This is a genomic window from Pseudomonas sp. JUb52 (assembly GCF_004341115.1).
In the GTDB taxonomy this organism is placed as follows: Bacteria; Pseudomonadota; Gammaproteobacteria; order Pseudomonadales; family Pseudomonadaceae; genus Chryseomonas; species Chryseomonas oryzihabitans.
Window position 1 is genome coordinate 339,207 of record NZ_SLYS01000003.1, and the last position, 112,829, is coordinate 452,035.

The 112,829-nt window shown below is 67.4% G+C and carries 96 protein-coding genes and 4 pseudogenes (2 of these 100 cut by a window edge); 55 read left to right on the forward strand and 45 right to left on the reverse strand.

The features are described from left to right. The 5 genes from EC839_RS07220 to EC839_RS07240 all read left to right on the forward strand — a co-directional run. On the forward strand, positions 1–683 hold the 3' portion of the coding sequence (locus tag EC839_RS07220; protein WP_007159570.1) for a branched-chain amino acid ABC transporter substrate-binding protein. Its footprint begins 439 nt before the window's first position; 683 of the gene's 1,122 nt are visible here — the last part of the coding sequence; the start codon falls outside the window, past its left edge; its stop codon occupies positions 681–683. Between the two features lie 114 nt (positions 684–797). Then, positions 798–1,721 (forward strand): high-affinity branched-chain amino acid ABC transporter permease LivH, encoded by a 924-nt coding sequence (gene livH / locus EC839_RS07225; protein ID WP_007159571.1) that lies wholly within the window; start codon positions 798–800, stop codon positions 1,719–1,721. Beyond that, complete coding sequence (locus tag EC839_RS07230) at positions 1,718–2,974, forward strand: high-affinity branched-chain amino acid ABC transporter permease LivM (RefSeq protein ID WP_007159572.1); 1,257 nt, start codon at positions 1,718–1,720, stop codon at positions 2,972–2,974. The genes livH and EC839_RS07230 overlap by 4 nt, the downstream gene beginning before the upstream one ends. After that, complete coding sequence (gene livG / locus EC839_RS07235) at positions 2,971–3,738, forward strand: high-affinity branched-chain amino acid ABC transporter ATP-binding protein LivG (RefSeq protein WP_007159573.1); 768 nt, start codon at positions 2,971–2,973, stop codon at positions 3,736–3,738. The genes EC839_RS07230 and livG overlap by 4 nt, the downstream gene beginning before the upstream one ends. An 11-nt stretch (positions 3,739–3,749) precedes the next feature. Further along, entirely contained in the window at positions 3,750–4,451 is a 702-nt protein-coding gene (locus EC839_RS07240; protein ID WP_007159574.1) for an ABC transporter ATP-binding protein, read from the forward strand. Between the two features lie 622 nt (positions 4,452–5,073). Here EC839_RS07240 and EC839_RS07245 read toward each other — a convergent pair. Then, positions 5,074–5,985 (reverse strand): LysR family transcriptional regulator, encoded by a 912-nt coding sequence (locus EC839_RS07245; RefSeq protein ID WP_007159575.1) that lies wholly within the window; start codon positions 5,983–5,985, stop codon positions 5,074–5,076. Positions 5,986–6,084: 99 nt separating this feature from the next. Here EC839_RS07245 and EC839_RS07250 point away from each other — a divergent pair, with 99 nt between their 5' ends. The 3 genes from EC839_RS07250 to EC839_RS07260 all read left to right on the forward strand — a co-directional run bounded on the left by EC839_RS07250 (position 6,085) and on the right by EC839_RS07260 (position 10,165). After that, positions 6,085–6,684 carry a short chain dehydrogenase gene (locus EC839_RS07250; protein ID WP_007159576.1) on the forward strand — a complete coding sequence of 200 codons (600 nt, stop codon included), beginning with the start codon at positions 6,085–6,087 and terminating at the stop codon, positions 6,682–6,684. 59 nt (positions 6,685–6,743) lie between these two features. Next, on the forward strand, positions 6,744–7,424 hold the full coding sequence (locus EC839_RS07255) for a lipoprotein (RefSeq protein WP_007159577.1): 681 nt from the start codon (positions 6,744–6,746) through the stop codon (positions 7,422–7,424). 176 nt (positions 7,425–7,600) lie between these two features. Then, positions 7,601–10,165: an EAL domain-containing protein gene (locus EC839_RS07260; RefSeq protein ID WP_039975405.1), complete on the forward strand. Its 2,565-nt coding sequence runs from the start codon at positions 7,601–7,603 to the stop codon at positions 10,163–10,165. Positions 10,166–10,182: 17 nt separating this feature from the next. Here EC839_RS07260 and EC839_RS07265 read toward each other — a convergent pair whose 3' ends face one another. Together EC839_RS07265 and acs are read right to left on the reverse strand one after the other, a co-directional pair. Beyond that, positions 10,183–11,145, reverse strand: a complete 963-nt coding sequence (locus EC839_RS07265; protein WP_007159579.1) for a GlxA family transcriptional regulator — start codon at positions 11,143–11,145, stop codon at positions 10,183–10,185. Positions 11,146–11,428: 283 nt separating this feature from the next. Continuing rightward, positions 11,429–13,387, reverse strand: a complete 1,959-nt coding sequence (acs, locus tag EC839_RS07270; protein WP_007159580.1) for an acetate--CoA ligase — start codon at positions 13,385–13,387, stop codon at positions 11,429–11,431. 162 nt (positions 13,388–13,549) lie between these two features. On the opposite strand from acs, the gene EC839_RS07275 reads away from it, so the two are divergent. Next, complete coding sequence (locus EC839_RS07275; protein ID WP_007159581.1) at positions 13,550–13,900, forward strand: 4a-hydroxytetrahydrobiopterin dehydratase; 351 nt, start codon at positions 13,550–13,552, stop codon at positions 13,898–13,900. Between the two features lie 38 nt (positions 13,901–13,938). On the opposite strand, the gene EC839_RS07280 is transcribed toward EC839_RS07275, so the two are convergent. After that, positions 13,939–14,352, reverse strand: a complete 414-nt coding sequence (locus tag EC839_RS07280; protein ID WP_007159582.1) for a VOC family protein — start codon at positions 14,350–14,352, stop codon at positions 13,939–13,941. A 125-nt stretch (positions 14,353–14,477) separates the two neighbouring features. Here EC839_RS07280 and EC839_RS07285 point away from each other — a divergent pair, with 125 nt between their 5' ends. After that, complete coding sequence (locus EC839_RS07285; protein WP_007159583.1) at positions 14,478–14,702, forward strand: hypothetical protein; 225 nt, start codon at positions 14,478–14,480, stop codon at positions 14,700–14,702. Between the two features lie 2 nt (positions 14,703–14,704). Beyond that, complete coding sequence (locus EC839_RS07290; protein ID WP_007159584.1) at positions 14,705–15,157, forward strand: GNAT family N-acetyltransferase; 453 nt, start codon at positions 14,705–14,707, stop codon at positions 15,155–15,157. Here EC839_RS07290 and EC839_RS07295 read toward each other — a convergent pair. Then, entirely contained in the window at positions 15,154–15,369 is a 216-nt protein-coding gene (locus EC839_RS07295; protein ID WP_007159585.1) for a DUF3820 family protein, read from the reverse strand. The two genes, EC839_RS07290 and EC839_RS07295, sit on opposite strands and share 4 nt — an antisense overlap. Positions 15,370–15,491: 122 nt before the next feature. On the opposite strand from EC839_RS07295, the gene EC839_RS07300 reads away from it, so the two are divergent. Continuing rightward, positions 15,492–16,301 (forward strand): SDR family oxidoreductase, encoded by an 810-nt coding sequence (locus tag EC839_RS07300; protein ID WP_007159586.1) that lies wholly within the window; start codon positions 15,492–15,494, stop codon positions 16,299–16,301. A 56-nt stretch (positions 16,302–16,357) separates the two neighbouring features. Here the strand turns inward: EC839_RS07300 and EC839_RS07305 are convergent, their stop codons facing one another. Continuing rightward, positions 16,358–16,549, reverse strand: a complete 192-nt coding sequence (locus tag EC839_RS07305) for a hypothetical protein (protein ID WP_007159587.1) — start codon at positions 16,547–16,549, stop codon at positions 16,358–16,360. Positions 16,550–16,867: 318 nt separating this feature from the next. After that, positions 16,868–17,665 carry a phosphodiesterase gene (locus tag EC839_RS07310; RefSeq protein WP_007159588.1) on the reverse strand — a complete coding sequence of 266 codons (798 nt, stop codon included), beginning with the start codon at positions 17,663–17,665 and terminating at the stop codon, positions 16,868–16,870. Between the two features lie 346 nt (positions 17,666–18,011). Here EC839_RS07310 and EC839_RS07315 point away from each other — a divergent pair, with 346 nt between their 5' ends. Continuing rightward, complete coding sequence (locus EC839_RS07315; protein WP_007159589.1) at positions 18,012–18,716, forward strand: aspartate/glutamate racemase family protein; 705 nt, start codon at positions 18,012–18,014, stop codon at positions 18,714–18,716. Here EC839_RS07315 and EC839_RS07320 read toward each other — a convergent pair. After that, positions 18,713–20,017, reverse strand: coding sequence for a leucine-rich repeat-containing protein kinase family protein (locus EC839_RS07320; RefSeq protein ID WP_007159590.1), 1,305 nt, complete (start codon positions 20,015–20,017; stop codon positions 18,713–18,715). The genes EC839_RS07315 and EC839_RS07320 overlap by 4 nt on opposite strands. A 74-nt stretch (positions 20,018–20,091) precedes the next feature. Continuing rightward, positions 20,092–20,769: a haloacid dehalogenase type II gene (locus EC839_RS07325; RefSeq protein ID WP_007159591.1), complete on the reverse strand. Its 678-nt coding sequence runs from the start codon at positions 20,767–20,769 to the stop codon at positions 20,092–20,094. A gap of 234 nt (positions 20,770–21,003) precedes the next feature. Here EC839_RS07325 and EC839_RS07330 point away from each other — a divergent pair, with 234 nt between their 5' ends. The 5 genes from EC839_RS07330 to EC839_RS07350 all read left to right on the forward strand — a co-directional run bounded on the left by EC839_RS07330 (position 21,004) and on the right by EC839_RS07350 (position 26,663). Further along, positions 21,004–21,417, forward strand: a complete 414-nt coding sequence (locus EC839_RS07330) for a hypothetical protein (protein ID WP_007159592.1) — start codon at positions 21,004–21,006, stop codon at positions 21,415–21,417. Continuing rightward, on the forward strand, positions 21,327–22,760 hold the full coding sequence (locus EC839_RS07335) for a bifunctional diguanylate cyclase/phosphodiesterase (protein WP_007159593.1): 1,434 nt from the start codon (positions 21,327–21,329) through the stop codon (positions 22,758–22,760). Before EC839_RS07330 ends, EC839_RS07335 begins: the two co-directional genes overlap by 91 nt. Before the next feature lie 83 nt (positions 22,761–22,843). Next, positions 22,844–24,097: an EAL domain-containing protein gene (locus EC839_RS07340; RefSeq protein ID WP_007159594.1), complete on the forward strand. Its 1,254-nt coding sequence runs from the start codon at positions 22,844–22,846 to the stop codon at positions 24,095–24,097. Between the two features lie 121 nt (positions 24,098–24,218). Next, a complete protein-coding gene (locus EC839_RS07345; RefSeq protein ID WP_007159595.1) occupies positions 24,219–25,466 on the forward strand; it encodes a diguanylate cyclase domain-containing protein in 1,248 nt (415 codons plus the stop codon). A gap of 117 nt (positions 25,467–25,583) precedes the next feature. Beyond that, positions 25,584–26,663 (forward strand): SMP-30/gluconolactonase/LRE family protein, encoded by a 1,080-nt coding sequence (locus EC839_RS07350; RefSeq protein WP_007159596.1) that lies wholly within the window; start codon positions 25,584–25,586, stop codon positions 26,661–26,663. Positions 26,664–26,666: 3 nt separating this feature from the next. Here EC839_RS07350 and EC839_RS07355 read toward each other — a convergent pair whose 3' ends face one another. Both EC839_RS07355 and EC839_RS07360 read right to left on the reverse strand, forming a co-directional pair. After that, complete coding sequence (locus tag EC839_RS07355) at positions 26,667–27,020, reverse strand: hypothetical protein (protein ID WP_007159597.1); 354 nt, start codon at positions 27,018–27,020, stop codon at positions 26,667–26,669. A gap of 140 nt (positions 27,021–27,160) precedes the next feature. After that, positions 27,161–28,282 (reverse strand): DUF1615 domain-containing protein, encoded by a 1,122-nt coding sequence (locus tag EC839_RS07360; RefSeq protein ID WP_007159598.1) that lies wholly within the window; start codon positions 28,280–28,282, stop codon positions 27,161–27,163. 203 nt (positions 28,283–28,485) lie between these two features. On the opposite strand from EC839_RS07360, the gene EC839_RS07365 reads away from it, so the two are divergent. Then, positions 28,486–29,697 (forward strand): YeeE/YedE family protein, encoded by a 1,212-nt coding sequence (locus tag EC839_RS07365; RefSeq protein ID WP_085982629.1) that lies wholly within the window; start codon positions 28,486–28,488, stop codon positions 29,695–29,697. Here EC839_RS07365 and EC839_RS07370 read toward each other — a convergent pair. Both EC839_RS07370 and EC839_RS07375 read right to left on the reverse strand, forming a co-directional pair. Beyond that, positions 29,694–30,965 (reverse strand): hypothetical protein, encoded by a 1,272-nt coding sequence (locus EC839_RS07370; protein ID WP_007159600.1) that lies wholly within the window; start codon positions 30,963–30,965, stop codon positions 29,694–29,696. The two genes, EC839_RS07365 and EC839_RS07370, sit on opposite strands and share 4 nt — an antisense overlap. A gap of 37 nt (positions 30,966–31,002) precedes the next feature. Then, positions 31,003–32,580 (reverse strand): hypothetical protein, encoded by a 1,578-nt coding sequence (locus EC839_RS07375; RefSeq protein ID WP_132832486.1) that lies wholly within the window; start codon positions 32,578–32,580, stop codon positions 31,003–31,005. A gap of 580 nt (positions 32,581–33,160) precedes the next feature. Between EC839_RS07375 and EC839_RS07380 the strand changes: the two genes are divergently transcribed. The 5 genes from EC839_RS07380 to EC839_RS07400 all read left to right on the forward strand — a co-directional run bounded on the left by EC839_RS07380 (position 33,161) and on the right by EC839_RS07400 (position 38,351). Continuing rightward, positions 33,161–35,305 carry a polysaccharide biosynthesis tyrosine autokinase gene (locus tag EC839_RS07380; RefSeq protein ID WP_132832487.1) on the forward strand — a complete coding sequence of 715 codons (2,145 nt, stop codon included), beginning with the start codon at positions 33,161–33,163 and terminating at the stop codon, positions 35,303–35,305. A 111-nt stretch (positions 35,306–35,416) separates the two neighbouring features. Then, positions 35,417–36,643: a SpoIIE family protein phosphatase gene (locus EC839_RS07385; RefSeq protein WP_132832488.1), complete on the forward strand. Its 1,227-nt coding sequence runs from the start codon at positions 35,417–35,419 to the stop codon at positions 36,641–36,643. 5 nt (positions 36,644–36,648) lie between these two features. Further along, positions 36,649–37,212 carry a SiaB family protein kinase gene (locus EC839_RS07390; RefSeq protein WP_007159604.1) on the forward strand — a complete coding sequence of 188 codons (564 nt, stop codon included), beginning with the start codon at positions 36,649–36,651 and terminating at the stop codon, positions 37,210–37,212. 18 nt (positions 37,213–37,230) lie between these two features. Beyond that, positions 37,231–37,620 (forward strand): DUF1987 domain-containing protein, encoded by a 390-nt coding sequence (locus tag EC839_RS07395; RefSeq protein WP_007159605.1) that lies wholly within the window; start codon positions 37,231–37,233, stop codon positions 37,618–37,620. Then, positions 37,617–38,351 carry a GGDEF domain-containing protein gene (locus EC839_RS07400; RefSeq protein ID WP_007159606.1) on the forward strand — a complete coding sequence of 245 codons (735 nt, stop codon included), beginning with the start codon at positions 37,617–37,619 and terminating at the stop codon, positions 38,349–38,351. The genes EC839_RS07395 and EC839_RS07400 overlap by 4 nt, the downstream gene beginning before the upstream one ends. A gap of 87 nt (positions 38,352–38,438) precedes the next feature. On the opposite strand, the gene EC839_RS07405 is transcribed toward EC839_RS07400, so the two are convergent. Then, a complete protein-coding gene (locus tag EC839_RS07405) occupies positions 38,439–40,073 on the reverse strand; it encodes a glucan biosynthesis protein D (RefSeq protein WP_007159607.1) in 1,635 nt (544 codons plus the stop codon). 231 nt (positions 40,074–40,304) lie between these two features. Between EC839_RS07405 and EC839_RS07410 the strand changes: the two genes are divergently transcribed. Beyond that, the gene (locus tag EC839_RS07410; protein ID WP_007159608.1) at positions 40,305–40,688 is read left to right on the forward strand and encodes a glyoxalase superfamily protein; all 384 of its coding nucleotides are present in this window, start codon (positions 40,305–40,307) and stop codon (positions 40,686–40,688) included. 317 nt (positions 40,689–41,005) lie between these two features. Here the strand turns inward: EC839_RS07410 and EC839_RS07415 are convergent, their stop codons facing one another. Then, complete coding sequence (locus tag EC839_RS07415; RefSeq protein ID WP_132832489.1) at positions 41,006–43,279, reverse strand: ATP-dependent DNA helicase; 2,274 nt, start codon at positions 43,277–43,279, stop codon at positions 41,006–41,008. Beyond that, positions 43,276–44,937 carry a VRR-NUC domain-containing protein gene (locus EC839_RS07420; RefSeq protein ID WP_007159610.1) on the reverse strand — a complete coding sequence of 554 codons (1,662 nt, stop codon included), beginning with the start codon at positions 44,935–44,937 and terminating at the stop codon, positions 43,276–43,278. Before EC839_RS07420 ends, EC839_RS07415 begins: the two co-directional genes overlap by 4 nt. A gap of 182 nt (positions 44,938–45,119) precedes the next feature. Here EC839_RS07420 and EC839_RS07425 point away from each other — a divergent pair, with 182 nt between their 5' ends. The 3 genes from EC839_RS07425 (at position 45,120) to EC839_RS07435 (ending at position 50,244) form a co-directional block, all read left to right on the forward strand. Further along, the gene (locus EC839_RS07425; RefSeq protein WP_007159611.1) at positions 45,120–46,397 is read left to right on the forward strand and encodes a glucarate dehydratase family protein; all 1,278 of its coding nucleotides are present in this window, start codon (positions 45,120–45,122) and stop codon (positions 46,395–46,397) included. Between the two features lie 148 nt (positions 46,398–46,545). Continuing rightward, positions 46,546–48,825, forward strand: a complete 2,280-nt coding sequence (gene bglX, locus EC839_RS07430) for a beta-glucosidase BglX (protein WP_132832490.1) — start codon at positions 46,546–46,548, stop codon at positions 48,823–48,825. A gap of 480 nt (positions 48,826–49,305) precedes the next feature. Continuing rightward, on the forward strand, positions 49,306–50,244 hold the full coding sequence (locus EC839_RS07435; protein ID WP_007159613.1) for a LysR family transcriptional regulator: 939 nt from the start codon (positions 49,306–49,308) through the stop codon (positions 50,242–50,244). Positions 50,245–50,262: 18 nt separating this feature from the next. Here the strand turns inward: EC839_RS07435 and dld are convergent, their stop codons facing one another. From dld to EC839_RS07450, 3 genes are all read right to left on the reverse strand, one after another. Continuing rightward, positions 50,263–52,023 carry a D-lactate dehydrogenase gene (dld, locus tag EC839_RS07440; RefSeq protein ID WP_007159614.1) on the reverse strand — a complete coding sequence of 587 codons (1,761 nt, stop codon included), beginning with the start codon at positions 52,021–52,023 and terminating at the stop codon, positions 50,263–50,265. A gap of 79 nt (positions 52,024–52,102) precedes the next feature. Then, positions 52,103–53,446 carry an MFS transporter gene (locus EC839_RS07445; RefSeq protein ID WP_007159615.1) on the reverse strand — a complete coding sequence of 448 codons (1,344 nt, stop codon included), beginning with the start codon at positions 53,444–53,446 and terminating at the stop codon, positions 52,103–52,105. Positions 53,447–53,606: 160 nt separating this feature from the next. Then, positions 53,607–54,743 (reverse strand): iron-containing alcohol dehydrogenase, encoded by a 1,137-nt coding sequence (locus tag EC839_RS07450; protein ID WP_007159616.1) that lies wholly within the window; start codon positions 54,741–54,743, stop codon positions 53,607–53,609. 191 nt (positions 54,744–54,934) lie between these two features. Between EC839_RS07450 and EC839_RS07455 the strand changes: the two genes are divergently transcribed. From EC839_RS07455 to EC839_RS24880, 3 genes and pseudogenes are all read left to right on the forward strand, one after another. Beyond that, entirely contained in the window at positions 54,935–55,684 is a 750-nt protein-coding gene (locus EC839_RS07455; protein WP_007159617.1) for a carbon-nitrogen hydrolase family protein, read from the forward strand. A gap of 197 nt (positions 55,685–55,881) precedes the next feature. After that, a pseudogene (locus EC839_RS24875) lies at positions 55,882–57,021 on the forward strand (cache domain-containing protein); the annotation flags it as partial. Between the two features lie 288 nt (positions 57,022–57,309). Next, positions 57,310–57,882: pseudogene (locus EC839_RS24880) on the forward strand (methyl-accepting chemotaxis protein); the annotation flags it as partial. 50 nt (positions 57,883–57,932) lie between these two features. On the opposite strand, the gene EC839_RS07465 reads toward EC839_RS24880, so the two are convergent. From EC839_RS07465 to EC839_RS07475, 3 genes are all read right to left on the reverse strand, one after another. Next, positions 57,933–59,906 (reverse strand): choline BCCT transporter BetT, encoded by a 1,974-nt coding sequence (locus tag EC839_RS07465; protein ID WP_007159619.1) that lies wholly within the window; start codon positions 59,904–59,906, stop codon positions 57,933–57,935. 82 nt (positions 59,907–59,988) lie between these two features. Beyond that, entirely contained in the window at positions 59,989–60,837 is an 849-nt protein-coding gene (locus EC839_RS07470; RefSeq protein WP_007159620.1) for an AraC family transcriptional regulator, read from the reverse strand. Positions 60,838–60,854: 17 nt separating this feature from the next. After that, the gene (locus EC839_RS07475; protein ID WP_132832491.1) at positions 60,855–61,454 is read right to left on the reverse strand and encodes a LysE family translocator; all 600 of its coding nucleotides are present in this window, start codon (positions 61,452–61,454) and stop codon (positions 60,855–60,857) included. Between the two features lie 157 nt (positions 61,455–61,611). Between EC839_RS07475 and EC839_RS07480 the strand changes: the two genes are divergently transcribed. The 3 genes from EC839_RS07480 (at position 61,612) to EC839_RS07490 (ending at position 65,315) form a co-directional block, all read left to right on the forward strand. Continuing rightward, complete coding sequence (locus tag EC839_RS07480; RefSeq protein WP_007159622.1) at positions 61,612–63,057, forward strand: PAS domain-containing sensor histidine kinase; 1,446 nt, start codon at positions 61,612–61,614, stop codon at positions 63,055–63,057. Further along, positions 63,042–64,379 (forward strand): sigma-54 dependent transcriptional regulator, encoded by a 1,338-nt coding sequence (locus tag EC839_RS07485; RefSeq protein ID WP_007159623.1) that lies wholly within the window; start codon positions 63,042–63,044, stop codon positions 64,377–64,379. The genes EC839_RS07480 and EC839_RS07485 overlap by 16 nt, the downstream gene beginning before the upstream one ends. A gap of 153 nt (positions 64,380–64,532) precedes the next feature. Continuing rightward, entirely contained in the window at positions 64,533–65,315 is a 783-nt protein-coding gene (locus EC839_RS07490; protein WP_007159624.1) for a hypothetical protein, read from the forward strand. Here EC839_RS07490 and EC839_RS07495 read toward each other — a convergent pair whose 3' ends face one another. Further along, on the reverse strand, positions 65,316–66,536 hold the full coding sequence (locus tag EC839_RS07495) for a pyridoxal phosphate-dependent aminotransferase (RefSeq protein ID WP_007159625.1): 1,221 nt from the start codon (positions 66,534–66,536) through the stop codon (positions 65,316–65,318). Positions 66,537–66,696: 160 nt separating this feature from the next. On the opposite strand from EC839_RS07495, the gene zapE reads away from it, so the two are divergent. From zapE to EC839_RS07515, 4 genes and pseudogenes are all read left to right on the forward strand, one after another. After that, complete coding sequence (zapE, locus tag EC839_RS07500; RefSeq protein ID WP_007159626.1) at positions 66,697–67,797, forward strand: cell division protein ZapE; 1,101 nt, start codon at positions 66,697–66,699, stop codon at positions 67,795–67,797. Between the two features lie 90 nt (positions 67,798–67,887). Beyond that, a complete protein-coding gene (locus tag EC839_RS07505; protein WP_007159627.1) occupies positions 67,888–68,751 on the forward strand; it encodes an MBL fold metallo-hydrolase in 864 nt (287 codons plus the stop codon). Positions 68,752–69,053: 302 nt separating this feature from the next. Then, a pseudogene (locus tag EC839_RS07510) lies at positions 69,054–69,185 on the forward strand (general stress protein); the annotation flags it as partial. A 75-nt stretch (positions 69,186–69,260) separates the two neighbouring features. Then, complete coding sequence (locus EC839_RS07515) at positions 69,261–69,566, forward strand: general stress protein (RefSeq protein WP_007159629.1); 306 nt, start codon at positions 69,261–69,263, stop codon at positions 69,564–69,566. 64 nt (positions 69,567–69,630) lie between these two features. On the opposite strand, the gene EC839_RS07520 is transcribed toward EC839_RS07515, so the two are convergent. Further along, positions 69,631–70,083, reverse strand: coding sequence for a DUF421 domain-containing protein (locus EC839_RS07520; protein WP_007159630.1), 453 nt, complete (start codon positions 70,081–70,083; stop codon positions 69,631–69,633). Positions 70,084–70,092: 9 nt separating this feature from the next. Further along, positions 70,093–70,584, reverse strand: a complete 492-nt coding sequence (locus EC839_RS07525) for a hypothetical protein (RefSeq protein ID WP_007159631.1) — start codon at positions 70,582–70,584, stop codon at positions 70,093–70,095. A 110-nt stretch (positions 70,585–70,694) separates the two neighbouring features. Here EC839_RS07525 and EC839_RS07530 point away from each other — a divergent pair, with 110 nt between their 5' ends. After that, positions 70,695–71,144: a DMT family transporter gene (locus tag EC839_RS07530; RefSeq protein ID WP_237709534.1), complete on the forward strand. Its 450-nt coding sequence runs from the start codon at positions 70,695–70,697 to the stop codon at positions 71,142–71,144. 2 nt (positions 71,145–71,146) lie between these two features. Here EC839_RS07530 and EC839_RS07535 read toward each other — a convergent pair whose 3' ends face one another. From EC839_RS07535 to EC839_RS07565, 7 genes are all read right to left on the reverse strand, one after another. Beyond that, positions 71,147–73,633: a sulfite reductase flavoprotein subunit alpha gene (locus EC839_RS07535; protein ID WP_039975471.1), complete on the reverse strand. Its 2,487-nt coding sequence runs from the start codon at positions 73,631–73,633 to the stop codon at positions 71,147–71,149. After that, positions 73,633–74,316, reverse strand: a complete 684-nt coding sequence (locus EC839_RS07540) for a Fe2+-dependent dioxygenase (RefSeq protein WP_007159634.1) — start codon at positions 74,314–74,316, stop codon at positions 73,633–73,635. Before EC839_RS07540 ends, EC839_RS07535 begins: the two co-directional genes overlap by 1 nt. A 62-nt stretch (positions 74,317–74,378) precedes the next feature. Then, positions 74,379–76,595, reverse strand: a complete 2,217-nt coding sequence (locus EC839_RS07545) for a TonB-dependent siderophore receptor (protein WP_007159635.1) — start codon at positions 76,593–76,595, stop codon at positions 74,379–74,381. A gap of 182 nt (positions 76,596–76,777) precedes the next feature. Continuing rightward, positions 76,778–77,941, reverse strand: a complete 1,164-nt coding sequence (locus EC839_RS07550) for a type III PLP-dependent enzyme (protein WP_007159636.1) — start codon at positions 77,939–77,941, stop codon at positions 76,778–76,780. Positions 77,942–78,546: 605 nt separating this feature from the next. Next, a complete protein-coding gene (gene amn / locus EC839_RS07555; RefSeq protein ID WP_007159637.1) occupies positions 78,547–80,019 on the reverse strand; it encodes an AMP nucleosidase in 1,473 nt (490 codons plus the stop codon). 70 nt (positions 80,020–80,089) lie between these two features. Continuing rightward, positions 80,090–81,835 carry an ABC transporter ATP-binding protein gene (locus tag EC839_RS07560; RefSeq protein ID WP_007159638.1) on the reverse strand — a complete coding sequence of 582 codons (1,746 nt, stop codon included), beginning with the start codon at positions 81,833–81,835 and terminating at the stop codon, positions 80,090–80,092. Then, positions 81,832–83,565, reverse strand: coding sequence for an ABC transporter ATP-binding protein (locus EC839_RS07565; protein ID WP_039975414.1), 1,734 nt, complete (start codon positions 83,563–83,565; stop codon positions 81,832–81,834). Before EC839_RS07565 ends, EC839_RS07560 begins: the two co-directional genes overlap by 4 nt. 179 nt (positions 83,566–83,744) lie before the next feature. Here EC839_RS07565 and EC839_RS07570 point away from each other — a divergent pair, with 179 nt between their 5' ends. The 4 genes from EC839_RS07570 to EC839_RS07585 all read left to right on the forward strand — a co-directional run bounded on the left by EC839_RS07570 (position 83,745) and on the right by EC839_RS07585 (position 87,218). Then, positions 83,745–84,542 (forward strand): hydroxymethylpyrimidine/phosphomethylpyrimidine kinase, encoded by a 798-nt coding sequence (locus EC839_RS07570; protein WP_007159640.1) that lies wholly within the window; start codon positions 83,745–83,747, stop codon positions 84,540–84,542. Further along, positions 84,539–85,168 (forward strand): thiamine phosphate synthase, encoded by a 630-nt coding sequence (gene thiE, locus EC839_RS07575; protein ID WP_007159641.1) that lies wholly within the window; start codon positions 84,539–84,541, stop codon positions 85,166–85,168. The genes EC839_RS07570 and thiE overlap by 4 nt, the downstream gene beginning before the upstream one ends. Before the next feature lie 20 nt (positions 85,169–85,188). Beyond that, the gene (hemL, locus tag EC839_RS07580; protein WP_007159642.1) at positions 85,189–86,475 is read left to right on the forward strand and encodes a glutamate-1-semialdehyde 2,1-aminomutase; all 1,287 of its coding nucleotides are present in this window, start codon (positions 85,189–85,191) and stop codon (positions 86,473–86,475) included. 197 nt (positions 86,476–86,672) lie between these two features. After that, positions 86,673–87,218 (forward strand): tetratricopeptide repeat protein, encoded by a 546-nt coding sequence (locus EC839_RS07585; protein ID WP_007159643.1) that lies wholly within the window; start codon positions 86,673–86,675, stop codon positions 87,216–87,218. A 12-nt stretch (positions 87,219–87,230) separates the two neighbouring features. On the opposite strand, the gene EC839_RS07590 is transcribed toward EC839_RS07585, so the two are convergent. Further along, positions 87,231–87,566 carry a DUF1820 family protein gene (locus tag EC839_RS07590; RefSeq protein WP_007159644.1) on the reverse strand — a complete coding sequence of 112 codons (336 nt, stop codon included), beginning with the start codon at positions 87,564–87,566 and terminating at the stop codon, positions 87,231–87,233. Positions 87,567–87,630: 64 nt separating this feature from the next. Continuing rightward, positions 87,631–88,554: a LysR family transcriptional regulator gene (locus EC839_RS07595; protein ID WP_007159645.1), complete on the reverse strand. Its 924-nt coding sequence runs from the start codon at positions 88,552–88,554 to the stop codon at positions 87,631–87,633. Positions 88,555–88,674: 120 nt separating this feature from the next. Between EC839_RS07595 and EC839_RS07600 the strand changes: the two are divergent. The 6 genes and pseudogenes from EC839_RS07600 (at position 88,675) to lnt (ending at position 94,694) form a co-directional block, all read left to right on the forward strand. Beyond that, positions 88,675–89,078: pseudogene (locus tag EC839_RS07600) on the forward strand (RidA family protein). Positions 89,079–89,164: 86 nt separating this feature from the next. Beyond that, on the forward strand, positions 89,165–90,538 hold the full coding sequence (gene miaB / locus EC839_RS07605) for a tRNA (N6-isopentenyl adenosine(37)-C2)-methylthiotransferase MiaB (protein ID WP_085982633.1): 1,374 nt from the start codon (positions 89,165–89,167) through the stop codon (positions 90,536–90,538). Between the two features lie 100 nt (positions 90,539–90,638). Beyond that, positions 90,639–91,655, forward strand: a complete 1,017-nt coding sequence (locus tag EC839_RS07610; protein ID WP_007159648.1) for a PhoH family protein — start codon at positions 90,639–90,641, stop codon at positions 91,653–91,655. Further along, positions 91,645–92,100, forward strand: a complete 456-nt coding sequence (gene ybeY, locus EC839_RS07615) for an rRNA maturation RNase YbeY (protein WP_007159649.1) — start codon at positions 91,645–91,647, stop codon at positions 92,098–92,100. Before EC839_RS07610 ends, ybeY begins: the two co-directional genes overlap by 11 nt. Positions 92,101–92,107: 7 nt before the next feature. After that, positions 92,108–92,944, forward strand: a complete 837-nt coding sequence (locus tag EC839_RS07620; protein ID WP_007159650.1) for an HlyC/CorC family transporter — start codon at positions 92,108–92,110, stop codon at positions 92,942–92,944. Between the two features lie 202 nt (positions 92,945–93,146). After that, a complete protein-coding gene (gene lnt, locus EC839_RS07625; protein ID WP_007159651.1) occupies positions 93,147–94,694 on the forward strand; it encodes an apolipoprotein N-acyltransferase in 1,548 nt (515 codons plus the stop codon). Here lnt and EC839_RS07630 read toward each other — a convergent pair. Beyond that, the gene (locus tag EC839_RS07630) at positions 94,685–95,446 is read right to left on the reverse strand and encodes a YdcF family protein (RefSeq protein ID WP_007159652.1); all 762 of its coding nucleotides are present in this window, start codon (positions 95,444–95,446) and stop codon (positions 94,685–94,687) included. The two genes, lnt and EC839_RS07630, sit on opposite strands and share 10 nt — an antisense overlap. Positions 95,447–95,487: 41 nt before the next feature. After that, on the reverse strand, positions 95,488–95,811 hold the full coding sequence (locus EC839_RS07635; protein ID WP_237709531.1) for a hypothetical protein: 324 nt from the start codon (positions 95,809–95,811) through the stop codon (positions 95,488–95,490). Between the two features lie 177 nt (positions 95,812–95,988). On the opposite strand from EC839_RS07635, the gene leuS reads away from it, so the two are divergent. From leuS to pgm, 6 genes are all read left to right on the forward strand, one after another. Then, positions 95,989–98,652, forward strand: coding sequence for a leucine--tRNA ligase (gene leuS, locus EC839_RS07640; RefSeq protein WP_132832493.1), 2,664 nt, complete (start codon positions 95,989–95,991; stop codon positions 98,650–98,652). A 25-nt stretch (positions 98,653–98,677) separates the two neighbouring features. Then, positions 98,678–99,292 (forward strand): LPS assembly lipoprotein LptE, encoded by a 615-nt coding sequence (lptE, locus tag EC839_RS07645; RefSeq protein ID WP_007159655.1) that lies wholly within the window; start codon positions 98,678–98,680, stop codon positions 99,290–99,292. A 48-nt stretch (positions 99,293–99,340) separates the two neighbouring features. Next, positions 99,341–100,378 (forward strand): DNA polymerase III subunit delta, encoded by a 1,038-nt coding sequence (holA, locus tag EC839_RS07650; RefSeq protein ID WP_007159656.1) that lies wholly within the window; start codon positions 99,341–99,343, stop codon positions 100,376–100,378. Positions 100,379–100,467: 89 nt separating this feature from the next. Beyond that, positions 100,468–100,629, forward strand: coding sequence for an alternative ribosome rescue factor ArfA (gene arfA / locus EC839_RS07655; protein WP_007159657.1), 162 nt, complete (start codon positions 100,468–100,470; stop codon positions 100,627–100,629). Between the two features lie 73 nt (positions 100,630–100,702). Further along, positions 100,703–102,025 carry a lytic murein transglycosylase gene (locus EC839_RS07660; RefSeq protein WP_007159658.1) on the forward strand — a complete coding sequence of 441 codons (1,323 nt, stop codon included), beginning with the start codon at positions 100,703–100,705 and terminating at the stop codon, positions 102,023–102,025. A gap of 159 nt (positions 102,026–102,184) precedes the next feature. Beyond that, a complete protein-coding gene (pgm, locus tag EC839_RS07665; protein ID WP_007159659.1) occupies positions 102,185–103,849 on the forward strand; it encodes a phosphoglucomutase (alpha-D-glucose-1,6-bisphosphate-dependent) in 1,665 nt (554 codons plus the stop codon). 124 nt (positions 103,850–103,973) lie between these two features. On the opposite strand, the gene lipA is transcribed toward pgm, so the two are convergent. The 9 genes from lipA to rlmH all read right to left on the reverse strand — a co-directional run. Continuing rightward, on the reverse strand, positions 103,974–104,972 hold the full coding sequence (lipA, locus tag EC839_RS07670) for a lipoyl synthase (protein WP_007159660.1): 999 nt from the start codon (positions 104,970–104,972) through the stop codon (positions 103,974–103,976). A 1-nt stretch (position 104,973) separates the two neighbouring features. Continuing rightward, entirely contained in the window at positions 104,974–105,630 is a 657-nt protein-coding gene (gene lipB / locus EC839_RS07675) for a lipoyl(octanoyl) transferase LipB (RefSeq protein WP_007159661.1), read from the reverse strand. Then, positions 105,630–105,905: a DUF493 domain-containing protein gene (locus EC839_RS07680; protein WP_007159662.1), complete on the reverse strand. Its 276-nt coding sequence runs from the start codon at positions 105,903–105,905 to the stop codon at positions 105,630–105,632. The genes lipB and EC839_RS07680 overlap by 1 nt, the downstream gene beginning before the upstream one ends. A gap of 73 nt (positions 105,906–105,978) precedes the next feature. Next, entirely contained in the window at positions 105,979–107,139 is a 1,161-nt protein-coding gene (locus EC839_RS07685) for a D-alanyl-D-alanine carboxypeptidase family protein (RefSeq protein ID WP_007159663.1), read from the reverse strand. Positions 107,140–107,265: 126 nt separating this feature from the next. Continuing rightward, the gene (locus tag EC839_RS07690; protein WP_132832498.1) at positions 107,266–108,255 is read right to left on the reverse strand and encodes a septal ring lytic transglycosylase RlpA family protein; all 990 of its coding nucleotides are present in this window, start codon (positions 108,253–108,255) and stop codon (positions 107,266–107,268) included. Beyond that, positions 108,255–109,277, reverse strand: coding sequence for a lytic murein transglycosylase B (gene mltB / locus EC839_RS07695; RefSeq protein ID WP_039975415.1), 1,023 nt, complete (start codon positions 109,275–109,277; stop codon positions 108,255–108,257). The genes EC839_RS07690 and mltB overlap by 1 nt, the downstream gene beginning before the upstream one ends. A gap of 20 nt (positions 109,278–109,297) precedes the next feature. Next, positions 109,298–110,401 (reverse strand): rod shape-determining protein RodA, encoded by a 1,104-nt coding sequence (gene rodA / locus EC839_RS07700; RefSeq protein WP_132832499.1) that lies wholly within the window; start codon positions 110,399–110,401, stop codon positions 109,298–109,300. Between the two features lie 44 nt (positions 110,402–110,445). Then, a complete protein-coding gene (gene mrdA / locus EC839_RS07705) occupies positions 110,446–112,353 on the reverse strand; it encodes a penicillin-binding protein 2 (RefSeq protein WP_007159667.1) in 1,908 nt (635 codons plus the stop codon). 12 nt (positions 112,354–112,365) lie between these two features. Next, positions 112,366–112,829, reverse strand: the 3' portion of a protein-coding gene (gene rlmH, locus EC839_RS07710) for a 23S rRNA (pseudouridine(1915)-N(3))-methyltransferase RlmH (RefSeq protein ID WP_007159668.1). It continues 4 nt past the right edge of the window; 464 of the gene's 468 nt are visible here — the last part of the coding sequence; the start codon falls outside the window, past its right edge; the stop codon is at positions 112,366–112,368.

Below are 112,829 nucleotides of genomic sequence, written 5' to 3' on the forward strand. Positions count from 1 at the left end.
TGGACAACATGCAGGGCCCGACCGCCGGCAAGTTCATCGTCGAGCACGTCAAGCCGAAGATCGTCGCGGTCATCCACGACAAGCAGCAGTACGGCGAAGGCATCGCCACCGCGGTCAAGCAGACCCTGGACAAGGCCGGCGTCAAGGTCGCCGTGTTCGAGGGCATCAACTCCGGCGACAAGGACTTCTCCTCGCTGATCGCCAAGCTCAAGCAGGCCAACGTCGACTTCGTCTACTACGGCGGCTACCACCCCGAGTTGGGCCTGATCCTGCGTCAGGCGGCCGAGAAGGGCCTGACCGCCAAGTTCATGGGTCCGGAAGGCGTGGGCAACAGCTCCATCTCCGCCATTGCCGGCAAGGCCTCCGAAGGCCTGCTGGTCACCCTGCCGCGCTCCTTCGACCAGGATCCCAAGAACCAGGCCCTGGTGCAGGCGTTCAAGGACAAGAAGCAGGATCCGAGCGGTCCCTTCGTGTTCCCCTCCTACGCCGCCGTGCAGGTCATCGCCGAAGGCATCGCCAAGGCGGGCGACGAGAAGCCCGAGGACGTGGCCAAGGCGCTGCGCAGCAACACCTTCAACACCCCCACCGGCGAGCTGGCGTTCGACGAAAAAGGCGACCTGAAGAACTTCGAGTTCGTGGTCTACGAATGGCACGCCGACGGCACCAAGACTGAAGCCAAGTAAGCCCTGCCTGTAACACCGGAGCCCACCGCCCACGGCGGTGGGCTTCGTTTATCCGCCTCCATCCGAGGCCTGGGACCTGCACCAGAAGTGCACTTGGGTCCCCTGGAGACACCCATGCCCGAGTTCTACCACTACCTGCAACAGCTGGTGAACGGCCTCACGGTCGGCAGCACCTATGCCCTGATCGCCATCGGCTACACCATGGTCTACGGCATCATCGGCATGATCAACTTCGCCCATGGCGAGGTGTACATGATCGGCTCCTACGTGGCTTTCATCGCCATCGCGGGCCTCGCCATGCTGGGCATCCACAGCCTGCCCATCGTCATGCTCGCCGCCTTCGGCGCCAGCATCATCATCGCCAGTGCCTACGGCTACAGCATCGAACGCATCGCCTATCGCCCCCTGCGCGGCGGTAACCGGCTGATCCCGCTGATCTCGGCGATCGGCATGTCGATCTTCCTGCAGAACTGGGTGCTGCTGGCCCAGGACTCCAAGGACAAGTCGATCCCCAACCTGCTGCCGGGCAACTTCATCATCGGCACCGACGCTATGAACGGCGTGGTGATCTCCTATGTGCAGGTGCTGATCTTCATCGTCACCCTGCTCACCATGTTCGGCCTGACCTGGTTCATCTCCCGCTCCCGCCTGGGCCGCGCCTGCCGCGCCTGCGCCGAGGACATCAAGATGGCCAACCTGCTGGGCATCAACACCAACGGCATCATCGCCCTGACCTTCGTCATCGGCGCCACCCTGGCCGCCGTGGCCGCGGTGCTGCTGGGCATCCAGTACGGCGTGATCAACCCGAGCCTGGGTTTCCTGGCCGGCATCAAGGCCTTTACCGCCGCCGTGCTCGGCGGCATCGGCAGCATCCCCGGCGCCATGCTCGGCGGCCTGGTGCTGGGCGTGGCCGAGGCCTTTGGCGCCGATGTCTTCGGTGACCAGTACAAGGACGTGGTGGCCTTCAGCCTGCTGGTGCTGGTGCTGCTGTTCCGCCCCACCGGCATCCTGGGTCGTCCGGAGGTGGAAAAGGTATGAGTGCCCGTCTGCGAACCGCCTTCTTCAGCGCCCTGCTGGTGCTGGCCGTCGCCTATCCCATCCTCGGCCTCAAGCTGGAGACGGTGGGCGTCAACCTCGAAGTGCACGGCGCCACGCCGCGCACCCTCTGGATCGTGGCCCTGGCCGCGGTGCTGATGTTCGTCTGGCAACTGGTGCGTGACCAGGTCACCGCCGGCTGGCGCCGCAGCGGCGGCCTACCATTGCCGGCCACCGGCCTGGGCACCAAGCTGACCGAACCCAAGACCCAGCGCTGGGTGATCCTCGGTCTGGTGCTGGTCGCCCTGGTGTGGCCCTTCTATGGCTCGCGCGGCGCGGTGGACATCGCCACCCTGATCCTGATCTACGTGATGCTCGGCCTCGGCCTGAACATCGTGGTGGGCCTGGCCGGTCTGCTCGACCTGGGCTACGTCGGCTTCTATGCCGTCGGCGCCTACACCTACGCCATGCTCTCCCACTACTATGGCCTGGGCTTCTGGGTATGCCTGCCGCTGGCAGGGCTGATGGCGGCGCTGTTCGGCTTCCTGCTCGGCTTCCCTGTACTGCGCCTGCGCGGCGACTACCTGGCCATCGTCACCCTGGGCTTCGGCGAGATCATCCGCATCCTCTTGCGCAACCTCACCGAATGGACCGGCGGTCCCAACGGCATCAGCGGCATCGACAAGCCGACCCTGTTCGGCCTGACCTTCGAACGCCGCGCACCCGAGGGCATGACGCCCTTCCACGAGTACTTCGGCATCCCCTACAACTCCGAATACAAGGTGATCTTCCTCTACCTGATCGCCCTGCTGCTGGTGCTGCTGACCCTGTTCGTGATCAATCGCCTCCTGCGCATGCCCATCGGTCGCGCCTGGGAAGCCCTGCGCGAAGACGAGATCGCCTGCCGCGCCCTGGGTCTGAATCCCACGCTGATCAAGCTCTCGGCCTTTACCCTGGGCGCCTGCTTCGCTGGTTTCGCCGGCAGCTTCTTCGCCGCCCGCCAGGGCCTGGTGTCGCCGGAATCCTTCACCTTCATCGAATCGGCCATCATCCTGGCCATCGTGGTGCTGGGCGGCATGGGGTCCCAGCTCGGCGTGATCCTCGCGGCCATCGTGATGATCCTGCTGCCGGAGCTGATGCGTGAATTCAGCGAATACCGCATGTTGATGTTCGGCCTGCTGATGGTCGTGATGATGATCTGGCGTCCGCAAGGCCTGCTCCCGATGCAACGCCCGCACCTGGAGTTGCGCAAATGAGCCAAGCCCTTCTTGATGTCTCCGGCCTGTCCATGAGGTTCGGCGGCCTGCTGGCCGTCAACGGCGTCAACATCCGTGTGGAACAGGGCCAGGTGGTCTCGCTGATCGGTCCCAACGGCGCCGGCAAGACCACGGTGTTCAACTGCCTGACCGGCTTCTACCGGCCCAGTGGCGGCGAGATCCTCCTGCGCGGCGAGGCCATCCAGGGCCTGCCCGGGCACAAGATCGCCCGCAAGGGCGTGGTGCGTACCTTCCAGAACGTCCGCCTGTTCAAGGAAATGACCGCGGTGGAGAACCTGCTGGTGGCCCAGCATCGCCACCTCAATACCGGCTTCCTGGCCGGGCTGTTCAAGACCCCGGCCTTTCGCAAGAGCGAAGCCGAGGCCATGGACTACGCGCGTTTCTGGCTGGAGCAGGTCAATCTCACCGAGTTCGCCAACCGTAACGCCGGCAATCTCGCCTACGGCCAGCAGCGCCGCCTGGAAATCGCCCGCTGCATGATGACCCGCCCGCAGATCCTCATGCTCGACGAGCCGGCCGCCGGTCTCAACCCGCGCGAGACCGAGGACCTCAAGGCGCTCATCGCCCTGCTGCGCGCCGAGCACGGCGTCACCGTGCTCTTGATCGAGCACGACATGCACCTGGTGATGAGCATTTCCGACCACATCGTGGTGATCAACCAGGGTACCCCCCTGGCCGACGGGACGCCGGAGCAGATCCGCAACAACCCCGACGTGATCAAGGCCTACCTGGGCGAATCCTGATGGAGACCTCCATGCTGCAGTTCGACAACGTCTCCACCTTCTACGGCAAGATCCAGGCGCTGCATGGCGTCAGCGTGCAGGTGAACCGGGGCGAGATCGTCACCCTGATCGGCGCCAACGGTGCTGGCAAGTCCACCCTGCTGATGACCCTCTGCGGTACCCCGCGTGCCCATGGCGGCAGCATCCGCTACGAAGGCGAGGAACTGGTCGGCCAGGAAACCGCGCAGATCATGCGCAAGGGCATCGCCGTGGTGCCGGAAGGCCGCCGGGTGTTCGCCCGCCTGACCGTGGAAGAGAACCTCGCCATGGGCGGCTTCTTTACCGACAAGCACGCCTATGACCGCCAGCTGGAGAAGGTCCTCGGCCTCTTCCCGCGACTCAAGGAGCGCTATGCCCAGCGCGCCGGCACCATGTCTGGCGGCGAGCAGCAGATGCTCGCCATCGGCCGGGCGATGATGAGCGAGCCGCGCCTGCTGCTGCTCGACGAGCCCTCCCTGGGCCTGGCGCCCATCATCATCCAGCAGATCTTCGAGATCATCGAGCAACTGCGCCAGGATGGGGTGACGGTGTTCCTGGTCGAGCAGAACGCCAACCAGGCGCTCAAGCTGGCCGACCGCGGCTATGTGCTGGAGAACGGCCGCATCGTCATGCAGGACAGCGGCGCCGAACTGCTGGCCAACCCGGACGTGCGCAAGGCCTATCTGGGCGGTTGAGCATGCCGTCGCTGCCCGAAACGCTTCAACCTCGGCGCAGCGAAGCCCAACAGCACCGTAGCGTGGAAAACGGCGCAGCCTTTTCCACTGGGGCTTCACAGCGAAGCGCGCCCTCACCCCAGCCCTCTCCCGCAGGGAGAGGGGGCGATCCATGCAGCGCGTAGGCTGGGTTGAGACGGCTCCACCGTCGAAGCCCAACAGCGAAGTAGCGTGGAAAACGGCGCAGCCTTTTCCACTGGGGGCTTCACAGCGAAGCGCGCCCTCACCCCAGCCCTCTCCCGCAGGGAGAGGGGGCTATCCATGCAACGCGTAGGTTGGGTTGAGACAGCTCCACTGTCGAAGCCCAACGGTGCCGTAGCGTGGAAAACGGCGCAGCCTTTTCCACTAGGGGCTTCACGGTGAAGGGTGCCCTCACCCCAGCCCTCTCCCGCAGGGAGAGGGGGCTTTCAACGCGTAGGTTGGGTTGAGACGGCTCCATCGTCGAAGCCCGACAGCGAAGTAGTGTGGAAAACGGCGCAGCCTTTTCCACTGGGGGCTTCACGGTGAAGGGTGCCCTCACCCCAGCCCTCTCCCACAGGGAGAGGGGGCGATCCATGCAGGCGTAGAGCGCCATCGCCCCCCGCTACCCCAACGCCTCCAACCGCTGCCGACTGCGCTCGAACCAGTCGCTCAGAGCTTCCGCCACCACTCTGGTCCGCTTGGGCAACCCGCCCTGGTAGGGATGCACCAGAAACAACGGCTGGCTGGGGGTGCGCCATTCCCTGAGCAGCCAGACCAGGGCGCCGCTGGCCAACTCTTCGTGCACCATGAACGAGGGCAGCCGGGCGATGCCCTGCCCGGCCAGGGCCGCCTGCTTGAGCAGGCTGTAGTGGTTGCAGGAAAGACTGGGCGCCACCTGGACGCGGCTGAGCTGATGCTCGCGGTGATAGAGCCAGACGTCGCCCTCGGCATAGTGACTGTTCACCAGGCAGCGATGGCCGAGCAGATCCTCGGGCACCCGGGGAACCTCGACCCCGGCCAGATAGGCCGGTGCCGCGCAGGTCACCTCCTGCATGGCGAACAGCGGGCGGGCGACCAGGCGTTCGTCCGGCTCCAGCCGGGCGCGGATCGCCAGGTCGAAGCCCTCGGCCACCAGGTCGCGGTAGCCGTTGTCCAGCACCAGGTCCAGCTGGATGGCGGGATGGGCGGCGCGACAGGCCAGCAGCACCTCGAAAAAGGTGTAGCCCAGGGACACCGGCACGGTCAGGCGCACCGGGCCGACGGCTTCCTCCTGCAGCCGGGCCACGCTCTGCAGGGCCCGCTCGCGCTGGCGCACCAGGGCCTGGGCCTCCGGCAGCAGGGCACGACCGGCGGGAGTGGGATCGAGGCGTCGGGTGGTACGGTGCAGCAGCTGGGTCTCCAGGCGCATCTCTAGCGCCCGGATGCGCTTGGACAGCTGGCCCTTGCTGCAGCCCAGGCGCTCGGCCGCACGGGTGAAGCTGCCGCTGTCACAGAGGATGGCGAAGGCGGCGAGATCGGCGAAGTCGTCCTGCATCGTTTCCCCCTGGAAACACTGGATTGCCATTCAGGCGATTTATCCGGGCAATGGGCCATTCTAGGCTGAGGACTCCTTTCCCTTCACGGAGCCACCCCCATGAAAATCATCCTCGTCGGTGCCAGCGGGACCCTGGGCAGCGCCATCGCCGATCGCCTGGGCAGCCGCCATGACCTGATCCGCGTCGGCCGCCGATCCGGCGATCTGCAGGTCGACATCACCCAACCCGAGTCCATCCGTGCCCTCTTCGCCCAGGTGGGTCGTTTCGACGCCCTGGTCAGCGCGGTGGGTTCGGTGACCTTCGCCCCCTTCACCGAGATGACGCCCGAGGCGTACCAGAAAGGCCTGCAGGACAAGCTCATGGGCCAGGTCAATCTGGTACTGCTCGGCCAGCAGCAGGCCGCCGAGGGCGCCTCCTTCACCCTGACCACCGGCATCCTCAGCGAACAGCCCATCGCCCAGGGCAGCTCGGCGGCCATGGTCAACGCGGCGCTGGAAGGCTTCGTGCGCGGTGCGGCCATCGAATTGCCCCACGGTCAGCGCCTCAACGCGGTCAGCCCGACGGTGCTGCAGGAGTCCCTGGGCCACTACGGCGATTTCTTCCGCGGTTTCAAGGCGGTCAGCGGCGCCGAGGCCGCCCTGGCCTACGAACGCAGTGTGGAAGGACGAGAAACCGGCAAGACGTATCGCGTCTGGTAAGTCCTTGAGCTCGCGGCGCTGTCTGAGTAACGTGTGCCCACCTCAGTCGGAGTCCTGCGATGCCAGCGCCGCGTGCCATCTTTCCCCTAGCCCTGCTCGGCCTCCTCGGCGGCTGTAGCCTGTTCCAGAGCGACGACACCCCGCGTGCACCGGGCGGCGAGCGCCTGCAGGGCGATCTGCGCTGGAGCGGTGACCAGCTGCTGTTCCGCCCCTGCCAGGAACAGCGTTTCTTCGACGTCACCGACGCCAACAACACCGCCATTCTGCGCGATGCCCACGAACTGGCCGCCGACAGCGGCGCCGCTTCGCTGTTCGCCGACCTGCGCGGCAAGCTCAAGTCCGGCGGCCGCGATGGTGCCCAGGGCGTGTTCGCCGTCACCGACGTCTACCGCGTGCAATACAGCGGACCGGGTTGCAGCGATCCCAACTTCAAGCGCACCGCCATGAACGCCGGTGGCCATGGACCGGACTGGAGCGTCCAGGTCAGCAACCAGGGCATGCTGGTCAGCACCGCCGGCCAGCAGCGCCGCGCCCTGCCCTTCGTGCAGGAAGAATTGCCGGGCGGCATGCGCGCCCTGTCCACCGAAGCCAATGGCGAGAAGGTCGAGCTGTGGATCAATCCGCGCCGCTGCGTGGACGGTCGCACCGGCACCGTGCAGTCACTGCAGGCCGAACTGCGCATCAATGGCCAGACCTGGCAGGGCTGCGCCTTCTATGGCGGAGCCGGCAATCCCACCTAACTCGGGCGTTCGCGCGATGCTTAGCGCGATCCCCTTGGCATCTCCCGCTTTACGTTTAGCGTCGCGCGCCCCAAGGGGCTAGTCTAGCGACGGCAAGGTTTCATCCGCTTCGCTTGGTCACTTCCGGGTTCCACCAGGCGAAGGCACAGGAACGCTCATCCAGCCAGGGTCCAGGCATGCCAACATCCCCAGCGTCTCGTAGCGCGCCTCCGCGCCGACGGGGCCATACCGTTCTCCTGCGGCTGTTCCCCGCGCTCTGCGTGCTGCTCCTGGGTCTCATCGGCCTGGGTTGCTATCTGCTGGTCGACAATGCCGTGCGCCAGGATGCCACCGTCGCCCAGCACACCGAGCGCGCCGTTGGCCGCACCTTCACGCGCCTCGACGAAGAGGTCGCCCGCAACCTGATCGACTACAGCAAATGGGACGAAGCCTATCGCCGCCTGCACCAGACACTGGACAGCGACTGGGCCTTCGAACAGGGCAATCTGGGCGAATCCCTGTTCCAGGTCTATGGCTATGAGGGAGTGCTGGTGTTCGACGGTCAGGATCGGCCCCGCTATCGCCTGCTCGACGGCCAGCTCGCCGATCCCGCTGCCCCTTGGCTGCAGGGCGACATCGCCGGCCTGCTGGCCGCGGCGCGCAGCGCCGACGCCCGCGCCGGCAGCGTGTCCGGCGTGCTGACCGTGGCCGGGATGCCGGCGCTGGTGGCCGCCGCCGCCATCACCCCAGGCGACCAGGCCGGCGTTCGCCCCCAGGACGCGCCGGCCTCGGTACTGGTCTTCGTCAATGTGCTCAGTCCGGCGCGGCTGGCGGCCCTGAGCGAAGCCAACAACCTGCCGCCGCTGAGCATCAGCGCCAACGCCGCCGGCAGCCGCGCCAGCTGGCAACTACCGGGTTCCAGCTATCAGCTGACCTGGCGCCCACCGCGTCCGGGGCTGTGGCTGATGCAACAGACCCTGCCGCTGTTCGGTGGCGGGGTGCTGATCCTGCTGCTGGGGCTGATCTGGCTGTTTCGCCAGGCGCTGATCTCGATGCGCCAGCTGGATGCCCAGTACGATGACCTGCTGGCCAGCCGCAGCGAACTGGCCATCGGCGAGCGGCGCTTCCGCGACATCGCCGAGGCCACCTCGGACTGGCTGTGGGAGGTCGACGCCACGCTGCGCCTGGTCTATGTCTCGGATCGCTTCGCCGAGGTCACCGGGGAAGCCACCGAGCGCTGGCTCGGCCGGCCGCTCGCCGAATTGCTCACCCCCCATGCCGACACCCTGGCGCACTGGCTCGCCGGCCAGGCCCACGACCGCAAGCCACGACAGCCGCTGGTCTGCCACTACCTGGACGGCAACGGGCGCGAACGCACCTGCCGGGTGGCCGCCCGGGCCATTCCCGAAGGCGGCTATCGCGGCACCGTCACCGATCTCACCGACGAGATCGAGGCCCTGGCCCAGGTCCAGCACCTGTCCTGGCACGATCCCCTGACCGGCCTGCCCAATCGCCATCGCCTGCACCAGTTTCTCGCCACCCATCTGGAAGGCCCGGAGCCCCGCCCCCTGGCGCTGATCAGCCTGGACCTGGATAGATTCAAGACGGTCAACGACGCCCTCGGCCATGCCGCCGGCGATCAGGTCCTGCAGGAAGCGGCGCAGCGCCTGCGGCAGAACGTGACCGCCACCGACCTGGTGGCGCGCCTGGGCGGCGACGAATTCTGTGTGGTGCTCAGCGGCGATCGCGACCCCGCTGCCATCGCCGACCTCTGTCGGCGCCTGGTGGAGCAGTTGCGCCAACCCTTCCGCCTCGGCGAGCAGCGGGTCTTCATCGGCAGCAGCCTGGGCGTGGCCCTGGCGCCGCGGGATACCGGCATCCCGGCGGAATTGCTGCGTCTGGCCGACATCGCCCTCTACCAGGCCAAGGCCGCTGGCCGCGGCACCTGGCGCTTCCACGAACCGGCCATGAACGAGCAGGTGCTCCTGCGCCGGCAGCTGGAACAGGATCTGCGCCAGGCCCTGCGCGATGATCGGCTCAGTCTCTACTACCAGCCACGCCGTTGCCTGGCCGATGGCAGCCTGTGCGGCTTCGAGGCGCTGGTGCGCTGGGAGCACCCGACCCAGGGCCTGCTGGAGCCGCTGGATTTCCTGGCCCTGGCCGAAGACGCCGGCCTCGGACAGCGCCTGGGGCGCTGGGTGCTCGAGACCGCCTGCCACGACGCCCAGGGCTGGCCGGAACGCCTCTCGGTGTCGGTCAATCTGTCGCCGCAGCAATTTCACGCCAACGAAGATCCGGTGCAGACCGTGGCCGAGGCGCTCTACCAGAGCGGCCTGGCGGCCTCGCGCCTGGAGCTGGAACTCACCGAGCGAACCCTGCTGGATCCCGCCGCCGACGTGGCCAACACCCTGGGCGCGCTCAAGGGCCTGGGCGTGCGCCTGTGCCTGGACGACTTCGGTTCCGGCCTGTGCTCCCTGGCCTACCTGCGCCGCTATCCACTGGACGGCATCCGCCTCGACCGCAGCCTCATCGCGCGGCACCGGCAAGCGCCGGAAGACAGCGCCCTGGTGCGGGCCATGATCGATCTCGGCCGCTCGCTGGGGCTGAGGGTGACCCTCAAGGGCGTGGAGGACGCCGAGCACCTGCGCCAGCTGCAGCACTTGCCGGCGGACGAGATCCAGGGCTTCCACTGCGGCGCGCCGCTACCGGCCGATCGGCTGGGCGCCTGGCTGGACGAAGGGGTGGCGGAGCCGTTGAGCTGAAGGGGTGCGCCGGGCGCCTAGCGCTCGGCCACCATGCTGCCCTCGCCCGCCGCACCGCGTCGCTGGTTGCGGTCGTCGCGAGGAGTGACGCCAAAGAAGTTGCGATAGGCGCTGGAGAAGTGCGGCCCCGACGAGAAGCCGCAGGACAGGCCGATCTGGATGATCGACTTGCTGGTCTGGGTCAGCATCTTGCGCGCCCGATTCAGCCGTAGCTCCAGGTAGTACTGGCTGGGCACCCGCGCCAGGTACTGCTTGAAGATCCGCTCCAGTTGCCGGCGGGAGACGCAGACGTGCTGGGCGATCTCGTCGGTGGTGAGGGGCTCTTCGATATTGGCCTCCATCAGCATCACCGCCTGGGTCAGCTTGGGATGACTCGACCCCAGGCGATTCTTCAGCGGAATGCGCTGCCGCTCGCTGCCCTCGCGCAGCCGCTCGACGATCAGCTCCTCGGCGATGGTGCCCGCCTGTTCGGCGTCGCGGTCACGGCCGATCATGGCCAGCAGCAGATCGAGGATGGCCAGGCCGCCACAGGCGGTCAGGCGATCGCGGTCCCACTCGTAGAGGTGGTGGGTGGCGATGACCTTGGGAAATTGCTCGCTGAATTCCTCCAGCCAGCGCCAGTGCACGGCGGCGCGATGCCCGTCGAGCAGACCGAGCTGGGCGAGGATGTGCACCCCGGCGGAAAAGCCTCCCATCACCACCCCGGCCCGGGCGGTCTGGCGCAGGGCCGCGGCCAGGGGCGGCGGCAGCGCGGGCGAGGGTTCGTCGGCCAGCACGAAGAGGCGATCCAGGCGTTCCAGCTGCCCTTCCCAGTGGCCACCCGGCAGGCGCGGCTGCAACTCGCTGCCGGCCTGCAGAAAGCGCACCTCGTAGGGTGTATCGCTCGAATGGCGAGCGGCGAGTTCCAGCGCTTCCTCGACCAGGCCCACGGTCAGCGGACGAACGTCGGGCCACAGCAGAAAGGCGATGCGGATGGTCATCTAACGTCTGGCTTCCTGTCGAGAGCGGCGGGGGCGACCGATCCGGGGCCCGCGCGCCATGAAACCCTTGTGGGGTGGCACGCATGGTACGCCGGAGCGCTGCCCCTGTCCCGGCCTTTGCCCGGGGTAGCGGACCGGTGTGCCCTCCGGTCCGCCGGCTGGCGCGATTCTAGCGCCAGCGCAACGGCCAGGGCTTTTACCCTGGCGACAACTCCTTACAGGACCTCCAAAAACAAACCGCCCGCTACCGGGACGATAGCGGGCGGTTGGCGAAGCCGTCGAATCAGGCGACGGCCTGGCTCATCTGCTGGTGGGTCCCGACCAGATGCTGGACCACGCCCGGATCGGCCAGGGTGGAGATGTCGCCGAGCGCGTCGTATTCACCCACGGCGATCTTGCGCAGGATACGCCGCATGATCTTGCCGGAGCGGGTCTTGGGCAGCCCCGGCGCCCACTGGATGACGTCGGGCGTGGCGATCGGACCGATCTCCTTGCGCACCCACTGCTTGAGCTCCTGGCGCAGGGCTTCGTTGCCCTCCTCGCCCTGGTTGAGGGTCACGTAGACATAGATGCCCTGGCCCTTGAGGTCATGGGGCATGCCCACCACCGCGGCCTCAGCCACCTTGGGATGGGCCACCAGGGCGCTCTCGATCTCGGCGGTGCCCATGCGGTGGCCGGAGACGTTGAGCACGTCGTCGACGCGACCGGTGATCCAGTAGTAGCCGTCTTCGTCGCGGCGGGCGCCATCACCGGTGAAGTACATGCCCTTGAAGGTCTTGAAATAGGTGTCGACGAAGCGGTCGTGATCGCCATAGATGGAGCGCGACTGGCCCGGCCAGGAATCGAGGATCACCAGGTTGCCTTCCACGGCGCCGTCGAGCAGGTTGCCTTCGTTGTCCACCAGCGCCGGCTGGATGCCGAAGAACGGCCGGGTCGCCGAACCGGGCTTCTGGCCGATGGCGCCGGGCAGCGGGCTGATGAGGATGCCGCCGGTCTCGGTCTGCCACCAGGTGTCGACGATGGGGCAGCGCTCCTGGCCCACGGTCTTGTAGTACCAGTGCCAGGCCTCGGGGTTGATCGGCTCGCCCACCGAACCGAGCAGGCGCAGGCTGCTGCCGTCGACGCCGCGCATGGCTGCATCGCCCTGGGCCATCATGGCGCGGATGGCGGTGGGCGCGGTGTAGAGGACGTTGACCTGATGCTTGTCCACCACCTGGCCCATGCGGGTGACGTCCGGGTAGTTGGGCACGCCCTCGAACAGCAGGGTGGTGGCGCCATTGGCCAGGGGGCCATAGACGATGTAGCTGTGGCCGGTGATCCAGCCGACGTCGGCGGTGCACCAGTAGACCTCGCCCGGGCGATAGTCGAAGACCCGCTCGTGGGTCAGGGCGGCATAGGTCAGGTAGCCGCCGGTGGTGTGCAGGATGCCCTTGGGCTTGCCGGTGGAACCGGACGTATAGAGGATGAACAGCGGCGCCTCGGCGGACATTTCCTTGGGCTCGCAGTGTTCCGGGGCCACCGAGGTGATGTCCTCGTACCAGACGTCGCGGTGGCGGTGCCAGGCGATGTCGGCGCCGGTGCGCTTGCAGACGATCACCTTGCGCACCGAATAGGTGGCAGGGTTGGTCAGGGCCTCGTCGACGTTGGCCTTGAGCGGGATCTTGCGGCCGCCGCGCACGCCTTCGTCGGCGGTGATCACCAGCTTGGACTGGCAGTCGCTGATGCGGCCGGCCAGGGATTCGGGAGAGAAGCCGCCGAACACCACCGAGTGCACCGCGCCGATACGGGCGCAGGCCAGCATGGCCACGACGGCCTCGGGGATCATCGGCATGTAGATGGTCACCACGTCGCCGCGGTGGATGTCCTGGCCGCGCAGGGCGTTGGCCAGCTGGCAGACCTCGCGATGCAGCTCGCGGTAGGTGATGTGGCGGCTGTCGGCCGGATCGTCGCCTTCCCAGATGATGGCGGTCTGGTCACCGCGGGTTTCCAGGTGGCGATCCAGGCAGTTGTAGGAGGCGTTCAGGGTGCCATCGGCGAACCACTGGATGTCGACGCGATGATCGTCGAAAGAGGTCTGCTTGACCCGGCTGAAGGGCTTGATCCAGTCCAGGCGCTGGGCCTGCTCGCGCCAGAAGCCATCGGGGTTGAGGATGGACTGCTGGTACAGCCGGCGATAGGTGACTTCATCGGTCAGGGTCCGGGAAGCGACTTCCGCGCGGACCGGGTAGAAAGCGGCACTCATGGGACGATCTCCTCGGCGGGAAACTGTTGTTCTTGTTGTGTTCCGTTGTACGGCGCGCACCGGTTTCGGACCATTCGACCATGGTCGGACGGGACGCCGGGAGCTGACCGGCGGGTCTGTTACCCTGCCCTTTCGTGACTTTCTTTCCCCAAGGAGCGCCCCATGGCCGATCTCGCCCACTCCCATTGCGTCCCCTGCCGCTCCAGCGAGCCTGCCCTGAGCGAGGCCGCCAGCAACGAATTACTCAAGGCCGTCCCGGGGTGGACGCTGGTCGAGCGCGAAGGAATTCCACGGCTGGAACGCCGCTATGCCTTCGGCAACTTTCTGGAAGCGCTGGACTTCACCAACCGCGTCGGCCGCGAGGCGCAGGATGAGGATCACCACCCGGCCCTGCTCACCGAATGGGGCGCGGTGACGGTGAGCTGGTGGACCCACAACATCGGCGGCCTGCACCGCAACGACTTCATCATGGCCGCCCGTACCGATGCGGTCGCCCTGGCGGCCAACGTCTGAGCGCCGGTCCGCCGGATCGCCGGATCGCCGGCCGCGCGCTAGTCGCAGGCGGCGGCGAGTCCCTCGGCATGCACGAAGCACAGCTTGTTGCCTTCCGGATCCCGGCAGTAGGCGGCGTAGAAGTCCGCGCCATAGTCCGGCCGGATGCCGGGAGCGCCCTCGTCATTGCCGCCCAGTTGCAGGGCGCGGTGCCAGGCCGCCTCGACGGCCGCCGGCGAAGGCGCGGCGAAGCTCACCTGGACGCCATTGCCCCAGGAGGCCGGCAGGCCATTGAAGGGCAGCTGTACATAGAATTGCGGCCACGCTCGCCCCGGGCGCTGCCAGCCGCAGCCGGGCGGGCCGCCATCGTCTTCCGCCGGCATCCGCACCAGGCCGAGCTCGTGCAAAACACTGTCATAGAATCCGATCAGGCGCTCAAGGTCGCGCGCGCCTACCTGCACATGGCTGAACATGGGCTCTCTCCCGCTTGCCAGGGGCCATCAGGCCACGTTAGACCAGTCCGCTGCGGCTGCCTATCGGCTCGACAAGCCCGGTCCGGGCGGTTAGCGTGGCGGCCTTTGCCTGTGACGACATAGCCATGAATCTGCGCACCCTCCCCCGCCTGACCAAGATCGGTCTGGTCTTCTTCATCCTCGGCCTGCTGGGCGTGGCCTTCGCCCTCTATGGCCTGTACCAGGGTCCGCGTCCCTCCGAACCCGGCGCCATGCGCAGCCTGCTGTTCGCGGCGGGCTTGCAGCTGACCGGCTACGTGCTGCTCAACCGCAATCGCTTCCGCATGCTGTCCGGCCGGCGCAAGGACTGACCATGACCCTCCAGTGGAGCTGCCGCGCCGCGCCGGCGCTGACCACCGCCGAGCTCTATGCCGCCCTGGTGTTGCGCGCCCGGGTCTTCGTGGTGGAGCAGCAGTGCATCTATCCCGACGCCGATGGCCTGGACCTGGCGGAAGACGTCTGGCACCTGTTCGGCTGGCGCGACGACCAGTTGCACGCCTACCTGCGCCTGCTCGGCGCGGTACGCGAGGAAGTGGTGATCGGCCGGGTGATCGTCGCCCCCGAGGGCCGCGGCAGCGGCCTGGGGCATCTGCTGCTGGCGGAAGCCCTGCGCGTCTGCGCCGAGCGCTGGCCCGGGCGCCCGCTGTTCCTCTCCGCCCAGGCCCATTTGCAGGCCTACTATGGCCGCTATGGCTTCACGCCCTGCTCAGCGGTCTATGACGAAGACGGCATCCCCCATATCGACATGCGTCGCCTGGCGGACTAACGGCGGCGGCGCAAGGGATCGAGCAGCGGCTTGAGGCCGTTGTGGTCGATCTCCTGCATCAGCGCCAGCAAGCGGCCCAGCTCGCCAGGCGGAAAGCCGCTGCGGGCGAACCAGTTGAGGTAGTGACCCGGCAGGTCGGCCAGCAGGCGGCCGGCGTACTTGCCATAGGGCATGGTCCAGGTCACCAGGGCTTCCAGATCCGCGGGTTGCATCTCTTGTCTCCTCTACACGGCCTGGCGATTATGCCATGCCCTCAGGGGCCAACCGTCGGCCGCGGGGAGCGCCAGCCGTCCGCGACGATCCCAGCTACACCAGGTCTGCAGAGGATTTCAGCATGAGCAACGTTTCCCGGCCGCTGGCCGCCGTCACCGGTGCCTCCAGCGGCATCGGCTTCGAACTGGCCAAGCAGCTGGCCCGCCACGGCCATGATCTGCTGCTGGTCTCCCGCGGCGATGGGCTGGACGCCGCCGAGCGCGAATTGCGTGCCCTAGGGGTCAAGGTCTGGAGCCATGCGGCCGACCTGCGCACCGCCGTGGGTGTGGAAGAGACGTTTCGCTTCCTGCGTCGCCAGGGCCGCCCGCTGGACGTCGTGGTACTTAACGCCGGGGTCGGCCTGGGCGGCGCCTTCGTCGGCCAGACGCGCCTGGAAGACGAGATGGCATTGATCCAGCTCAATGTGATGGCCACCGTGCACCTGGCCAAGCTGGTGTTGCCGGAGATGGTCGCCGCCGGCCGCGGCCGGGTGCTCTTCACCTCCTCCATCTCGGCCACCGCGCCGATTCCCTTCGAGGCCGTCTATGGCGCCTCCAAGGCCTTCATCAACTCCTTCGCCTTCGCCCTGCGCAACGAGCTGAAGGACAGCGGCGTGACCCTGACGGTGCTCATGCCCGGCCAGACCGACACCAACTTCTTCCACCGCGCCGGCGAAGACGACACCAGCGTCGGCGCCGGGCCCAAGCACGATCCGGTGCAGGTGGCCGCCCAGGGTTATGCCGCCCTGATGCAGGGCCTCGACCATGTCTATGGCGGCGGTCCCGAGGTCCAGCACGAGGGCGAGGTGCTCAATCGGGTGGAAAGCGAGGCTCAGAAGGCCGAACGGCACCGCGCCTGGTCGGAGCCGGGATCGGCGGAAAAAAAGGACTAGCTGCGCTCACGCTAGGCGAGGCGTCAGGCCCCTGCCTGACGTCCGGTTGGCCGCCCCTAGTTGACCGGCGTGGCCCCGGGCGTGCCGCACTTGGCGAACTTGCCCTTGGCATCCTTGCATTGCACCGCCTTGGTCTTGGTCGTGTCGCATTTGACGAACTTGCCGTGGGCATCCCGGCAGGGCGCCGCCTGGACGCTGGCGGATGCGAAAAGGGTCAGGGCTAGCGCGGCGAACAGTGCTTTGAGCATGACGATCACCTCCAGGGCCGGGAGTGGCCTCTCGAAGCGTAGCCTGGGCGCGAGGGGTCTGCCATGGGGTTTGAAAGCTGCAGATCATCCCGGCGAGGTTGAGCGCTCAGGCAAGGGTCGGCCGTCGATCACTCGTCACTTGGCCAGGGATATTCAGGCTCGCGGAATAGCCTCTGCCCTTGCAATGACAATGGTCACGGCTAGCGGAGCGTTTCGCCATCGGTAGCTAGCACGCTCATTTGGCCCTGGCGGTATTGGCCTCGTTGCTCCGGGAATCATTCTTGAGAACATTGCCAAAGCACTACTGGACTGAGTTATTCAGGCGAATGGATAGGGGCCAGGAAAGTCACCTATGGGATACCAGTGGGTAATGAGGCCTGCATCGGTCCACTGATGCAGCAAGATGGCCGGCGGCTCGACGTAGGACGCCGCGCTGGCCTGGGGATCCAGGCGTAGTGCTATGGCGGTGGTGGTACTAGGCGCGGTGCATAGCAGGGTGCCCGCAAAACACAGGATCATGAAACGGTGAATGTGCCCGCACAGGATTCGCTCGACGCTGGGGTAGCCGCTTATTACGTGCCGAAGGCGGTGGCCATTGAGACATTTGTAGGCATCGATATAAGGAATGCCGCTATCGAACGGCGGTTGGTGCATGAATATCAGGGTGGGTGTTTCTGGCGCTTCGTCTAGCCGCTGGCGTAGCCAGACCGCGTGGCTTTCGGTCATGTCACCATGGTGGTCATTCGCCACACTGATGTCCAAGGCGATGATTCGCAACGGCCACGCGGGATCGGCGTAGACAGCGCTCCAATCCAGCGCATCGTCGCTGGGGCAATGATCTGCAAAATAACGAGCCATTACCTGGCGGTCATCGTGGTTGCCCGGCAGCATCAATACCGGTGTCGTCAAAGGCGCCAATATCTGTTGTGCCTGGGCATAGGCTGCTGGGCTTCCGCAATCGACCAGATCCCCGCTGAACAGAATCACATCCGGTTTGGGCTGCAATTCAAGCAGCGTACTGACGGCTGCTTCGAGCATGGCATTGGCGCCCACTAGATTCTGGTAAAGCTGGCCCTCCGGCCTTACATGCGTGTCGGAAAACTGAGCTATCAGCATAGGACCCCCACCCATTCCTGAAGACCGCAAATAAGCCGCCACAGCCGCGCGCCACAGCGCAACACGTTATCCCGTGCGGCAATCCTCATAAGCTCGCTTTTGCAATATCGGCGCCAAACGCGAAAGGCTCTGCCAGTGCCAACCCGAAAAGAGGGAAACCGTTGCGCCCAGCGTACACGGGAAAGGAGCAATAGCGCCGGGATAGTCATCCCACCGCTTCAAGAGTCGCCCGCGCTTGCTCCCTACCGCACGTTCACTGTACCGCCCGATCTCTGCCTCACTGATCCTCGCGCACCGCGGGAACAGGCGCCAAGATGCCCATTCGCCAATCACCATGAGAACGACCATGCGCACCCTGGGCCTGCTGGGCGGCATGAGCTGGGAGAGTTCGGCTCACTACTATCGCATCCTCAACGAAGAGGTCCGGCGGCGGTTGGGCGGCAGTCATTCGGCGGCCTGTCTGCTGCTGTCAGTGGACTTCGCCGAGATCGCCGCGCTGCAGCATGCCGGCGACTGGGCGACGCTGGGTCTACGCCTGCAAGCGCATGCGCGGCAACTGGCGGCAGGCGGTGCCGAGGCGCTGGTGCTCTGTACCAACACCATGCATTGCCTGGCGGCGGAGATCGAGGCGGCCACGGCCCTGCCGCTGCTGCACATCGCCGATCCTACCGGGGCGGCGATCCAGGCCAAGGGCCTGCGGACCGTCGGCCTGCTGGGCACCGCCTTCACCATGGAGCAGGCCTTCTATCGCGAGCGGCTGAGGGCGGGCTTCGGCCTGGAAGTGCTGGTGCCTGAAGCGGACGCGCGCCAGACCGTGCACCGGATCATCTACGAAGAACTGGTGCGCGGCGCAGTGCGCGCCGAATCGCGGGCCGCCTATCGAGCGATCATCGCCGAACTGATCGCCCAGGGCGCCGAGGGCATCGTGCTCGGCTGCACCGAGATCATGCTGCTGGTGGACCAGAGCGACAGCGCGGTGCCGCTGTTCGACACCACGCGACTGCACGCCCTGGCCGCTGTGGACTGGGCCCTGGACGAGCCCCGGGACTAGCCCTGCAGTCGCTGCGCCACCTCGGCCAGCAGCGGACGGGCATCGAGCGCGGGCTGCTGGCACTCCGCGGCCAGGGCCGCCAGTGCCGGATCGACCGGCTCGCTGCACCGCGCCAACCACTCCTCCAGCAGAATGCCGAAGGCGCGACTCTCGAAGCGTTGCAGGCGCGCCGCCTGAACCGTGTCCTCGGGCAGCAGCGAGGCACCGCCGAAATCCCCCAGCAGGCAGCGGGCGCCGCCATCCCAGAGGATGTTGTGGGCATAGAAATCACCGTGGACCAGGCCGTGTCCGTGCAGGTGCGCCAGGGCACTGGCCATGCCGCCAGCCATGCTGCGCACGGCGCTGGCGGTGAAGCGGGTGTCCTCGGGATAGACGTCGCGGCTGCAGGTGGTGAAGCTGGGCGGTCCGGCCAGGTTGCCGAAGGCCGGCTCCACCAGCTCCAGCACCAGGCCGCTGCGCTGCTCGGGATGCTCGGCCAGGTCACCGAGAGCACCGATCAGCCAGGGATGGGTGCCGGCGCTGAGGCTGGCGGCGCTTTCGCTTTCCGGGGTGCCATCGCTGGTCATGCTGCCCTTGAACAGCTTGACGGCGACCTCGCGCGACCCGGTGGGCGATTGCCAGCGCGCCTGATGGATGATGCCGGAGGCGCCCTCCCCCAGCCGCTCGCCAAGCTGCAGATCACCCCAGGCGATGCGCTGCTGGCGGGCGGCCTGAGCTCGCACCGCGCGCTCGCGCTCGGCGCCCAGGGGATTGTCGCCATAGGCCAGCCAGGTCAGCCGTGGCAACTCCAAGATGGCCGGCGGCAGCGCGGCGAAGCGATTCGCCGACAGCCGCAGCAGTTCCAGCTGGTGCAGGTCGGCCATGGAGGCCGGCAGATGCTGCAAGCGGTTACCGGCCAGCATCAACTTTTGCAGGGCGGGCCGCTCGCCCAGGGCGGCGGGCACCTCGGCGATGCGGTTGTCGGTAAGGATCAGCCAGCGCAGGCGCGGCGGCAGGGCCGCGGCGCCTACCCGCTCCAGCTGGCAGGCCTTGAAGCCGATCATCTCCAGCCTGGGCAGCGTGCCCAGCACCTCGGGCAGCTCGGTGAAGGGATTGCCCGAGCAGAAGAGAATGCGCAGCTGGTGCAGCCGCCCCAGGTCGGCGGGCAAGCGGGTCAGCCGATTGCCCGACAGGTCGAGGATTTCCAGGCTGTCGGCCAGGCTAAAGATCTCTTCGGGGAATTCGGTCAGGTCGGCGCGCAGGGTCAGGCGCGTGGCCCCGGCCAGTTTGCCGGCACGCAGCCGGGCAAGGGTATCCGTCATGGGAAAGCGACTCTCACTGTCTGGAAAAACCGGCACCCGCCGGTGATGGCGCGGACGTTAGCACGCCGGGGCAACTAGCCGCGGTCCTCGTGCGCCAGAATGCGCGCCACTGCCTCTTGCAGCGTGCCGGCGGTCACCTGGGGTGGCGCCAGGGGATTGGCCGCCTGGTCGGGACGCCGCTGCAGCAGGGCCCCCTTGAACCCGGCGGCCTGGGCGCCGGCGATATCCCAGGCATGGACGGCGATCAGCCACAGGTCTTCGGCGGGTTGACCCAGGCTGGCGGCGGCCTGGCGATAGGTGGCCGTAACCGGCTTGCTGGCGCCGGCGTCCTCGGCCGAGAGGATATCGGCGAAGGCGTCGCTCAGGCCGGCGTATTCCAGCTGCGCCCGGGTCGCGGCGCGCGCATTGTTGGAAAAGGCGATGCAGCTCACGCCCTGCGCCCGGGCGAAATCGAGGCCCGCGCGGACATCGGCATGGGCGGGCAGCCGCTTGAGGGCGTCGGCGACGCGCTGCCGGTCGGCGGCGCTGAGCGTTCGCCCGAACCGTGCGCCGATCATCTCCAGCGCCGCCTGCCCCTGGGTCTCGAAGGGGGCGTGCCGGCCACAGAGCTCGGCGCTCATGGCGTTCTGCAAGGTCTGGGCGAACCATAGCGTGCGGCTCTGGGAGTCACCGAACAGGTCGGTGAACAGGCCATCCAGCGCGGACAGGTCCAGCACGGTCTCGTTGATGTCGAACAGGCAGGTCAGGGTCATGGTCGCTACTCGGCCGGGGATATCCCTTCGACCAGGGCTCGCGATTGACGTGCAGCCGCGCTAAGGTTCCAGACTGGCAGGCGAGACGAAACGGCTAAAGTCTTATGATTTCTCGCCGATACTTCCGCAGACCTGCCTCTCGTTTGCTGCACTCGCCTGGCTCGGGTCGCGGCAGTTCTTCCAAGATGGGCTTTTTGCTCGAGCAAGGCTCATCGATATTCCCGAGATAGCCTGATGGCCGATTCACTGAAGTACGAAGATGACCGCCTCAACGCCCTGCACGCCCTGGAGTTGCTGGATTCGGCGCCGGCGGAGGAATTCGATCGCCTCTGCGAGCTGGTCGCCAGCAGCTTCAATGTGCCGACCGCGCTGATCAGCCTGGTGGATCGCGACCGCCAGTGGTTCAAGGCCCGCGTCGGCTTCGACCTGGCGCAGATGCCCATCGAGGACGCCTTCTGCGCCCACACCATCCAGGCCGAGGATGGCCGGATGGAGATCAACGATGCCTGCTGCGATACCCGCTTCAGCCATAACCCCCTGGTGGTCAGCCCCCCCATGTGCGCTTCTATGCCGGCTCGACCCTGGTCACCGAGGGCGGCTATGCCATCGGCAGCCTGTGCATCCTCGACAGCCAGCCGCGCGAATTGACGACGGCGGAACGCAAGCGCCTGGACGACTTCGCTGCCCAGGTCATGAAGCTCATCGCCCTGCGCCAACACCTGCGCCGCCGCGATCCGGTCAGCGGCCTGCCCAATCGTCAGCAGTTCCAGGCCGATGTCGCCCAACTGGCCGAACTCCAGCCCGACGAGGGGCGCCTGCTGGTGCTGGTGGATCCCCTGGAGACCCACTGGAAGGACCAGCTGGTGCTGGCCCAGGGCATGTGGCCCTTCGAGACCTTCCTGCGCAGCCTCGCCTTGCGCCTGTGCGACGCCCTGAGCGAGCGGGCCAAGGTCTATCACGTGGACACCAAGAGATTCGCCTTCCTGCTGCCGGAGGACTGCGATTATCAGCCGCTGCTCGACGCGCTCATCGCCCAGTTGCGGATGCCGGTCCAGGCCGACCGCATTCCCATCGATCCGCCGGTCAAGGCCGGTGTGGTGCCCTTCCTGCTCGACTCGGGCGAAGTCCGCGACCTGCTGCGCAAGGCCATGGTGGCGGTCGATCAGGCGACGCTGAGCAGTCGTCACTGGGTGGTCTACGAGCGTCCGCAGGACGAGGCCTTCCAGCGCATCTTCCAGCTGGTCCGGCAGATTCCCGAAGCCCTGGAGCGCGGCGACTTCAGCCTGGCCTTCCAGCCACGCCTGGCCCTGCCCGGACGCCGGCTGTGCAGCGCCGAAGCCTTGCTGCGCTGGACCCATCCGCAATTCGGCCCCATCGCGCCCGGCGACTTCATTCCGGCGATCGAGAAGACCGCGCTGATCCACAGCGTCACCCGCTGGGTGATCCGTACCGCCGTCAGCCAGCTGGCGCACTGGGACAATCGCTATCAGGGGCGACTGTCGCTCAACCTGTCGCCACGGGATTTCGACGAAGGCGATCTGGTCGACCTGCTGCGCGAGACCTGCCAGCGCCAGGGTGTCGATCCGCGGCGGCTGGAAGTGGAGATCACCGAAGGCGAATGGCTGAAACGCAATCCCGAGGCCATCGCCCAGCTGCATGCCCTGCGCGAGCTGGGCCTGGAGATCGCCATCGACGATTTCGGCAGCGGCTACAGCAACTTCGCCTATCTCTACGAATTGCCGGTCACCAGCGTCAAGCTCGACCGCTCGCTGATCCATGACCTGCCCGAGGATCCACGCAAGCAGGAGGTGGTCAGGGCACTGCTGGCGCTGATCGGCAAGCTCGGCTATCGCAGCGTTGCCGAGGGCATAGAGACGCCCGAGGTGCTGGCCTTCCTGCAGGAAGCCGGCTGCGACGAGGTCCAGGGCTATCTGCTGGCCCGGCCCATGGCCCTGCCCGCTTTCGAGGCCTGGTACGCCGAACGGGGTTAAGCCGAATGGATGAGGTCATTTGACTGACAAATTCATTCCAGGCTCTACACTGGTTCAGGTCGTAGTTTCCCGGGAGTGAGGACATGAGGGAATCAGGTACCGAGTTGTTGGAGGTGGTTGGCCTGGATACCGGCAACCTGAGCAGCCAGGGCTGCATCGACAAGGTGCTGCACGCGCTGCGCATCCACCTGGACATGGACGTGGCCTTTCTTGCTGAATTTCGCCAGCAGGATCGGGTCTTTCGCAACGTCGATGCGGCGCCCGATGCGCCGCTTAAAGCCGGCGATGCCCTGCCGCTCAGCCAGGGCTATTGTCAGCAGGTGGTCACCGGCCACCTGCCCGAACTCATCCCCGACACCCGCGCCGTCGGCGCTACCCGGCTGATCCCGGAAACCCGCAGCGTGCCCATCGGCGCTCACGTCAGCGTGCCGGTGCGGCTCAGCGATGGCGAACTCTATGGCACCTTCTGCTGCTTCAAGTACCAGCCCGATCCGACCCTGAGTCCCCGTGACCTGGAGTTGGTGCGGACCTTTGCCGAACTGGTGGCCGATCGCCTCAGCCTGGACGTCTCCAGTCGTCGCGGCCAGGTCGAGATGCGCCAGCGCATCCAGGGCGCGGTGGCTGCACACCAACCCAGCATCGTCTACCAGCCGATCTATCATCTGACTGATCTGCGGATCGCCGGCTGGGAGTCACTGTCGCGCTTCCACTGTCCGCCGCAGCGCAGCCCGGACCTGTGGTTTTCCGAAGCCAGCGCCATCGGTCTGGGGGACGAGCTCGAAGAATGCGCCATGCGCTTCGCCCTGCAGGGGCTGCAGAGTCTGCCCGACGACAGCTATCTCACAATGAACTGCTCGCCGCAGACCATCCTGGGCGGGCGCCTGCCTGCGCTGCTGGCCGGCAATCCTCCCGGACGCCTGGTGCTGGAGATCACCGAACATGCCGAGGTCGACGACTACGACGCCCTGCATGCCCAGCTGAAACCGCTGCGGGCCCAGGGCGTGCGCCTGGCCATCGACGATGCCGGCGCCGGCTATTCGAGTCTGAGGCACATCCTTCGGCTGCGGCCGGACATGATCAAGCTGGACATGAGCCTGGTGCGCGACATCGATCGCGACGCCGAACGCCGGGCGCTGGCCTCGGCGATCATCGCCTTCGCCCGCGAGACCCACAAGGAGGTGATCGCCGAGGGGGTGGAAACCCTCGCCGAGCTGGAAGCGCTCAAGGCGCTGCAGGTGGACAAGGTGCAGGGCAACCTGCTGAGTCGCCCGCTGCCGCGCGACGACGCCCTGCGCCTGCCCCGGCAGCGCCAGCTGGAAGGCCAGGCGGACCGCTGAACCGGAAAGGATCGGCGGCCATTCAAGTCGTCAATCCTTTGGCCGATACGCCTAGGCGAATGATCCCTTCCTCTGACGCCAGACCCGCTCTCGGCCGATCTTTGCCCTGCAGGAGTTACCGGTGCGCTCCATCCTGGTCATCGAAGACAGCCCCATGGTCCTCAAGATTCTGGCGCACCTCTTTCGTCAGCAGCGTGACTTCGAGCCGGTGTTCTGCGCCACCCTGGCCGAAGCCGAGCTGATGCTGGAAACCTCGGCCAATCTGTTCTTCGCCGCCCTGGTGGATCTCAACCTGCCCGATGCGGCCAATGGCGAAAGCGTCGATCTGGTGCTGCGCTACCGCCTGCCCTGCATCGTCCTCAGCGGCTCCTACGACGAACGCCGGCGCGACGACCTGCTCACCAAGGGCGTGGTCGACTACGTGCTCAAGGAAAGCCAGTACTCCTACGAATTCGCCTTCCGACTGCTGCGCCGGCTGGACAGCAATACCGCGGTCAAGATCCTCATCGCCGAGGACTCCGATGCCACCCGTAACTACATCCGCCACGTGCTGACGCCTCACCGCTACCAGTTGCTGGACGCCTGCGACGGCAACGAGGCCCTGCGTCTGCTGCAGGAGCAGCCGGACATCGACCTGCTGGTGGTGGACCACAGCATGCCCGGCCTCAGCGGCTTCGAACTGGTGCAGATGTTGCGGCAGAAGCTGCGCCGCCACGACCTCAGCATCATCGGCCTGTCGGCCGACGAAAAGGGTTCGCTCAGCGCCAAGTTCATCAAGCAGGGGGCCGACGACTTCCTGCGCAAGCCCTTCTGCCCCGAGGAGCTCAATTGCCGAGTGGTCTCGACCTTGGAACGGCGGGATCTGCTGCGCGCCCTCACCCACGCCGCCCAGTACGATTCCCTCACCGGGCTGCGCAACAGGCGCGCCTTCCAGGATCAGGCCCAGGAGCTGTTCCGCCAGGCCGAACGCGAGGGCCACGCCCTGAGCGTGGCCATGCTCGACCTGGATCACTTCAAGCGCATCAACGACGAACACGGCCATGCCAGCGGCGACAGTGCCCTGGTGGTCTTCGCCCAGGCCTTGGCCCGGACCCTGCCCCAGGATCTCACCGGTCGCCTGGGTGGCGAGGAATTCGCCCTGGTCAGCCGGATGCCACCGGAGCAGCTGCTGCAGGCGCTGGACCTGCTGCGCCGCTACTGCCACGCCCAGAGCTATGCCCCCGGCGCCCCGCCGCTGTCGTTCAGCGCCGGCGTCTTCAGCGGCCTCGCCGACGACCTCGAAGGCTTCCTCCACGAAGCCGACCGGCGCCTCTATCAGGCCAAACGCCAGGGCCGCGGTCGGACCTGCCTGGTGCTCGAGGCCGACTAGGCCCGTGCCCTGGTTGGCGCCATCCATCACAAGACATATGATGTCATATGATTAACCTGCCGATGCAGGTTGATCCGCATTGCCTCGTCTGAACAATAACAATCAAGGACCTGCACCATGCATGACTCCCTCCCGGGTCTCGCCCGGCCATTGTCACGTCGCCAGTTGCTCCAGGGCGGCCTGGTCTGCGGCGCCGCCCTCGCCCTGCCCGGTCTCGCCCTCGCCGGGGAACCCCTGAGCCAACGCTATCCCGATCCGCTGATCGAGATCCTCGACGACCGCTTCCTCGAGTTGCGGCTGTTCAACGCCAGTGTCGAACGTCTGGCCACCGGCCTGCGCTGGGCCGAAGGCCCGGTGTGGATCGGCGATGGCAACTACCTGCTGATGAGCGACATCCCCAACAACCGCATCGTGCGCTGGGATGAGGTCAGTGGCCGGCTGGACACCTACCGCGCCCAGTCGAATTTCGCCAACGGCCTGACCCGTGATCGCCAGGGTCGGCTGATCGCCTGTGAAGGCTCCACCACTCACGGCCTCGGGCGGCGGGTCACCCGCACCGAGCACGATGGGCGTATCACGGTGCTGGCCGATAGCTTCGACGGCAAGCCGTTCAATTCGCCCAATGACGTGGTGGTCAAGCGTGACGGCTCCATCTGGTTCAGCGACCCGCCGTTCCAGGCCAACAGCGACTACGAGGGTCATAGGGTCAAGACCGAGCAACCCGACGGTGTCTATCGCATCGACGGCGAGAGCCTGGCGGTGACCCGGGTGATCGGTGATCTCAACGGCCCCAACGGACTGGCCTTCTCGCCGGACGAGAAGCTGCTCTATGTGGTCGAGGGCCGCGCCAAGCCCAATCGCCTGGTGTGGGCCTATACCGTCAAGGACGACGGCAGCCTGGGCGAGCGCCGCAAGCACATCGAGGCGCTGGAATACGGCGCCCTGGACGGCATCAAGTGCGATGTGGCGGGCAATCTCTGGTGCGGCTGGGGCAGCAGTGGCGCGCCGGCGGCCAAGCCCGAGGCGCTCGATGGGGTACGGGTCTTCGATCCCAGCGGCAAGGCGCTGGGTCACATCCACCTGCCGGAACGCTGCCCCAACCTCTGCTTTGGCGGCCCGGAAGGCAACCGGCTATTCATGGCCGGTTCCCACTCGCTGTACAGCCTCTACGTCAACATCCGCGGTGCCGGCCTCTAGCGGCTAGCGGGACTCGGGCGGCGACTGTTCGGCCAGGACGGTCAGGGAGTCGAGCACGCTGTCCAGGGCGTAGGCCGCTTCGAAGCGCGCCAGATTCTGGGTGAGGTCGGCCAGGCTGGTGGTGATCCCCAGCCAGTTGCCCAGGCCGATCTGGCGCGCCGCTTCCGGCAGCGAACAACCGCCATCGCGGCGTTCCAGCCAGGCCAGCACCAGTTCCGGCGGGGTATCGGCTTCGAGGCCCAGGGTGCGCAGCAGTCGCAGGGCCTTGGCCTGTTCGCGGGGTGGCAGCCGATGGCGGGCCGTGGGGGTGGGCTGGTCGACGATCAGCGTCAACCGGGAGCCGGGGGTATCGGTCATCTGGACCTCTAGGGACTACACCAGAACCGTACGGCGCGAGGCCGCTTCATCGCCCCATGTTAGGCGAATAGTCTGGCCAATTGCCATCCCCGGGCCCGACCCTCGTCACCTGGAAAACGCCGTTCGGCCCCCTGCTCCCCTCAGCGCGCGGCGCGGCCCCGGCAGCGCTGCCAGCGTTCCTCCACCCGCTGGGCGAACCAGGCGGTGGTGAGGGTGCGGGTAATCTTGGGACTTTCCAGGGTGATGCCCGGCAAGATGGCGCGCGGCAGGCTGCGACCGACCTTGCGCTCGGCCAGGGCATAGACCTTGGCATAAAGATCGGTCTTCGCGAAGTCCTCGGACTCCCCCGCCTCCAGGTCGTGGCGGATGGCAATGTCGCTCATGCCCAGGGCCGGCGCCAGGCGATTGACCGCCCGCTCGGTCTCGCCCTGGGTCCGCGAACCGGGCACCACCAGATCGCCGTCCAGCGCCAGCTTCATCCCCGTGGCCCGGCTTACCGCGCTCTGGAAGGCGGCATTGCGACTGGCGTACCAGCCGGCGTTGAAATCGGCGAAGCGATACAGTGGGGTGGCATAGTCCGCCGGATAGCCCAGCAGGTGCGCGGTGCCGAAATAGAGACCGCCCCGCCGGCTGAACACCTCGTGGCGGATGGAACCCTCGCGCTCATAGGGATAGCCGCGGGCATGAGCCTCGGCGAAGTCGATGCTGACCTGCATGGGGCCGCCGGTGCGCACCGGATTGAAGCGCCCGAACAGCTGGCCTCCCAGGGGCACCATGGCGATGAAGTCCTCGAAGATCAGACTCAGCTCGCGCTCGGTTCGGGCACTGTCCAGGCGCTGGGCGTAGGTCTTGCCGGTGGGCGACCTGAGGTTGAGCGCGGTGCGCACCAGCAGTTGGGGCACATAGGCCCGCGCCGCACGGCTATCGATCTCTTCCCGGGCGATCCGCCCCAGTCCCGGCACCGGCGGATCGACCTGGTAGGTGGATTCCTGCTCCGCCACCGCCAGCACAGCGCAGAGGTTGTCCGTGGAGGGCTCGAAGCCCTGGGCGCTGAAGGCGGTCTGGATATCGCTGGCCCAGCCCTGCCGATCCGCCACGCTGGCCGGCAGCAGCCGCAGGAGCTCGGCGCGCACCTCGGCCGGCGAACGGGTCGGACCCTGGGAGCTGGGCGTCAGGCTGCAACCGGCCAGCACCAGGGCAGCGGCTAGGGCGGTCCAGCCGCGCAATCGCGGCAGGGTGGGCAAGGCGGGAACAGACGGCACGGCAGCAGCGGACACGGCGACTCCAGGGGATTCCTTTGGCCGCTTTGACCACGCCCTCGGCCAAACGGCTGCCCTGAACGCTAGATAACTTCTGGCTATATCGATGTAACCCTTTCATTCAACCAGAGCTGACGGGTGGCTGGGATTCCCGGGCAAGTCCTACTAAAATAGTCGGACTTTAGTTCGAAGCTACCGGAACCATGATGCAGCAGACCTCTACGCTTTCCTCTCCTCGCCTGCCCTGGGCGGCCCTGTGGGCGACCTGCCTGCTCGCCCTGGGCATGGTCTTTCTAGGCCAGGCCGTAGGCGGCCGTCAGGCGCTCCTGCTGCTGCTCGGCGGCGCCCTCGGCCTGACCCTCTACCACGCCGCCTTCGGCTTCACCTCGGCCTGGCGGGTGTTCATCCTCGACCGCCGCGGCGCCGGCCTGCGCGCCCAGATGGTGATGCTGGCCCTGGCGGTGCTGCTGTTCTTTCCCGCCCTGGGCGCCGGCAGCCTGTTCGGCGAGGCGGTCCGCGGCAACGTCTCGCCGCTGTCCACCTCGGTGGTGGTCGGCGCCTTCCTGTTCGGCATCGGCATGCAACTGGGCGGTGGCTGCGCCTCCGGCACCCTGTTCACCGCCGGCGGCGGCAATGCGCGGATGCTGGTGACCCTGCTGTTCTTCGTCATCGGTTCGCTGATCGCCACCCAGCACCTGGGCTGGTGGTTCGCCCTGCCCAGTCTGCCGCCCACCTCCCTGGTGACCAGCCTGGGCGTGCTGCCCGGCATCCTGGTCAGCCTGGCGGCCTTCGCCCTGATCGCCGGGGTCTCGGTGGTGCTGGAGCGCCGTCGCCACGGCTCGCTGGAAGTCACGGTGCCCGGTGAACACCAGGGCGCGGCGCGCCTGCTGCGCGGCAGCTGGCCGCTGGTCTGGGGCGCCATCGCTCTGGCCATACTGAACTTCGTCACCCTGGCCCTGGCCGGTCGCCCCTGGGGCGTCACCTCGGCCTTCGCCCTCTGGGGCGCCAAGGGTGCCGGTCTGCTCGGGCTGGACGTCTCCGGCTGGGCCTTCTGGCAGCAACCGGCCAATGCCCGGGCGCTGGCCGAGCCCTTCTGGTTCGACGTCACCAGCGTGATGAATCTCGGCATCATGCTGGGCGCCCTGGCCGCCGCGGGCCTTGCCGGGCGCTTCGCCCCCAGCCTGCGCATTCCCGCGCGGTCACTGATGGCGGCGGTGCTTGGCGGCCTGCTGCTGGGCTACGGCGCGCGGCTGGCCTATGGCTGCAACATCGGCGCCTACTTCAGCGGCATCGCCTCGGGCAGCCTGCACGGCTGGCTGTGGCTGGTGGCCGCCTTCTTCGGCAACAGCCTGGGCGTGCGCCTGCGCCCCTTCTTCTTTCCCGGCGAACGCCGCGTCGAACGCCTGACCGGCTGCTAGACCGGCAGGACCTGGCGACCGGGCGGCAGCGCTCCCGGTCGCTCCGGCAGGCTGATGACCCCGTACTGGGGTGCGCCGTGGTAGGTCTTCAGCGCCTGCATGACGAAGAGCAGGGCCGCGGTGCCCTGGTATTCGAACAGTCCCTGCAGCGGCCAGATGGTCATGAAGGCGAGGAATACCGCCAGGGTGAATTCCAGGTCGCGGCTCAGCTTGCGCGCCACTAGGTAGTGGACCGCCAGGCCGATGGGAATCACCAGGATCGACAGGAAGCCGAAGCGGAACACGGTGCCGAAGATGCCGACGTCGGAAAGGAAGAAGTAGTCGCCGAAGATCGGCTTGAAGCCGTCGTTCCACATCAGGCTGAGGCTGCCGCTGGGCAGGCCGTTGTACAGCTGCAGGTGGTTGATGATCTGGGAAATGGTGTTTTCCCGGACGTTGTCGGTAGGGCCTTCCTGCACCGAGCGCGCATAGAAATCCAGGTTGAAGCCGAGGGTTTCCAGGAGGTGCGGATAGAGGATCAGCGGCGCGATGATGATGGCGCCGAACAGCGCCGGGCCGACCAGGCGCGCGCGCAGGGCGAGGATGGTGAACACCAGGCAGACCACGATCAGCTGGCGGGTCTGCAACACCACCACGATGGTCGCCAGAAAGAACAGCGCCAGCAGGCCGTGCCTCAGCTTGGGCCGCAACTGGCCGTCGATGAAGGAGCGCCCGCGACCGGCGAAGTAGATGCAGATGAAGTAGCCGAAGAAGATGGAGCCCGCCCCCGTGGAGGCCCGTCCGGGACGGCTGAGGTCCTTCACCTCCTCGCGCAGGTCCGGCAGCATTTTGAAGTAGGACAGCCAGCACAGCAGCGCCGAGAGCAGCCCGACCAAGATGATCAGATTCTCGAACTGCACGGCATTGAGTCGCTTGGCCAGGTAGAGCACCAGGAAGGCGCTGAAGCAGTAGAGCACGCGCCGCTCCTCGATGAGGCCGTAGACCAGCGGCTGGCCCCAGAACAGCTGGGCGAACACCGCCGGCAGGCCGACGAACACCGCCGTGGAAAACAGGCAGAAGCCCATCAGCAGCCGATAGTCGCGCTGCGGCCGATGCCAGGTGCTCAGGGTGAAGAGCGCGAAGAAACCCAGGCAGATCGCCAGGTACAGCTCGCCCACGTAGCGGATGCCCACCGGATTGGTCGGGCTCTGTTCGAAGACGCCGAACTGCAGGACCATCAGGCCACCCAGGGCCAGAAAACTCAGTCGATTGATCAGCGTACCCGGCATACCCGGTTTCCTCGCAGCACGTTCATGGATGGGGCGTTCATTGCAGGCGCCAGTCACCCTCGACCTTGGCGTAGGTCAGTTGGCGACCGTCCGCCAGACTCAGGCGGGCGCGGGTGTATTCGGGCAGGTCGACGCGGAAATCCCGGCCTTCCAGATAGAGTCCGCCACAGGCCCCCGGCTCGCCGTGGTAGTCCAGCGGCTGGCGCTGCAATTCGTGGATGCTGCGGTGGAACAGCAGGTTGGCGTAGCCGCGCACCGTCATGTCGGTGGAGATGAGGGTGCAGTCCAGGGCGACCTGGCCTTTCACCAGCCCGACCAGGGCCTGGTTCTGCCGGTCGATGGCGCCCCAGCCGGTATAGACGGCGAGGTCTTGGCGATAGGTCTGGCCGTTCTGCAGGGCCGCGGCCACCAGCACCACGGCGAGCACGGCGCGCCCCGGGGTCTTCAGGGCCAGAAAGGCCAGGCCGAGCAGCAGCGCGGCGGGAAAGATGAACTTGAGGCGATCGAAGGAAAACTGGGTGGCATGCTGCAGCAGCAGCAGATTTTCCAGCAGCGGCACGCTGGCGGCGACCAGCAGCAGCGTGGTGCTGCGCGGCCAGTTCAGGCTCTTGCGCTTCCAGACCAGTACCCCCAGGGCGATGGCCACCGCGGCCAGGAACAGGCCGAAGGACAGCCCGTAGCCGGCGAAGAAGTCGGTCAGGTGGGCATTGTTCGGACTGCGGGCGAGAAAGCGCCGGGCAAAGGCCTTGAGCGTCGGCAACAGGCCCGCCGCCAGGCTGTAGTGCAGCAGCACCAGCAATCCGGCCAGCGCCGTGGCGAAGGCCAGGCGCCAGGCCATCCGCTGGCCTTCCGGCAATTGCCGGCGCTGCAGCCAGAACAGCGCGACCAGCCCGCCGCCGAAGACGTAGCCGGTCCATTCGGTCAGGGCGCCGAAGCAGACCAGGCCGGCCAGCAGCCAGCCCAGCCGCTGGCGCTGGCCGGTGGGCGCCTGCAGGTAGTGGAAGAGCGTCAGCAGACTGGCCAGCAGCAGCACTTGGTAGAAACTCTGCACCCAGTAAAGCAGGCCCTGGGACAGCAGCGCCTCGCGGCTGAACACTGCGATCAGGCAGCCCAGCACCGCGCTCGTGGCGGCCAGGCCGCGGCTGGCGCCGTGACTGCGCAGCACCAGGTAGAGCAGGCGGAACAGCAGCAGCGCCGTGAGGGCGCCGAGGGCGGCGTTGAACAGCGCGAGGCTGTGCAGCGAAGGCGTCAGCCCCGCGGCCTTGAGGCCGAGATAGGGCGCGAGAAAGCCGTAGCTGCTGAAGCTGGTGTAGACGTAGTCGCCACTGTGGGTGGGGATGGTCGCGCCCCAGGACACCTGCTTGTCGTGATTGCCGCCCAGGGTCACCGTGGGCAGCCACCAGTGGCGGGTCACGCCGGATTCGTCCAGGGCATTGAGACTGAGCAGGACGTGATAGCTGGCTTCGAGATTCTGCGCCCCGGTGCCGTCGCGAAAATCCGGCAGGCGCCAGAGCAGCGCCAGCAGCAACAGTAGACCGACCACCAGACCGCCCAGCCAGAACGGCCACCGTCCCACCCGGACCCCGGGATGGGTAACGTCAGATACCACGCTCATTGTCCTGTCTCCTGACAGCCATGCAGTCGAGAACGCCGTCCAGGGCAGTGAAGAACCAGGCGCCATCCTCCGCAGGCCTGGTACAACCGGTGCAAGACCGCCCACGCAGGCCAAGAGGCGCGTGGGCGGGTAACCGGGCTTCAACCGCTGACTACATTCAAGAAGCCGTCAGGAACACGCCGGTGCCAGGGGGCCGCGGCGTTTGCATCTGCTACCTGGGGTGCCTTCGCCAGCAAGGGCACGGGCACGAGCGACCCCGGGACACCAGGCGCTGGCCATGGCTTGTCGTCCGGAGACACGACAGGTCGCGAAGAAGACTGCCTTAGCACCTTGACGCTGCCAAGCGGGCATCCGTCGCGTTCTGCACGGAGTGTCACATTTTTGGCTTTTGCTTTCGCTTAGAGTCGACGCAGCACTCCAGCCGACAAGGCGCGGATCCCCGATCCAGCGCCTGGCGTTCCCAGCTGTGCCCTGCCTGGTGTGATGATTTCGACCCCCGGTTCGCCGCGCGCTGCCCTCTCGCCAGCGTGCGGCTGCGACGGCTGTCCTTTCTCGTACCTGCCCCAAGGCCCGCTCCTGCATGGACAAGTCGCATCAGACGCTCCCCGCCGCCACCCAGGCCGCGGACATAGGTTTCGCCCGCTACTGCGCCGCGCTCTGGCGCCATCGTCGCAGCCTGCTCGTCTGCATCGTCCTCTGCACCCTGGTGGGCGTGGCCTATGCGCAACTGGCCGCGCCGCGCTATCAGGCGGTGGCGACGGTGCAGATCGAATACCAGCGCGGCATCGTGCGGCTGGACGAAGCCGACAACGGCCGGCCGCTGCCGCCGCCGGAAGCCATCACCGAGATGCAGCTGCTCACCTCGCGGCGGGTGGTCGGCGAGGTGGTGGACGCCGAGGGCCTGGACCTGAGCGTCACCCCGCGGCGCCTGCCGCTGCTGGGCGACTGGCTGGCGCGCCGCCACGAACGCGCGGGCACCGGGGTGGCCCCGCCGCTGTTCGGCCTCGCGCGCTTCGCCTGGGGCGGCGAACAGCTGACCATCGCCAGGCTGAGCGTACCCGACGCCCTCTATGGCCAGCCGCTGACCCTCACCGCCGAGGCCCCGGATCGCTTCCTGCTGAGCGATGCCCAGGGCAAGCGCCTGCTGGAAGGTCGGCTGGGCCAGCCGGCCAGCGCCGGCGAGCTGCAGCTGGACATCGCCCACCTGCACGCCTATCCGGGCACCGAATTCATCCTCGTCAAGCAACGCCGCGGCGTGGCCATCCAGGCGCTGCAGGAGCGGCTGATGGTCAGCGAGCGCGGCAAGCGCTCGGGCATCCTCTCGATCCAGCTGCAGGACACCGATCCGCAGCGGGCGCAACGCATCCTGCGCGGCATCACCGAGGCCTATGTGCGCCAGGACGTGACCCGCAACGCCGACGAATCCACCCAGCAACTGGCCTTCCTGCGCCAGGAGTTGCCGCGGGTGAATCAGCGCCTGGCCGACGGCCGCCAGGCGCTGGACCGCTATCAGCGCCGCCAGGGCTCCATCGCCATCGGCGAAGAGGGACGCAGCCTGCTGCGCCAGGCGGTGGACCTCGATGGCCAGCTGTCGGCCCTAGAGATGGAGCGCCTCGGACTGGCACTGCGCTTCACCACCACCCACCCGCTGTACCAGACCCTGCTGGCGCGCCGCCAGGTGCTCAACGGCGAGCGCCAGGCCGTGCAGCAGCGCCTGGCCAAGCTGCCCCAGACCCAGCAGGAGGTTCTGCGCCTGCAGCGCGACGTCGAGGCGGCGGACAAGCTCTATGCGCTGATGAGCAAGCGCATCCAGGAATTGTCGGTGGTGCGCGCCGGCACGGTGAGCGATGTGCGCATCATCGACAGCGCCTATACCCAGATCGCCCCGGTCTATCCCAAGAAGCCCCTGCTGATCCTCAGCGCCCTGCTCTTCGGCTGCCTGGCCGGGATGGCCTGGGTCTATCTGCGCGCCAGCCTGGAGCGCGGCATCGAAGACGCCGAGGGCCTGGAAAATCTGGGCCTGCCGGTGCTGGCGCAATTGCCGCTGACGCCGAGCCGCCAACTCGGCGGCCCGCTGCAGACCTCACTCGACAGCGGCTACCAGGAGGCCCTGCGGATCCTGCGCACCAGCCTGGCCTTCGCCCGCACCGAGGCGCGCAACGACCTGCTGCTGATCACCAGCGCCAGCCCCGGCGCCGGCAAGTCCTCGGTGGCCATGCAACTGGCGCGGGTGCTGGCCGAAGGCGGGACGCGGGTGCTGCTGGTGGATGCCGACCTGCGGCGCGGACGCCTGCACCGGCGCCTGCAACTGGCGCGCCGCCCGGGTCTGGCCGAGGTGCTGGCGGGGCTGGCGACGCCCGAGCAGGCGATCCAGCCCTCGGCGATCCCCGGCCTGGATTGCCTGGTGGGCGGCGTCCGCCCGCCCAATCCGGCCGAACTGCTGATGAGTGCGCGCTGTACCGAGCTGCTGCGCGGCCTGCAGCAGGACTACGAACTGGTCATCCTCGACACCCCGCCGGTGCTGGCGGTGACCGATGCCGTGCTGCTGGCCGCCCAGGCCGGTACCTGCCTGCTGGTGTCGCGCCATGGCTGCAACACCGCCAAGGAAATCGAGGCCACCCAGCGCCAGTTCGCCCACAGCGGTCTGGTGCTCCAGGGTGCGGTGCTCAACGCCGTGCCGCCCCCGCCGTTCACCCGCGCCGCCCTGGGGGTCCTGACCGGCTGACGCCCACCTGGCCAGGCCCGGCGCTATGCTGGCGCCTGGCCAGCTCCTGTCATCAAAGCTCAATACGGAGCCCCTAGGCTGCATCGACCTCCCGAGAACGGATTCGTATCGATGTCGTCCGCTCCCCTGCCCTCCGCGCGTGCCGCCTCCCGCCCCAGCCAACGCTGCGCCCTCGACCTCTGCACCCAGTGGCCCGCCGTCGAGGCCGAGCACACCAACGCCATGGTCATGGACCTGTTCAACGAACTCCGCGAGATCACCAGTCTCGCGGTAGTCGAGCACGACCGCCCGATCGGCCTGATCAACCGCGACATCTTTCTCTCGCAGATGAGCAAGCCGTATCACCGCGAAGTCTACGATCGCAAGAGCTGCATCGCCTTCATGGACAAGGAGCCGCTGGTGGTGGATGCCGACCTGTCCATCGAGGAACTGACCCGGCGCACCGTCGAGGTGGGCGAAAAGGCCCTGGCCGATGGCTTCATCGTCACCCGCGAAGGGCGCTTCGCCGGGCTCGGCCTGGGCGTGCAGCTGATGCGCATCGTCTCGGATCTGCAGGCCGAGAAGAATCGCCAGATCATGCACAGCATCGAATACGCCAGCGTCATCCAGCGCGCCATGCTGCGCAGCTCGCGCGAGGCCCTGGCGGTGATGGAACAGGACGCCACCCTGGTCTGGCAGCCGCGCGACGTGGTCGGTGGCGACTTCTATCACTTCGCCCAGCACGCAGACGGCTGGTTCGGCGCCATTGCCGACTGCACCGGGCACGGCGTGCCCGGTGCCTTCATGACCCTGATCGCCTCGGCGTCCCTGACCCAGGCCCTGCAACAGCTGGGACCGCGCGATCCCTCGGCGTTGCTCTCGGCGATCAACGCCAGCGTCAAGGCGATGCTGGGCCAGTCCGGCGGCATCTCCGAATCCAACGACGGCCTGGACCTGGCCTGCTTCTGGGTGGACAGAGGCAGCCACAGCCTGACCTACGCCGGCGCCCGCATGCCGCTCCACCTGCTGGCACCCGACGCCGCGGACGTCCTGACCCTGCCGCCGCTGCGCCTGGGGGTCGACTACGCCGACAGCCCGCTCGATCAGTGCTGGCCGGCCACCACCCTGCCGTTGCCGCCGGGCAGCCTGCTGTTCGCCACCACCGATGGCCTGATCGACCAGATCGGCGGCCCGCGGCGCACCTCCTTTGGCAAGCGCCGCGCCCTGACCCGGCTGAGCGAATCGCGTGCGCTGCCTACCGCGGCCTTCTGTGAGCAACTCAGCGCGGACCTCGCCCACTGGCAAGGCGACGAACTGCGTCGCGACGACCTCACCTTCCTCTGCATCCGCGTGGCCTGAACGACATGACCGCCTCCTTTCCCGCGAACGGCGCCTTTCTCGACATCGCCCAGCAGCAGCACGTGATCTTCTATCACCGCGGTTATTTCTCCCATGGCATCGTCGCAGCCATGGCCGAGGTGGTGAAGCTGCAACTGGAGTTCGAAGGCATCAGCGGCGCCACCCGGCGCAAGCTGTTTTCTTCCTTCATCGAATTGTCACAGAACGTCCTGCATTATTCCGCCGATGCCCTGCCGCCGGACGCCCTGGCGGACACCAAGCTGGGCCAGGGCTCGGTCTGTATCACCCGCCAGGACGGCAACTACCAGATGCTCTGCGCCAACCCCATCGCCAGCGACAAGGTCGACGCCCTGCGCGAGCGGCTCGAGCCGCTGTGCAGCATGTCGCTGGAACAGATCAAGCAGGCCTATCGCGAGTCCCTGCGCGCCGAGACCCCGGCCGACAGCAAGGGCGCCGGCCTCGGCTTCCTGACCATGGCGCGCGATGCCAGCGCGCCTCTGGAATTCGCCTTCCATCCCTCGACGCAGACGCCGGGCACCACCCTGTTCTGCCTGAAAGCCATCATCTGACAGGGACCCCTACCTCGTATGGACACCATGTTCATCGCTCCCACCGCCACCTCTCCGGAGGTGGACTTCCGTTTCGCCGAGGACGAGCTCTGGCTCAAGGGCGAATCCTTTCCGGAAAACGCCGCGGCCTTCTACCTGCCGGTGATCGAGTCGCTGCGGGCCTACCTCGACCAGCGCCGGGACGCCCGCATCCGGGTGCACGTGGCCCTGGCCTATTTCAACAGCTCCAGCACCAAGATGCTGTTCACCCTGTTCGATGCCCTGGACCAGGCGGCCCAGGCCGGCAACCGGGTGGAGCTGCACTGGTACTACGATGCCGAGGACGAGACCATCCAGGAATTCGGCGAAGAACTGCGACTGGACTTCCAGGCGCTGACGTTCATCGAGCATCCCGAGCTGCCGGCATGACCGCCAGCGTCAGGCGCTACAGCCCCGCCGAGGCGGGCCCCGACCTGTTCGAGCAGGAAGCCGGGGTGCTGCAGGCGGCGCGCGCCCTCTATGGGGCCGACGACGCCGATGCCGAGCGCTACCGAGCCGCCCTCGGCGACCTGACGCTGCATTTCGAACGCCTGATGCGCGAGACCCGCCGGCTGATTGCCCGCAGCGATCGCGCCGAACGCGAGATGAACACCCTCAACCAGCAATTGCAGACCCTCAGCCAGCAGCTGGAGTACCGCGCCACCCACGACGCCCTCACCGGGATGCTCAATCGCGGCGCGGTGATCGACCAGGCCGGCCAGGCCCTGCGGCAACGGGGTGGGGCCATGATCGTCCTGGACATCGACCACTTCAAACGCATCAACGACGAGTTCGGCCATCCCGCCGGCGATCGGGTGATCCAGGCCATCGCCCGCTGCCTGCAGGAGCTGGTCCAGGCGCCGGCCATCGTCGGTCGGGTGGGTGGCGAGGAATTCACCGTGCTGCTGCCGACCCTGGCGCGGGACGAGGCCCTGGCCATGACCGAACGCCTGCGTCTGCGCATCGCCCGGGAGGCGAGCGGACCGGCGCCGGTGACGGCCAGCTTCGGCCTCAGCCTCAACCTGCCGGGGACCGACTTCGAGCTCGCCTACGGCCTGGCCGACGCCGCGCTCTACCGGGCCAAGCGCGCGGGGCGCAACCAGGTGGTGCTGGCCGACTGACCACCGCGATCAGTCAGCCCCACGCCCTTCTTCCGGGCACAAAAAAGCCGCTGCGCCGGGGAGGCACAGCGGCTTTTTGCTGACCGCTTAGGACTGTTTCCAGTCCGGATAGCGGCGCTGGTCGGCGGCTGGCGGGAAGTACTGGTACAGCCAGGTTTCGCTCAGGGCGCGATCCTGGGTGCGGATGAAGGCACGCATCTGCACCGGATCGGCCTTGTCGCTGGTGGGGTACCAGTCGAAGATCACCCGGTAGCCGCCGATTTCGTCGATCTTGAGCACGTGGAAATCCTGCACCTTGCCGTCGGTGACGGTGACCACCGGCTCGATGCCGGTACCCTCGGGCAGGAACGACAGGCCGCCGCCGTTGAAATCGATGGCGAAGCGCCGCGCCCAGACCTTGGGCCAGTGCTCACCGGGCGCCCAGCCCTCGGGGAAGCCGCCGATGCCGGAACGGGTGGCATAGACCCGCGCCAGCGGCGTGCTCACCGGCGGCAGCGCACTCCAGTGCAGCTTGTAGCCATAGTTCAGCGACTTGCCGGCGGTAATGGTCTCGGCCGGCGCCCAGAAGGCCACGATGTTGTCCAGGGTCTCGCCGGTGGTGGGGATCTCCAGCAGTTGGATGGCACCCTCGCCCCAGGCGGAGGTGGGCTCGACCCACAGACTCGGCCGGCGGTCGTAGCGGACCATGACGTCCTGGTAGCTTTCGAATTCGTGGTCGGTCTGCACCAGGCCGAAGCCCTTGGGACTGTCGTCCTTGAAGGCGTTGAACTGCAGCTTGGGCGGATTGTTCAGCGGACGGCAGATCCACTCGCCGTTGCCCTTCCACATGGCCAGGCGGTCGGAGTCGTGGATCTGCGGGTGGTAGGTGTTGCAGGTCTGCCGCTCGTGGGTGCCGCAGCCGAACATGCTGGTCATGGGCGCGATGCCCAGTTGCTTGATGTCGCGGCGGGCGTTGACGTTGGCGTCCACGTCCATCACCACGCGGTCGTTCAGGCAATCGATGTCGAAGCGATAGGCGCCGGTGGCGCTAGGCGAATCCAGCAGCGCATAGACCACGAAGCGGGTGCTGTTCTTGCTCGGGGTGACGAACCAGAACTTGGTGAAGTCGGGGAATTCCTCGGGGCGATCGGCATAGGTGTCGATGGCCAAACCGCGGGCCGAGAGGCCGTACTGGCGGGTCTTGTCCACGGCGCGGAAGTAGCTGGCGCCAAGGAAGGAGACGATGTCGTACTGGGCCAGGTGCGGCGCCTTGAACACCTTGAAGCCGGCGAAGCCCAGGTCGCCCTTGAGCTGGCTCTTGTCGACGCCGCTGTCGTTGTAGTTGAACAGCTCGGGGCGGAAGTGGACTTCCTTGGCCTCGTTGGTCTTGGGGTCCACCGAGAACATTCGCACCGGGGTCTTGAAGCCCATGCCGACGTGGAAGAACTGCACGTCCAGCTGGCCCTTGAGGTCGTGCCACAGCGAATGCTTGGCATCGTAGCCGATGGCGTTGAACTGCTGCGGCGTCATGTTCGCCAGGGTGTCGGGCAGTTTCTGGGCGGTGGGCTGGTAGGCCTGGCCGGCCAGCTCCTTGGCGTGCTGCTTGAGCCAGTCGAAATCGAAGGCCTGGCCATCGCCATTGGCCGGATTGGCAAAGGCCTGGAGGGCGAACAGCCCGGTGGAGGGAATGCCGGTGTAGGCCGCCAGGGCCAGGGACGCTTTGAGCAGGTGTCTACGCTGCATGGATCAACCTTGGTCACTAAGGATGAAAGATTCGGCCCAGCCGAACCGCCAGAAAGGAAAAAGAATGCACGATACCCGGATAGGTTCGCCATCGCACCGGTGAACTGCAGCCTAGCGCACGCTCTGGCCTGCCAGAGGGGTTACCAAAGCTTTCCGGATCACAGTTCCGGTTGCCGGGCCTCCCGGAAAGCGCATCATCGACCTTCCCTTGCCGCTTCCCTGGAGATCCTCATGGCCGCTGCCGCCATCGCCTTCGGGCAACCCAGCCCCATCCTGCGCATCTTCGATGACGAAAAGGCGCGCGAATTCTACTGCCACTTCCTGGGTTTCCGCCTGGTCTGGGAACACCGCTTCGAACTGGGGCTGCCGCTGTACGCCGAAGTCGAGCGCGCCGGCCTGCGCCTGCATCTCTCCGGCCACCACGGCGATGCCTGCCCCGGCTCGACGGTCTTCGTCCGCCTGACCGGCATCCGCGCCTTCCAGGCCGAATTGCTGGCCAGGGACTACGGCTTCGCTCGCCCGGGTATCGAGGAATTGCCCTGGGGCCCGGTGATGGAGATCGCCGATCCCTTCGGTAACAGGCTGAGGTTTTGCGAGGAGACGCCGGAGGCCTAAGCAACGGCTGTACGGTGATCGCGGCCAGGGGCCGCTCCTACAGGCTCGATGATGGAGATGACCGCCTGCGCGGATGGCTCCCTCTCCCCTCGGGAGAGGGTTGGGGTGAGGACGCCCTCGCCACAAAGTCCCCAGTGGAAAAGGCTGCGCCGTTTTCCACGCTACGGCTCTACACCTGGTGCCCCCCTATAACGGCTAAGACAGTTACTCCTACGGGCTCGATGTAATCGTAGGAGCGGCCCATGGCCGCGATCAACAAAACACCGGAGTGCCATAGGATCAGTTGCATCGGCGGGCGGCCATGACCGGGATAGGCTTCAAGCCGGCGCAGGTTCGCCCGTGGGCACCGCGCCCTCCTCCACCTGCCACCAGCTCGGCAGCAGCGCCCTGACCTCGGGCTGGGTGAATCTGTCGTCGATGAGATAGAGGCAGCCGCGGTCCTGCACGGTGCGGATCACCCGGCCGGCGGCCTGGATGACCTTTTGCAGCCCAGGATAGAGGTAGGCATAGCGATAGCCGTCGCCGAAGCGCCGCTGCAGGCGCTGGCGCAGCTGTTCGTTGACCGGATTGAGCTGGGGCAGGCCCAGGGTGGCGACAAAGGCGCCGATCAGGCGGTCGCCGGGCAGGTCGATGCCCTCGCCGAAGCTGCCGCCGAGCACGGCGAAGCCGATGCCGCGGCCGTCGGCCTGGAAACGCTCGAGAAAGGCCTGGCGGGCGGCTTCGTCCATGCCGCGGGACTGGCGCCACTGGGGCACGTCGGGAGCCAGCTCGGCCAGCGCCTCGGCCACCTGGTCGAGGTAGTCGAAGCTGCTGAAGAAGGCCAGGTAGTTGCCCGGGCGTTGGCGATAGCGACTGGCGATCAGGGCGGCGATGGGCGCGCGCGAGGCGGCGCGGTCGGCGTAGCGGGTGGAGAGCCTCACCAGGCGCACCTCCAGCTGCTCGGCGGCGAAGGGCGAGGCGACGTCGACCCAGGCGCTGCCGGCCGGGACCCCGAGCAGATCGCGGTGGAAATGCTGGGGAATCAGGGTGGCGGAGAACAGGGTGCAGCTGTGCGCCGCCGCCAGCCGCGGACCGACGAAGGGCGCCGGCACCAGATTGCGCAGGTTGAGTTGCGATTGCGCCTTGCCGCGGCCCTTGAGCAGGGTGACATCGAACAGCGAGTGATCGCCAAAGGTCTCGCCCAGGCGCATGAACTGCAGCAGGTCGAAGAACAGCGTCTGCAGCTCCGGCGCCGGCGGCTGCCCGGATTCGCCGAAGTGCTCGGTGAGCAGCCCCACCACCCGTTGCAGGGCGGTCAGGAAGGCGGCCGGCAATTCCGGCTGTACCTGGTAGTCGACCTGCTGCTCCTTGTGCAGGCGATTCCACTCGCGATTGAGCGCCTGCAGGCCTTTGGCGATGGCCGGGGGCGCCACCGCCTTACCGGCGGCCAGGCGACGCTGGTCGAGGCTGGCGCTGTACATCCCGCGGGCGCGGTCGAGCAGGTTGTGGGCCTCGTCCACCAGCACCCCGACCCGCCATTCCTGGGTCTGGGCCAGGGCGTGGAGCATGGCGCTGCCGTCGAAGTAGTAGTTGTAGTCGCCCACCACCACGTCGCTCCAGCGCGCCAGTTCCTGGGCCAGGTAGTAGGGGCAGACCTCATGGGCCAGGGCCGTCTCCCGCACCCGCGCCCGGGTCAATTGCGTGGGTTCGGCCAGGGCGGCGGCGCGGGCCGCCGGCAGGCGGTCATAGAAGCCACGCGCCAGCGGGCAGGACTCGCCGTGGCAGGCCAGCTCCGGGTGTTCGCAGGCCTTGTCCCGCGCCACCAGTTCCAGCACCCGCACCGGCGCGGCCAGGGACTCCAGACCATGCAGGGCCAGGGCGCGGCCAGGGGTCTTGGCGGCCAGGAAGAACAGCCGGTCCAGGTTCTGCCGCGGCATGGCCTTGAGCAGCGGGAACAGGGTGCCCACCGTCTTGCCGATGCCGGTAGGCGCCTGGGCCAGCAGGCAGCAGCCGACGCTGGCGGCCTTGTAGACGGCTTCCGCCAGGGGCCGCTGGCCGTGGCGAAAGTCGGGATGGGGAAAGGCCAGGGTCGCCAGCGCCGCATCCCGCGCGGCGCGATGGGCCAGTTCCTGGCGCGCCCAGGCGAGAAAGCGCGAACACTGGAGTTCGAAATGCGCGGCCAGGTCCGCGGCCGTCCACTGCTCGGTGAAGACGGTCTCGGCACCCGTGCCGATATCGAAATAGACCAGCGCCAGGGTCAGCTCCGAAAACTCGCGGCTCTGGCAGAGCAGATGGCCATAGACCTTGGCCTGGGCCCAGTGCAGGTGGCGGTGGTTGCCCGGCTGGCGCTCCAGACTGCCCCTGTGGGTCTTGATCTCTTCCAGGCGCTGGGCTGCGGCGTCGAAGCCATCGGCGCGACCGCGTACCTGCAGGTCCTCGAAGTCGCCCTGCAGGCTGACCTCGCGCTCATAGTCGGGGCCGCGCCGGGCGGCCACCCGCTGGTGGCCCTCGATGCCCTCCAGGGCGGTGGGCGACGGGGTGAATCTGAGATCCAGATCGCCGGCCTTGGCGGTGAATTCGCAGAGGGCGCGAACGGCGATGCGATAGCTCATGCGGAGGTCGCGGCCACCTGCCACTGCACGTGGCAGACGCTGACCGGGATGTCGTGGGCGGCGAAGAAGTCCAGCCAGCGGCGCTGGTTGTCCTGCAGGCGGTCGCCCGGACCCTTGACCTCGATCATCCGGTAGCGGCCTTCCGCCGGCCAGAACTGGATAAGGTCGGGCAAGCCGGTGCGATTGTTTTCCGGATCTTCCAGCAACCGCTCGAAGCACAGCCGCAGGTGCCGCGCCGGCAGGCAGGCCAGGGCCTGGTCGAGCAGGTCGCTGCCGAGGATGCCCCAGGCGACGAAGGGCGAGGCCAGGCCACGCTTGCTGGCGAAGCGCTCGCGGATCACGCTCGGATAGGAGCCGTCGTCCAGGCGCGCCAGGCAGGCGGCGAAGGCCTCGGCCCGCCGCTCGCGAAAGCCCGGCAGGCGCAGGTCGGCCGGTTCGCGCTGATAGGGGTGGAAGAAGGCGCCGGGGATGGCGAGGAAGATGGCGTCCCAGCACAGCAGCCCGAACAGGCTGGTAAGCAAGGTGTTTTCCACGTAGTGCACCGGCGCCTCGTCGCGGCCCAGGTGCTCGCGCACCAGCCACTCGACCCGGCGCAGGCCGTCGTTGACCAGTTCGAAGTCGAGGCGCTCCACCGGGCTGGCCGGACGGCGCTTGTTGGGCGGGCCGCCCTGCTTGCGCACCAGCCGCGGCAGGATGCGCGCCACCTGCTGGCGTTCGGCGTCATGGGCCGGGGCGGCGACGATAGCTTCTGCCAGCGCCTGGGCGGCAGGCCAGTCCTCCAGCCGTTCGAGCATGCGTAGGGCGCGGATGCGCGATTCGGGGTGCGCCGAGGCGGCATAGAGCGCCTGGGCCTGGGCCAGTTCGCCGAGGCGTTCGTGGTGCTGCGCCAGTTCATGCAGCAACTTGCCGCGGCGCAATTCCAGCCAGGTGTTGGCGAAGCGTTCGGCGGGCAGCAGCGGCAGCAGCTCGGCGGCCGGCAGCCCATCGCGCAGCGCTTGGCGGCAGCGCTGGATGTGGAGGTAGGCGTCCACCTCGTGGCGCTGGCCAAAGGCACGGGATTCGACGCTGAAGGCCACCGTCTCGTACTGGAAGATACCCAGATCGGCCAGCACGAAGTCGGTCCAGTCCTGGTGCAGATTGCCAAAGAACAGCAGACGCAGGCGATCGCAGAGGTCCATCAGGGTCAGCCGCCAGACCCCCTCCGCCACCAGCTCGGGCGCGCTACCGGCCCAGCCGCTGAAGGCCAGGGGCGTGACCTGCTCGGCCTCCAGCCGCGCCAGCCAGTCCTCCTTGCGCCCGGCCTTGGGCAGGCGATTGCCAAAGCAGCCGAGCAGTTCTTCCTTGCGCAGCAGGGCGAAGAGTTCGATCAGGTGCAATTCCGGATCGGCCAGCAGCCAGCCGAGCTCCACCAGCGGACTCGCCGCGGCGCGGGGACAGCCGATCTCGCCATAGACCAGCTTGCTGGCACGGAACACCTCGCCCTTGCGCATCACCAGGCGTACCAGCAGAGCCCGCGAGGGCTGCGGCAGCTCGGCGAAGGCGGCGATGAAGGCCTGCTCGCGGTCGTCGAGCAGATCGGGATAGCGCAGGGCGACCCAGTCCAGTACCCGCTGGAAGTTGTGCAGATAGTAGAGGGGATCTTCGAGCGGAGCTTTCATGCGAAAGGGGCGAATAGGGTGGCGGCTGGCTATTTATCCAGCCCCGACCGGAGCGGGCAACCCCGATGCGATATGCGGTCATGCCGCCGGAGTCATGGCACTTCTTTCGGTTGAAGATCCCGACCGGTAGTCATACGATGACTGACAAAGACCGCCACAACTACAAGTCCAGGAGTCTGAGCGTGAAGATCAAACGGATCACCGTTACCCCCATCGCCTTTCGCGATGCCCCGCTGCTCAACGCCAGCGGCATCCACGAACCCTATGCGCTGAGATCCATCATCGAGGTGGAAGGCGACAACGGCCACATCGGCCTGGGCGAGAGCTATGGCGACGCCCCGGTACTGGCCGTGTTGAAGGCCATGGAAAGCAGCCTGGTCGGCCTCTCCGCCTGGGACCTCAACGGCCTGCGCGCCCGGGTGGTGGAGACCGTCGCCGGCCTCGCCGGCGGCGTGGTGGCCGGCGCCGAACTGGCGCCCGGCTCCCATCCGAGCAAGCAGGTGGCCAACGCCTATTCCGCCTTCGAGGTGGCCTTTCTCGACCTGCAGGCGCGCTCCCTGGGCATTCCCCTGGTCGAACTGCTCGGCGGTGCGGTGCGCCGCGAGGTGCCCTTCAGCGCCTACCTGTTCCTCAAGTACGCCGAGCACATCGATGCGCCCTACCCGCCCGATCGCTGGGGCGAAGCCATCAGTCCCGAGCAGGTGGTGGCCCAGGCGGCGCGGATGATCGAGGAGAACGGCTTTCAGAGCATCAAGCTCAAGGCTGGCACCCTGCTCGGTCCGGACCACGAGGCGGCCTGCATCAAGGCCCTGCGCCAGGCCTTTCCCGAAGCGCCGCTGCGCATCGACCCCAACGGCAACTGGTCGCTGGAAACGTCGCTGCGCATCGCCGAGGTGCTGAAGGACGACCTGCAGTACTACGAGGACCCGACCCCGGGCCTGGACGGCATGGCCGAACTGCACCGGCGCACCGGCATACCCCTGGCCACCAACATGGTGGTCACCGACTTCGATGAATTCCGCCGCAGCGTGGCCCAGAACAGCGTGCAGATCGTGCTCGCCGATCATCACTACTGGGGCGGTCTCCGGGACACCCAGATCCTCGCGCGGCTGTGCGACACCTTTGGCCTGGGCGTCTCCATGCACTCCAACTCGCACCTGGGCATCAGCCTCATGGCCATGACCCACGTGGCCGCCGCGGTGCCCAACCTGGCCTATGCCTGCGACACCCACTATCCCTGGCAGGAAGAGGACGAAGAGGTCATCCAGGGCGGCAAGCTGCCGATCCGCAATGGCTGCGTGGCGATCACCGATGCGCCCGGCCTGGGCGTGGAGCTGGACCAGGACCAGCTCGCCAAGCTGCACGCGCAATTCCTCGCCATCGACATCCGCAGCCGCGACGACGTGCGCCAGATGCGCAAGTACCAGCCGGACTGGGAAACCCGCAAGCCGCGTTTCTAGGTCTTCGCCCCCCTTCCCCAGGCCCCTGACGACCGGCTCGCCCGCCGGCCGTCAACGGCTCCGCTTCCCGGCGTCGCGGTTGTACAATCCCCTCGGCACAAGGGTGCCCAAGAACAACGAGAAAGTACGCACAGGGAATTGGGGGACGATGTTGAACGCACCACGCCTCACCGCACTCATGCTCGGCCTGGGACTGGCGGTCAGCGCCACCCTCGCCCCGGCGCAGGACAGGGATCCGGCACGCGCCTACGTCGACGCCCTGCTGGCGAAGATGACCCTGGAGGAAAAGATCGGTCAGCTCAATCTGGTGAGCGTCGGGCCGGACTATCCCAAGGAAGCCATCATGGCGGACATCCGCGCCGGCAAGGTGGGCGCCATGTTCAACACCGTGACCCGCCCCGACATCCGCCAGATGCAGGACCAGGTCGCTCACAGCCGGCTGAAGATCCCGCTGTTCTATGCCTATGACGTCATCCACGGCATGCGCACCATCTTCCCCATCAACCTGGGCCTGGCCAGCACCTGGAATCTCGACGCCATCGCCACCAGCGGGCGCATCTCCGCCCTGGAAGCGGCGGCCGACGGACTCGACCTGACCTTTTCCCCCACCGTCGACGTCACCCGTGAACCGCGCTGGGGCCGTGCCTCGGAAACCTTCGGCGAAGACACCTGGCTGACCTCGCGCATCGGCGCCACCCTGGTGCATGCCTACCAAGGCAAGGACCTGCGCGCCCCGCACAGCCTCATGGCCAGCATCAAGCACTTCGGCGGCTACGGCGCCGTGGAAGCCGGGCGCGACTACAGCAACGTCGACATGAGTCCGCAGCGACTCATGCAGGACTACCTGCCGCCCTATCGCGCCGCTGCCGAGGCCGGTGCCGGGGCGGTGATGGTGGCGCTCAACAGCATCAACGGCGTCCCGGCCACGGCCAATCGCTGGCTGCTGCAGGATCTGCTGCGCAAGGACTGGAACTACCAGGGCCTGCTGATCAGCGACCACGGCGCCATCAACGAGCTGGTGCTGCACGGGGTGGCCAAGGACACCCGTGACGCCGCCGAACAGGCGCTCAAGGCCGGCGTCGAGCTGAACATGCACGACGACGTCTACGGCAAGCAGCTGCCTGCCCTGCTGGCCGCCGGCAAGGTGACCCAGGCCGAGATCGACCAGGCCGTGCGCGACATGCTCTTGACCAAGTACGGCATGGGGCTTTTCGACGATCCCTATCGCCGGCTGCAGGGCCAGGACCCGGCCGACACCAACGCCGAATCGCGGCTGCACCGCGCCGAGGCGCGTCAGGTGGCCCGCGAGAGTCTGGTGCTGCTGAAGAACGAAAAGGCCGTGCTGCCGCTGCGCAAGGGCGCCACCCTGGCGGTGGTGGGCCCGTTGGCCGACAGTCCGCGCGACGTCATGGGCAACTGGTCCGCCGCCGGCGTGGCCGCCCAGGCCGTCTCCATCCGCCGCGGCCTGGAAAACGCCGTGGCCGGTCAGGGCAAGGTGCTCTATGCCAAGGGCGCCAACCTGCTGGACGACCGCGATGTGCTGGCCTACCTGAACTCCTACGAACCGGCGGTCGCGGTGGATCCGCGCAGCGCCAGCGAACTGATCGCCGAAGCCGTGGCCACCGCGCGCCAGGCCGAGGTGGTGGTGGCCGTGGTCGGCGAATCCCAGGGCATGGCCCACGAGGCCTCCAGCCGCGCCCGCATCAGCGTGCCCGACACCCAGCGCGAGCTGATCAAGGCGCTCAAGGCCACCGGCAAGCCGCTGGTGCTGGTGCTGATGAACGGCCGCCCGCTGGCGCTGGAATGGGAACAGGAACAGGCCAATGCCCTGCTGGAGGCCTGGTTCCCCGGCACCGAAGGTGGCAACGCCGTGGCCGATGTGCTGTTTGGCGACCACAATCCCTCCGGCAAACTGACCATGACCTTTCCCCGTGAAGTGGGTCAGGTGCCGCTGTACTACAACCACCTGAGCAGCGGCCGGCCCTTCGATGCGGCCAAGCCGAACAAGTACACCTCGCGCTACTTCGACATCGTCAACGGCCCGCTCTACCCCTTCGGCTACGGCCTGAGCTACACCACCTTCGAGGTCTCGGCGCCGCAGCTGTCCAGCGCCACCCTGAAGAAGGGCGACACCCTGACCGCCAGGGTCACGGTCAAGAACACCGGCAGCCGCGCCGGCGCCACCGTGGTGCAGCTCTATCTGCACGACGTGACCGCCTCCCTGGCGCGACCGGTCAAGGAGCTCAAGGGCTTCCAGAAGGTGATGCTGCAACCGGGCGAGAGTCGCGAGCTGGACTTCCCCATCACCGAGGCGGACCTGCGCTTCTACAACAATGACCTCAAGCTGGTCTCGGAGCCGGGCGAATTCAAGGTGATGGTCGGCCTGGATTCGGAGCGAGTGCGCGAGGGGAGTTTCACGCTGCTCTAAGGGGGTTCAGCCCTCACCCCAGCCCTCTCCCAGAGGGAGAGGGGGTCAAAGCGTGCAGCTCGATGCCCCCTGGCCTTCCTGCCGGCCCTCGTCCCAACCCTCTCCCAAGGGGAGAGCGGGTAAAAATCCTCCACCTCGATGCCGCCGCCTCCCTTCATGCCCTAGCCGCCCCCTCTCCCTCCGGGAGAGGGTTGGGGTGAGGGAAACGGCGGCGCCTTGAATCCGACCCGTTGGGCTTCGCTAACGCTCAACCCCCGAAGCCCAACGAATCGAACCACGCCTCGTAGCGGCTGGATCCGATAGCCGCCACCGCGCACTGACGATGGTCCGCCGAAGGCCTTGCCACCGCCACGCTGGCGAAAAGGCTCGCGGCCGGTCAAGCCCCGCCTTTATTACAGGCTGTTATACGCAAGCAACGACTTGCTCTAGGCTAGAGCCTCTGGGATCAACAATAAGCAACCGCGGTATAACGGTCGGTCAATGAAGCATCTCGCCAGTCTCAACGCCATCATGTCGCGGCTGCACGCCAAGCAGCTGCGCCTGCTCATCGCCCTGGCGGAAAAGGGTTCGCTGCTCAATGCCGCGGAAGGCCTGGGGCTCACCCAGCCGGGCGCCAGCAAGGCGCTCAAGGAGCTGGAGTCCGCCCTCGGCGTGGAATTGTTCCTGCGCACCAACCGCGGCCTATTGCCGACCCCGGCGGGCACCTGCGCCATTCGCTTCGCCCGGCTGATCCAGGCCGACCTGGACAATCTGCGCCTCGAACTCCACGCCATCGCCAGCGGCTCCGGCGGCAAGCTGGCCATAGGCACCATCATGGGCGCCGTGCCCCTGCTCACCCATGCCATCTCGCGGCTGCTGGAACTGCAGCCACGGCTGTCCATCGAGGTGGTGGAAGACACCAGCACGACCCTGCTCGGTCTGATCGACCAGGGGCGGCTGGACGCGGCCATCTGTCGCCTGTCGGTCAGCGAGCGGCCGGAAAGCTACGACGCCCTGGTCATCAAAGACGAGTCCCTCGCGGTCATCGCCCACGCCGCCCATCCGGCCGCCCAGCGCGAGCGGGTCGAGTTGCGGGATCTCTCGGACAGTCGCTGGGTGGTCTATCGGGCCAACATGCCCATGAGACGCACCCTGGAACACGAATTCTTCGAGGCGCAGCTGCCCTTTCCGCTGCACCTGATCGAGACCACCTCGGCGTTGACCACCCTTTCACTGTTGAGCCGCAATCCCCGGCTGGTGGCGCTGGTCTCGGTCGAGGTGGCGGACTATGTCTGCCAGCATGGCCTGGTCAGTCGCCTGCCGCTGGAGCTCAGGTCGCACAGCGAGCCCTATGAGCTGGTCTCGCGGCGCAGCGCCCAGCAGAATCCGGCGTTCGCGCTGCTGGTGGAATCGCTCTACGCCATCCAGCAGGAAGACTGAGCCGCCCCTTACTCCCGCTCAGGACGTGCGACTCGTCTCCGCCCGGGCCGTCTTCGCCGCCGCGGCGATGGCATCGCCGGCATGCGTGGCGCAGCAGTCCTCCTGCCAGCGATGGCGCCGCGTCAGCTGTCCGATGCCCGGGTTGAAGGCATTGGTCGGATCGAGCTGGCGATAGTGCCGCTCTAGTTCCGGCGCCGCGGCGTAGAGGTGACCGACATTGTGCTCGGCGGGATAACGGGCGCCGCGGGCCTCCAGCAGGGCCAGCAGGCGACGCTTGAGCGCCGCGCAGTCCCGACCCTTCTTCACCAGGTATTCCTGGTGCAGCACGTGACAGAAGAAGTGCCCGCAATACATGGTCACCTCGATCTGCTCCGCCAGCTCCGGCGGCAGAGTCTCGAACCAGTCCTGGGTGTTGCGCGGCAGGGCGATGTCCAGGGCGAGGATGTCTTCCACGGTGTCCCGGTGCACCGCCCGGTAGCGATTCATGGCATTGCCGACCGCGAAGCGATTGAGGAAGGCGGCGTTGCCCTCCTCCGCGTCGCACTCGATGAAATCCGCGTCGGCGCTGGGCAGCCAGGACTGCAGATAGGCGCGGGCCTCGTCGATGCCGTCTTCGCCCATCTTGAGCAGCAGATGATGCTCGAAGCGCGAGGCGAAGGCGTTGAGGCGCGCCGGCAGGTGCTCCGGCAAGGGCACGGCGAGGCGTTGCAGCAGGCGATCGCCGAGCTGGGCACCCAGGCCCAGGCGTTCGCTCAGGGCATCGAAGCGGGTCTTCCAGGCAAAGGCCTGGGGCACCCGTTGCGCGCCACAGCGCTGGATGAAGAGGAACAGGTCCTTGCCGTAGGTACGACTGAGTTCGTAGGCCGTGCGGTGCATGTATTCGCCGGCGATGGGCAACTGGGCGAAGTTGATCAGGATGTGCCGGCGGATGGCCTCCAGATCGGCGGCCCGGTTGGAGCCGATGTAGAACACCCGGGTGTTGCGATCGGCGGCGAAGGTATCCAGGCGCAGGGCAAACACGGCGATCTTGCCCGCCGAACCCGAGGCTTCGTACAGCCGCCGCGGATCGGCGTTGTAGCGCGCCGGGGTGGCCGAGGCCACGTCGCGGACATGGCGGGCGTATTCGCGATCGGAGGCCATGGCCCCGGCCGGGTCCTGAACGACGCTGTCATCGAAGCGGCCTTTGTCGAGTCGGGTGAGGATCTCCTCGGGGCTGTCGCCCAAGGCCAGGCCCAGGTGGTTGACCAGTTGCAGCTGCCCGGCTTCGTCGATGCGGGCGAACAGCGACAGCTGGGTAAAGGCCGGTCCGCGGCGGATCAGCGAGCCGCCGGAATTGTTGCAGACGCCACCGGTGACGGAGGCGCCGATGCAGGTCGAGCCGATCACCGAATGCGGCTCGCGCCCCAGGGGTTTCAGCGTCGTCTCCAGCTGGCTCAGGGTCACCCCCGGCTGGGACAGCACCTGCTCGCCCTGGCGCAGCAGGGCCAGGCGGGTCAGGCGCAGGGTGTTGATCAGCACCACCGGCCGGTCATAGCCTTCGGCCACCGGGGTGGAGCCCCCGGTCAGGCCGGTATTGGCCGCCTGGCAGATGATGATGGTCCCGGCGCTGTGGCAGCGCTGCAGGACGCGCCACATCTCCAGCAGGCTGCCGGGCCGCACCACGGCAAGCACCGCCCCGCCGCCATAGCGGATCCCCAGGCGGAAGCGCCGGGTCGCGGCGTCGCCCTGCAGGACATGGCGCCGTCCGACGATGGTGTGCAACTCGCTGACCAGATCCATGACGTCCTCTTCACTGGCAAGGAAAGCGGAAGCGAGGGGTGGTCGCTTCCGCTCGAAAGGCGCGACTATCGCGGCGTGGTCACTCGGCCAGCAATCCGGCGTTGGATGGCGCGGGCCGCCCTGTTACCCACAGCATCAGCGCCGCGCATACCAGTAGGCAACCCCCGAGCAGCATCAACCCGACCTGCGCCGAGCCGAACAGCGTCGTCAGCAGCCCCAGCAGATAGGGTCCGGCGAAGCCGCCGAGATTGCCGAAGGAGTTGATGATGGCGATGCCAGCCGCGGCGGCGGCGCCCTGCAGAAAGGCGCCGGGCAGCCCCCAGAACAGGGCGATGGCGCTCAGACTGCCACCCACGGCGAAGGCGACACCCAGGATCATCAGCACGAGATGCTGGGGGAAGGCCGCGCAGAGGATCAGGCCGATGCCGGCCAGCACCGACATCAGGGCGCCATAGGCGCGCTGGTTACCCTTGCGCTGAGCCTGGCGGGTGACCCAGACCATGGTCGCCGCGCCGAACACATAGGGGATGGCGGTGATGAGGCCGATGTCCAGGACCGAGGCCACTCCAGCGTTCTTGATGATGGTCGGCACCCAGAAATTGATGCCGTAGTTGCCGAGCATCAGCAGGACGTAGATGACCGTGAGCAGCCAGATGATGGGCAGGGCATACAGGCGCTTGAGGGCGACGCGCGGCTTTTCCGCGGCTTCCAGGGCCAGCCGCCGGGTGAGTTCGGCCTTTTCCTGATCGTTCAGCCACCGGGCATCCTGGATGCCGTTGTCCAGCAGCCAGAGCACCACCACCCCGACCACCACGGCGGGCATGGCCTCGATGACGAACATCCACTGCCAGCCCGCCAGCAGGCCGTTGGCGCCCATGTAGTACATGATGGCGCCGCTGAGCGGACCGCCAAAGATGAAGGACACCGGATTGCCGAGGATAACGATGGCCATCATGCGGCTGTGCAGCGCCGAGGGAAACCAGTAGGTCAGGTAGAGGATCACCCCGGGAAAGAAGCCCGCCTCGCACACGCCGAGCAGGAATCTGAGTCCATAGAAGGTCATCTCGTGGCTGATGCCCAGCAGTTGGGCGATGGGCCCGGTGAAGGCCATCAGCGAAGAGACCAGGCCCCAGGTGATCATGATGCGGGCAATCCACAGCTTGGCGCCGACGCGATGCAGCATCAGGTTGCTGGGGACTTCGAAGATGAAGTAACCGATGAAGAAGATGCCGGCGCCCAGGCCGTAGGCCGCCTCGGACATGCCGAGGTCGTTGAGCATGGCGAGCTTGGCGAAGCCGACGTTGACCCGATCGAGATAGGCGATGATGTAACCGAGCAGCAGCAGCGGCAACACGCGCCAGGCGACCTTGCGGTAGAGCGGATCGAACTGCACCGGGGATGCGGCGGTACTGGGATGGGCCATGATGTTTCGCGTCCTTTAATTGTTGTGATTGTCGCGAGGGTCTTGCAAAGCGGTCGTCGGTCATCCGCGGCCCGCTGCCCGCCCGGAACGAGTCGAGGCGCGCGGCAGGACAGCGAATGGCACTGCAGCGGAAGGGCTCTCCGCTACGGACGGCAGGGCCTCAGAACGAGGCCTGGATCAGGTGGGCATAGTCCTCCGCCGAGGCTTCCCGGGGATTGGTCTGGTGGCTGTGATCGGCCAGGGCGCCGGCGACGATGCGCGGGATGAGCCCCCTGTCGACCCCCATCTGCGCCAGCCCTGTCGGCAGCCGCAGGGCTTCGGCCTTGTGCGCCAGCGCCTGCTCCACCGATAGCTGCGGCGGCAGTTCCATGGCCTGGGCGAGGCGTTCGAGTTTCTCGTCGCGGACCACCGATTCGGCGCTCCGGTTGAAGGCCACCACGGCCGGCAGCAGGACCGCGTTGAGGGTGCCATGGTGCAGCCGCGGGTCGATGCCGCCCAGCGAGTGACTCAGGCTGTGCACGCAGCCCAGCCCCTTCTGGAAGGCCAGTGCCCCCTGCAGCGAGGCGCTGAGCATCTGGGTACGGGCTTCCAGATTGCTGGGCTCGTTGAACGCCAGCTCTAGATGGCGCCAGGCCCGGCGCAGGCCGTCCAGGGCGATGCCCTCGGCCGGCGGATTGAAGCCGGGCGCAAGGAAGGTCTCGATGCAGTGGGCCACCGCGTCCATGCCCGTGGCGGCGGTCAGGTGCGGCGGCAGGCTGAGCGTCAGCAGCGGATCGCAGATGGCCACCCGCGGGATGACATGGGGCGAGAGGATGCCGACCTTGCGGCCATCGTCGAGGATGATGATGGCGCCGCGTCCCACCTCGCTACCGGTGCCGGCCGTGGTCGGAATGGCCACGATGGGCACCGTCGCCGCGGTGATCCGCGTCAGGCCGCCTTCGATGAGGGCGAATTGTTTCAGCGGGCCGGTATGGCGCGCGGACACGGCGATGGCCTTGGCCAGGTCGATGGGCGAACCCCCACCGACGGCGATGATGCCGTCGCAGTCCGCATCCCGGAAACAGGCGACGCCCTCGCGGGTGGCGGCCTCGGTGGGATTGGCCGGGGTGGCGTCGAACACCTGGTAGGCGGCCAGGGGATTGAGCGCCACCAGCTGCTCGATGAGACCGGCAGCCACCACGCCCCTATCGGTGACGATCAGTGGCCGCTTGAAGCCCAGCCGGGCGTTGACGTCGGCCAGTTCGGCCGCACAGCCGGCGCCGAAGCGGATCTCCGTTACATAGTTGATTATCGCCATGACCCGTCCTGTTATTCTTGAAATTGATAGACGGTCCGACTATAGCGAGGCGCCTCCCGGCCAAATACTGAGAGGTAGCGATAGCGGTATAACCAGGAGGCAACCCAGCCTGACCTCCCCTGCCGGACGCCCTCCCCACAGCGATGGCCGGGCCCGCTCTCCCGGGCGCCGCCGCTTTCCCTGGAGTCCCGATGCCCACCCCTACCCTGGCCGCCGCCCAATCCGTTTCACTCGCCGGCGACCTCGCCGCCAATCTACGCAGCCATCTGGACTTCATCGCCGCGGCTGCCGACGCCGGGGTGGAGCTCCTGCTGTTTCCGGAACTGTCCCTGACCGGCTATGAGCCGACCCTGGCGGCAGGGCTGACGCTGGAAAGCAGCGATGCCCGCCTGCGGCCGCTGCGGGAGGCCTGTCGCGCGGCCGGGCTGACGGCCGTGGTCGGGGCGCCGATCCAGGGCCCGACGGGGCTGCAGATTGGCGCGCTGATCCTGGGCGCCGATGGCCGCTGTCGCGTCCACACCAAGCAATACCTGCATCCGGGCGAGGCGCCGCCCTTCGTGCCAGGCAGTGGCGGGGACTTGCTGGAGGTGCGCGGGCTGCAGGCCGCCCTGGCCATCTGCGCCGACAGCAATCACGAGGCCCATGCCGATGCCGCCCGCGCCCGCGGCGCCGATCTCTACCTGGCTTCGGCGGTGATAGGCCCGACCGGCTATCCCGCCGACAGCGCGCGCCTGGCCGGCTATGCCCGGCGCCTGGGCATGCCGGTGCTCCTGGCCAATCACGGCGCGCCCACCGGCGGCTATGCCTGCGTGGGCCGCAGTGCCTTCTGGCAAGCCGATGGCAAGTGCCTGGTCGCGGCGCCAGGCGACGGCCCCTGCCTGGTGATCGTCCGCCTGCACGCGGGCGTCTGGCAGAGCGAAATCCGCGCCCTGCCGGCCTGAGCCGGGCAAGGAGACCCGGCTGCCTGCAAAGCGGCCACCGGGTCACGGCGCGACTCTGATAGCGATTCGATATCCCATCGCCCCTGCGACTAAAGGTCACACGTCAGACGCCGATAAGGCTCTGACATCCTCGTTCAGAACATCGCCAAGGATGCCTTTCGCAGCGTGAACGACGCTGTAACCGCAGGAGCGACACCATGGCCTTGAACACCATCCGGACCCGCTACACCCTGATCTTTCTCGGCTTCATCGGCGCGACCCTCGTGGCCACCGTCATCGGCATCCGCCTGTGGGTGACCCCGGACTTGGTCGCCGCCGGTGAATCCACCGTGCTTACCCGCGTCAACGAGGTGGGCACCCGTATCTATCGCGAACTCAACCAGATCCAGGCGCAGCAGCGCTCCATCACCCAGACCGTGCCGCTGCTGGACAGCGCCGCCATCGACCGGGTACTGCCCGGCCTGGTGGACCAGTATGGCGATGCCAAGGTGTTCGGCGGCGGCATCTGGCCGCTGCCCAACCAGCGTGAACAGGGCCGCGACAAGTTCAGCACCTTCTATCACCGCGATGCCGGCGGCAAGCTGATCGTCAACACCCACTGGAACTCCCCCGAGTCGCTCAACTACTGGGAGCAACCCTGGTTCCAGGCCGGTCTCAAGGGCCCAGCCGGCCAGTGCGTCTGGGCCGCCGCCTACAAGGACGCCGCCAGCGCCGAGCCGCGCACCAACTGCGCCATGGCTATCCAGCGCGACGGCAAGGCCTTTGGCGTCTCGACCATCGACCTGACCCTGGGCTTCTTCAACCCGCTGGTGGACAGCCTGCGCAAGGATCTCGACGACACCGACATGATGATCGTCGAGGCCGACGGCAAGATCCTCAGCAACCTCAGCGAACTTGGCGATTCGCAGATCCTGAACAACGTCTCGGCCTATGCCGCCCGCTCCCCCTTCGTCGCCGCCATCCAGCAGAACCTCGGCAAGCTCAAGGGCGAGGCCGTGGTGCGCGACACCTATGTCGACGAGCACGGCACGCCCCACACCTTCTTCCTGCGGCCGCTGGCCGGCACCCCCTGGCTGCTGGCCACGGCGCTGCCCACCGCGCTCATCGCGGCGACCAACACCGGCATCCTCAAGACCCTGGCGGCGATCCAGCTGCCGCTGGTCCTGCTGCTGGTGGCGATCATGGTGCTGGCGCTCGGTAAGCTGATGGGTCGCCTGGGCCTGCTGCAACGCAACATCGAATCCCTGTCCGCCGGCGATGCCGACCTGACCCGGCGCATTCCGGTGCACGGCAAGGACGAGGTGGACGCGGTGGCCGCCGCGGTCAACGGTTTCATCGGCTATCTGCAGCGGCTGATCGGCGAGGTGGGCGATGCCACCGATCGCATCGACACCGGCCTCAAGCAACTGCACGGTCAGGCCCAGCAGAACGGTGCCATCCTGGCTCGCCATGCCAGCGAAACCGACCAGGCAGTGACCGCCATCACCGAGATGAGCGCCACCTCCGACTCCGTGGCGCGCAGTGCCAGCGACACCGCCACCCTCACCCAGGCTGCCAACGGCCAGGCCGAGCGTTCCCGTGCGGTGGTCCAGCAGGCCTCGGCCAGCGTGCTGGCCCTGGTGGATCAGGTGGAAGACGCCACCCTCAAGGTGCAGGCCATGCAGAGCGACGCCCAGCGCATCAACGACGTGCTCGGGGTGATCGGCGAGATCGCCGGCCAGACCAACCTGCTGGCGCTCAACGCGGCCATCGAGGCGGCCCGGGCCGGCGAGCAGGGTCGCGGCTTCGCGGTGGTCGCCGACGAGGTCCGCGCCCTGGCTGGCCGTACCCAGCAGAGCACCGCCGAGATCAACGAGATGCTCAATAGGCTGCAGCAGGGCGTGAGTTCCGCGGTCGCGGCCATGGAAGTGACCAAGACCAGTTGCCAGAGCACCGCCGAGAAGACCCGCGAGGTCACCGACGGCCTGGACGAGATGAGCGGTTCGGTGGTGCGGATTAGCGATCTCTCGACCCAGATCGCCGCGGCGGCCGAAGAGCAGAGCGTGGTGGCCGGCGAAATCAACCAGAACATGGTTGCCGTGCGCCATATCGTCGACGACCTGGTCACCAGCGGTCAGCGCACCGCCGAGAGCACCGCGGCGGTGCAATCGTCCAACGAGCAGCTGATGGCGGTGGTGCGGCGCTTCCGGGTGAAGTGACCCAACGTCGCGACAGGAAGAAGCCGGGCATTGCGCCCGGCTTTTTCGTTTCAGCCCACCAGATGCAGGAAGTGCATGTGACGCTCGTACTGGTCGAGGATGTCGCCGATGACGTCTTCGCGTGACCAGCCCATGACGTCATGGTCCTGACCGCCTTCGCGCAGATAGACCTGGGCGCGGAAGTACTTGCGCTCCTCCCCCGGCTCGCTGCCCATGACGAAACTGGGCATGGCGTAGGCGTGGGGTCTGACCTGGTAGACGAACTCGGGCTGCTCGGCGGGACCCACGGTGAGGCGTACGCCGCCATCGTCGCGATCTTCGACGCTGCAGATATACCCCTGCTTGCGCCATTCCTCGGCTACCGCCAGGCACGCCGGCTTGGCCACCTCGCTGATGAAGCGCACCACATGACTACGCCGCGGAAACATCGCCAGACCACGCAGCCGGCGCTGCCAGCCTCCGGGCGATCTCATCGTGGGTGGCGAGATGCTCAGCGCCTGATGGCGCAGGCCGCGCTTGGTGGCATCCAGCTTCAACGCCTTGAGCAGGCCGCGCATGCTGAACAACAGGGCGATGGTGAACGGCAGGGCACTGGCGATGGTGGCGGTCTGCAGCGCCTTGAGGCCACCGGCCAGGAGCAAGGCGATGGCCACCAGACCCATGCTGGAGGCCCAGAACACCCGCTGCCAGACCGGCGTCTTGTCCTGGCCACCCGAGGCCAGCATGTCCACCACCATGGCGCCGGAGTCCGCCGAGGTGACGAAGAACACCACCACCATGACGATGGCCACCATGGAAATCACGCTGTGCAGCGGGAAGTGCTCGAGGAAGGCGAACAGCGCCAGGGAGCTGTCCTTGTTTACCGCGGCGGCCAGATCGGTGAGGCCATCGGTGAGGATCATGTGAATGGCCGTGTTGCCGAACACCGTCATCCACAGCAGGGTGAAACCGGCCGGCACCAGCAGCACGCCGGAAACGAATTCGCGGATGGTCCGGCCGCGCGAGATGCGCGCGATGAACAGGCCAACGAAGGGCGACCAGGCCAGCCACCAACCCCAGTAGAACAGCGTCCAGCCGCCGATCCAATCGGTGGGTTGGTAGGCATTGAGGTTGAGCGTACGGCTGACGATCTCGCTCAGGTAGCCGCCGGTGTTCTGCACGAAGGTCTGCAGGATCAGCACGGTCGGGCCGAGCACGATCACCGAGACCATCAGCAGCAGCGCCAGGCCCAGGTTCAGCTCGGACAACCGGCGCACGCCCTTGTCCAGACCGGTCGCCACCGACAGGGTAGCCAGGGCGGTGGTGGCGATGATCAGGCCGATCTGCACCGGCACCGAGATGGGCACGCCAAACAGCGCATTGAGTCCGGTATTGATCTGGGCCACGCCAAAGCCCAGTGAGGTCGCGACCCCCAGCACGGTGCCGATGATCGCGAAGATATCCACCGCATGGCCGATGGGGCCATGGATGCGTTCGCCGATCAGCGGATAGAGCGCCGATCTCAGGGTGAGCGGCAGGCCGTGTCGATAGCTGAAATAGGCCAGGATCAGCGCGACGATGGCATAGATGGCCCAGGCGTGCAGGCCCCAGTGGAAGAAGGTGATCTTCATCGCCTCGCGCGCGGCTTCGACGCTACCACCGGCGCCCACGGGCGGCGAGAGGAAATGCATCACTGGCTCGGCGACGCCAAAGAACATCAGGCCAATGCCCATGCCTGCCGAAAACAGCATGGCGAACCAGGTGGTGCTGCTGTAATCGGGCTCGCTGTGGTCCGGACCGAGCTTGATGTCACCGTAGCGGCTGACGCCCAGAAAGACCACGGTACCCAGAATGATGGCCACCGCGAGAATGTAGAACCAGCTGAGATTGCCGATGATCCAGGTCTGGACCGCCCCAAACACCTCCTGGGCGTTGGCCTGGAAAACGCTGGCGTAGAGCACCAGGACCAGCAAGATGCCGGTCGAGGTCCAGAACACGGGCGGACTGAAGGTATGGCGAGCGGCGGATTCTCCTTGGCCGTTCATAGACTGAGCTCCTGTTCATGAAGTGCGCACAGGTTGACTCCCTGCCCCGCCAATCGTTTCGCTCGCTGCGCTTGGATGTCGGTCACGAGGGCGTCTGGCGTCGCTTGCCGGGACCTGTGCCCAGCCCGCGAAACCAGCGCGCCGGAGCCATCCCGAAGGCCTGGCGGAAATGTTTCGTCATATGACTCTGGTCGTAGAAGCCGGCGGCAACGGCCGCCTCGGCCAGCCCCCGACCCAGGCGCACCTGCAGCCGTACCTGGTCGAGGCGGCGCAGGGTCAGGTAGCGGTGAGGACTGGTGCCGAAGTAGGCGCGGAAATCCCGGGTCAGACTCCAGCGATCCCGGCCGGCGCAGCGGGCCAGGTCGTCGAGGGTGACCGCCTGGTCGAGATGGTCTTCCAGATATTCACGCGCACGTAGCGCGGCGGCGAAGTCCACCCGCCCGCGACTGGGCCAGGCCTGGCAGACCTCAGCGAGGGTGGCGACCAGGCCATAGAGGGCGTCGTCGCGAGCCAGGACATCGGGTTGCGCGTCGAGGGCGGCGAACACCGCTTCGGTGGCCCGGGCCAGGCGCGGATCCCGGGAGACGCTCTCGCGGTGGAAGGGCAAGGGTCGCCCGCCCAGGATGTCCTGCACCAAGGTCGGCGGCAGGTAGAGCATGCGATAGCGAAAGCCATCGGCAGCGCCGGCACGCCCGTCATGGACCTCGTCCGGATGCAGGATCATGGTCTCGCCGGGCAGGCTGTTGGTCCGGGCGCCGCGATAGGAAAAGCTCTGCACCCCGGCCAGGGTACGGCCGATGGCATAGGTGGCGTGGCGATGGGGATCGAAGGCATGGCCGCTGAAGAAGGCTTCGATGGACTCCAGCTCGGCATGGGCCGGGGCGTGCCTTACCCAATCCGTGGCGCCGGGCAATTCGATCTGGCTGCGCATGGCGACTCCTCCGGCGCTCAGCCTAGCAGACCGCGCCAGGCGTCGTGGAACAACAGCAGGGCACAACCGACCAGACTCAGGCCCAGCAGCCGATTCACCGCGCGAAAGCCGCGTCCCCGCGCCAGGTAGCGCCCGAGCAGCGCCCCGAGCAAGGCGTAGCTCGCCGGGGCGCCGCCCGCCGACAGCGCCAGGGGCAGCGACCAGAGGGCGATCTTGCCTCCGGTCACCTGGGCCGCCGGAAACATCACCGTGGCGATGGGCAGCACCGCCAGCCACGCCTTGGGATTGAGGCCCTGGATCAGCAGGCCGCTAGCAAAGGTCAGCCGCGTGGCGGCGCCCTCCCCCGCTGTCGTTGGCGGTGCGGCCCGGGCGATGCGATAGCCGAGGTACAGGCAATAGCCACCACCCAGGAGCGCCAGCCACGGCAGCAGCGCCCCCGAGACCACGAACGCCCCGGCATAGCCCAGCGCCAGAAAGAGCACCAGCATGGCGCAGCCCACCCCGGCATAGAACCCCAGCGCCCGGCGGGCCTGGCCGCGCAGACCGGCGTTCAGCCCCAGGGCGTTGACCGGGCCGGGGCTGTACATGACGCTCAGGGCATAGAGGACGATTTCCAAGGGGCACCTGCCAGGCTATGAGAAGGAGGCTCAGGCTAGCCAGCGTGCCCAGGGTCTGGCTTGTACGTCTGTGGCTGAGATGAGCCACCCGCTCTGGCACTCGAACTCCGCCGGGGTGTGGCACTCTATCCAGGCCAAGGCCTGGAAGAGAAAGCCCATGTTCGGATCGCTGCGCAGTCGTCTGATTGCCCTGCTGCTGATGCTCGGCGGCATGGCCGTCGGGGTCGGCTGGCTGATGATCCTGCTCTTGCGCCAGTCGGAAAGCGCCCAGCTCGGCCAGGCCACGGTGGAAGCCGAGCAGGCGTGCCAGGCCATCGCCAGCAGCTATCGCTTCTACAGTAACGGCTGGTCCGGTCCTACCGCGGGCCTCACCGACCTGGCGCTGCAGCGCAGTCTCGGCGGCGTGGCCAGTGTCGCCCTGCTGCGTTATCGCGGCATGGCCGGCGGCCTCTGGCAGGAACAGGCAGGGCTCTTGGCCGATGCCAGTCCCTTCCCCCTGACCGCCGCCGAACGCCAGCACCTGGCCGATCTCGCCGCCGCGACCCTGGCCGAGGCGCGCAGCCTGAGCGACAGCTTCAGCGCGGACGGCGCCACGGTATTGGTGGCCGCCTGCCCACTGTCCGGACCCATTGCCGATCTCGCCGCCTGGACCCTAACCCGCCTGACCTTCGCCGAGGGCAGCGGGCAGCGCCAGCTGAAACTGGGCCTGGGCCTGCTGCTGCTGGCCATGCTCGCCGCCACCCTGCTGCTTGGCCGACTCACCTGGCAGTGGTCGCGCCATGTCGCGCGGGTCGAGCGCGATCTGGGCGCGAGTGCCAGCCAGGACCTGCCCACCCTCGCCCTCACCGGCGAACGCGAGCTGGATCGGGTGCTGGCGGCGCTCAACCAGGCCGGGCAACGCCTGGCCCAGGCCCGTGACGAAGCCCAGCGGCTGACCACCCAGGTTCACGCCAGTGAACGACTGGCCGCCCTCGGTCGGGTGGCCGCCGGGGTCGCCCACGAGATCCGCAATCCCCTGGCCGCCATGCGCCTCAAGGCCGAGAACGCCCTGGCCGGCGACAGCGGCCGGCAGCAGAAGGCGCTGGACGCCATCCTCACGCAGATCACCCGGCTGGACCGCCTGCTGCGCCGCCTGCTCGACCTCACCCAGCCGCTGCACCTGCAACCCACTGTCATCGCGCTGCCGGCCTTTTGCCGCGAGGTGCTGGCCGGTCACGAAGACCAGGCCGCCCAGCGCGGCATCCGCCTGACCGCCCGGGTGGCCGTCGAAGAGGGCTATTTCGATCGCGACGCCCTGGCCCGCGCCCTGGACAACCTGCTGCTCAACGCCCTGCAGGCCGCCCCGGCCGCCAGCGAGATCCGCCTCGACGCCAGCCGGCGCGGCGACTGGCTGGTGCTGGCGGTGGAAGACGAAGGCCAGGGGCCACCCGCCGCGTTGCGCGCCCAGCTCTTCGAGCCCTTCGTCACCGGCCGCCCCGAGGGCACCGGCCTGGGCCTGGCCCTGGTCCGCGAGACCGCCCGCGCCCACAGTGGCGAGGCGCGGCTGATCGATCCCTCCCTCCCCACGCGCTTCGAGATCCTCCTGCCATGCCAACCCTGCTGATCATCGATGACGACGCCGGTCTGCGCGACGCCCTGGCGGAAACCGCCGCGGACCAGGGCTACCGGGTGCTGCAGGCCGACGGCGGCGAAGCGGGCTTGCGGCTCCTGGCGCAGGAAAGGGTGGACGCCGTGCTGCTCGACCTGCGCATGCCCGGGCTGGACGGCCTGGAGGTGCTGGCGCGCATTCGCGCCCTGCCCGAGCCGCCGGCGGTCACGGTGCTGACCGCCTTCGCCAGTGCCGGCAACACCATCGAGGCCATGCGCCTGGGCGCCTTCGACCACCTCACCAAGCCCATCGGCCGTGACGAGCTGATCCGGGTACTGGCTGGCATGACCGCCCAGCGCGGTCCGGCCAGCGCGCCACCGGCCGCGGTCGAGGGCCACACCCTGGTGGGCGGCAGCGACGCCCTGCGCCAGGTGCAGAAGACCATCGGCCGCCTGGTGGACAGCGAGGCCACGGTGCTGGTCACCGGCGAGACCGGCACCGGCAAGGAACTGGTGGCCCGCGCCATCCACGAGCATGGCAAGAGACGCGGGGCGCCCTTCGTGGCGGTCAATTGCGCGGCCATCCCGCCGGACCTGCTGGAAAGCGAACTCTTCGGCCATGTGCGCGGCGCCTTCAGCGGGGCCACCGCCAATCGCCTCGGCGCCTTTCGCGAAGCCCAGGGCGGCACCCTCTTTCTCGACGAGATCGGCGACATGCCGCTGCCGATGCAGGCCAAGATCCTGCGCGCCCTGCAGGAACGCGAGGTGACGCCGGTGGGTGGCGCACCGGTGCGCCTGGACGTGCGCCTGGTGGCCGCCACCCACCGCGACCTGGCCCAGCGGGTCGCCAGCGGCGACTTCCGCGAAGACCTCTTCTATCGCCTGCACGTGGTGCCCATCCACCTGCCGGCGCTGCGCGAGCGGCGGGCCGACATCCTGCCGCTGGCCGAACACTTCCTCGCACCCAGCGGCCGGGTACTGGCGGACGATGCCGCCGCCCTGCTCTTGCGCCACCCCTGGCCAGGCAACGTGCGCGAATTGCGCAACGCCATCCAGCGCGCCGCGACCCTGGCTCAGGGCGAGCGCATCGTCGCCGCCGACCTGGCCTTTCTGCAGGGCGACACCCCGGACGAGGTAGCCATCGACGCCAGCTGGCCGGAGGAGACCCTGGCCGAAGCCACCGCGCGCCTGGAGCGCCTGCTGATCGAGCGCGCCCTGCAGCGCAGCGGCGGCAATCGCGCCGAAGCGGCGCGCCGCCTGGGCATTCATCGCCAGCTGCTCTACACCAAGCTGAGTCGGTTGGGCCTGGGTGTCGGCGCAGACGACAGTCCTGCCTAGGCTGACCGCTTTGCCGACAGGCCTGTCCGCCAACCGGACGCAAAGGCTGCCCGGATCGCCGCTTAAAAAACACAAGCTATTGATTTATATAAGAAATAAAAGTTGGCACAGGCCCTGCAATATCCTGATCGTCAACCACCGCAGGAGTCATCCATGCCTACCAAGACCCAAACCTTCGTGATCGGGACCTTCGCCCTGCTGTCCGTCAGCGGCCTCGTCCTGGCACAAACCGCACCCGCCGGCAGCACCGCCTCCACCACCGCGGCCAGCGCCCAGATCCCTACCCAGCAGGGCCAGCTCAAGCAGTTCCTGCTCAATCCCCGCGGCGATATCGACGGCCTGATCCTGGCCGACGGCACCGAGGTCAACACCCCGCCGCACCTGTCCGAGCAACTGGCCGCCACCTTCAAGCCGGGTGACAGCATCAACGTCGCCGGTCTGCGCGCCGCCAGCCTGCCGCTGGTCCAGGCGGTGTCCCTGACCAACGTCCAGACCGGCAAGACGGTCACCGACGAAGGCCCCGATCGCGTGGGCGGTCGCCGTCCTCCGGCCCCCCCGGCACCTGGCACCGAGCGTGATGGCGACAGCCTCCAGGGCCAGATCGTCCAGCTGCTGCATGGTCCCCGTGGCGACGTGAACGGCGCCCTGCTGCAGGACGGTACCGCCCTGCGCCTGCCGCCCCATGAAGCCCTGCGCCTGCAAGCGCTGCTCAAGCCCGGTCAGAACGTAGCCGTCCGCGGCGAGCTGGTGGCCAATGCCCAGGGCCGTGCCTTCCGGGTCAGCGCCCTCGGCGCCGACGCCAACTCGCTGCAGACCCTGGATACCCCGCCGGCACCCCGCGGTCCCGGTCGTCTGCCGCCGCCCCCGCCCCCCGGCGTCCAGCCGGTCGCCCCGGGTGCCCAACCGCCGGCGCCCCCAGCACCGCCGGCCGGCTGATCAGGCCAGCAGCCGCCGGGTCGCTTCGGCGATCCGGCGGCAGGCTTCCTCCAGCACCTCGTGCGAGGTGGCGTAGGAAACCCGGAAGTAAGGCGCCAGGCCAAAGGCCGAGCCTGGCACCACCGCCACCCCGCCCTCGTCCATGAGGTAGCGGGCAAAGGCCGTATCGCTGTCGATCAGCTCCCCGCCCGGCGTCCGCCGACCCAAGACCCCCGCGCAACTGGCGTACACATAGAAGGCCCCCTCGGGCCGCCGCGCCGACAGGCCCGGCACCGCGTTCAGCGCATCCACCACCAGATCCCGCCGCTGGCGAAACAGCTCGCAGCGCTCGCGCACGATGTCCTGCGGCCCATCCAGGGCAGCGATGGCCGCGGCCTGGCTGACCGAGCAGGGGCAGGAGGTCACCTGGCTCTGCACACTGGCCATGGCCTGGATCAGCGCCTTGGGTCCGCCGGCATAACCCAGGCGCCAGCCGGTCATGGCATAGGCCTTGGAGACGCCGTTGATGGTCAGGGTCCGCTCGCGCAACCGTGGCTCCAGGGCCGCCGGGGTGACGAAGCGAAAGCCGTCGTAGAGGATGTGCTCGTACATGTCGTCGACCATCAGCCAGACCTGCGGATGGTGCAGCAGCACCTCCAGCAGCGGGCGATAGTGTTCCTCGCCATAGGCCGCCCCCGAGGGGTTGGACGGCGAGTTGAGCATCACCCAGCGGGTGCGCGGGGTGATGGCCGCTTCCAGGGCCTCGGCGGTCAGGCGAAAGCCATCCTCCTCGCGGCACGGCAGCACCACCGGCGTGCCGCCGAGGATGGTGACGATGTCGGCATAGGTCACCCAGAAGGGCGCGGGAATGATCACCTCGTCGCCCGCGTCCAGGGTCGCCATCATGGCGTTGAAGATCACCTGCTTGGCACCGGCCGAGGCGGTCACCTCGTCCTGGGCGAAGACCAGCTGGTTCTCCCGCTCGAACTTGCGGCGGATGGCCTCCTTGAGCGCCGGGCTGCCGTCGAGCACCGTGTACTTGGTCTGGCCAGCGCGGATGGCCTGGATCGCCGCCTCCTTGATGTGCTCCGGGGTATCGAAGTCCGGCTCGCCCGCACCCAGCACCAGCAGATCGGCGCCCTGGCGGCGCAGGGCGTTGGCGCGCTCGGTGATCTTGAGGATCTCGGAGACGCCCACGGAAGCGAGGCAGTGGGCGAGGTGCAGGGTCGAATCGGCGGCCATGACAGGGCTCCAGGCAGGGCGAAGAGAGGTGCCGGAAGCGTCCGGCAGGGATCGTCTCGCACTATCGAACCGCGGCCGCCGGCCTTCAAACGCTATAAAGGACTCACGTCATTCCACCGAGGCATGGTCTGCCGCCAGGTCGAGCGCTAGAGTGGCGACCATGACCACCGCCCCCTCTCCCCTCGCTGCCTACCGCCGGATCCTGGCCCAGGGCGAACGCCTGCCCGATGCCGCCCAGGAGGCCGCTGTCCTGCGCCTGGAGGCCTGCCACGCGGCGCTGCTGGCGGGCCGGCCGGCGCGCGGTCTCTATCTCTGGGGACCGGTCGGCCGTGGCAAGACCTGGCTGCTGGATCTGTTCCACGCCAGCCTGCCGGTGCCCGCCCGCCGCCAGCACTTCCATCACTTCATGCGCTGGGTGCACCAGCGCCAGTTCCAACTCAGCGGCACCCGCGATCCCCTGCAGGTGCTGGCCCGCGAATTGGCCGCCGAGGTACGGGTGCTGTGCTTCGACGAACTCTTCGTCAGCGACATCGGCGACGCCATCCTGGTGGGCGGCCTGCTGCGCGCCCTGCTGGACCAGGGCCTGGTACTGGTGGTCACCTCCAACCAGCCACCGGAGCAACTCTATGCCGGCGGCTTCAATCGCGAGCGCCTGCTGCCCGCCATCGCCGCGCTGCAGGCGCAACTGGAGGTGCTGGAGGTGGACGGCGGCCAGGATCACCGTCTGCACCAAGGCCAAGCCGAACCGCGCTTCTGGGTGGACGATCCCACCGCCCTCGCCACGACCTTCACCCGCCTCACCGCGGGGGAGGCCGTGACGACCGCGCCTCTGATCCTCGGCGAGCGCCCGCTGCCCGTGGTGCAGCGGGCCTCCGGCGCGATCTGGCTGGATTTCGCCGTGCTCTGCCAGGGCGCCTGGGCCACCACCGACTACATGGATCTCTGCACCCGCTTTCCCGCCCTGTTGCTGAGCAACGTGCCCTGCCTGTCCGGCGATCCCCGCGCGGGCCGCATCGCCCGCGGCACCGAAGACGGCGCGACGCGGGTCCTGGCCGGCGACCGCGAACTGCCCCGCCTGGCGCCCCAGGACGACGCCGTGCGCCGCTTCATCGCCCTGGTCGACGAAGCCTACGACCGCCGCCGCCCGCTCTACCTGGACGCCGCCGTGCCCCTGGAGCAGCTGTATACCCGCGGCTTTCTGGAATTCCCCTTCCGCCGCACCCTCAGTCGCTTGAAGGAGATGCAGCAGGCGCGGTACTAGGCCGGTCCTGACCTGCGGCGACGAGGCACGCCGCGGAGCGGCGGAGCCCCGTGGTAAGGTGAGACATCCCACAGCTTGACGAGGCCGGTCATGACTCCGCGCATCGAACCCTTCTTCGACGCCACCACGTCCACCTTCACCTATGTGATCTACGAAGCGCCCGGCAGTCGCTGCGCCATCGTCGATTCGGTGCTGGACTACGATCCGCATTCGGGCCGCACCGCCACCTTGTCGGCGGATCGCGTCGCCCGCTTCGTGCGCGATCAGGGGCTGACCGTGGAGTGGCTGCTGGAGACCCATGCCCACGCCGACCACCTCTCCGCCGCGCCCTATCTGCGGCGGCAACTGGGCGGCCGCATCGCCATCGGCGAGGGCATCCGCCGCGTCCAGGGCGCCTTCAAGGACGTCTTCAACCTGGAACCGGAATTCCGCCTCGACGGCTCCCAGTTCGATCACCTGTTCCAGCCCGACGAGGTCTTCCACATCGGTGCCCTGACCGCCCGCGCCCTGCACGTGCCCGGCCACACCCCGGCCGACATGGCCTACCAGGTAAAGGAGGACCATGTCTTCGTCGGCGACACCCTGTTCATGCCCGATGTCGGCTCGGCGCGCTGCGACTTTCCCGGTGGCAGCGCCCGCGACCTCTATCGTTCGATCCGCCGGCTGCTGGCCCTGCCCGAGGCCACGCGCCTCTATCTGTGCCACGACTATCCGCCCGCCGGCCGCGAAGCGCGCCACGAGACCACCGTGGGTGAAGAGCGTGCGCTCAACGTGCATGTCCGCGATGGCGTGGACGAGGATGCCTTCGTCGCCCTGCGCACCCGCCGTGATGCCACCCTGTCCATGCCGACGCTGATCCTGCCGGCGATCCAGGTGAACATCCGCGCCGGCACCCTGCCGCCGGCCGAGGCCAATGGCCGCCGTTACCTGAAGATTCCCATCGACGGTTTCTAGAATCGCCACCATCCGTCGTACAAGCCAATAGCCACAGGACTTGGACGCAGCGACACCGCTGCGTCCAGGCTTTTTCCCATACGGCAAGGCCCGAGCCCCTTCCAACCCAGCGGCCAGGTTGGACAGCCCATCGGCCAAAGCTAGATACAATCCTGACAGTGGCACCTGGCCAGCGACCACCCATCCCCCGGCCGGGAAACCTGGCCGCGCACGCCCCTCAATACCAGGGCAGGCAATGCGTTCTGCACTACATTCCCAAAAGAGGTAGAGCGACCATGACCACCAAGAATTCGAACTCCAATCCCGGCAACTTCGCCAATGATCGCGAGAAGGCTGCCGAGGCCGGGCGCAAGGGCGGCCAGAACAGCGGGGGCAACTTTGCCAACGATCGCGAGAAAGTCTCCGAAGCCGGACGCAAGGGTGGTAGCCACTAGGGGCTTCCCTCCTTGTAGCGGAGCCACGTCCGGGTGGACCCGGCTCCTTCGTCCCACGATCAAGAGGAATCCACGATGAGCACCAACAACTCCAATCCCGGCAACTTTGCCAACGATCGCGAAAAGGCCGCCGAAGCCGGCAGCAAAGGTGGGCAGAACAGCGGTGGCAACTTCGCCAACGACCCCGAGCGCGCCGCCGAGGCGGGCAGCAAGGGCGGGCAGAACAGCGGTGGCAACTTCGCCAACGACCCCGAGCGCGCCGCCGAAGCCGGTCGCAAGGGCGGCGAGAACAGTGGCGGCAACTTCGCCAATGACCGCGAGAAGGCGTCCGAGGCTGGCCGCAAGGGCGGTCAGAACAGCGGGGGTGGCGGCCAGCAGTAATCCGGCCTGATCCAGGCCAGGGCGAAGGGCAGGATCATCCTGCCCTTCCTGCTTTCACGTCCGGTCATTTTTCTCCAGGCTCGGGTATCACCGAGATCTGGCCGTTCTTTTCCAGCACCGCGAAGCGGATCTGCTCCAGCCGTTCCAGCCCCTGACTCTGCCGCGCAGCCTCGAGGATGTCTTCCTCGGTGAGGCGGGCCTTGCGCAGTCGCTCGGTCAGCGGCCTGCCGTACTCCACCACGATCAGCGGCACGCCATCGAGAAAGCGCCCGACCTTGGGCGAACGCTCCTTGAACAGCGAAAGCAGGATGTCGATCAACACCAGGGTGGCGATCACCACGAAGGCATTGATCACCGAAAAATCATCCCCCAACAGTGCCTGCTGCGTGGCCTCTCCGATCACCAGCAGCAGGACGAAATCGAAGGTGGTGATCTCCGACAGCGCACGCCGTCCGGTGATGCGAAACAGCACCAATAGAAAGGCGTAGATGGCGGCGGCGCGCAGCACGGATTCCATGGCAGCTCCCTAGGGATAGACGAAGGCGGAGAGTTCCAGCGGTGGCTGGCCGGATCTCAGGATCCGCCAGTCGACGGTGCCCAGGCGGTCCGGACGCAAGGCGAGGTGCAGGCGACTCGGTCCCTTACCCGGCACCAGATCGAGCCAGAGCACCCCATCGCTGCTGGTCATGCGCAGCGGCTGCGGATAGAGGGCTTCCACCGTCCAGTCGGCCACCAGGCGTTCGTCGAGGCCGACGCGGGTGAGGCCGGGCGCCAGTTCCAGGATCAGGGTCGCCGGGGCGCCGCGGCGCTGGAAGCGCTCGTACTCGACCCGGAGCTGGCCATCATCGCTGACCCGAGTCGCCGTGGCCCAGAGTCCGCCACTCGCGAACAGGCCGGCCAGGGCCAGGGCGACGAACAGGCCCAGCAACACCCAGCCTAGCCGCTCGCAGCGCCAGATCCAGCGTTGCAGGCCCAGCTCCTCGCGGATCGGCAGGCTTTTCTCCAAGCGCGGCGGCATCGCGGTTGCTCCGGAATTCGATAGAGCTTGGAGCCCGACCGGAGGTCGCCGGTTCGACCGCTTCGCCCGTCCCCTGGGGCATACTGCGCGCCCCCTTTTTTCCTGGAGTCCTGTCGATGCCCGTCTGGTGGTTGCTCGTCCTGCCCTTCATCGCCGGTGCCTGCCTGCCGCTGCAGGCCGGCATCAACGGTCAACTGGCCCGGCACCTCGGCAGCGTCTTCGCCGCGGCGTCCATTTCCTTCATGGTCGGTCTCATCGCCCTGCTGGGGCTGACCCTCTGGCAGCGTGGCGTCCCCACCCTGGGTGCGCTGCGCGAACTGCACTGGTGGCATTGGTGCGGTGGCCTGCTGGGCATGTTCTTTATCGCCATGGCCGCCTTCGCCGGTCCGCGCATCGGCGCCACCCTGTTCATGGCGCTGGTGATCGCCGGGCAGCTGGCCATGTCGCTGAGTCTGGATCACTTCGGCTGGGCCGGCTTTCGGCAGGACCCGGTCACTCTGGGCAAGCTGGCCGGTGTGGTGCTGATCGGTGCCGGCGTCTGGTGCATCGCCCGGGCCTAGGTCTAGTAGAGATCGCGACGGTAGCGCTCCTCGTCGATCAGCCGCTGGACCTCGGCCTCGCCGAGCAGCGCCTCCAGGGTGGCCTGGACGCTACGCCCCAGGCCCGGCAGGCTGCCGCAGACCATGATCACGGCATCGGCCGCCAGCCAGTCCAGCAGCAGTTCCCGCTGCGCCCGCAGGCGCTCCTGCACATAGCCGTCGCCGTCCCGCGAGAACACCCGGTCCAGCCGTTCCAGTTCACCCCGCGCCTGCCAGCGATTCAGCTCCGCCCCATAGAAATCGTCGTGGGCCGCCGTGCGTTCGCCGAACAGCAGCCAGTTGCGCCGATACCCGGCGGCGATACGGGCAGCCAGCAGCGGGCGCACCCCGGCCAGACCGGTACCGGCGGCGATCAGGATGAGAGGGCGCTCATCCAGCGGCGGTCTGAAGCCCGGATGGGCGCGGAGTCGCGCCTGCACCTGATTGCCCGGTCTTAGCCCTGTGGTCAGCCAGCCGGAGGCGATGCCCAGGCGACCGTCCGCCTTGCGCTGCTGGCGCACCAGCAGCCGCAGCGCGCCTTCGCCGGGCAGCGAGGCGATGGAGTACTGGCGCACGGCGAGTGGTGCCAAGGCCTCCAGCAGCGCCTGGGCGTCCAGGCCCGCCAGCGCGGTTTGGTCTTTCGGCAACAGACGGGTGTCCAGGGCCGTGGCGAGGGTCTGGTTGATGCCGTTGCCCGCCACCACGCTGTCAGCGGCCAGCCCCAGGGGCGACAGCCAGGCCGCCACGCGTTCGGCGCCCTGGCGGGGGGCGATCTCGAGGATATCGCCCGGTGCCCAACTGCTCCCGGGCGGCGGTAACAGCTGCAGCTCGAAGACCGCTCCCCCGGGGCTGCCGACATTGAGCGGCTGCACCGCTACCAGCGGCCAGGCCTGCAGCGGCCGCTCGACCGCTGGCTCGACGGCCACGGCGCCCAGGGCCTGGAGTCGACCCTGCCAGACCGCGAGCGCCCGAGCGTCGCCATTGTCCACCTCCACCGGAGCGAACACCGACCGGGCGCCCTGCCCGGCGAGCCAGGCATCCAGCCGCCGGGCAAAGGCGCAATAGGCGGGATAGCGGCGGTCGCCCAAGGCCAGCATCCCAAAGTTCAGATTCGGCAGCGCCGCCTGGGTCAGCAGGCGCCGCTCGAAGCCGCGCGCGCCGTCCGGTGCCTCGCCGTCGCCGTGGGTGGCGACGACGAACAGCGCCTGGGAGGCCTGCTGCAGGCGCTCGACCGAGAGCCGTCCGAGCGCGATCACCTCGGCGCTGAGTCCCGCCGCCTGCAACTGGCCGGCGGCCTGCCAGGCCAGCGCCTCGCCCTGGCCGCTCTGGCTGGCATAGCCGATCAGCCAGTCGGCGACGCCCGGCGTGGCCGGCAGCAGGCCGCGCCGGGCCTGGCGCGCCTGGCGGCGCTTGCGGCGGCGATCCAGATAGAGCCAGAGGCCGGTCACCATGAACAGCGGCATGGCCAGGCTGGCGAGCGCCAGGGCCACCCGTCCCGCCAGCCCGAAATACTCGCCCGAATGCAGCGCATAGACGCTGAGCAGCAGCCGAGCGCCGAGCGGCTGTTCGCCATAGCGGCGGTGATCGAGCACCCGTCCCGCGCCATCGAAGACGATGCGATTGAGGGCACGGACATGCTCGGCCTCGTCGGGCAGGTACCAGAGGGTCGGCTGGCTGACCTTGCGCGCCGGATTGGGCAGTAGCAGGCCATAGCCCTCGACCTGTCCGCCGGTTTCCTGCCGAAAGCTCTGCCAGAGCGCATCCAGGTCCACGTCCTGGCGCGCCACCACGCCGCTGATCCGCGGCTCTGGCGCCGCCCCCAGCAATCGCTCGCTGGCCTGGCGATACCAGTCATAGGACCAATAGAGACCGGTCAGCGCCGCCAGCAGATAGAGCAGCAGGCACCAGGTGCCGACCACGGCGTGCAGGTCCCAGTGGAAACTGCGCCCCCGACGCGCCCAGTCGAGGGTTAGCCAGGTACGCCAGCGCCTTGCCTGGCGTGGCCAGCGCAGATAGAGGCCAGACAGGCAGAGTACCAGCAGGATCAGGGTGGCGGCCCCGGTCAGGGCCTTGCCTATCGGTCCCAGGGCCAAGGAGCGGTGCAGGTCCAGGACCAGGCGAAAGAATCCCTGGCCGCGCGGCGCCTCCAGCACCTCGCCGGTGTAGCGATCGAACAGCAGCACCTCGCCACGGCCCTGGCCGTTCGCCGGCGCCAGGCCGAGCAGGCCATAGCCCTCCCCCGCCATGCTGGAGACGAAGCCCAATTCCTGCCCCGGAGCGAGCAGACGCTGCCGCACCTCCGGCAGCGTCAGGGGACGCCGGTCCGGCGTCGCGGCGGTGGGCGGCGGATTGAGCAGCTCCAGCAATTCCAGCTGAAAGCTGTAGAGCGCCCCCGTCACCCCCAGCACCAGCAGCACCAGGCCCGCCGCCAGCCCGAGCAGGCTGTGCAGCTGGAACAGCCCCCCGCGGATCAGGGCTGGGCCCACAGCCGCAGGAGGTTGTGATAGACGCCGGTCAGCTGCAGGCAGGCCTCGTGGCCCTGCCCCAGCTCGGCCGCCGCCCGCTGGATACCCTGGTCCAGTTCAAACAGCTGGCCGCGCTGACCGGCATCGCGCACCAGGCTCTGGATCCAGAAGAAGGAACACAGCCGGGTGCCGCAGGTGACAGGTAGCACCCGGTGCAGGCTGCTGGCCGGATAGAGGATCAGATCGCCCGCCGCCAGCTTGACGCTGTGGGCGCCATAGGTGTCTTCCACCACCAGCTCGCCGCCGTCGTATTCGTCCGGCTCGGAGAAGAACAGCGTGGCCGACAGATCGGTGCGCAGGTAGCCGCTGCCATCCGGCAGCGGCCGCAGGGCATTGTCCACGTGCAGGCCAAAGGACTGGCCGCCCTGGTAGCGATTGAACAGCGGCGGAAACACCCGTGCCGGCAGCGCCGCGGCGACGAACAGCGGATGCCGCGCCAGCGCCTGCTGGATCAGCTCGCCCACCGCGCGCGCCGCCGGCTCGTCCGCCGGTAGCTGCAGATTGTCCTTGGCCATGGCCGACTGGAAACCGGCGGTGTGCCGGCCATCGGCCCAGGCGGCCGACTCCAGCCGCTCCCGGCAATCCCTTACCTGCTCGGGCGTCAGCACGCCCGGAACGCTGATCATCATGGTGATTCCCCTCTAACGCCGAAAGCCCTGCGCAGGCAGGGCTCCGGTTGCTGCAGGCGACCTCAGAAGCTGTAGGTCGCGGTCAGGATGGCGGAACGGGCATCACCGTATTCGATGGCCGACGACCGGGTACTCACGCCCAGTTGCGAGCGCACCCGCTCCACATAGTCCTTGTCGAAGACGTTGTTGACGTTGAGCTGCAGGTCGACGTTGCGATTGACGCGATAGCCGACCATGGCGTTGTGCAGCCAGTAGTCGTCGAGCTTGGCGCCGTCGTTGCTGGAGGTCACGTTGCGCTCGCTGACGTAGCGCGCGCCATAGCCCACCCGCCAGCCGGCCGGCAATTCGTAGGTGGTCCAGAGATTGAGCGAACGCGGCGGGGTGTTAGCCAGCGCCTGGCCTTCGCGATTGCGACCGTCCAGGGTGTCGGCGGCCTTGAGCGTCTCGCTGTCGAGGAAGGTGAAGTTGGCGTAGACGTTCCACTGCGGGGTGATCCGCCCGGTGGCGCCCAGCTCGATGCCCTGCACGCGCTGCTTGCCGGCCAGGGCAGTGCTGCCGTCGGCCAGGGTCTCCCGGGCATTGCTCTTCTCGACGCGGAACAGGGCGCCGTCCAGCTCCAGGCGCTTGTCGAGGAATTCCCACTTGGTGCCCAGCTCCCAGGTCTTGTTCTTTTCCGGACCCAGATCCTGGTTGGCCGCGCTCAGCCCGGCGCCGGTGGAGGTCAGGCTTTCCGCCGAGGGATTGAAGGAGGTGCCATAGGCCACGTAAACCCGGCCGTTCGGAGCCGGCTTGAACACCAGGCCGGCGCGCCCGCTCAGCTTGGCATCATCGGAACTCAGCTTGGTCTTGGCGCCACGCACCCCGTTGGCCACCGGGGTGGTGTCGCTGTCGCCGTCGAACCAGTCGTAGCGCAGGCCCAGGTTCAGATCCCAGAAGTCGTTGAGGGCGATGGTGTCGAAGGCATAGAGCGCCTTGTCGGTCAGCACGTTGTTGGCGATGGCCGAGGTCTGCTTGTCGGTCGCGCCGTCATAGCGCTCCGGCGGCGCGGCCAGGGAATAGCCGGCGGCCGGGAAGGCCAGGCCATAGCTGTAGGTGTCGCGGTCGTAGTCCTCGCGGGAGAACTCGGCGCCCAGCACGAAGGAATGGCCCAGGCCGAAGGTTTCGACATTGCCGGTGAGGTTGGTCTGGTTGATCCACATCTCCGAGGTCACGTCGCGGCCATAGCCCTGGGGACCGGCCGGGCGATAGCGACCCGCGGCCACGCCACCCAAATTGACGTGGGACGCCGAGATCACCACGTCGCGCTCGATGCGGCTGTAGCGGGTCAGGTTCTGCAGACTCAGGTTGTCGTTGAAGCGATGCTCCAGCTCCACGGTGAAGACATTGTTGTCGATGTCTTCCTTGTCGATGTTCTTGAAGCCGAAATAGGCATCGCGATCCACCCCGCCCAGGCGCTTGCCGTTGAGCGCTGGCACGCCGTAATCGGGCTGGTTGTTGTCGGTCTGGTGGAAGTAGCTCAGGGTCAGCCGGGTGTCGTCCGACAGGCCCAGGGCCAGCGACGGCGCGATGCCCCAGCGCTCGCGGTCGATCTGATCGCGGCCGGGCACGTCGTTCTCGTGGGCCATCAGGTTCAGGCGGAAGGCACTGTCGGTACCCACGCCCTGCAGCGGCTGGTTGGTGTCCAGGGTCAGGCGGCGATAGCTGTCGGTGCCCAGGCCCGCGCCGATGCGGGTGAACTGGCGGTTCTGGGGCTTCTTGCTGATCAGGTTGATGGAGCCACCGGTGGTGCCGGCGCCGCCGAACACCGAGTTGGGGCCCTTGATGACCTCGACCGACTCCAGGTTGAAGGTGTCGGTACGGTTGGTCTGGGTGCTGTCGCGCAGGCCATCGATCTGGATGTTCGAGTTGGCGCTGAAGCCGCGGATGTTGATGCTGTCGCCGGAGCCACCACCGCCCTCGCCGGCGTTGAAGGTGATGCCGGATACGTTGGACAGCACCGATCTCAGACTCAGGGCCTGCTGGTCCTGGATGACCTGCGCCGGTACCACGGTGACGGTCTGGGGGGTGTCCAGCAGGGGCGCGGTGTACTTGCGCGAGGCGGACTGTTCGGCCTTGAAGCCTTCCTGCTGCGCCTGACCTTCGATGGTCAGACTTTCCAAGCGGGTCACCGGCTCCTTGGCGTCCTGGGCCTGCGCCCCGAGGGACAGCGAAGCGACGGCGACACTGAAGGTGGAAACCAGCAAACGGCGCTGGGACAGCGAGGACATTTCCTTGGACATGATGGCGGGCCGCCTCCTTATGTGAATGCGGCGCGATTCTATTTGCAAACGATTATCAAATCCATAGCGAATGTAAACTATTCTTAACAATCCTGGTAAATAGACTGACAAACCGCTTTTCGCCAGGCATGAAAAAGCCCGCGTCCCTTGCAGGGCGCGGGCTCGACTACCGCGGGAAGGCCTTAGAGGTAGAAGGCCTTCAAGGGCGGGAAGCCGTTGAATTCCACCGCGCTGTAGCTGGTGGTATAGGCACCGGTGGACAGCCAGTACAGGCGGTCACCGCTGGCCAGGTTCAGCGGCAGGCCATACTTGTAGTGCTCGTACATGATGTCGGCGCTGTCGCAGGTCGGCCCGGCGATGACGACTTCTTCCATCTCGCCCTTCTTCTCGGTCCAGATCGGGAACTTGATGGATTCATCCATGGTTTCGATCAGGCCGGAGAACTTGCCCACGTCGGTGTAGACCCAGCGCTCGACGGCGGTGCGCGACTTGCGTGCCACCAGCACCACTTCGCTGACCAGGATGCCGGCGTTGGAAATCAGCGAACGGCCCGGCTCCAGGATGATTTCCGGCAGTTCGTCGCCGAAGTCTTCCTTGAGGAAGCGGATGATCTCCTCGGCATAGGTCTCCAGGCTGTTGGTGCGCTGGATGTAGTTGGCCGGGAAGCCGCCGCCCATGTTGATCATCTTCAGGGTGATGCCGTCTTCTTCCTTGAGGCGCTCGAAGATCACCTTGACCTTGGCGATGGCAGCGTCCCAGACGTCGATGTCGCGCTGCTGGCTGCCGACGTGGAAGGAGATGCCATAGGGCTCCAGACCCAGTTGGCGGGCCAGGATCAGCAGATCCAGGGCCATGTCGGGCTGGCAGCCGAACTTGCGCGACAGCGGCCAGTCTGCCGAGTTGGAGCCTTCGGTGAGGATCCGCACATAGATGCGCGAGCCCGGGGCGGCCTTGGCGATGTTGCGCAGGTCGGCCTCGGAGTCGGTGGCGAACATGCGCACGCCCTTCTCGTAGAAGTAGCGGATGTCCTTGGACTTCTTGATGGTGTTGCCGTAGCTGATGCGCTCCGGCTCGACCCCGGTGGACAGCACCTTGTCCAGCTCGTAGATGGAGGCGATGTCGAAGTTCGAGCCCTTGTCGCGCAGCAACTCGGTGATCTCGATGGCCGGGTTGGCCTTGACCGCGTAATAGATCTTGGCGAACGGGAAGTTGCCAACGAGATCGTCATAGGCCCGGCCGATGGTGGCGGTGTCGATGACGACGAAGGGGGTTTCCTGCTGGTCGGCGAAGGCCTTCATCTTCTGGAAGGTTTCGCGAGAATAGTAATCTTCGACCTTGATGGACATGCGTCGGACTCCCGATGGGCAGAACAAATTGAAGGAGGGGGTGTTCTGAACGCCTAATCCGTTTCCCCACTTTGGTTCGCCTACTTCCCAAGGCACATCGCCGAAAGCAAAAAGGTCAACGCGTACTGGCGTTGACCTCGCTGTCTCGTCGTCGGTACTTGAGCCGGATGGATCGTTTCCAGCATGGACGTTCGGGCGCGAACTTTAGGGCCAGACGCCTCAGAGATCAATGTTAAATCCATGATCTTTACCGAACGGTGACGCCTGCGGACTCACCCCCCTCCTGCAACCGACCGGAGCGAGCGCCGAGATGTTCCTGGGGGGCGATGACAGGAGGTTTCCGCGCGGGGGATCAAGCGGTCGGATTGCGCAGCCATTGGGCTTTGACGGTGGCGCTAGGCGATCGCGGCCATGGCACCGTAGCGTGGAAAACGGCGCAGCCTTTTCCACTGAGACTTTCGGTGCCGACGTGTGCCCTCACCCCAACCCTCTCCCAGGGGGAGAGGGGGCCACACGCGCGACTCTGGACCAATCGAACTGGGGCTCATCGCCGTCCGTAGGTTGGGTTGAGCGCAGCGAAGCCCAACAGGCCCAACCCCAACGCCTTACCGGAACGGCGGCTCGTCGAAGCTGCGCAGCTTGCGCGAGTGCAGGGAGTCGAGCTGGGTGCGCAACTGGTCCAGGGCGGCGATGCCGATCGCCAGGTGCTGGCTCACCGCGCGGGCATAGAAGGCGTTGGCCGAGCCCGGCAGCTTGATCTCGCTGTGCAGCGGCTTGTCGGACACGCACAGCAGGGTGCCGTAGGGCACCCGCAGGCGATAGCCCTGGGCGGCGATGGTGCCGCTTTCCATGTCCACCGCCACGGCGCGCGCCAGGTTGATCAGCGGGCGTTCCTGGGCCCAGCGCAACTCCCAGTTGCGGTCGTCGTAGGTCAGCACGGTGCCGGTGCGCAGGCGGCGCTTGAGCGCCTCGCCGCGTTCGCCGGTGACGCTGGCGGCGGCTTCCTGCAGCGCCACCTGCACCTCGGCCAGGGCCGGGATGGGGATGTGCGGCGGCACCACGCGGTCGAGGATGCCGTCGCGTCTCATGTAGGCGTGGGCCAGCACGTAGTCGCCGATGGTCTGCGACTGCCGCAGGCCGCCACAGTGGCCGATCATCAGCCAGCAGTGCGGACGCAGCACCGCCAGGTGGTCGGTGATGTTCTTGGCGTTGGACGGGCCGACGCCGATGTTGACCAGGGTGACGCCATGGCCGTCGCCGGCGATCAGGTGGTAGGCCGGCATCTGGAAGCGGTGCCAGGCGATGGCGGCGATGACCGCCTGGGCCTCGGTGGGGTCCATGTCGCGTTCGATGATGACGTTGCCCGGCAGCACCAGGCGCTCGAAGCGCGGATCGTTGCGCAGTTGTTCCAGGCCGTGCTGGATGAACTGGTCGACGTAGCGATGGTAGTTGGTCAGCAGGATCCAGGGCTGCACGTGGCGCCAGTCGCTGCCGGTGTAGTGGACGATGCGCCTCAGCGAGAAATCGGTGCGGGCGGCATCGAACAGCGCCAGCGGCAGCGGATCGATGCGCTCCCAGTCGTAGTGGCCGTCGGCGATGTCGTCGTGGGCGGCGGAGAGATCGGTGCTGGGAAAGACCCGCGCCAACTCGGCCGCGGTCACGCCACTGCCGGCCAGTTCGTCGCCCTGCTCCACCACATAGGGATAGGGGATGTCCTGGCGACTGCGACCGATCTCGACCTGGACGTCATAGTCGCGCATCAGGGGTTCGAGCTGTTCCAGCAGATAGCCGCGGAAGGCCGCCGGATGGGTCACGGTGGCCACATAGGTGCCGGGCAGCTGGATCTTGGCGTAGGCGCGGGTGGTGGCCGGCGGCACGCCGGGAGCGCGATAGCGGATGCGGATCTCGGGATAGCGGAACAACTCGCGTTCGGCCACGCTGGGCTCGACGCGATCCTTGAGATAGCGCTTGAGGGCGGCATCCAGGGCCTGGGTGGCCTCCTGATGCAGCGCCGCGAGACGGTCCACCGCCTCGCTGGCGGTGGCAACGACGGTGAAATCCTCGGGTACGGAGGTCATGCAAGTTTCCTTGTTGGGGCACTGCTATAGCTGACACCCTAACACCCCTGCATGACAACGGCTTCCCCCGCTAAAGCGTCTTTTCCCCCTGGGCGTGCTGCTCCCACAGGCGCCGATAGTGGCCGTCGGGTCGCTGTAGCAAGGCCTCGTGACTGCCCTCCTCCACCTTGCGCCCATCGCGCAGCACCAGGATGCGATCGGCATGGCGGATGGTGGAGAGTCGGTGCGCCACCACGATCAGGGTGACCTGGCCGCGCAACTCGTCCAGCGCCCCCTGCAGCCGTGCCTCGGTGGCGCTGTCGATGCTGGCGGTGGCCTCGTCGAGCAAGAGCACCTTGGGTTCGCGCAAGAGCGCCCGCGCCAGCGCCAGCAGCTGCCGCTCGCCGGTGGACAGGGTGAAGCCACGCTCGCCCAGTAGCGTATCCAGGCCCTCCGGCAGACGCGCCACCAGGTCATCCAGGTGGGCGGCGGCCAGGGCTTCGCGCAGTCGCGCGTCCGGCACCCGGCTGCCGAGCAAGAGGTTGTCCCTCAGGCTGCTGGAGCGGATGAAGGGCTCTTGGGGCACGCTGGCCAGGGCCGCGCCCAGCACCTCCGGGGTCAGGCTGCCCAGTTCGCGGCCGTCCAGGCAAAGGTGGCCGCCGGTGACCGGTTGCAGCCCGGCGAGCAGGTCGAGCAGGGTCGACTTGCCGCTGCCGGTGGGCCCGACGATGCCGAGAAAGGTGCCCGGAGGGATGTCCAGGTCGATGCCGTGCAGGGTGTCGTGCCCGGCGCCGGCATGGCGGAAGCGCACGGCGTCGAGGTGAAAGTGCGCGTTCGCGATGGGTCGGTCGTCTTCGCCGCTCAGCGCCGGCTTCTCTTCCAGCAGGTGCAGCAACCGGGTACCGGCCACCGTGGCCTGCTGGAACAGGTTGAATCTCTGGGTGATGTCCATCAGCGGCTCGGTCACCCGCCCCAGGTAGGTGACGAAGGCATAGAGCACGCCAATCTCGGCGCCGCCCTGCAGATGGCCCATCCCGTAGACCAGCAGCAGAACCGCCAGCACCGCCACGCTGACCAGATCCAGGGCCGAACGCAGCAGGAGTCCGGAGACGCGGATGGTGCGCATGCGGGCGCCGTACTGGGCCTGGTTGAGGCGCTGGAAATCCTGGCGAAAGCGCTCGGTCTGGTTGAAGGCCTGCAACAGGCCCATGCCGCCGATGGCCTCGCCCAGCCGGGCGCTCTGCTCGGCGCGCAACATCCTGACCTCCATGGCCGCCGCCCCGCTGTATCGCTGATAGGCCCAGACGATCAGTATGGCCGCTGGGATCAGCAGCACGGCGATGGCCATCAGGCGCACGTCGAGCAGGGCCATGGCCACCAGGATGCCGATCAGCAGCACGATGTTGCCGACCATGTTGCCGAGAAAGGCCACATAGAGTTCACGCAGGGCATCGGTGTCGTTGGTGACCCGCGCCACCAGTTCGCCGGTGGCGGTGCGGTCGTGGAAGCTCTGCGGCAGGCTCAGCACGTGGCGGAACAGCCGGCGCCGCTGCAGGAGCACCACGTCCATGGCGATCTCGGCGAATCTCAGCGATTGCAGGTAGCGACCGTAGGCGGCCAGACCCTGGGAGACCACATAGGCTGCCACCAGGCCCACCAGCGGCCAGAGCCGCAGGTCGTGGGGCACCAGGTAGTTGTCCAGGTAGTGCTTGGTCAGCCAGGGCCCCAGGACATCGAACAGGGTCGCCATGACCAGGATCGCCAGGGTGCCGGCCAGCTTGCGCGGATTGGCCAGTACCGGCTTGAGCAGTAGCGAGAGCACGCGCGTCTTGGTCATTGGCTGGCCTCTTCCGCCTGCTGCAGCGTCCAGAGTCGGGCATAGAGCCCACCGGCGGCGAGCAATTCGGCGTGCCGGCCCCGCTCCACCAGGCTGCCCTGGTCGAGCACGATGATCTCGTCGGCCTGCTGCACGGCGGAGAGCCGGTGGCTGACGATCAGGGTGGTGCGCCCCTGCAGCCCGGCCAGCGTCTTCAGCAAGCGGGCTTCGGTGGCGGTATCCACTGCCGAGAGGGTGTCGTCCAGCAGCAGGATGGGCGCCGGCGAGAGCAGCGCTCGCGCCAGGGCCACCCGCTGGCGCTGGCCGCCGGAGAGGGTCAGGCCGCGCTCGCCCACCGGGGTGTCCAGGCCTTGCGGCAGGGCCGCCAGGTCGGTGCCGAAGGCGGCGGCGTCCAGGGCTTCGCGGATCTCCCCGGCGGTGGCGTCGGGGCGACTGAGGGCGACGTTCTCGCCCAGGGTACGAGCGAACAGGAAGGGATCCTGGGGCACATAGGCGAACTGGGCGCGCAGGTCGGCCAGTCGATATTCCTCCAGCGGCACCCCGCCCAGGCGGATGCAGCCCTGCTCCAGCGGAAACTGGCGCAAGAGCAGGCGCAGCAGGGTGCTCTTGCCGCTGCCGGTGGCGCCGACGATGCCCAGGGTATCGCCGGCAGGCAGGTCGATGACCACGTCCTGCAGGGCTGGCTGACGCGCCTGGGGATAGGTGAAGGCCGGGATGTAGACCGACAGATCGGCCTGGTCCGGCGGCGTCTGGGTGCCCTCGTCACGGATGCGCTCGGTGACGGCGAACACCTCTTCCAGCCGACGCGCCCCGGCTTCGCCGCGCTGCAAGAGGTTGAAGCACCAGCCGATGGCGAACATCGGCCAGATCAGCTGCACCAGATAGAGGCTGAAGCTGGTCAGCTGGCCGAGGGTGATATGGCCGTCGAGATAGCGCCAGCTGCCCATGACCAGGGTCAGCAGGGTGGCGAGACTCAGGGCGACGAAGATGATCGGCTCGTAGCGGGCCTCGGTGCGCTGCACCTGGTAGTCGGCCTTGGCCACGCTGCGGGCGCGGGCGTCGAAGTCGTCCAGCTCGGCTTCGATCAGGGCGTGCTGGCGCAGCATGCGCAGGCCGCTCAGGGCTTCCTGGGTGCGGTCGTTGAGGGCGGAAAAGCCGGCCAGCGCCAGGCCGAAGCGCTGCTGCACCCGCCGCGCCACGCGATAGAAGCCCCAGGCCATGAAGGGAAAGGGCAACAGCGCCAGGGCGGCCAGGGGCGCGTCGATGCCGATGAACATGGCCAGCAGCACCAGCAGCAGGGTCAGCATGCCGTCGAAACTGGCCAGCACCCCTTCGCCGGCGGCGGTCTCCACGGCGTCGATGTCCTGGGTGGCGCGGGCCAGCAGATCACCGGTGCGACTGGACTGGAAGAAACCGGGATCCAGCCGCGCCAGCTTGGCGAAGAAGGCGTCGCGCAATTCCACCCCGACCTGGTAGGAGGTGCCGAATAGCCGCACCCGCCACTGATAGCGGAGTACATAGAGGCCGCAGCCGACCGCCACGATCAGGGCGACGCGCCAGAGCAGCCCGGTCTGATCCAGCTCGCCGGCGCGCAGGGCGTCGATGGCCTTGCCGATCCACCAGGGCAGGGTCAGGTTGAGCAGGCCGACGCCCAGCAGGCAGAGGATGGCAGTCCCGTAGGCACGCCGTTGGCGCAGGAAGAAATCACGCAACAACCGCCACAACGCCATAGAACCGCCTTACCCGAGCAAAGGTGCAGTATATCGGCTACCCAACCGGCAGCGGAGTTCCTTCGTCCCGATCCGGGTCCCATGTCAACGGGTGGCGCGGGGCGCGAGGTCGTTGTAGGGTGCCACTCCCTGCGGCGCCCGGCCGCTGCGCCCCTTTTTCCTTTGCTAGGCTGACGTCCATGACCCTCGAACCCCAACGTCCCGTCGTCCTCTGCCTGTCCGGCCACGATCCGAGTGGCGGTGCCGGCCTGCAGGCCGACATCGAAGCCCTGCTCGCCCAGGGTTGCCATGCCGCCCCGGCGGTCACTGCCCTGACCGTGCAGGACACCGTCGACGTGCGCGACTTCCGGGTGCTGGATCGCGAGTGGGTGCTGGCCCAGGCCCGGGCGATCATCGCCGACCTGCCGGTGGCGGCGGTCAAGCTGGGCATGCTCGGTTCGGTGGAGATGGTCGAGACGGTGCTGGAAATCATGGAATCCCTGCCCGGCGTACCCCTGGTCTGCGATCCGGTGCTGCGCGCCGGTGGCGGCGGCGCCCTGGGCAAGGACGAGGTCGGCTATGCCATCCGCGAACGGCTGCTGCCACGCGCCACCATCGCCACCCCCAATCTCCCCGAGGCGCGCATCCTCGCCGAGTTGCCCGAGGGCACCCCGGAACAATGCGCCGAGCGCCTGCTGCCCTTCTGCGCCCACCTGCTGATCACCGGCGGCCATGGCGAGGAACACGAGGTGCACAACCGCCTCTATGACCGTGCCGGTGGCTGCGAGACCCACGTCTGCCAGCGCCTGCCCGGCAGCTACCACGGCTCCGGCTGCACCCTGGCCAGTACCCTGGCCGGGCGCCTGGCCCTCGGCGAAGCCCTGCCCAGCGCGGTGCGCAGCGCTCTGGACTACACCTGGCGCACCCTGAGGGACGCCGAGCGCCCCGGTCGCGGCCAGTACGTGCCGCGCCGCCTGCCGCTGGACTTCTGCTCATGAGCCCCTTGCGCGGCCTCTATGCCATCACCGACAGCGCCCTGCTGGCCGAGGGTCGCCTGCTGCCTTATGTGGAGGCCGCCCTGCAAGGCGGCACCCGGCTGGTGCAGTACCGCGACAAGTCCGGGGACGCCAGTCGCCGCCAGGACGAAGCCGCCGCCCTGGCCGAGCTCTGCCGCCAGCACGGTGCCCAGCTGATCATCAACGACGACCTCGCCCTGGCCCGCCGACTGGGCGTGGGCCTGCACCTGGGCCAGGAAGACGGTTCCCTGGCCGCGGCCCGCGCCGAACTGGGGGCGGACGCGCTACTTGGCGGCACCTGCCACGCCAGCCTGGAACTGGCCGAGGCCGCGGCCCAGGCCGGCGTCAGCTACCTGGCCTTCGGCCGCTTCTTCGCCTCCAGTACCAAGCCGGATGCCCCGCCGGCGCCCCTGGAATTGCTCGACCAGGCCCGCCGCCGCTTCGCCTTGCCGGTCTGCGCCATCGGCGGTGTCACCCTGAACAACGCCCCGCTTCTGCTCGACCACGGCGTCGATCTGCTCGCCGTCGTCCACAGCCTGTTTTCCGCCGCCAGCGCGGGCGAGGTGGAGCGCCGTGCGCGCGCCTTCGCCCAGCTGTTCGCGGCCTGATCCCATTCAAGGAGACCCCTATGTCCCGCTCCGCGCAACTCTTCGACCAGGCCCAGCGCCACATTCCCGGTGGCGTCAACTCGCCGGTCCGTGCCTTCAAGAGCGTCGGCGGCACGCCGCTGTTCTTCAAGCACGCCCAGGGCGCCTACATCGTCGACGAGGATGACAAGCGCTATGTCGACTACGTCGGCTCCTGGGGTCCGATGATCCTCGGCCACAGCCATCCGGACGTGCTCGACGCCGTTCGCCGCCAGCTGGAACACGGCCTCTCCTATGGCGCCCCGACCGCCCTGGAAACCACCATGGCCGACCTCATCTGCGAGCTCGTGCCGTCCATGGAAATGGTGCGCATGGTCAGCTCCGGCACCGAGGCCACCATGAGCGCCATCCGCCTGGCGCGTGGCTACACCGGGCGCGACACCATCATCAAGTTCGAGGGCTGCTACCACGGCCACTCCGACAGCCTGCTGGTCAAGGCCGGCTCCGGCGCCCTGACCCTGGGCGTGCCCAGCTCGCCTGGCGTGCCGGCGGCCTTCGCCCAGCACACCCTGACCCTGGCCTACAACGACCTGGGCGAAGTGGCAGAAACCCTGGCCAAGGTCGGCGACCAGATCGCCTGCATCATCGTCGAGCCGGTGGCCGGCAACATGAATTGCGTGCCGCCGGCACCGGGCTTCCTAGAAGGACTGCGCCGCCTCTGCGACCAGTATGGCGTGGTGCTGATCTTCGACGAGGTCATGACCGGCTTCCGCGTCGCCCTGGGTGGCGCCCAGGCGCACTACGGCATCCGCCCCGACCTCACCACCTTCGGCAAGATCGTCGGCGGCGGCATGCCGGTGGGCTGCTTTGGTGGCAAGCGCGAGATCATGGAAAAGATCGCCCCGCTCGGCCCGGTCTACCAGGCCGGCACCCTGTCGGGCAATCCGCTGGCCATGGCCGCCGGCCTCACCACCCTGCAGCTGATCCGCCGCCCCGGCTTCCATGCCGAGCTGACCGACTACACCACGCGCATGCTGCAGGGCCTGCAGGATCGCGCCGATGCCGCCGGCGTGCCCTTCGTCACCACCCAGGCGGGCGGCATGTTCGGTCTCTACTTCAGTGGCGCCGAAGACATCGTCACCTTCAGCGATGTCATGGCCAGCGACAGCGAGAGATTCAAGCGCTTCTTCCACCTGATGCTGGACGGTGGCGTCTACCTGGCACCCAGCGCCTTCGAAGCCGGCTTCACCTCCATCGCCCATGGCGACGAGGAATTGCGCATCACCCTTGACGCCGCCGAGCGCGCCTTCGCCACCTTCAAGGACTAGGTGTCATTCGTCTCGCTTGCGGAACCTCTCTGCCACGCCGACCTCACACCTAGTTGAGTGGCCGGCGTCACAGGTAAAAAAGTTCCGCCGTTGCGCGTAAAGGTTTTGAAAGCGTGCGTCGGCTTGACCCATAATGAGATGTCGGCGCGTTTCGCCGACCGGGTTCTCCGAACCTGCCTCGCTTGTGGAGGCGCTTCATGCACCGCGCTGGTCGTACCCTGTGCGCAGCCCTAATCCTGATGCCCCTGGTCGCCCTGGCCGGAGGCAATTCGCTGCTCGTCCCCAGCACCAGCCGTTGCAACCTGAATCTGGCCAACGAAGCCCTGGCGCAGGCGATCGCCCGCTGCCAGCAGATCGCCCACGACGGCGATTCCCAGGCGCAGTACGAACTCGGTGACTTCTACTACGAAGGCAAGCAGACGCCCAAGGACCTGAACCAGGCGCGTCAGTGGTTCGAGCAGGCCTCGCTCAAGGGCAATGCCGATGCGCAGAATCGCCTCGGCAACATGTTCTTTCGTGGCGAGGGCGTACCGCCCAACAACATCCAGGCCTACATCGTGCTGAAGATGGCCGCCATCAATGGCAACGACGAAGCCATGGACACCGCCGACCTGGTCAGCGCCCAGATGCGCCGGGACGAGCTGGAGATGGCCACCCAGGTGCTGGGGCAGATCTTCCGCGACTATCTGCAGGACATGCAGACCGCGGGCAACCTCAATCCCTTCCAGTCGCCGCAGAACTGACCGCGAGCCCGGTCAGGGCTTGTCGGGCATTGGCATGGGAAACGGCATGACATTGGTGCCGCCCTTGGCTTCGCTGATCTTGGGCTGGCCCAGGCGCTCCACCTCGTCGATGCGGATGATCGAGTGCATGGGCACGAAGCTGCGCACCACGCCTTCGAATTGCGCCTTGAGCTTTTCCTCGCTCGGATCCACCACCACCTGGGTGCGTTCGCCGAACACCAGCTCCTCGATCTCCAGGAAGCCCCAGAGATCGCTCTGGAAGATCTGCTTGGCGTAGATCTCGAAGACCTGACCCTGGTTGACGAAGATGACCTTGTAGATGGCCGGCTTGCTGGGGGATGAGCTCATGGTGGACGCGGGGTTCGCCGAGAAAAAAGGGGCGGCGAGCATAGCATGTCGGCCCCGGCTGCCGTCAGGGCTCGCCCGGGGTTTCCAGCCAGGCCCGCTCGGCCACCAGGGCCGTCACCCAGTCGATGAAGACCCGCAACTTGGCGCTGACGTAACGGTTGGGCGCGAAGGCCAGATACAGCGGCATGGGGGCCACCCGCCAGTCCGCGAACAGCCTGACCAGTTCGCCGCGGGCGACAGACTCCGCCGCCAGATAGTGCGGCAGGCAGACCACGCCGAGCCCGGCCTGCCCCGCGGCCAGGCAGGCATTGCCGTCGTCCACCTCCAGACGGTGCCGGCTCTGCAACTCCAGGCGCTCGTCCCCGCGCCGCAGGGCATAGGGAAAGCCCTTGCCCGTCCCCCAGAGAAACCGCACCACCCGGTGCGGCGCCTCGCCCAGCTCGGCGGGATGAAGCGGCACACCCTGGGCGGCGAGATAGGCCGGCGCGGCATAGCACCCCAGTTGCAGCGTCCCGAGCGGTCGAGCCACCAGATACTGCTCGCGGACGCGCCCGCCGCGGATCACGCAATCGACGTTGTCGCCGATCAGATCCACCTGGCGATCGCTGACGCCCAGTTCGAGCTGGATGTCCGGATAGCGCTGGAAGAAGTCCGGCAGGGCCGGGATCAGGATCAGCCGCGCCAGCGGACTGGGCACGTCCACCCGCAGGCGGCCACGGGGCGTGCGGGTGGCCACCGAAAGCCCCGTCTCGGCATCGTCCACCGCCGCCAGCACGCCCAGGCAGCGTTCGTAGTAGGCGGCGCCGTCGGCGGTGACCTGCACCTGCCGGGTGGTGCGATTGAGCAGGCGCACCTGCAGGTGCGCTTCCAGCTGCTGCACCTGCTGGGTGACGCGGGTGCGGCTGCTGCCGAGGGTCTCGGCAGCGCGGGTGAAGCTGCCGGCTTCCACCACCCGCACGAAGGTCTGCATCGCGGCGAACAGATCCATGCCGATTCCTTACCAGGGGATTGTTTGGATTGTACAAACAATGCTGACCGCCGGGCCGGGTTTATCCCCTGGCAGACGACGCCTAAGGTGGCCCCATCCATCCCCACCCGGAGCCCCACCATGACCCGCGACGTCGTCTTTCCCGCCCAGCGCCACGCCCTCTACGAACAGCACCGCTATTCGCCGGCCATCCGTTCCCACGGCTTTCTCTTCGTCGCCGGGCAGGTCGGTAGCCGCGCCGATGGCTCGCCCGAGCCGGAGCTGGAAGATCAGGTCCGCCTGGCCTTCGCCAATCTCGACGCCGTCCTCGCCGCGGCCGGCGCCTCCTTCGCCGACGTGGTGGACGTCACCCTGTTCATGGTCGATGCCGAAGCCAGCTTCGAACGCATCTGGCCGGTGCTGCTGGAGCACTGGGGCACGGCGCCCTACCCCACGGTGACCGCGGTCGGCGCCACCGGCTGGCCGGCTTTCGCTTCGAGATCAAGGTCATCGCGCGGTTGCCGGAGGGCACTGGCGAGGGCTAGCACGACCGCCTTCCGGGCGGCTCTTCCCCGTCCGGAAGGCCATCATTATAATGCGCGGTCCACTCGCCACCGACTCCCTGCCGCGCATGTCCAAGAAGCTCTATATCGAAACCCATGGCTGCCAGATGAACGAATACGATTCGTCGCGCATGGTCGACCTGCTCGGCGAACGGGAGCCGCTGGAAGTCACCCAAAATCCGGCCGAGGCCGATGTCATCCTGCTCAACACCTGCTCGATCCGCGAGAAGGCGCAGGAAAAGGTGTTTTCCCAGCTCGGTCGCTGGCGCGAACTCAAGCTGGAGAATCCCGACCTGGTGATCGGCGTCGGCGGTTGCGTGGCCAGCCAGGAAGGCGCCGCCATCCGTGATCGCGCGCCCTATGTCGACGTGGTCTTCGGTCCCCAGACGCTGCATCGCCTGCCGGAGATGATCGACGCCGCGCGCACCACCCGGGCGCCCCAGGTGGACATCTCCTTCCCCGAGATCGAGAAGTTCGACCGCCTGCCCGAGCCGCGCATCGACGGCCCCAGCGCCTTCGTCTCCATCATGGAAGGCTGCAGCAAGTACTGCACCTTCTGCGTGGTCCCCTATACCCGCGGTGAAGAGGTCAGCCGGCCGCTGGACGACGTGCTCGCCGAGATCATCCACCTCGCCGAACACGGCGTGCGCGAGGTGACCCTGCTGGGCCAGAACGTCAACGGCTATCGCGGCGCCACCGGCGACGGCCGCATCGCCGACTTCGCCGAGCTGCTCTATGTGGTGGCGGCGGTGGACGGCATCGACCGCATCCGCTACACCACCTCGCACCCGCTGGAATTCTCCGACGCCCTGATCCAGGCCCACGCCGAGATCCCGGAACTGGTGAAATTCGTCCACCTGCCGGTGCAGGCCGGTTCCGATCGCATCCTGGCGGCCATGAAGCGCAACCACACGGCGCTGGAATACAAGTCGCGCATCCGCAAACTCAAGGCGGCGGTGCCCGACATCTGCATCAGCTCGGACTTCATCGTCGGCTTCCCCGGCGAGACCGAGAAGGACTTCGAGCAGACCATGAAGCTGATCGAGGACGTCGGTTTCGACTTCTCCTTCTCCTTCATCTACAGCGCCCGCCCCGGCACCCCGGCGGCGGACCTGGTCGACGACACCTCCGACGAGATCAAGAAGCAGCGCCTGCAGATCCTGCAGACGCGCATCCACCAGCAGGGCTTCGAGATCAGCCGGCGCATGGCTGGCAGCGTCCAGACCATCCTGGTGAGCGACTTCTCCAAGCGCGATCCCGGCATGCTGCAGGGCCGCACCGAGAACAATCGCATCGTCAACTTCCGCTGCAGCGATGCCAGCCTGATCGGCCAGTTCGTCCAGGTGCACATCGACGAGGCCCTGCCGCACTCCCTGCGCGGTACCCTGCTGGCCCCCGTCGCCAGCGGTGCGCGCCCGCCCGTCGCCGTCGCGCTGGCCTGATGGATGGTCGCACGCGCCCTTTGCCAAGGGCGCGACGCAGGTTACTCTCAAGCTACGTCAAGTTTTCGTAAAGCCAATCCAAAGGGTTTCCCAGCACACCTTGAATAGCCCCCAGACGCTCCAGCATTTCACCCTCGAACCCTTCGATGCCGACCGTTTCGCCAACCTGTGCGGCCAGCTCGATGAAAATCTGCGCCAGATCGAAGGCCGTCTCGGCATCGAGATCCGCAATCGCGGCAACCAGTTCGAACTGGTCGGCGATCCCGAGCGCACCCGCGCGGCCCAGAACCTCCTGCAGCGCCTCTACCGCGAGACCGCCAGCGGCACCGCGGTGGCCCCGGAACTGGTGCACCTCTATCTGCAGGAATCCGGTCTGGAAGCCCTGCAGCAGGAGCACCGCGGCGGCGGCGACACCAGCGTGGCCCTGCGCACTAAGAAGGGCATGATCCGCCCGCGCGGCGCCAACCAGCAGCGCTACGTCAAGTCGATCCTCGATCACGACATCAACTTCGGCATAGGCCCGGCCGGTACCGGCAAGACCTATCTGGCCGTGGCCTGCGCCGTGGACGCCCTGGAGCGCGAGCAGATCCGCCGCATCCTGCTGGTGCGCCCGGCGGTGGAAGCCGGCGAGAAGCTCGGCTTCCTGCCCGGCGACCTGGCGCAGAAGATCGACCCCTATCTGCGCCCGCTGTACGACGCCCTATACGAGATGCTCGGCTTCGAGCAGGTGGCCAAGCTCATCGAGCGCCAGGTCATCGAGGTCGCGCCGCTGGCCTACATGCGTGGCCGCACCCTCAACAATAGCTTCATCATTCTCGACGAAAGTCAGAACACCACCCTCGAGCAGATGAAGATGTTCCTGACCCGGATCGGTTTCGGCTCCACCGCGGTGATCACCGGTGACGTCACCCAGGTAGACCTGCCGCGCGGCACCAAGTCGGGTCTCAGACACGTCATCGAGGTCCTGCGCGACGTGCCCGGCATCGGCTTCACCCACTTCGAGTCCAAGGACGTGGTGCGCCACCCGCTGGTGCAGCGCATCGTCGAGGCCTACGACCGCTTCGAGGCGCTGCAGGACAAACCGCGCGCTCACGGAGAGGATCGCCATGGCGATTGAACTGGACGTCCAGGTCGCCAGCGAGGCGGCCGACCTCCCCGAGGAGCCGGACTTACGCCGCTGGTGTGAACTGGCCCTACGCGCCCGCCAGGGCGATTCGGAACTCACCATCCGCCTGGTGGACGAAGACGAAGGCCGCGAGCTCAACCGCACCTGGCGGCACAAGGACTACGCCACCAACGTGCTGTCCTTTCCGGCCGACGTGCCGGACGAATTCCTCGATATCCCCCTGCTCGGCGATCTGGTGATCTGCGCCCCCGTGGTGGCGCGCGAGACCGCCGAGCAAGGCAAGCCCGCCAAGGCGCACTGGGCGCATCTGGTCATCCATGGCTGCCTGCACCTGCTCGGCTACGATCATCTGGAAGATGACGAAGCCGAGGAGATGGAAGAACTGGAACGCCAATTGCTCGCTGAACTGGGCTACCCCGATCCCTACGGTGAATGACACACACATGAACGAAGATCGATCAGGCACTGGGCATCGTTCCTGGCTGGAACGCATCGTCCAGGCCTTTGCCCATGAACCCAAGAGTCGCCAGGAGCTGCTGGAACTGCTGCGCGAGGCGCATGAGAACAAGGTGCTCGACAGCGAAGCCCTGTCCATCGTCGAGGGCGCCATCTCGGTGGCCGACCTGCAGGTACGCGACATCATGGTGCCGCGCTCGCAGATCATCAGCATCCGCGCCCACCAGACCCCGGCGGAATTCCTGCCGGCGGTGATCGAGGCCGCCCACTCCCGCTATCCGGTGATCGGCGACGGCCCCGACGACGTCCTCGGCCTGCTGCTGGCCAAGGACCTGCTGCCGCTGCTGCTCGACCACGAACGCACCTTCGACCTCAAGGCGGTGTTGCGCCCGGCCACCTTCGTGCCCGAGTCCAAGCGGCTCAACGTGCTGCTGCGGGAATTCCGTTCGACCCACAGCCACATGGCCATCGTGGTGGACGAATACGGCGGCGTCGCCGGCCTGGTGACCATCGAGGACGTGCTCGAGCAGATCGTCGGCGAGATCGAGGACGAGCACGACGTGGAGGAAGAGAGCTTCATCAAGTCGCTGCCCAATGGCGACTTCGTGGTCAAGGCGCTCACCCCCATCGAGACCCTCAACGAAACCCTGGAAACCCGTTTCGCCGATGCCGAGGCCGACACCGCCGGTGGCCTGGTGATGAATCGCCTGGGTCACCTGCCCAAGCGCAACGAGGAAACGGTGATCGACGACTTCCGCTTCCGCGTGCTCAACGCCGACGGCCGCCGCATCCACCTGCTGCGCGTGACCCCGGTCAATCGCTAGCCGCACCTGTTGCCCAATCGCGGCCATGGCGGTCCGCCGATGCGGCCGCTCCTACAAGAGCATCACCCCCTGTAGGAGCGGCCCATGGCCGCGATAGCCCCTCCTCCCCTCTGCCACCCCGCTCACTCTCCTCACGCGCCTTTGGCACTCCTCCGCGCTGACGAGTAAGCTTGCGCAGCCTCGATCGGACCAAGGATTTTCGATGCGCTGGATCTCTCAACCCGGCTGGAAGGGCAACCTTCTGGCGCTCTTCGCCGGTGCCCTCACGCCCCTGGCGCTGGCCCCCTTCAACATCTGGCCGCTGGCGCTGCTGTCCGCCGGCCTGTTCTACCTGGGCCTCAAGGGCCTCGGTGCCTGGCGCGCCCTGCTACGCGGCTGGTGCTACGGCTTCGGCGCCTTTCTCGCCGGCACCAGCTGGATCTACGTCAGCATCCACACCTACGGTGCCGCGCCGGTACCCCTGGCGCTCTTTCTCACCGTGGGCTTCTGCGCCGGCATCGCCCTGTTCTTCGCCCTGCCCGCCGCGCTCTGGGCGCTGTGCCTGAGACGCAACCAGGCACCGCTGGGCGACGCCCTCACCTTTGCCGGCCTCTGGTTCGCCCTGGAACTGTTCCGCAGCTGGGCACTGACCGGCTTTCCCTGGCTGCTGCTCGGCTACAGCCAGCTCAACGGCCCCCTGCAGGGCCTGGCGCCCCTGGGTGGCGTCTGGCTGATCTCCGCCGCGCTGGCCTTTACCGCGGCGCTGCTGGTCAACGCCCCGCGCCTGATCATGCGGCCGCTCGCCCTGGTCGCGGGCCTGGTGCTGGTGGCCCTGCCCTGGGTGGCCGGCGACGTCTTCAAGGGCCAGGTCTGGACGCAACCCGCCGGCGCGCCGCTCAAGGTCGCCGGGGTCCAGGGCAACATCGCCCAGGAACTCAAGTGGAATCCCGACCATGCCCGCGCCACCCTGGCGCTCTATCGCGACCGCACCGCCGAGCAGACCGATGCCGACCTGGTGGTCTGGCCGGAAAACGCCATTCCCGTGCTGCGCGAATACGTCAGTGACTTCCTCGCCGCCGAAGGCGCCCAGGTGGCGGCCCATGGCGGCGCCCTGGTGACCGGCCTGCCGGCGCGGGAACGCGACGCCGACGGCGATTCGCGTTACTTCAACAGCATCACCGCGGTCGGCAACGGCTCGGGCACCTACTACAAGCAGAAGCTGGTGCCCTTCGGTGAATACGTGCCGCTGCAGGACTACCTGCGCGGCCTGATTGGCTTCTTCGATCTGCCCATGTCCGACTTCGTCCGCGGCCCCGAGCAGCAGGAACCGCTGCTGGTGAAGGGCTATCGCGTGGCGCCCTACATCTGCTACGAGGTGGTCTATCCGGAATTCGTCGCCAGCATGGCGGCCCAGAGTCAGCTGCTGCTCACCATCAGCAACGACACCTGGTTCGGCAAGTCCATCGGTCCGCAACAGCACCTGCAGATGGCACAGATGCGCGCCCTGGAAAGCGGGCGCTGGCTGGTACGGGTCACCAACGACGGCATCACCGCCCTGGTCGATCCCTTCGGTCGCATCAGCCGGCAGATCCCGGCCTTCGAGGTCGGCGTGCTGCAGGGCACCGTGGTGCCCATGGACGGCCTGACGCCCTATCTGCACTACCGCCTCTGGCCGCTGGCGATCTTTTCCGCCCTGGTGCTGCTGTGGGGCCTGCTGCTGCGTCGGCAGGATCGTCCTGAAGAAGCGCCGCTGGTGGTGACTCAGCGATAGGCGAGCGGATAGAGCAGCAGCCCAGCGGCCTCGTTGAGCAACTGGGCGGTCTGCTCGACCGCCTTGGCTTCCGGTAGCCAGCCACCGAAGGGCCGTGCATTGGCGACGCCGATGAAGCCCATGGGCGCGGCCACCACCGCGAAGCCCTGCCGTTCGAAACACCAGCGCGAACGGGCCATGTGATAGGCCTGGGTCACCAGCACCACCCGCTTCACCCCGGCCTCGCGCAGCAGCGGCGCACTCAAGGTGGCGTTTTCCCAAGTGGTGCGGCTGGCCCCTTCCTGCCAGCGCACCGGCACCCCCAGATCGCGTTCCATCACCTCGGTCATCAGCGCCGCCTCGCTCAGCGGGCGGTCATGGGGCGAGCCACCGGTGATCAGCACCGGCAGGCCACTGGCCTTGGCCAGTCGCGCGGCATAGCGCAGCCGTTCCACCGCCAGGTGACTGGCGGCATCGCCCGCCCAGCCCGGATCGTCCACCTCGCGACCGGCACCCAGCACCACGATCGCATCGGCCTGCTGCGCCAGCGTCGCCCAGCGCGCCTCGGGCAGCGCGGCATCGCGTTCCAGCAGGCGCCCGCCGGTCTCCACCACCACCGGCAGGGTACTGGCCCAGAGCCCCAGCAAACCGCCCAGGAAGCAGACCAGACCCAGGCGCGGATAGCGACGACGCAGCCACCAGCCCAGCAACAGGAGCAGCAGCAGGCCGCCCGGTGGCAGCAGCAGTTGCTTGAAGAAATAGCGCAGACCCATGGTCCCTCCGGTCGGGGGCGACCTCCGGGTCGCGGCGGCGCCTAGTGTAGGGGAGCGCCGACCGGGGCAGAAGGACTCTCGACCAGCAGTCGTCGACCCTGACACCGTGGGCAGAAGGCACCCGCCGGCTGGACCCGGCCACAGCCCAGGCAGCAGGCCATGGCGGCGTCGGTCGCCTGGTGGCGCGCCAGCCAGCGCTTGACCAAGGCGTATTCGGCCGGACTCAGGCCCTGCACCTCGACTTCCCCATCGGCCTTGTCATAGAGGCGCTCCTGGGTAGCCGCCTCATCCAGCGCCAGCGCCAGGCGCCGTTGCAGGCGCACGTCGACGGGCAGCTTTTCGGACTCGCGTCGAAACTTTCCCATGATGGCGATCATCCTCCCGAGTAATTGAACGGACGTTTGAACAGCCTAGTACGGCCCTTCCAACCCTGCCTCCCCCGGAGTGCGAAACAAGCGGCGGACCGGGACATTTCCCCGCGCTCGGGGGGTCATGTATGCTTGGCGGCTCGATCAAACGCCTCTGCAGCCCTCGACACGCCCATGCACGAACACTATCAGCCCCGCGAAATAGAAGCCGCCGCCCAGTCCTTCTGGGACCAGAATCTGTCCTTCAAGGCCACCATGCGCCCGGGCCAGGAGAAGTTCTACTGCCTGTCGATGTTCCCCTACCCCAGCGGCAAGCTGCACATGGGGCACGTGCGCAACTACACCATCGGCGACGTCATCGCCCGCTACCAGCGGATGCTGGGCAAGAACGTCCTGCAGCCCATGGGCTGGGACGCCTTCGGCATGCCCGCGGAAAACGCCGCCATGAAGAATGGCGTGGCCCCCGCCAAGTGGACCTACGAGAACATCGCCTACATGAAGTCCCAGCTGCAGAGCCTGGGTCTGGCGATCGACTGGTCCCGCGAGGTCACCACCTGCAAGCCCGACTACTATCGCTGGGAGCAGTGGCTGTTCACCCAGCTGTTCGAGAAGGGCATCATCTACCGCAAGAACGGCACGGTGAACTGGGACCCGGTGGACCAGACCGTCCTGGCCAACGAGCAGGTCATCGACGGCCGCGGCTGGCGCAGCGGTGCGCTGATCGAGAAGCGCGAGATCCCCATGTACTACTTCCGCATCACCGACTATGCGGAAGAGTTGCTGACCTCCCTCGACGGCCTGCCCGGCTGGCCCGAGCAGGTCAAGACCATGCAGCGCAACTGGATCGGCAAGTCCCGCGGCATGGAGGTGCAATTCCCCTATGACCAGGACAGCATCGGCGCCGAAGGCACCCTGAAGGTCTTCACCACCCGTCCCGACACCCTGCTCGGCGCCACCTATGTCGCCGTAGCCGCCGAACACCCGCTGGCTACCCAGGCCGCCGAGGGCAATGCCGAGCTGCAGGCCTTCATCGACGAATGCAAGCGCGGCGGCGTCGCCGAAGCCGACATCGCCACCCAGGAGAAGAAGGGCCTGGACACCGGCCTGTTCGTCCGCCATCCGCTGACCGACGCCCGCCTGCCGGTATGGGTCGCCAACTATGTGCTGATGCACTACGGCGACGGCGCGGTCATGGCCGTGCCCGGTCACGACGAGCGTGACTTCGAATTCGCCAACAAGTACCAGTTGCCCATCGTCCAGGTGGTGGATACCGCCGAGGCCACCCAGGTGCTGGCCAATCCGGACGACTACAGCCCCGAGGAATACGAGCGCTACCAGTTCGACCCGGTGCAGTGGAAGGACTGGTACGGCAGCAAGGAAGGCTTCCTGATCAATTCCGGTGCCTACGACAACCTCGCCTACGACGCCGCCTTCGACGCCATCGGCGCCGATCTGCAGGCCAAGGGCCTGGGCCAGCCGCGCACCCAGTTCCGCCTGCGCGACTGGGGCATCAGCCGCCAGCGCTACTGGGGCTGCCCGATCCCCATCATCCACGGTGACGACGGCGTCGACATCCCGGTACCGGCCGACCTGCTGCCGGTGGTGCTGCCCGAGGATGTGGTGCCGGACGGCGCCGGCTCGCCCCTGGCGCGCATACCGGAATTCTACGAGACCGTCGATCCGCGCAACGGCCAGCCGGCCCGTCGCGAAACCGACACCATGGACACCTTCGTCGAAAGCTCCTGGTACTTCGCCCGCTATGCCTCGCCGAACTTCACCGGCGGCATGCTGGACAAGGAAGAAGCCAACTACTGGCTGCCCGTCGACCAGTACATCGGCGGCATCGAGCACGCCATCCTGCACCTGCTCTACTCGCGATTCTTCCACAAGCTGATGCGCGACCAGGGCCTGATCGATTCCGACGAGCCCTTCGAGAATCTGCTGACCCAGGGCATGGTGGTGGCCGAGACCTACTACCGGACCAACCCCAACGGCAGCAAGGACTGGTTCAACCCGGCCGATGTCGAGGTGGAGCGCGATGCCAAGGCCAAGGTGATCGGGGCGCGCCTGAAGAGCGACGGCCAGCCAGTGGAAATCGGTGGCGTCGAGAAGATGTCCAAGTCGAAGAACAATGGCGTCGATCCCCAGGCGATGATCGACCAGTACGGCGCCGACACCTGCCGGCTGTTCATGATGTTCGCCTCGCCGCCGGACATGAGCCTGGAATGGTCCGACTCCGGCGTCGAGGGTGCGAGCCGCTTCCTGCGCCGCGTCTGGCGTCTGGCCCAGGCCCACGTGAGCCAGGGCCTGCCGAATGCCGGCGCCCTTGGCGAGCTGTCGCCCGCCCAGAAGGACGTCCGCCGTGCCATCCACCTGGCCATCCGCCAGGCCAGCCAGGATATCGGTCAGCATCACAAGTTCAACACCGCCATCGCCGCGGTCATGACCCTGATGAACGTGCTGGAAAAGGCCGCCCAGGACAGCGACACCGATCGCCGTCTGCTGCAGGAAGGCCTGGAGGCCGTCACCCTGCTGCTGGCGCCCATCACCCCGCACATCGCCCACGGTCTCTGGCAGCAACTGGGCCACAGCGACGCGGTCATCGACGCCCGCTGGCCGCAGGTGGACGAGAGCGCCCTGGTGCAGGACAGCCTGCAGATCGTCATCCAGGTGAACGGCAAGCTGCGCGGCCAGATCGAAGTACCGGCCGATGCAAGCCGCGAGGCCATCGAGGCCGCCGCCCGCGCCAACGAGAACGTGGCACGCTTCACCGAGGGTCTGACCATCCGCAAGGTCGTCGTGGTCCCGGGTAAACTGGTCAACATCGTCGCCAACTAAGACACGCGAACGGAGCAGACAACAGATGAAGAAACGGATTCTCCCCGGCCTTGCGGTAGTCGGCCTGGCGACCCTGCTGACCGCCTGCGGCTTCCAGCTGCGTGGCACCGGCGAAACCCGCCTGAGCCTCACCGAGCTGAACCTCACGGCGCGCGACGCCTATGGTCAGACCGTCAAGGACGTCCGCGACATGCTGGACGACGCCCATGTGCGGGTCACCTCGGGCGCGCCCTACACCCTGGACCTGGGCGGCGAAGCCCAGAGCGAGCGCACCGCCAGCTACACCAGCGGCGCTCGCAGTGCCGAGGTCGAGCTGACCACCCGTCAGCCCTATACCATCATCGGCAAGAACCAGGCGGTGCTGGTCAGCGACTACCTGGAAACCCAGCGCTACTACGTGACCGACCAGAACAACATCGTCGGTTCCGAACAGCAGAAGGACCAGCTGCGCCGCGAGATGCGTCGCGAGCTGGTGCAACAGCTGGCTGCCCGCCTGCAGGCCGTGACGCCGGAGCGCCTGGAGAAGCTGCAGCGCGACGCCGATGCCCGCGCCGCCGCCAAGGCCGAAGCCGATCGCCGCGCCCGCGAGTCCGCCCCGCCGCAGCAGTCGCCGATCGACATCCCCACCCCCGCGCGCTAAGCGCCGCATCCGGAGCCGCAAGGCTCCGGTTTGCCATTCCGGTTCAGCATGAAACTCAACGCCAACCAGCTCGGCAAGCAGCTCCAGGGCTCGCTGGCCGCCGTCTATGCCGTCAGCGGCGACGAGCCGCTGCTCTGCCAGGAAGCCAGCGATGCCATTCGCAGCGCGGCGCGCGCCCAGGGCTTCGACGAGCGCGAGGTCTTCGACGTCGATGCCGGTTTCGACTGGGGTCGCCTCTATGAGGCCGGCGCCAGCCTCTCGCTGTTCGCCCAGAAGCGCATCCTCGAATTGCGCCTGCCCACTGGCAAGCCGGGCGACAAGGGCTCGGCCGCCCTGCTCGACTACCTGGCCCGCCCCGCCGAAGACACCCTGCTGCTGATCAGCCTGCCGCGCTTGGATGCCGCCGCCCAGAAGACCAAGTGGGCCAAGGCCCTGCTGGAGCACCCGCAGGCGCAATTCGTGCAGATCTGGCCAGTGGAACTGGCGCAGCTGCCCCAGTGGATCAATCAGCGCCTGTCGCGTCTGGGGCTGGCCGCCACCCCCGAGGCGGTCGACCTGATCGCCGAGCGGGTGGAAGGCAATCTGCTGGCCGCGGCCCAGGAGATCGAAAAGCTCCGCCTGCTCATCGAAGGCTCCCAGGTGGATGCCGAGACCGTGCGCGCCTCGGTGGCCGACAGTGCCCGCTACGACGTCTTCGGCCTGCTGGACGCCGCCCTGGCCGGCGATGCGGAACATGCCCTGCGCATCCTCGAAGGCCTGCGCGGCGAAGGCGTGGAAGCCGCCGTGGTGCTCTGGGCCCTGGCCCGGGAACTGCGCCTGCTGGCCAACCTCGCCCATCTGCAGGAAAGCGGCACGCCGCTGGAGCGCGCCTTCACCCAGGTCAAGCCGCCGGTGTGGGACAAGCGGCGCCCGCTGGTCAGTCGCGCCCTGCAGCGCCAGGGCGCGCGCCGCCTGGAGGCCCTGCTGCGCGAAGCCCAGGTCGCCGACGAACAGATCAAGGGCCAGGCACCCGGCGAAGTCTGGCTGACCCTCGCCAGCCTGGCGCTGACGCTCGCCGGCAAGCGGCTGGCCCTGCCCAGGTCCTGACGCTCGCCGGCACTTGTAATGCCCGGCCCTTGCAATAGACTGGCGCGCCCCCATCAAGGGGGAGTCCCCAATCCCCGGAGCACGCACCTATGGCCAAGAAATACAGCCGCGGCCCCAACAAGGCCAAGGTCCTCGTCAGCGATCCCCGTTATCGCGCCCGCCAGGAAAAGCCCGCCAAGGGCAAGGGTAGCTACCGCCGCGAAGCCTTCTCGTTGCAAGACGAGAAGGCTTCGGTCTTTCTGGCCGCTTGAAAGCCGCGTCCAGACGCCAGCACCCGGGCCGTGCTAAGGTGAGTCTTCCTGCCTAGACGTCCGGTGGAGACAGATGCAATTCGGGAAAACCCGCGGATTCAAGACCGGCGGCCTCCTCGCCGGAACCCTGGTCACCCTGCTGACCGCCGCCCTGGCCGCCTGCGCCCAGACTCAGACGACGCCCACCGCGGCGCCCTCTTCACCCTCCTCGTCCAAACCCGCGCCCGCGGCCAATGCCCCCGCCGCGGCGGCCGAGGCCATGCCACAGCCGGACGAAAGTTTCGAGCAATGGCGCAGTCGCTTTCGCACCCTGGCCCTGGGCCGGGGCATCTCGGCCGCCACCTTCGACCAGGCCTTTGCCGGCGTGCAACCCGATCCGGCGGTGATCGCCGCCGATCGCAGCCAGCCGGAATTCACCAAGCCGGTCTGGGAATACCTGGAATCCGCCGTGTCGCCGCTGCGGGTGCGCAACGGCAAGAGCCTGCTGATCCAGCAGGCCGGGCTGTTGGCCTCGCTGGAGGCGCGCTATGGCATCGAGCCCGCGCGCCTGGTGGCCTTCTGGGGCATGGAGAGCAACTACGGCAACAACATGGGCAACAAGGGCGTCATCCGCTCCCTGGCCACCCTCGCCTACGAAGGTCGCCGCCCGGACTTCGCCCAGGACCAGCTCATCGCCGCCCTCGGCATCCTGCAGCACGGCGACGTCACCGCCGACCGCATGATCGGCTCCTGGGCCGGCGCCATGGGCCAGACCCAGTTCATCCCCACCACCTACGACCAATACGCGGTGGACTTCGATGGCGACGGTCGCCGCGACATCTGGGGCTCCACCGCCGATGCCCTGGCCTCCACCGCCAACTACCTCAAGGCCTCCGGCTGGCAGGACGGCAAGCCCTGGGGCTACGAGGTCCGGGTACCGGCCAATTTCGACTACAGCCTGGCCGACATGGGCGTGCGCAAGAGCCTGGCCGAGTGGAACGCCCTGGGTATCCAGGGCCTCGGCCTGCCGCAACCGGCCGCCCAGCCGAGTGACAGCGTCTCGCTGCTGCTGCCCGCCGGCCATCGCGGTCCGGCCTTCCTGGTGTTCAACAACTTCCGCACCATCCTCAAGTACAACAACTCCAGCTCCTATGCCCTGGGCGTGGCGCTGCTCTCGGAGCGCTATCGCGACGCCGGCCAGATCGCCGGCAGTTGGCCCACCGACGACCTGCCGCTGAGCCGCAGCGAGCGTGTGGAGTTGCAACAGCGCCTGGCCGCCCTGGGGCTCGACCCGGGCAGCGCCGACGGCATCATCGGCGCCAACACCCGCAAGGCCATCCGCGCCTACCAGCAGTCCCAGGGCTGGCCCGCCGACGGCTATCCCAACCATCAGTTGCTGGACAAGCTGCGCGGTTGATATCCCGTTCCGATCGGCGGTCTCAGCGTGCACGGATCGGCATTCTGAGGATCGCCCCTCGGGCGAACTGAGCAAACTGCGATCGCCAAGGTCGAACGCGAGTCGCGTCGCCCGGGGTACTCGAAACGCCCGGGCTCCATTCAAGCCAAGGAACCCGAGATGAGTATTGCTGCCAATGCAGGACGCCTTCCCGACGAGAACACCCTGACCCACCTGCCGCGCCTGGTGGCGCGCTACTACAGCGATCGCCCCGACCCCAGCGATCCGGGTCAGCAGGTCGCCTTCGGCACCTCCGGGCACCGTGGCTCCTCGCTCAAGGGCAGCTTCAACGAGTGGCACATCCTCGCCATCACCCAGGCCATCTGCGAATACCGCAAGGCCCAGGGCGTCGACGGCCCGCTGTTCATGGGCATGGACACCCACGCGCTGTCCGAACCGGCCTTCATCTCCGCCCTGGAAGTGCTCGCCGCCAACGGCGTGGAGGTCCGTATCGACGCCGGCTGCGCCGAGACCCATGGCGAACCGGGCTATACCCCCACCCCGGCGCTGTCCAACGCCATCCTCGAATACAACGCCGGCCGCAGCTCGGGCCTGGCCGACGGCATCGTCATCACCCCGTCGCACAATCCGCCGGCCGATGGCGGCTTCAAGTACAACCCCACCAATGGCGGCCCGGCCGACACCAACGTCACCAAGAGCATCCAGGACCGCGCCAATGCCCTGCTGGTGGCCGGTCTCGACGGCGTCAAGCGGATGGATTACCGCCAGGCGCTCAAGGCCGCCACCACCCACAAATTCGATTTCCTCGACAGCTACGTGAGCGGCCTGGGTCAGGTCATCGACCTGGACGCCATCCGCAGCTCCGGCCTGACCTTTGGCGTCGATCCCCTGGGCGGCGCCGGGGTGCACTACTGGCCGCGCATCGCCGAGCGCTACGGCCTGCCGCTGGAGGTGCTGTCGACCCGCGTCGACCAGACCTTCCGCTTCATGCGCCTGGACTGGGACGGCAAGATCCGCATGGACTGCAGCTCGCCCCACGCCATGGCCGGCCTGATCGAGAACAAGGACAGATTCGACGTCTCCTTCGCCTGCGACACCGACCATGACCGCCACGGCATCGTCGCCCGCTCGGTGGGGCTGCTCAATCCCAACCACTACCTGGCGGTGGCCATCGAATACCTCTTCACCCACCGCCCGCAGTGGAGCCAGCAGGCCGGCATCGGCAAGACCCTGGTGTCCTCCTCGATGATCGACCGCGTGGCCCAGGGCATTGGCCGCCAGATGGTGGAAGTGCCGGTAGGCTTCAAGTGGTTCGTCGACGGCCTGCTGGACGGCAGCCTGGGCTTCGGCGGCGAGGAATCCGCCGGGGCCTCCTTCCTGCGCAAGGCCGGTGGCGCCTGGTCCACCGACAAGGACGGCATCATCCTCGGCCTCTTGGCTGCGGAAATCACCGCCGTGACCGGCAAGGACCCGGGCGAGCGCTACCAGGCCCTGACCGAGCGCTTCGGCGCCCCGGTCTACCAGCGCATCGACGCCGCCGCCGACCGCGAGCAGAAGGCTCGGCTGAGCAAGCTCTCCGCCGCCCAGGTCACCGCCAAGGAGCTGGCCGGCCAGCCGATCACCGCCATCCTCACCGAGGCCCCCGGCAACGGCGCCGCCATCGGTGGCCTCAAGGTGGTCACCGAGAACGGCTGGTTCGCCGCCCGTCCCTCCGGTACCGAGGACGTCTACAAGATCTACGCCGAAAGCTTCGAGGGCGAAGCCCACCTGGGGCGTATCCAGGAAGAAGCCAAGGCGCTGGTGGATGGGGTGCTGCGCGGGTAACGGCGCATCACCCCTCACCCCAACCCTCTCTCGAAGGGAGAGGGGGCTGGAAGCGGTGAGGGGTTCAAATCCGCAATAGAAAAGGGCAGCCACTGGGCTGCCCTTTTTCATGACGACGCCAGGATCAGTTGATCTTGGTACCGTGCGCCTGCTGGTCGGCGTGGTAGGAGGAACGCACCAGCGGACCGGAGGCGACGTTCTTGAAGCCCATCTTGGCGCCTTCCTCGGCGTACCAGGCGAAGGTATCCGGGTGGACGAAGCGCTGCACCGGCAGGTGGTTGCGCGAGGGCTGCAGATACTGGCCGAGGGTCAGCATGTCGATCTCGTGCTCGCGCATGCGCTGCATGACCTCGATGACTTCCTCGTCGGTTTCGCCCAGGCCCAGCATCAGGCCGGACTTGGTCGGCACGTGGGGCACGCGCTTCTTGAAGTTCTGCAGCAGGTCCAGCGACCACTCGAAGTCCGAACCCGGGCGCGCGGCCTTGTACAGGCGCGGGACGGTCTCCAGGTTGTGGTTGAAGACATCCGGCGGCTCCTGCTCGGTGATGGCCAGGGCGACGTCCATGCGGCCGCGATAGTCCGGCACCAGGGTCTCCAGTTGGATGCCGGGGGTCAGCTTGCGGATCTCGCGCAGGCAATCGACGAAGTGCTGGGCACCGCCGTCGCGCAGGTCGTCGCGGTCCACCGAGGTGATCACCACGTACTTCAGACCCAGGTCGGCGATGGCCACCGCCAGGTTCTTCGGCTCGTCCACGTCCAACGGCTTCGGCCGGCCGTGGCCGACGTCGCAGAAGGGGCAGCGACGGGTGCAGATGTCACCCATGATCATGAAGGTGGCGGTGCCACCGGAGAAGCACTCGCCCAGGTTGGGGCAGGACGCCTCTTCGCAGACACTGTGCAGCTTGTGCTTGCGCAGCAGCTGCTTGATGCGCTCGACCTCGGGGGTGACCGGGATGCGCACGCGGATCCAGTCCGGCTTGCGCGGCAGCTCTTCGGTGGGAATGATCTTTACCGGGATGCGCGCGACCTTTTCGGCGCCGCGCAGCTTGACGCCGGCTTCCACCTTGCTGGGGCGGGCGGGCGGGGTAAGGGTCTGGACGCTGTCTTGTACTGTAGTGGTCATGTCAATCCGATTCCAGGGTGATCGGTTCGGGGTAGCCCAGGCGCAGACTCAGGTGACGCACCAGAGACTCGCGGACCTCGTCGAAAGCTAGTGGCCCGGTCACCAGATCGCGGAGCTGGGTCATGGCCAGGCCGGCATAACCGCAGGGGTTGATCCGGCGGAATGGTGCCAGATCCATGTCAACGTTGAGCGCCAGGCCGTGGAAGGACCGGCCATTGCGGATGCGCAGCCCGAGGGAGGCGATCTTGGCGCCGTCCACATAGACACCCGGCGCATCGGCCCGGGCCGCGGCCTGCACGCCCCAGTCGGCGAGCAGCGCGATCAGGCTGTCTTCCATGGCGCTGACCAATTCTCGCACGCCCAGGCCCTTGCGGCGAACATCCAGCAGCACATAGGCGATGAGCTGACCGGGGCCATGGTACGTGACCTGGCCGCCGCGATCGACCTGCACCACCGGAATGTCGCCCACGGCGAGCAGGTGCTCGGGCTTGCCGGCCTGGCCCTGGGTAAAGACCGCGGGGTGCTGCAGCAGCCAGAGTTCGTCGGGAGTGGCCGGGCCGCGCTCGTCGGTGAAGCGGCGCATGGCCTCCAGGGTCGCCTCGTAGGGCCTCAGGCCCCAGCGGCGCACGCCCAGGCTGGCCGGGGCGGGAGTGGTCATCAGATCACCATGTGCACGCGGCCGGTGGCGCGCAGGTCCTGGTGGATGGCCTGCAGCTGGTCCACGCCGGTGGCGGTGATGAGCACCTGCACGGAGAGAAAGCGGCCGTTGCGACTGTCGCGCGTCACCAGGGTGCCGCGATCCAGATCCGGGGCGTGGCGCTGGACGGTGTCGAGCACCAGCTCGGCGAAATCGGCACCGGCGTCGCCGATCACCTTGATCGGATAGCGCGGGCAGGGAAATTCGATCTTGGGGGGTTTAACGTCTTCGGTCATGCGGACTTCCAGGCCGAGCTCTGTCGGCAGGGGGTGAAAGGCCCGCAGATGCGGGCCTTTCCAGGGTGACGGATCAGTTGAACAATCCGTAGAAGAACAGGCGAATGCTATCCCACAGGCGACGGAAGAGGCCACCCTCCTCGACCGGCTGCAGCGCGACCAGGTCGGCGGTGTGCACCACCTTGTCATCCAGCTTCACCTCGACCTTGCCGATCACCTGGCCCTGGGCGATGGGCGCGATCAGCTGCGGATTGAGCACCATCTCGGCGTGCAGCTTCTTGGCCTGGCCGCGCGGCAGGGTCATGGTCAGGTCGTTGGCCAGACCGGCCTGGACTTCGCGGCTGTCACCCTTCCATACCGGCGCCTTGGCCAGCTCGGTGCCCTTCTTGTAGAAGGACTGGGTCTCGAAGAAGCGGAAACCGTAGGTCAGCAGCTTCTGGGTCTCGGCGGCGCGGGCCTGTTCGCTGTTGGTGCCGAACACCACGGCGACCAGACGCATGCCGTCGCGCACGGCCGAGGCCACCAGGCAGTAGCCGGCTTCGTCGGTGTGGCCGGTCTTCAGGCCGTCGACGGTCTTGTCGCGCCACAGCAAGAGGTTGCGGTTGGGCTGCTTGATGTTGTTCCAGAAGAATTCCTTCTGGGAGTAGATGGCGTAGTGCTGGGCATCGGCGTTGATGATGGCGCGCGCCAGGATCGCCATGTCGTGGGCCGAGGAATAGTGATTCGGATCCGGCAGGCCGGTGGCGTCCATGAAGTGGGTGTTCTGCATGCCCAGCTTCTGCGCGGTGGTGTTCATCATGTCGGCGAAGGCGTCTTCGCTGCCGGCGATGTGCTCGGCCAGGGCGACGCTGGCGTCGTTGCCGGACTGGATGATGATGCCGTGCAGCAGGTCACCGACCGACACCTGGGTGCCGACCTTGATGAACATCCGCGAACCGCCGGTACGCCAGGCGTGCTCGCTGACGGTGACCATGTCCGATTCCTTGATGCGACCCCGGTTGATTTCCAGGGTGGCGATGTAGGCGGTCATCAGCTTGGTCAGGCTGGCCGGCGGCAGGCGCTGGTCGGAGTTGGATTCGGTGAGCACGGCGCCGCTGTTGGCATCCATGAGAATCCAGGCCTTGGCGGCCAGCTGGGGCGCCGCCGGAACCATTGTCTCGGCCGCCCAGACGGCCGGGACACAGGCGATCGTTACTAGGAGGAGCAGGCGTCGAGCGAGTTTTGCGATTGTCATCCGAATCTCTGAAAGGTTGGGGTATGGCAGGAGCAGCGGACCCAGACCGCACGGTCCACGGCGATCCGCGCGAGGCGGATCACGACGGCTGGGGCCGGCGACTGGGCGTCATGAAGCATCCCTGCTTCAATCCGGTTGCACGAGAGACGCCTGACCCAGGCGGGCCACGCGTACGCTGTTCTGGAGCTGGGAGACCTCAGCCGGCTGGACCGGTCCGAGGCGGACCCGATGCAAGGTCTGCTGGTTGCGCACCGTCGAACTGATGAACACCGGGGCACCGGTCAGGTCGCTGAGCTTGTCCTTGAGCAATTCCGCAGCGTCCGGATTGGCGAAGGCCGCCACCTGCAGATAGAGCCCAGCGGCTGGGACAGAAACGTTTTTTTTTGCGTCGACGGCCGCAGGCGTCACCGGCTCGGCGTGCTGGTTGACCGGTGGCGTATAGGTCTCGATGGCGCCAAAGGTCTGGGTCTCGGTGGTCTTCTGGGCCACCGGCGCCTGGCGCGGCTGGGCCAGCACCATGGGCACCGCCTGGCCGCGCTGGGCCCAGTACTGCTGCGGATCTATGCCCTCGACGCTGACCCGGGCGGTACCGATCTCGGCGTAGCCGAGCTTCTTGGCCGCGGCAAAGGACAGGTCGATGACCCGGTCGGAATAGAAGGGGCCACGGTCGTTGACGCGCAGGATCACGCTGCGGCCGTTGTCCAGGTTGGTGACCCGCACGTAGCTGGGCAGCGGCAGGGTCTTGTGCGCCGCGGTCATGCCATAGAGGTCGTAGGTCTCGCCGTTGGCGGTGGCCTGACCATGGAACTTGGTGCCGTACCAGGAGGCGGTGCCGGTCACGCGGTAGTTGCGCGAATCGGTCAGCGGGAAGTAGGTCTTGCCCAGTACCGTATAGGGGTTGTTCTTCAGCGGCCCGTTGTAGGGCATGGGCACGGCGTCGGGGATCTTGCTGACGTCCACGTCCCACCAGGGCGCGCCGTCGCGGTGCGGACGCAAATAGCCGCCCGGTCCGGCCACGCCCTTGCTGGTCGGCTTGGGCGCCTGGCTGGAACAGCTCACCAGCAGCAGGCCGAGGCCCAGGCAACCGGCCAGGCGCGCCAGGGCAGTCAGGCGCATCACGGCTTGCTACCCTCGGCGGCATGGCGTTCGGCGATGGCATTGGCCAAATCGGTCACCGCCATGGCGTACATGACGCTGCGGTTGTATCGGGTAATGGCGTAGAAATTGGGCAGGCCCATCCAGTACTCCGGTCCCTTGTCTCCGTCGAGGCGGAACGAGGTTACACGCAAATCGTCACGCAGGGCAGGGTCTTGGGCGTTCCAGCCCAGGGCGCGCAACTCGGCGACGCTCTTGACCGGCTCGATGCCGGCCACCACGCCCTCCTCCACCCGCTCGCCACTGACCTGGGCGCGAATGGCGGTGGGACCGCGCCCGGACCAGCCGTGGCGCTTGAAGTAGTTGGCCACGCTGCCGATGGCGTCGGTGGGATCGGACCAGATGTTGATGTGGCCGTCGCCGTCGAAGTCCACCGCATAGGCGCGGAAGCTGCCCGGCATGAATTGCGGCAGGCCCATGGCGCCGGCATAGGAGCCGGTCAGGCTGAGCGGATCGACCTGTTGCTCGCGGGCCAGCAGCAGGAATTCGCGCAGCTGGCTGCGGAAGAAGGGCGCGCGCGGCGGATAGTCGAAAGCCAGGGTCGAGAGCGCGTCCAGCACCCGGTAGTTGCCGGTGTTGCGGCCGTAGAAGGTTTCCACGCCAATGATGGCGACGATGAACTGGGCCGGCACGTCGTATTCGTGCTCGGCGCGGGCCAGGGCCTCTTCGTGGGCCTTCCAGAACTCGACGCCCTGGGCAATGCGCCGATCGGTGATGAAGATGGGGCGGTATTCGCTCCAGGGCTTGACCCGCTCGGCCGGTCGCGAGATGGCGTCGAGGATGGCCTGCTTGCGCTCGACCTCGCCGAACAGCGCCTGCAGCTGTTCCGGGGCGAAGCCATAGCTCTGACTCATCTCGGCGATGAAGTCGCGCGTCAGCGGTGCCGCGTCGTAGTCACCCGCGACGACGCCGGTCGTCACGCCCATCGCACCCGCGAGCCCGAGGCTCAGCAGGCAGCGACGCATCCATCCCATTGTCGGCATCTAACCCTCTTTGTTGCGTGTTAAACCTGGGCGATCCACTTGCGGTGCGTGTGGATCGACATCAAAACTCCGAACCCGGTGAACAAGGTGACCACCGAGGTGCCGCCATAGCTGATGAATGGCAGCGGTACGCCCACCACGGGGAGCAGGCCGCTGACCATGCCGATATTGACGAAGACATAGACGAAGAAGGTCATGGTCACGCCGCCGGCGAGCAACTTGCCGAACAACGTCTGGGCCTGCACCGTGATGGTCAGGCCGCGACCGATGAGCAGCAGATAGAGCACCAGCAGCAGGCAGACGCCGACCATGCCGAACTCTTCGCCGAGGACGGCAATGATAAAGTCCGTGTGACTTTCCGGCAAAAAATCCAGATGAGACTGGGTACCCAGCAGCCAGCCCTTGCCGAACACCCCGCCCGAGCCGATGGCGGCCTTGGACTGGATGATGTTCCAGCCGGCGCCCAGGGGGTCCATCTCCGGATCGAGGAAGGTCAGGATCCGGCGCTTCTGGTAGTCGTGCAGGACAAAGAACCACATGGCCACCGCCAGGGGCACCGCGGCGCTCACCGCGCCGATCAGCCAGCGCCACCGCAGGCCGCCGACGAACAGCACGAAGCCGCCCGAGGCCAGCACCAGCATGGCGGTGCCGAGATCGGGCTGGTCGAGGATCAGCACGAAGGGCACCACCACCAGCGACAGGCTGATGACGCTGTGCTTGAAGTTGGGCGGCAGGCTGCGCTTGGACAGGTACCAGGCCATCATCATGGGCATCAGGAGCTTCATGAATTCCGACGGCTGGAAGCGGATGACCCCGGGAATGTTGATCCAGCGGGTGGCGCCCATGGCGTTGTGGCCCATGACGTCCACCACCACCAGCAGGGCCACGCCGATCACGTAGCCCAGGGGCACCCAGCGCGCCATGAAGCGCGGTTCGAGCTGGGCGACGACGGCCATGGCCACCAGGCCGAGGCCAAAGGAGCTGGCCTGCTTGAACAGCAGGTCGAGATTGCGGCCACCCGCGGAATAGAGGACGAACAGGCCGGTCGCCCCCAGCATCAGCAGCAGGATCAGCAAGGGGCCGTCGATGTGCAGGCGCTGCAACAGGGTGGCGCGCCGCTTCATCACGTCCCCTTCGGGGATGGTGCGATCGAAGTTGGGAGCAAGACTCATGGCTGCACCTTGGTCGCGGCGGCGGTCGCCCCGGCGGTAGTCGGCTTGGCGTACTCGGCCTTGAGATGGCCCTGCTCATCGAGCAGCCAGGCATCCAGCACCTGGCGTACCACCGGGGCGGCCACACCGCTGCCCGATTCGCCGTTCTCGACCATCACCGCCACGGCGATCTGCGGATTATCGGCCGGGGCGAAGGCAACGAACAGGGCGTGGTCGCGATGGCGTTCCTTGAGCGCGGCCGAGTTGTACTTCTCGTTCTGGCGAATCGCGACCACCTGGGCGGTACCGCTCTTGCCGGCGATGCGGTACTGGGCGCCGACATTGATCTTGTGCGCAGTGCCGCGTGGATTCTGCACCACCATTTCCATGCCGTGGATGGCGCGATCCCAGTAGCTGTCATCCCTGAGCTGGATGTCAGGCATGGGATTGCTATCCACCGGCGGCTGGCCGTCGAGGGTCTTGGCCAGGTGCGGACGAATCCATTTGCCGTGGTTGGCGATCAGGGTAGTGACCTGCGCCAACTGCAGCGGTGTGGTCTGCATGTAGCCCTGGCCAATGCCGAGGATCAGCGTCTCGCCGGGGAACCAGGCCTGGCGACGGGTGGCACGCTTCCACTGGCGCGACGGCATCAGCCCCGGCGCCTCCTCGAACATGTCTAGGGAGACCTTTTGGCCGAGGCCGAACTTGCCCATGTACTCGGCGAGCCGATCGATGCCGATCTTGTGGGCAAGGTCGTAGAAATAGGTGTCGTTGGATCTCATCAGCGCCATGTCGAGATCCACGTAGCCGTCGCCGCCGTGGTTCCAGTTGCGGTACTTGTGATCGTAGTTGGGCAACTCGTAGTAGCCCGGATCGAAGACCCGTGCCTGGGGCGTGGTGGCGCCGCTGTCGAGACCGGCGATGGCCACCGCCGGCTTGATGGTCGAACCGGGCGGATAGAGGCCGCGCAGCACCCGGTTGTAGAGCGGGCGATCGATGGAGTCGCGCAGCTCGGAATATTCCTTGAAACTGATCCCGGTCACGAAGGGATTGGGGTCGTAGCTCGGCTGGCTGACCATGGCCAGCACCTCGCCGGTCTTGGGCTGGATGGCGACGATGGCCCCGCGACGTCCGCCCAGGGCGGCTTCGGCGGCGGCCTGCAGCCGCGAGTCGATGGTCAGGACGATGTCCTTGCCGGGCTTGGGATCAGTGCGATTGAGCACCCGCAGGACCCGGCCACGGGCGTTGGTCTCCACCTCTTCGTAGCCCACCTCGCCGTGCAGCTCGGGCTCGTAGAAGCGCTCCACGCCGGTCTTGCCGATGTGGTGGGTGCCGCTGTAGTTGACCGGATCCAGGCGCTTGAGCTCCTGTTCGTTGATCCGCCCGACATAGCCCACCGAATGGGCGAAGTGCTCGCCCATGGGATAGTGGCGTACCAGCTGCGCCGTGACCTCGACCCCGGGCAGGCGGAACTGGTTGACGGCGATCTTGGCGATCTGCTCCTCGGTCAGTTCGAACAGCACCGGCACCGGCTCGAACGGCCGCCGCCCCTGCTTCATGCGCTTTTCGAACAGCTCGCGGTCTTCCTCGGTCAGGCCCAAGACCTGCACCAGGGTATCGAGGGTCTGCCGCCAGTTGTCGGCCCGCTCCCGGGTGATGGTCAGGCTGAAGCTGGGGCGGTTGTCGGCGACGATGATGCCGTTGCGGTCGTAGATCAGGCCGCGGGTGGGCGGGATCGGCTGGACATGGACCCGGTTGTTTTCCGACAGGGTCGAGTGGTAGTCGTGCTGGATGACCTGCAGGTAGTACATGCGCGCCACCAGTACGCAGGCGAGCACAAGAAAGAGCACCGCCCCGACGGTCACGCGGGCGCGGACGAGCTGGGCGTCTTTCTCGTGGTCCTTGAGGCGTATGGGTTGCGACATCGCAGGTACGGACTACTTGTGATACGGATGGCCGGCCAGTACGGTCCAGGCGCGATAGAGCTGCTCACCGACGAGGATGCGCACCAGCGGATGCGGCAGGGTCAGCGGCGAGAGCGACCAGCGCTGTTCGCTGCGCGCCTGCACCTCGGGAGCGAGACCCTCGGGACCGCCGACCATGAGGTTGACGGTCCGGGCTTCCAGGCGCCACTGCTGGAGTGTTTCAGCCAGTTGCTCGGTGCTCCAGGGCTTGCCGGTGACCTCCAGGGTCACCACGCGCTCGCCCGGCTGCACCTTGGCCAGCATGGCCTCACCCTCCTGGCGGATCAGCCGGGCGACGTCGGCGTTCTTGCCACGGGTCTGCAGCGGGATCTCGACGAGTTCCAACGGCAGTTCCGGCGGCAGACGCTTGACGTACTCGTGCCAGCCCTCTTCGACCCAGCGCGGCATGCGCGAGCCGACGGCGATGAGACGCAGGC

What these genes read in the sequence shown, in the direction of transcription:
- livH (WP_007159571.1), top strand. Translation starts at nt 798, where the DNA reads ATGCCCGAGTTCTACCACTACCTGCAACAGCTGGTGAACGGCCTCACG.
- EC839_RS07230 (WP_007159572.1), top strand. Translation starts at nt 1,718, where the DNA reads ATGAGTGCCCGTCTGCGAACCGCCTTCTTCAGCGCCCTGCTGGTGCTG.
- livG (WP_007159573.1), top strand. Translation starts at nt 2,971, where the DNA reads ATGAGCCAAGCCCTTCTTGATGTCTCCGGCCTGTCCATGAGGTTCGGC.
- EC839_RS07240 (WP_007159574.1), top strand. Translation starts at nt 3,750, where the DNA reads ATGCTGCAGTTCGACAACGTCTCCACCTTCTACGGCAAGATCCAGGCG.
- EC839_RS07245 (WP_007159575.1), bottom strand. Translation starts at nt 5,985, where the DNA reads ATGCAGGACGACTTCGCCGATCTCGCCGCCTTCGCCATCCTCTGTGAC.
- EC839_RS07250 (WP_007159576.1), top strand. Translation starts at nt 6,085, where the DNA reads ATGAAAATCATCCTCGTCGGTGCCAGCGGGACCCTGGGCAGCGCCATC.
- EC839_RS07255 (WP_007159577.1), top strand. Translation starts at nt 6,744, where the DNA reads ATGCCAGCGCCGCGTGCCATCTTTCCCCTAGCCCTGCTCGGCCTCCTC.
- EC839_RS07260 (WP_039975405.1), top strand. Translation starts at nt 7,601, where the DNA reads ATGCCAACATCCCCAGCGTCTCGTAGCGCGCCTCCGCGCCGACGGGGC.
- EC839_RS07265 (WP_007159579.1), bottom strand. Translation starts at nt 11,145, where the DNA reads ATGACCATCCGCATCGCCTTTCTGCTGTGGCCCGACGTTCGTCCGCTG.
- acs (WP_007159580.1), bottom strand. Translation starts at nt 13,387, where the DNA reads ATGAGTGCCGCTTTCTACCCGGTCCGCGCGGAAGTCGCTTCCCGGACC.
- EC839_RS07275 (WP_007159581.1), top strand. Translation starts at nt 13,550, where the DNA reads ATGGCCGATCTCGCCCACTCCCATTGCGTCCCCTGCCGCTCCAGCGAG.
- EC839_RS07280 (WP_007159582.1), bottom strand. Translation starts at nt 14,352, where the DNA reads ATGTTCAGCCATGTGCAGGTAGGCGCGCGCGACCTTGAGCGCCTGATC.
- EC839_RS07285 (WP_007159583.1), top strand. Translation starts at nt 14,478, where the DNA reads ATGAATCTGCGCACCCTCCCCCGCCTGACCAAGATCGGTCTGGTCTTC.
- EC839_RS07290 (WP_007159584.1), top strand. Translation starts at nt 14,705, where the DNA reads ATGACCCTCCAGTGGAGCTGCCGCGCCGCGCCGGCGCTGACCACCGCC.
- EC839_RS07295 (WP_007159585.1), bottom strand. Translation starts at nt 15,369, where the DNA reads ATGCAACCCGCGGATCTGGAAGCCCTGGTGACCTGGACCATGCCCTAT.
- EC839_RS07300 (WP_007159586.1), top strand. Translation starts at nt 15,492, where the DNA reads ATGAGCAACGTTTCCCGGCCGCTGGCCGCCGTCACCGGTGCCTCCAGC.
- EC839_RS07305 (WP_007159587.1), bottom strand. Translation starts at nt 16,549, where the DNA reads ATGCTCAAAGCACTGTTCGCCGCGCTAGCCCTGACCCTTTTCGCATCC.
- EC839_RS07310 (WP_007159588.1), bottom strand. Translation starts at nt 17,665, where the DNA reads ATGCTGATAGCTCAGTTTTCCGACACGCATGTAAGGCCGGAGGGCCAG.
- EC839_RS07315 (WP_007159589.1), top strand. Translation starts at nt 18,012, where the DNA reads ATGCGCACCCTGGGCCTGCTGGGCGGCATGAGCTGGGAGAGTTCGGCT.
- EC839_RS07320 (WP_007159590.1), bottom strand. Translation starts at nt 20,017, where the DNA reads ATGACGGATACCCTTGCCCGGCTGCGTGCCGGCAAACTGGCCGGGGCC.
- EC839_RS07325 (WP_007159591.1), bottom strand. Translation starts at nt 20,769, where the DNA reads ATGACCCTGACCTGCCTGTTCGACATCAACGAGACCGTGCTGGACCTG.
- EC839_RS07330 (WP_007159592.1), top strand. Translation starts at nt 21,004, where the DNA reads ATGGCCGATTCACTGAAGTACGAAGATGACCGCCTCAACGCCCTGCAC.
- EC839_RS07340 (WP_007159594.1), top strand. Translation starts at nt 22,844, where the DNA reads ATGAGGGAATCAGGTACCGAGTTGTTGGAGGTGGTTGGCCTGGATACC.
- EC839_RS07350 (WP_007159596.1), top strand. Translation starts at nt 25,584, where the DNA reads ATGCATGACTCCCTCCCGGGTCTCGCCCGGCCATTGTCACGTCGCCAG.
- EC839_RS07355 (WP_007159597.1), bottom strand. Translation starts at nt 27,020, where the DNA reads ATGACCGATACCCCCGGCTCCCGGTTGACGCTGATCGTCGACCAGCCC.
- EC839_RS07365 (WP_085982629.1), top strand. Translation starts at nt 28,486, where the DNA reads ATGCAGCAGACCTCTACGCTTTCCTCTCCTCGCCTGCCCTGGGCGGCC.
- EC839_RS07370 (WP_007159600.1), bottom strand. Translation starts at nt 30,965, where the DNA reads ATGCCGGGTACGCTGATCAATCGACTGAGTTTTCTGGCCCTGGGTGGC.
- EC839_RS07375 (WP_132832486.1), bottom strand. Translation starts at nt 32,580, where the DNA reads ATGAGCGTGGTATCTGACGTTACCCATCCCGGGGTCCGGGTGGGACGG.
- EC839_RS07380 (WP_132832487.1), top strand. Translation starts at nt 33,161, where the DNA reads ATGGACAAGTCGCATCAGACGCTCCCCGCCGCCACCCAGGCCGCGGAC.
- EC839_RS07385 (WP_132832488.1), top strand. Translation starts at nt 35,417, where the DNA reads ATGTCGTCCGCTCCCCTGCCCTCCGCGCGTGCCGCCTCCCGCCCCAGC.
- EC839_RS07390 (WP_007159604.1), top strand. Translation starts at nt 36,649, where the DNA reads ATGACCGCCTCCTTTCCCGCGAACGGCGCCTTTCTCGACATCGCCCAG.
- EC839_RS07395 (WP_007159605.1), top strand. Translation starts at nt 37,231, where the DNA reads ATGGACACCATGTTCATCGCTCCCACCGCCACCTCTCCGGAGGTGGAC.
- EC839_RS07400 (WP_007159606.1), top strand. Translation starts at nt 37,617, where the DNA reads ATGACCGCCAGCGTCAGGCGCTACAGCCCCGCCGAGGCGGGCCCCGAC.
- EC839_RS07405 (WP_007159607.1), bottom strand. Translation starts at nt 40,073, where the DNA reads ATGCAGCGTAGACACCTGCTCAAAGCGTCCCTGGCCCTGGCGGCCTAC.
- EC839_RS07410 (WP_007159608.1), top strand. Translation starts at nt 40,305, where the DNA reads ATGGCCGCTGCCGCCATCGCCTTCGGGCAACCCAGCCCCATCCTGCGC.
- EC839_RS07415 (WP_132832489.1), bottom strand. Translation starts at nt 43,279, where the DNA reads ATGAGCTATCGCATCGCCGTTCGCGCCCTCTGCGAATTCACCGCCAAG.
- EC839_RS07420 (WP_007159610.1), bottom strand. Translation starts at nt 44,937, where the DNA reads ATGAAAGCTCCGCTCGAAGATCCCCTCTACTATCTGCACAACTTCCAG.
- bglX (WP_132832490.1), top strand. Translation starts at nt 46,546, where the DNA reads ATGTTGAACGCACCACGCCTCACCGCACTCATGCTCGGCCTGGGACTG.
- EC839_RS07435 (WP_007159613.1), top strand. Translation starts at nt 49,306, where the DNA reads ATGAAGCATCTCGCCAGTCTCAACGCCATCATGTCGCGGCTGCACGCC.
- dld (WP_007159614.1), bottom strand. Translation starts at nt 52,023, where the DNA reads ATGGATCTGGTCAGCGAGTTGCACACCATCGTCGGACGGCGCCATGTC.
- EC839_RS07445 (WP_007159615.1), bottom strand. Translation starts at nt 53,446, where the DNA reads ATGGCCCATCCCAGTACCGCCGCATCCCCGGTGCAGTTCGATCCGCTC.
- EC839_RS07450 (WP_007159616.1), bottom strand. Translation starts at nt 54,743, where the DNA reads ATGGCGATAATCAACTATGTAACGGAGATCCGCTTCGGCGCCGGCTGT.
- EC839_RS07455 (WP_007159617.1), top strand. Translation starts at nt 54,935, where the DNA reads ATGCCCACCCCTACCCTGGCCGCCGCCCAATCCGTTTCACTCGCCGGC.
- EC839_RS07465 (WP_007159619.1), bottom strand. Translation starts at nt 59,906, where the DNA reads ATGAACGGCCAAGGAGAATCCGCCGCTCGCCATACCTTCAGTCCGCCC.
- EC839_RS07470 (WP_007159620.1), bottom strand. Translation starts at nt 60,837, where the DNA reads ATGCGCAGCCAGATCGAATTGCCCGGCGCCACGGATTGGGTAAGGCAC.
- EC839_RS07480 (WP_007159622.1), top strand. Translation starts at nt 61,612, where the DNA reads ATGTTCGGATCGCTGCGCAGTCGTCTGATTGCCCTGCTGCTGATGCTC.
- EC839_RS07485 (WP_007159623.1), top strand. Translation starts at nt 63,042, where the DNA reads ATGCCAACCCTGCTGATCATCGATGACGACGCCGGTCTGCGCGACGCC.
- EC839_RS07490 (WP_007159624.1), top strand. Translation starts at nt 64,533, where the DNA reads ATGCCTACCAAGACCCAAACCTTCGTGATCGGGACCTTCGCCCTGCTG.
- EC839_RS07495 (WP_007159625.1), bottom strand. Translation starts at nt 66,536, where the DNA reads ATGGCCGCCGATTCGACCCTGCACCTCGCCCACTGCCTCGCTTCCGTG.
- zapE (WP_007159626.1), top strand. Translation starts at nt 66,697, where the DNA reads ATGACCACCGCCCCCTCTCCCCTCGCTGCCTACCGCCGGATCCTGGCC.
- EC839_RS07505 (WP_007159627.1), top strand. Translation starts at nt 67,888, where the DNA reads ATGACTCCGCGCATCGAACCCTTCTTCGACGCCACCACGTCCACCTTC.
- EC839_RS07515 (WP_007159629.1), top strand. Translation starts at nt 69,261, where the DNA reads ATGAGCACCAACAACTCCAATCCCGGCAACTTTGCCAACGATCGCGAA.
- EC839_RS07520 (WP_007159630.1), bottom strand. Translation starts at nt 70,083, where the DNA reads ATGGAATCCGTGCTGCGCGCCGCCGCCATCTACGCCTTTCTATTGGTG.
- EC839_RS07525 (WP_007159631.1), bottom strand. Translation starts at nt 70,584, where the DNA reads ATGCCGCCGCGCTTGGAGAAAAGCCTGCCGATCCGCGAGGAGCTGGGC.
- EC839_RS07540 (WP_007159634.1), bottom strand. Translation starts at nt 74,316, where the DNA reads ATGATGATCAGCGTTCCGGGCGTGCTGACGCCCGAGCAGGTAAGGGAT.
- EC839_RS07545 (WP_007159635.1), bottom strand. Translation starts at nt 76,595, where the DNA reads ATGTCCAAGGAAATGTCCTCGCTGTCCCAGCGCCGTTTGCTGGTTTCC.
- EC839_RS07550 (WP_007159636.1), bottom strand. Translation starts at nt 77,941, where the DNA reads ATGTCCATCAAGGTCGAAGATTACTATTCTCGCGAAACCTTCCAGAAG.
- amn (WP_007159637.1), bottom strand. Translation starts at nt 80,019, where the DNA reads ATGACCTCCGTACCCGAGGATTTCACCGTCGTTGCCACCGCCAGCGAG.
- EC839_RS07560 (WP_007159638.1), bottom strand. Translation starts at nt 81,835, where the DNA reads ATGACCAAGACGCGCGTGCTCTCGCTACTGCTCAAGCCGGTACTGGCC.
- EC839_RS07565 (WP_039975414.1), bottom strand. Translation starts at nt 83,565, where the DNA reads ATGGCGTTGTGGCGGTTGTTGCGTGATTTCTTCCTGCGCCAACGGCGT.
- EC839_RS07570 (WP_007159640.1), top strand. Translation starts at nt 83,745, where the DNA reads ATGACCCTCGAACCCCAACGTCCCGTCGTCCTCTGCCTGTCCGGCCAC.
- thiE (WP_007159641.1), top strand. Translation starts at nt 84,539, where the DNA reads ATGAGCCCCTTGCGCGGCCTCTATGCCATCACCGACAGCGCCCTGCTG.
- hemL (WP_007159642.1), top strand. Translation starts at nt 85,189, where the DNA reads ATGTCCCGCTCCGCGCAACTCTTCGACCAGGCCCAGCGCCACATTCCC.
- EC839_RS07585 (WP_007159643.1), top strand. Translation starts at nt 86,673, where the DNA reads ATGCACCGCGCTGGTCGTACCCTGTGCGCAGCCCTAATCCTGATGCCC.
- EC839_RS07590 (WP_007159644.1), bottom strand. Translation starts at nt 87,566, where the DNA reads ATGAGCTCATCCCCCAGCAAGCCGGCCATCTACAAGGTCATCTTCGTC.
- EC839_RS07595 (WP_007159645.1), bottom strand. Translation starts at nt 88,554, where the DNA reads ATGGATCTGTTCGCCGCGATGCAGACCTTCGTGCGGGTGGTGGAAGCC.
- miaB (WP_085982633.1), top strand. Translation starts at nt 89,165, where the DNA reads ATGTCCAAGAAGCTCTATATCGAAACCCATGGCTGCCAGATGAACGAA.
- ybeY (WP_007159649.1), top strand. Translation starts at nt 91,645, where the DNA reads ATGGCGATTGAACTGGACGTCCAGGTCGCCAGCGAGGCGGCCGACCTC.
- EC839_RS07620 (WP_007159650.1), top strand. Translation starts at nt 92,108, where the DNA reads ATGAACGAAGATCGATCAGGCACTGGGCATCGTTCCTGGCTGGAACGC.
- lnt (WP_007159651.1), top strand. Translation starts at nt 93,147, where the DNA reads ATGCGCTGGATCTCTCAACCCGGCTGGAAGGGCAACCTTCTGGCGCTC.
- EC839_RS07630 (WP_007159652.1), bottom strand. Translation starts at nt 95,446, where the DNA reads ATGGGTCTGCGCTATTTCTTCAAGCAACTGCTGCTGCCACCGGGCGGC.
- EC839_RS07635 (WP_237709531.1), bottom strand. Translation starts at nt 95,811, where the DNA reads ATGGGAAAGTTTCGACGCGAGTCCGAAAAGCTGCCCGTCGACGTGCGC.
- leuS (WP_132832493.1), top strand. Translation starts at nt 95,989, where the DNA reads ATGCACGAACACTATCAGCCCCGCGAAATAGAAGCCGCCGCCCAGTCC.
- lptE (WP_007159655.1), top strand. Translation starts at nt 98,678, where the DNA reads ATGAAGAAACGGATTCTCCCCGGCCTTGCGGTAGTCGGCCTGGCGACC.
- holA (WP_007159656.1), top strand. Translation starts at nt 99,341, where the DNA reads ATGAAACTCAACGCCAACCAGCTCGGCAAGCAGCTCCAGGGCTCGCTG.
- arfA (WP_007159657.1), top strand. Translation starts at nt 100,468, where the DNA reads ATGGCCAAGAAATACAGCCGCGGCCCCAACAAGGCCAAGGTCCTCGTC.
- EC839_RS07660 (WP_007159658.1), top strand. Translation starts at nt 100,703, where the DNA reads ATGCAATTCGGGAAAACCCGCGGATTCAAGACCGGCGGCCTCCTCGCC.
- pgm (WP_007159659.1), top strand. Translation starts at nt 102,185, where the DNA reads ATGAGTATTGCTGCCAATGCAGGACGCCTTCCCGACGAGAACACCCTG.
- lipA (WP_007159660.1), bottom strand. Translation starts at nt 104,972, where the DNA reads ATGACCACTACAGTACAAGACAGCGTCCAGACCCTTACCCCGCCCGCC.
- lipB (WP_007159661.1), bottom strand. Translation starts at nt 105,630, where the DNA reads ATGACCACTCCCGCCCCGGCCAGCCTGGGCGTGCGCCGCTGGGGCCTG.
- EC839_RS07680 (WP_007159662.1), bottom strand. Translation starts at nt 105,905, where the DNA reads ATGACCGAAGACGTTAAACCCCCCAAGATCGAATTTCCCTGCCCGCGC.
- EC839_RS07685 (WP_007159663.1), bottom strand. Translation starts at nt 107,139, where the DNA reads ATGACAATCGCAAAACTCGCTCGACGCCTGCTCCTCCTAGTAACGATC.
- EC839_RS07690 (WP_132832498.1), bottom strand. Translation starts at nt 108,255, where the DNA reads ATGCGCCTGACTGCCCTGGCGCGCCTGGCCGGTTGCCTGGGCCTCGGC.
- mltB (WP_039975415.1), bottom strand. Translation starts at nt 109,277, where the DNA reads ATGCCGACAATGGGATGGATGCGTCGCTGCCTGCTGAGCCTCGGGCTC.
- rodA (WP_132832499.1), bottom strand. Translation starts at nt 110,401, where the DNA reads ATGAAGCGGCGCGCCACCCTGTTGCAGCGCCTGCACATCGACGGCCCC.
- mrdA (WP_007159667.1), bottom strand. Translation starts at nt 112,353, where the DNA reads ATGTCGCAACCCATACGCCTCAAGGACCACGAGAAAGACGCCCAGCTC.